General features: G+C 44.5%; 115 protein-coding genes, 2 tRNA genes and 2 pseudogenes (2 of these 119 running past the window's edge). 51 read left to right on the forward strand and 68 right to left on the reverse strand.

Annotated elements, in window-relative coordinates; translation table 11 throughout:
* The 3 genes in view from EP181_RS10005 to uvrD are tightly spaced (at most 2 nt apart) and all read right to left on the reverse strand, a layout consistent with a single transcriptional unit that may run on beyond the window.
* Positions 1–754, reverse strand: the 5' portion of a protein-coding gene (locus tag EP181_RS10005; RefSeq protein ID WP_127471506.1) for an ABC transporter permease. 38 nt of this gene lie to the left of the window's left edge; the window shows 754 of its 792 coding nt (coding positions 1–754); the start codon lies at positions 752–754; the stop codon falls past the left edge of the window.
* Positions 751–1374, reverse strand: a complete 624-nt coding sequence (locus EP181_RS10010; protein ID WP_232023424.1) for an ABC transporter ATP-binding protein — start codon at positions 1372–1374, stop codon at positions 751–753. Before EP181_RS10010 ends, EP181_RS10005 begins: the two co-directional genes overlap by 4 nt.
* 2 nt (positions 1375–1376) lie before the next feature.
* Positions 1377–3677, reverse strand: coding sequence for a DNA helicase II (gene uvrD, locus EP181_RS10015; protein WP_127471507.1), 2301 nt, complete (start codon positions 3675–3677; stop codon positions 1377–1379).
* Positions 3678–4076: 399 nt separating this feature from the next.
* On the opposite strand from uvrD, the gene trxA reads away from it, so the two are divergent.
* From trxA to hemE, 5 genes are all read left to right on the forward strand, one after another.
* Positions 4077–4391: a thioredoxin TrxA gene (gene trxA / locus EP181_RS10020; RefSeq protein ID WP_127471508.1), complete on the forward strand. Its 315-nt coding sequence runs from the start codon at positions 4077–4079 to the stop codon at positions 4389–4391.
* A gap of 149 nt (positions 4392–4540) precedes the next feature.
* On the forward strand, positions 4541–5797 hold the full coding sequence (gene rho / locus EP181_RS10025; RefSeq protein ID WP_127471509.1) for a transcription termination factor Rho: 1257 nt from the start codon (positions 4541–4543) through the stop codon (positions 5795–5797).
* 148 nt (positions 5798–5945) lie between these two features.
* Positions 5946–6194 carry a type B 50S ribosomal protein L31 gene (locus EP181_RS10030; RefSeq protein ID WP_127471510.1) on the forward strand — a complete coding sequence of 83 codons (249 nt, stop codon included), beginning with the start codon at positions 5946–5948 and terminating at the stop codon, positions 6192–6194.
* Positions 6195–6446: 252 nt separating this feature from the next.
* On the forward strand, positions 6447–7166 hold the full coding sequence (locus tag EP181_RS10035; RefSeq protein ID WP_172959742.1) for a thermonuclease family protein: 720 nt from the start codon (positions 6447–6449) through the stop codon (positions 7164–7166).
* A 184-nt stretch (positions 7167–7350) separates the two neighbouring features.
* A complete protein-coding gene (hemE, locus tag EP181_RS10040; RefSeq protein WP_127471512.1) occupies positions 7351–8415 on the forward strand; it encodes a uroporphyrinogen decarboxylase in 1065 nt (354 codons plus the stop codon).
* A gap of 158 nt (positions 8416–8573) precedes the next feature.
* On the opposite strand, the gene EP181_RS12520 is transcribed toward hemE, so the two are convergent.
* The 4 genes from EP181_RS12520 to mutY form a co-directional block, all read right to left on the reverse strand.
* A complete protein-coding gene (locus EP181_RS12520) occupies positions 8574–8825 on the reverse strand; it encodes a hypothetical protein (RefSeq protein ID WP_232023425.1) in 252 nt (83 codons plus the stop codon).
* Positions 8795–9790 carry an EAL and HDOD domain-containing protein gene (locus EP181_RS10045; RefSeq protein WP_232023426.1) on the reverse strand — a complete coding sequence of 332 codons (996 nt, stop codon included), beginning with the start codon at positions 9788–9790 and terminating at the stop codon, positions 8795–8797. The genes EP181_RS12520 and EP181_RS10045 overlap by 31 nt, the downstream gene beginning before the upstream one ends.
* A 129-nt stretch (positions 9791–9919) precedes the next feature.
* The gene (locus EP181_RS10050) at positions 9920–10120 is read right to left on the reverse strand and encodes an oxidative damage protection protein (protein WP_127471513.1); all 201 of its coding nucleotides are present in this window, start codon (positions 10118–10120) and stop codon (positions 9920–9922) included.
* A gap of 4 nt (positions 10121–10124) precedes the next feature.
* The gene (gene mutY, locus EP181_RS10055) at positions 10125–11231 is read right to left on the reverse strand and encodes an A/G-specific adenine glycosylase (protein WP_127471514.1); all 1107 of its coding nucleotides are present in this window, start codon (positions 11229–11231) and stop codon (positions 10125–10127) included.
* A 99-nt stretch (positions 11232–11330) separates the two neighbouring features.
* Between mutY and trmB the strand changes: the two genes are divergently transcribed.
* A complete protein-coding gene (gene trmB / locus EP181_RS10060) occupies positions 11331–12068 on the forward strand; it encodes a tRNA (guanosine(46)-N7)-methyltransferase TrmB (protein ID WP_127471515.1) in 738 nt (245 codons plus the stop codon).
* A 27-nt stretch (positions 12069–12095) separates the two neighbouring features.
* Here the strand turns inward: trmB and EP181_RS10065 are convergent, their stop codons facing one another.
* From EP181_RS10065 to EP181_RS12720, 3 genes are all read right to left on the reverse strand, one after another.
* Positions 12096–14276, reverse strand: a complete 2181-nt coding sequence (locus EP181_RS10065) for an AsmA family protein (protein WP_127471516.1) — start codon at positions 14274–14276, stop codon at positions 12096–12098.
* A gap of 88 nt (positions 14277–14364) precedes the next feature.
* Positions 14365–15564, reverse strand: a complete 1200-nt coding sequence (gene hemW / locus EP181_RS10070; RefSeq protein WP_127471517.1) for a radical SAM family heme chaperone HemW — start codon at positions 15562–15564, stop codon at positions 14365–14367.
* 104 nt (positions 15565–15668) lie between these two features.
* The gene (locus tag EP181_RS12720; protein WP_269471135.1) at positions 15669–15794 is read right to left on the reverse strand and encodes a hypothetical protein; all 126 of its coding nucleotides are present in this window, start codon (positions 15792–15794) and stop codon (positions 15669–15671) included.
* On the opposite strand from EP181_RS12720, the gene EP181_RS10075 reads away from it, so the two are divergent.
* Positions 15793–17196 (forward strand): MBL fold metallo-hydrolase RNA specificity domain-containing protein, encoded by a 1404-nt coding sequence (locus EP181_RS10075; RefSeq protein ID WP_127471518.1) that lies wholly within the window; start codon positions 15793–15795, stop codon positions 17194–17196. The genes EP181_RS12720 and EP181_RS10075 overlap by 2 nt on opposite strands.
* Before the next feature lie 91 nt (positions 17197–17287).
* Here the strand turns inward: EP181_RS10075 and EP181_RS10080 are convergent, their stop codons facing one another.
* Complete coding sequence (locus tag EP181_RS10080) at positions 17288–20059, reverse strand: cation-translocating P-type ATPase (protein WP_127471519.1); 2772 nt, start codon at positions 20057–20059, stop codon at positions 17288–17290.
* Positions 20060–20163: 104 nt separating this feature from the next.
* Here EP181_RS10080 and EP181_RS10085 point away from each other — a divergent pair, with 104 nt between their 5' ends.
* Entirely contained in the window at positions 20164–20700 is a 537-nt protein-coding gene (locus EP181_RS10085; protein ID WP_127471520.1) for a DUF2062 domain-containing protein, read from the forward strand.
* 53 nt (positions 20701–20753) lie between these two features.
* Here the strand turns inward: EP181_RS10085 and rdgB are convergent, their stop codons facing one another.
* On the reverse strand, positions 20754–21371 hold the full coding sequence (rdgB, locus tag EP181_RS10090) for an RdgB/HAM1 family non-canonical purine NTP pyrophosphatase (RefSeq protein WP_127471521.1): 618 nt from the start codon (positions 21369–21371) through the stop codon (positions 20754–20756).
* Between the two features lie 178 nt (positions 21372–21549).
* On the opposite strand from rdgB, the gene EP181_RS10095 reads away from it, so the two are divergent.
* The 4 genes from EP181_RS10095 to adk all read left to right on the forward strand — a co-directional run bounded on the left by EP181_RS10095 (position 21550) and on the right by adk (position 26415).
* The gene (locus tag EP181_RS10095; RefSeq protein ID WP_127471522.1) at positions 21550–22650 is read left to right on the forward strand and encodes a CobW family GTP-binding protein; all 1101 of its coding nucleotides are present in this window, start codon (positions 21550–21552) and stop codon (positions 22648–22650) included.
* 129 nt (positions 22651–22779) lie between these two features.
* Complete coding sequence (locus EP181_RS10100; protein ID WP_127471523.1) at positions 22780–22995, forward strand: hypothetical protein; 216 nt, start codon at positions 22780–22782, stop codon at positions 22993–22995.
* A 242-nt stretch (positions 22996–23237) separates the two neighbouring features.
* On the forward strand, positions 23238–25694 hold the full coding sequence (locus tag EP181_RS10105; RefSeq protein ID WP_232023427.1) for a penicillin-binding protein 1A: 2457 nt from the start codon (positions 23238–23240) through the stop codon (positions 25692–25694).
* A gap of 70 nt (positions 25695–25764) precedes the next feature.
* Positions 25765–26415, forward strand: a complete 651-nt coding sequence (adk, locus tag EP181_RS10110; RefSeq protein WP_127471524.1) for an adenylate kinase — start codon at positions 25765–25767, stop codon at positions 26413–26415.
* 119 nt (positions 26416–26534) lie between these two features.
* Here the strand turns inward: adk and EP181_RS10115 are convergent, their stop codons facing one another.
* From EP181_RS10115 to EP181_RS10130, 4 genes are all read right to left on the reverse strand, one after another.
* Positions 26535–29117, reverse strand: a complete 2583-nt coding sequence (locus EP181_RS10115; protein WP_197723372.1) for an ATP-binding protein — start codon at positions 29115–29117, stop codon at positions 26535–26537.
* 198 nt (positions 29118–29315) lie between these two features.
* A complete protein-coding gene (locus tag EP181_RS10120; protein WP_127471525.1) occupies positions 29316–30440 on the reverse strand; it encodes a succinylglutamate desuccinylase/aspartoacylase family protein in 1125 nt (374 codons plus the stop codon).
* Positions 30400–31305, reverse strand: coding sequence for a 30S ribosomal protein S6--L-glutamate ligase (gene rimK, locus EP181_RS10125; protein ID WP_127471526.1), 906 nt, complete (start codon positions 31303–31305; stop codon positions 30400–30402). Before rimK ends, EP181_RS10120 begins: the two co-directional genes overlap by 41 nt.
* Entirely contained in the window at positions 31302–31733 is a 432-nt protein-coding gene (locus EP181_RS10130; protein ID WP_127471527.1) for an ATP-dependent zinc protease family protein, read from the reverse strand. Before EP181_RS10130 ends, rimK begins: the two co-directional genes overlap by 4 nt.
* 205 nt (positions 31734–31938) lie before the next feature.
* On the opposite strand from EP181_RS10130, the gene EP181_RS10135 reads away from it, so the two are divergent.
* The 3 genes from EP181_RS10135 (at position 31939) to EP181_RS10145 (ending at position 35293) form a co-directional block, all read left to right on the forward strand.
* Complete coding sequence (locus EP181_RS10135) at positions 31939–33054, forward strand: mechanosensitive ion channel family protein (RefSeq protein WP_127471528.1); 1116 nt, start codon at positions 31939–31941, stop codon at positions 33052–33054.
* 100 nt (positions 33055–33154) lie between these two features.
* Complete coding sequence (locus EP181_RS10140; protein WP_127471529.1) at positions 33155–33892, forward strand: hypothetical protein; 738 nt, start codon at positions 33155–33157, stop codon at positions 33890–33892.
* 24 nt (positions 33893–33916) lie between these two features.
* On the forward strand, positions 33917–35293 hold the full coding sequence (locus tag EP181_RS10145) for a mechanosensitive ion channel family protein (protein WP_127471530.1): 1377 nt from the start codon (positions 33917–33919) through the stop codon (positions 35291–35293).
* 102 nt (positions 35294–35395) lie between these two features.
* Here EP181_RS10145 and EP181_RS10150 read toward each other — a convergent pair whose 3' ends face one another.
* The 7 genes from EP181_RS10150 to EP181_RS10180 all read right to left on the reverse strand — a co-directional run bounded on the left by EP181_RS10150 (position 35396) and on the right by EP181_RS10180 (position 42245).
* A complete protein-coding gene (locus EP181_RS10150; protein ID WP_127471531.1) occupies positions 35396–36709 on the reverse strand; it encodes a response regulator in 1314 nt (437 codons plus the stop codon).
* Positions 36710–36726: 17 nt separating this feature from the next.
* Positions 36727–37269 carry a heme NO-binding domain-containing protein gene (locus EP181_RS10155; protein WP_127471532.1) on the reverse strand — a complete coding sequence of 181 codons (543 nt, stop codon included), beginning with the start codon at positions 37267–37269 and terminating at the stop codon, positions 36727–36729.
* 276 nt (positions 37270–37545) lie between these two features.
* On the reverse strand, positions 37546–38676 hold the full coding sequence (locus EP181_RS10160) for an MBL fold metallo-hydrolase (RefSeq protein ID WP_232023429.1): 1131 nt from the start codon (positions 38674–38676) through the stop codon (positions 37546–37548).
* Between the two features lie 8 nt (positions 38677–38684).
* Complete coding sequence (locus EP181_RS10165) at positions 38685–39278, reverse strand: TetR/AcrR family transcriptional regulator (protein WP_127471533.1); 594 nt, start codon at positions 39276–39278, stop codon at positions 38685–38687.
* A 369-nt stretch (positions 39279–39647) separates the two neighbouring features.
* Positions 39648–40985 (reverse strand): MFS transporter, encoded by a 1338-nt coding sequence (locus tag EP181_RS10170; protein ID WP_127471534.1) that lies wholly within the window; start codon positions 40983–40985, stop codon positions 39648–39650.
* On the reverse strand, positions 40982–41440 hold the full coding sequence (locus EP181_RS10175) for a nuclear transport factor 2 family protein (RefSeq protein WP_127471535.1): 459 nt from the start codon (positions 41438–41440) through the stop codon (positions 40982–40984). The genes EP181_RS10170 and EP181_RS10175 overlap by 4 nt, the downstream gene beginning before the upstream one ends.
* Positions 41430–42245 carry an SDR family NAD(P)-dependent oxidoreductase gene (locus tag EP181_RS10180; RefSeq protein ID WP_127471536.1) on the reverse strand — a complete coding sequence of 272 codons (816 nt, stop codon included), beginning with the start codon at positions 42243–42245 and terminating at the stop codon, positions 41430–41432. Before EP181_RS10180 ends, EP181_RS10175 begins: the two co-directional genes overlap by 11 nt.
* 281 nt (positions 42246–42526) lie before the next feature.
* On the opposite strand from EP181_RS10180, the gene EP181_RS10185 reads away from it, so the two are divergent.
* The 6 genes from EP181_RS10185 to EP181_RS10210 all read left to right on the forward strand — a co-directional run bounded on the left by EP181_RS10185 (position 42527) and on the right by EP181_RS10210 (position 48231).
* Positions 42527–43810 carry an NAD(P)/FAD-dependent oxidoreductase gene (locus EP181_RS10185; protein ID WP_232023430.1) on the forward strand — a complete coding sequence of 428 codons (1284 nt, stop codon included), beginning with the start codon at positions 42527–42529 and terminating at the stop codon, positions 43808–43810.
* Entirely contained in the window at positions 43807–44649 is an 843-nt protein-coding gene (locus EP181_RS10190; protein WP_127471538.1) for a DUF1365 domain-containing protein, read from the forward strand. Before EP181_RS10185 ends, EP181_RS10190 begins: the two co-directional genes overlap by 4 nt.
* Positions 44650–44671: 22 nt before the next feature.
* Entirely contained in the window at positions 44672–45940 is a 1269-nt protein-coding gene (locus tag EP181_RS10195; RefSeq protein WP_127471539.1) for an SAM-dependent methyltransferase, read from the forward strand.
* A 2-nt stretch (positions 45941–45942) separates the two neighbouring features.
* Positions 45943–46515, forward strand: coding sequence for a DUF3833 domain-containing protein (locus tag EP181_RS10200; protein WP_232023431.1), 573 nt, complete (start codon positions 45943–45945; stop codon positions 46513–46515).
* An 11-nt stretch (positions 46516–46526) separates the two neighbouring features.
* The gene (locus tag EP181_RS10205; protein ID WP_127471540.1) at positions 46527–47132 is read left to right on the forward strand and encodes a chalcone isomerase family protein; all 606 of its coding nucleotides are present in this window, start codon (positions 46527–46529) and stop codon (positions 47130–47132) included.
* Positions 47133–47358: 226 nt separating this feature from the next.
* Complete coding sequence (locus EP181_RS10210; protein ID WP_127471541.1) at positions 47359–48231, forward strand: MerR family transcriptional regulator; 873 nt, start codon at positions 47359–47361, stop codon at positions 48229–48231.
* Positions 48232–48361: 130 nt separating this feature from the next.
* On the opposite strand, the gene EP181_RS10215 is transcribed toward EP181_RS10210, so the two are convergent.
* Entirely contained in the window at positions 48362–48823 is a 462-nt protein-coding gene (locus EP181_RS10215; protein ID WP_127471542.1) for a PAS domain S-box protein, read from the reverse strand.
* Between the two features lie 255 nt (positions 48824–49078).
* Positions 49079–50062, reverse strand: a complete 984-nt coding sequence (locus EP181_RS10220; RefSeq protein WP_127471543.1) for a YbgA family protein — start codon at positions 50060–50062, stop codon at positions 49079–49081.
* An 81-nt stretch (positions 50063–50143) separates the two neighbouring features.
* Here EP181_RS10220 and EP181_RS10225 point away from each other — a divergent pair, with 81 nt between their 5' ends.
* From EP181_RS10225 to EP181_RS10245, 5 genes are all read left to right on the forward strand, one after another.
* Positions 50144–50725, forward strand: coding sequence for a peroxiredoxin (locus EP181_RS10225; RefSeq protein WP_232023432.1), 582 nt, complete (start codon positions 50144–50146; stop codon positions 50723–50725).
* 24 nt (positions 50726–50749) lie between these two features.
* Positions 50750–51754: an alpha/beta fold hydrolase gene (locus tag EP181_RS10230; RefSeq protein WP_127471545.1), complete on the forward strand. Its 1005-nt coding sequence runs from the start codon at positions 50750–50752 to the stop codon at positions 51752–51754.
* 118 nt (positions 51755–51872) lie between these two features.
* The gene (gene pdxH / locus EP181_RS10235) at positions 51873–52592 is read left to right on the forward strand and encodes a pyridoxamine 5'-phosphate oxidase (protein ID WP_232023433.1); all 720 of its coding nucleotides are present in this window, start codon (positions 51873–51875) and stop codon (positions 52590–52592) included.
* 98 nt (positions 52593–52690) lie between these two features.
* A complete protein-coding gene (locus EP181_RS10240; RefSeq protein WP_127471546.1) occupies positions 52691–53584 on the forward strand; it encodes a TIGR01777 family oxidoreductase in 894 nt (297 codons plus the stop codon).
* Positions 53585–53657: 73 nt separating this feature from the next.
* A complete protein-coding gene (locus EP181_RS10245; RefSeq protein ID WP_127471547.1) occupies positions 53658–54050 on the forward strand; it encodes a DUF2237 family protein in 393 nt (130 codons plus the stop codon).
* A gap of 42 nt (positions 54051–54092) precedes the next feature.
* Here the strand turns inward: EP181_RS10245 and EP181_RS10250 are convergent, their stop codons facing one another.
* Positions 54093–54911 carry an HDOD domain-containing protein gene (locus EP181_RS10250; RefSeq protein WP_127471548.1) on the reverse strand — a complete coding sequence of 273 codons (819 nt, stop codon included), beginning with the start codon at positions 54909–54911 and terminating at the stop codon, positions 54093–54095.
* A 592-nt stretch (positions 54912–55503) separates the two neighbouring features.
* Here EP181_RS10250 and EP181_RS12075 point away from each other — a divergent pair.
* Positions 55504–55791: a hypothetical protein gene (locus tag EP181_RS12075; protein WP_197723373.1), complete on the forward strand. Its 288-nt coding sequence runs from the start codon at positions 55504–55506 to the stop codon at positions 55789–55791.
* Between the two features lie 180 nt (positions 55792–55971).
* Here EP181_RS12075 and EP181_RS10260 read toward each other — a convergent pair whose 3' ends face one another.
* The 3 genes from EP181_RS10260 to EP181_RS10270 all read right to left on the reverse strand — a co-directional run bounded on the left by EP181_RS10260 (position 55972) and on the right by EP181_RS10270 (position 57000).
* Positions 55972–56256 (reverse strand): hypothetical protein, encoded by a 285-nt coding sequence (locus EP181_RS10260; protein WP_127471549.1) that lies wholly within the window; start codon positions 56254–56256, stop codon positions 55972–55974.
* A 96-nt stretch (positions 56257–56352) separates the two neighbouring features.
* Positions 56353–56673, reverse strand: coding sequence for an alpha-carboxysome major shell protein CsoS1 (locus tag EP181_RS10265; RefSeq protein WP_127471550.1), 321 nt, complete (start codon positions 56671–56673; stop codon positions 56353–56355).
* A gap of 33 nt (positions 56674–56706) precedes the next feature.
* On the reverse strand, positions 56707–57000 hold the full coding sequence (locus EP181_RS10270) for an alpha-carboxysome major shell protein CsoS1 (RefSeq protein WP_127471551.1): 294 nt from the start codon (positions 56998–57000) through the stop codon (positions 56707–56709).
* A gap of 398 nt (positions 57001–57398) precedes the next feature.
* On the opposite strand from EP181_RS10270, the gene EP181_RS10280 reads away from it, so the two are divergent.
* Positions 57399–57791: a hypothetical protein gene (locus EP181_RS10280; RefSeq protein ID WP_197723374.1), complete on the forward strand. Its 393-nt coding sequence runs from the start codon at positions 57399–57401 to the stop codon at positions 57789–57791.
* Between the two features lie 169 nt (positions 57792–57960).
* Here the strand turns inward: EP181_RS10280 and EP181_RS10285 are convergent, their stop codons facing one another.
* The 15 genes and pseudogenes from EP181_RS10285 to EP181_RS10350 form a co-directional block, all read right to left on the reverse strand.
* Positions 57961–58683, reverse strand: coding sequence for an SgcJ/EcaC family oxidoreductase (locus EP181_RS10285; RefSeq protein WP_127471552.1), 723 nt, complete (start codon positions 58681–58683; stop codon positions 57961–57963).
* Positions 58684–58723: 40 nt separating this feature from the next.
* Positions 58724–59533, reverse strand: coding sequence for a S1 family peptidase (locus EP181_RS10290; protein ID WP_127471553.1), 810 nt, complete (start codon positions 59531–59533; stop codon positions 58724–58726).
* Between the two features lie 10 nt (positions 59534–59543).
* On the reverse strand, positions 59544–61895 hold the full coding sequence (locus tag EP181_RS10295) for a nitric oxide reductase activation protein NorD (protein ID WP_127471554.1): 2352 nt from the start codon (positions 61893–61895) through the stop codon (positions 59544–59546).
* A gap of 11 nt (positions 61896–61906) precedes the next feature.
* Positions 61907–62754, reverse strand: a pseudogene (locus EP181_RS10300) (CbbQ/NirQ/NorQ domain-containing protein).
* A 94-nt stretch (positions 62755–62848) separates the two neighbouring features.
* A complete protein-coding gene (locus EP181_RS10305; RefSeq protein WP_127471555.1) occupies positions 62849–63076 on the reverse strand; it encodes a hypothetical protein in 228 nt (75 codons plus the stop codon).
* Positions 63057–63683 carry a ParA family protein gene (locus tag EP181_RS10310; RefSeq protein WP_127471556.1) on the reverse strand — a complete coding sequence of 209 codons (627 nt, stop codon included), beginning with the start codon at positions 63681–63683 and terminating at the stop codon, positions 63057–63059. The genes EP181_RS10305 and EP181_RS10310 overlap by 20 nt, the downstream gene beginning before the upstream one ends.
* Positions 63684–63695: 12 nt before the next feature.
* Positions 63696–63980: a hypothetical protein gene (locus tag EP181_RS10315; RefSeq protein ID WP_127471549.1), complete on the reverse strand. Its 285-nt coding sequence runs from the start codon at positions 63978–63980 to the stop codon at positions 63696–63698.
* A gap of 79 nt (positions 63981–64059) precedes the next feature.
* On the reverse strand, positions 64060–64398 hold the full coding sequence (locus tag EP181_RS10320; protein WP_127471557.1) for an alpha-carboxysome major shell protein CsoS1: 339 nt from the start codon (positions 64396–64398) through the stop codon (positions 64060–64062).
* A 33-nt stretch (positions 64399–64431) separates the two neighbouring features.
* Positions 64432–64725, reverse strand: coding sequence for an alpha-carboxysome major shell protein CsoS1 (locus tag EP181_RS10325; protein WP_127471551.1), 294 nt, complete (start codon positions 64723–64725; stop codon positions 64432–64434).
* A gap of 96 nt (positions 64726–64821) precedes the next feature.
* On the reverse strand, positions 64822–65067 hold the full coding sequence (locus EP181_RS10330; RefSeq protein ID WP_127471558.1) for a carboxysome peptide B: 246 nt from the start codon (positions 65065–65067) through the stop codon (positions 64822–64824).
* Positions 65067–65237, reverse strand: coding sequence for a EutN/CcmL family microcompartment protein (locus EP181_RS10335; RefSeq protein WP_232023587.1), 171 nt, complete (start codon positions 65235–65237; stop codon positions 65067–65069). Before EP181_RS10335 ends, EP181_RS10330 begins: the two co-directional genes overlap by 1 nt.
* Positions 65165–65311 (reverse strand): hypothetical protein, encoded by a 147-nt coding sequence (locus tag EP181_RS12525; protein ID WP_232023594.1) that lies wholly within the window; start codon positions 65309–65311, stop codon positions 65165–65167. Before EP181_RS12525 ends, EP181_RS10335 begins: the two co-directional genes overlap by 73 nt.
* Positions 65312–65326: 15 nt before the next feature.
* Positions 65327–67819 carry an alpha-carboxysome scaffolding protein CsoS2 gene (locus EP181_RS10340; RefSeq protein WP_127471559.1) on the reverse strand — a complete coding sequence of 831 codons (2493 nt, stop codon included), beginning with the start codon at positions 67817–67819 and terminating at the stop codon, positions 65327–65329.
* Positions 67820–67902: 83 nt separating this feature from the next.
* Positions 67903–68232: a ribulose bisphosphate carboxylase small subunit gene (locus EP181_RS10345; protein WP_127471560.1), complete on the reverse strand. Its 330-nt coding sequence runs from the start codon at positions 68230–68232 to the stop codon at positions 67903–67905.
* A 30-nt stretch (positions 68233–68262) separates the two neighbouring features.
* The gene (locus EP181_RS10350) at positions 68263–69684 is read right to left on the reverse strand and encodes a form I ribulose bisphosphate carboxylase large subunit (RefSeq protein ID WP_127471561.1); all 1422 of its coding nucleotides are present in this window, start codon (positions 69682–69684) and stop codon (positions 68263–68265) included.
* Positions 69685–69988: 304 nt separating this feature from the next.
* Between EP181_RS10350 and EP181_RS10355 the strand changes: the two genes are divergently transcribed.
* The 5 genes from EP181_RS10355 to EP181_RS10370 all read left to right on the forward strand — a co-directional run bounded on the left by EP181_RS10355 (position 69989) and on the right by EP181_RS10370 (position 74201).
* Positions 69989–70921 carry a LysR substrate-binding domain-containing protein gene (locus tag EP181_RS10355; protein WP_172959743.1) on the forward strand — a complete coding sequence of 311 codons (933 nt, stop codon included), beginning with the start codon at positions 69989–69991 and terminating at the stop codon, positions 70919–70921.
* A gap of 409 nt (positions 70922–71330) precedes the next feature.
* Positions 71331–71891, forward strand: a complete 561-nt coding sequence (locus tag EP181_RS12725) for a sodium-dependent bicarbonate transport family permease (protein ID WP_269471136.1) — start codon at positions 71331–71333, stop codon at positions 71889–71891.
* Complete coding sequence (locus EP181_RS12730) at positions 71882–72325, forward strand: sodium-dependent bicarbonate transport family permease (RefSeq protein WP_338064734.1); 444 nt, start codon at positions 71882–71884, stop codon at positions 72323–72325. The genes EP181_RS12725 and EP181_RS12730 overlap by 10 nt, the downstream gene beginning before the upstream one ends.
* A gap of 32 nt (positions 72326–72357) precedes the next feature.
* Positions 72358–72633: a P-II family nitrogen regulator gene (locus EP181_RS10365; RefSeq protein ID WP_127471563.1), complete on the forward strand. Its 276-nt coding sequence runs from the start codon at positions 72358–72360 to the stop codon at positions 72631–72633.
* Positions 72634–72875: 242 nt separating this feature from the next.
* Entirely contained in the window at positions 72876–74201 is a 1326-nt protein-coding gene (locus EP181_RS10370) for a SulP family inorganic anion transporter (protein WP_127471564.1), read from the forward strand.
* A gap of 182 nt (positions 74202–74383) precedes the next feature.
* On the opposite strand, the gene EP181_RS10375 is transcribed toward EP181_RS10370, so the two are convergent.
* Positions 74384–74995 carry a response regulator gene (locus EP181_RS10375; RefSeq protein ID WP_127471565.1) on the reverse strand — a complete coding sequence of 204 codons (612 nt, stop codon included), beginning with the start codon at positions 74993–74995 and terminating at the stop codon, positions 74384–74386.
* 976 nt (positions 74996–75971) lie between these two features.
* Between EP181_RS10375 and EP181_RS10380 the strand changes: the two genes are divergently transcribed.
* On the forward strand, positions 75972–78068 hold the full coding sequence (locus tag EP181_RS10380; protein ID WP_127471566.1) for a diguanylate cyclase: 2097 nt from the start codon (positions 75972–75974) through the stop codon (positions 78066–78068).
* 12 nt (positions 78069–78080) lie between these two features.
* On the opposite strand, the gene EP181_RS10385 is transcribed toward EP181_RS10380, so the two are convergent.
* The 10 genes from EP181_RS10385 to EP181_RS10430 form a co-directional block, all read right to left on the reverse strand.
* Positions 78081–79298 carry an IS256 family transposase gene (locus EP181_RS10385; protein WP_127471567.1) on the reverse strand — a complete coding sequence of 406 codons (1218 nt, stop codon included), beginning with the start codon at positions 79296–79298 and terminating at the stop codon, positions 78081–78083.
* A gap of 166 nt (positions 79299–79464) precedes the next feature.
* Positions 79465–79830: a response regulator gene (locus EP181_RS10390; RefSeq protein ID WP_127471568.1), complete on the reverse strand. Its 366-nt coding sequence runs from the start codon at positions 79828–79830 to the stop codon at positions 79465–79467.
* Positions 79831–79903: 73 nt separating this feature from the next.
* Positions 79904–80395, reverse strand: a complete 492-nt coding sequence (locus tag EP181_RS12735) for an HDOD domain-containing protein (protein ID WP_269471138.1) — start codon at positions 80393–80395, stop codon at positions 79904–79906.
* The gene (locus EP181_RS12740) at positions 80326–80781 is read right to left on the reverse strand and encodes an HDOD domain-containing protein (protein ID WP_172959745.1); all 456 of its coding nucleotides are present in this window, start codon (positions 80779–80781) and stop codon (positions 80326–80328) included. The genes EP181_RS12735 and EP181_RS12740 overlap by 70 nt, the downstream gene beginning before the upstream one ends.
* 290 nt (positions 80782–81071) lie before the next feature.
* On the reverse strand, positions 81072–83210 hold the full coding sequence (locus EP181_RS10405) for a methyl-accepting chemotaxis protein (RefSeq protein WP_127471571.1): 2139 nt from the start codon (positions 83208–83210) through the stop codon (positions 81072–81074).
* 337 nt (positions 83211–83547) lie between these two features.
* On the reverse strand, positions 83548–85863 hold the full coding sequence (locus EP181_RS10410; RefSeq protein WP_127471572.1) for a methyl-accepting chemotaxis protein: 2316 nt from the start codon (positions 85861–85863) through the stop codon (positions 83548–83550).
* Between the two features lie 181 nt (positions 85864–86044).
* Entirely contained in the window at positions 86045–86611 is a 567-nt protein-coding gene (locus EP181_RS10415; RefSeq protein ID WP_127471573.1) for a chemotaxis protein CheW, read from the reverse strand.
* A gap of 341 nt (positions 86612–86952) precedes the next feature.
* The gene (locus tag EP181_RS10420; protein ID WP_194073978.1) at positions 86953–87555 is read right to left on the reverse strand and encodes a hypothetical protein; all 603 of its coding nucleotides are present in this window, start codon (positions 87553–87555) and stop codon (positions 86953–86955) included.
* Positions 87555–87914 (reverse strand): response regulator, encoded by a 360-nt coding sequence (locus tag EP181_RS10425; protein ID WP_127471574.1) that lies wholly within the window; start codon positions 87912–87914, stop codon positions 87555–87557. The genes EP181_RS10420 and EP181_RS10425 overlap by 1 nt, the downstream gene beginning before the upstream one ends.
* Positions 87915–88032: 118 nt before the next feature.
* On the reverse strand, positions 88033–90297 hold the full coding sequence (locus tag EP181_RS10430) for a methyl-accepting chemotaxis protein (protein ID WP_127471575.1): 2265 nt from the start codon (positions 90295–90297) through the stop codon (positions 88033–88035).
* Between the two features lie 384 nt (positions 90298–90681).
* On the opposite strand from EP181_RS10430, the gene EP181_RS10435 reads away from it, so the two are divergent.
* The 4 genes from EP181_RS10435 (at position 90682) to modC (ending at position 94176) form a co-directional block, all read left to right on the forward strand.
* Positions 90682–91491 (forward strand): TOBE domain-containing protein, encoded by an 810-nt coding sequence (locus tag EP181_RS10435; RefSeq protein ID WP_127471576.1) that lies wholly within the window; start codon positions 90682–90684, stop codon positions 91489–91491.
* A gap of 100 nt (positions 91492–91591) precedes the next feature.
* Positions 91592–92365 carry a molybdate ABC transporter substrate-binding protein gene (modA, locus tag EP181_RS10440; protein WP_127471577.1) on the forward strand — a complete coding sequence of 258 codons (774 nt, stop codon included), beginning with the start codon at positions 91592–91594 and terminating at the stop codon, positions 92363–92365.
* Positions 92366–92400: 35 nt separating this feature from the next.
* A complete protein-coding gene (gene modB, locus EP181_RS10445) occupies positions 92401–93096 on the forward strand; it encodes a molybdate ABC transporter permease subunit (RefSeq protein ID WP_127471578.1) in 696 nt (231 codons plus the stop codon).
* Positions 93097–93099: 3 nt separating this feature from the next.
* The gene (gene modC / locus EP181_RS10450; RefSeq protein WP_127471579.1) at positions 93100–94176 is read left to right on the forward strand and encodes a molybdenum ABC transporter ATP-binding protein; all 1077 of its coding nucleotides are present in this window, start codon (positions 93100–93102) and stop codon (positions 94174–94176) included.
* A gap of 141 nt (positions 94177–94317) precedes the next feature.
* Here the strand turns inward: modC and katG are convergent, their stop codons facing one another.
* From katG to EP181_RS10465, 3 genes are all read right to left on the reverse strand, one after another.
* The gene (katG, locus tag EP181_RS10455; RefSeq protein ID WP_127471580.1) at positions 94318–96486 is read right to left on the reverse strand and encodes a catalase/peroxidase HPI; all 2169 of its coding nucleotides are present in this window, start codon (positions 96484–96486) and stop codon (positions 94318–94320) included.
* 186 nt (positions 96487–96672) lie between these two features.
* Positions 96673–96924 carry a GlsB/YeaQ/YmgE family stress response membrane protein gene (locus EP181_RS10460; protein WP_127471581.1) on the reverse strand — a complete coding sequence of 84 codons (252 nt, stop codon included), beginning with the start codon at positions 96922–96924 and terminating at the stop codon, positions 96673–96675.
* Positions 96925–97144: 220 nt separating this feature from the next.
* Complete coding sequence (locus EP181_RS10465; protein WP_127471582.1) at positions 97145–98077, reverse strand: amidohydrolase family protein; 933 nt, start codon at positions 98075–98077, stop codon at positions 97145–97147.
* 92 nt (positions 98078–98169) lie between these two features.
* Between EP181_RS10465 and EP181_RS10470 the strand changes: the two genes are divergently transcribed.
* Positions 98170–99066, forward strand: coding sequence for a putative metalloprotease CJM1_0395 family protein (locus tag EP181_RS10470; RefSeq protein WP_197723375.1), 897 nt, complete (start codon positions 98170–98172; stop codon positions 99064–99066).
* 79 nt (positions 99067–99145) lie between these two features.
* Here the strand turns inward: EP181_RS10470 and EP181_RS10475 are convergent, their stop codons facing one another.
* A complete protein-coding gene (locus EP181_RS10475; RefSeq protein ID WP_127471583.1) occupies positions 99146–100018 on the reverse strand; it encodes a cation diffusion facilitator family transporter in 873 nt (290 codons plus the stop codon).
* A gap of 766 nt (positions 100019–100784) precedes the next feature.
* Between EP181_RS10475 and EP181_RS10480 the strand changes: the two genes are divergently transcribed.
* The 3 genes from EP181_RS10480 to EP181_RS10490 all read left to right on the forward strand — a co-directional run bounded on the left by EP181_RS10480 (position 100785) and on the right by EP181_RS10490 (position 102197).
* A tRNA-Phe gene (locus EP181_RS10480) sits at positions 100785–100860 on the forward strand.
* 38 nt (positions 100861–100898) lie between these two features.
* Positions 100899–100982 (forward strand) — tRNA-Leu (locus tag EP181_RS10485).
* A 261-nt stretch (positions 100983–101243) separates the two neighbouring features.
* Positions 101244–102197: a tyrosine-type recombinase/integrase gene (locus tag EP181_RS10490; RefSeq protein ID WP_127471584.1), complete on the forward strand. Its 954-nt coding sequence runs from the start codon at positions 101244–101246 to the stop codon at positions 102195–102197.
* Here the strand turns inward: EP181_RS10490 and EP181_RS10495 are convergent.
* From EP181_RS10495 to EP181_RS10505, 3 genes and pseudogenes are all read right to left on the reverse strand, one after another.
* Positions 102131–103048 (reverse strand): IS3 family transposase, encoded by a 918-nt coding sequence (locus EP181_RS10495; RefSeq protein ID WP_232023588.1) that lies wholly within the window; start codon positions 103046–103048, stop codon positions 102131–102133. The genes EP181_RS10490 and EP181_RS10495 overlap by 67 nt on opposite strands.
* 14 nt (positions 103049–103062) lie before the next feature.
* Positions 103063–103362, reverse strand: coding sequence for a transposase (locus tag EP181_RS10500; RefSeq protein ID WP_127469905.1), 300 nt, complete (start codon positions 103360–103362; stop codon positions 103063–103065).
* 139 nt (positions 103363–103501) lie between these two features.
* Positions 103502–103680, reverse strand: a pseudogene (locus tag EP181_RS10505) (IS256 family transposase); the annotation flags it as partial.
* Between EP181_RS10505 and EP181_RS12920 the strand changes: the two are divergent.
* Together EP181_RS12920 and EP181_RS10515 are read left to right on the forward strand one after the other, a co-directional pair.
* On the forward strand, positions 103652–103888 hold the full coding sequence (locus tag EP181_RS12920; RefSeq protein ID WP_420824420.1) for an integrase core domain-containing protein: 237 nt from the start codon (positions 103652–103654) through the stop codon (positions 103886–103888). The pseudogene EP181_RS10505 and the gene EP181_RS12920 sit on opposite strands and share 29 nt — an antisense overlap.
* A complete protein-coding gene (locus EP181_RS10515; RefSeq protein WP_127471587.1) occupies positions 103889–104110 on the forward strand; it encodes a hypothetical protein in 222 nt (73 codons plus the stop codon).
* A gap of 16 nt (positions 104111–104126) precedes the next feature.
* Here the strand turns inward: EP181_RS10515 and EP181_RS10520 are convergent, their stop codons facing one another.
* From EP181_RS10520 to EP181_RS10530, 3 genes are read right to left on the reverse strand one after another with little or no spacing between them, the layout of a single operon-like run.
* Positions 104127–104420 (reverse strand): hypothetical protein, encoded by a 294-nt coding sequence (locus EP181_RS10520; RefSeq protein WP_127471588.1) that lies wholly within the window; start codon positions 104418–104420, stop codon positions 104127–104129.
* A 7-nt stretch (positions 104421–104427) separates the two neighbouring features.
* Positions 104428–104721 carry a helix-turn-helix domain-containing protein gene (locus EP181_RS10525; protein ID WP_127471589.1) on the reverse strand — a complete coding sequence of 98 codons (294 nt, stop codon included), beginning with the start codon at positions 104719–104721 and terminating at the stop codon, positions 104428–104430.
* Positions 104718–105065 (reverse strand): type II toxin-antitoxin system RelE/ParE family toxin, encoded by a 348-nt coding sequence (locus EP181_RS10530; protein ID WP_127471590.1) that lies wholly within the window; start codon positions 105063–105065, stop codon positions 104718–104720. Before EP181_RS10530 ends, EP181_RS10525 begins: the two co-directional genes overlap by 4 nt.
* A 597-nt stretch (positions 105066–105662) precedes the next feature.
* On the opposite strand from EP181_RS10530, the gene EP181_RS10535 reads away from it, so the two are divergent.
* The 5 genes from EP181_RS10535 to mtnN all read left to right on the forward strand — a co-directional run bounded on the left by EP181_RS10535 (position 105663) and on the right by mtnN (position 108452).
* Entirely contained in the window at positions 105663–105920 is a 258-nt protein-coding gene (locus tag EP181_RS10535; RefSeq protein WP_127471591.1) for an AbrB/MazE/SpoVT family DNA-binding domain-containing protein, read from the forward strand.
* A gap of 5 nt (positions 105921–105925) precedes the next feature.
* The gene (locus EP181_RS10540) at positions 105926–106255 is read left to right on the forward strand and encodes a type II toxin-antitoxin system ChpB family toxin (protein ID WP_232023434.1); all 330 of its coding nucleotides are present in this window, start codon (positions 105926–105928) and stop codon (positions 106253–106255) included.
* 499 nt (positions 106256–106754) lie between these two features.
* Entirely contained in the window at positions 106755–107138 is a 384-nt protein-coding gene (locus EP181_RS10545; protein WP_127471593.1) for a hypothetical protein, read from the forward strand.
* A gap of 76 nt (positions 107139–107214) precedes the next feature.
* Positions 107215–107748 carry an S-ribosylhomocysteine lyase gene (gene luxS / locus EP181_RS10550; RefSeq protein ID WP_127471594.1) on the forward strand — a complete coding sequence of 178 codons (534 nt, stop codon included), beginning with the start codon at positions 107215–107217 and terminating at the stop codon, positions 107746–107748.
* Positions 107745–108452: a 5'-methylthioadenosine/S-adenosylhomocysteine nucleosidase gene (gene mtnN / locus EP181_RS10555; RefSeq protein ID WP_127471595.1), complete on the forward strand. Its 708-nt coding sequence runs from the start codon at positions 107745–107747 to the stop codon at positions 108450–108452. The genes luxS and mtnN overlap by 4 nt, the downstream gene beginning before the upstream one ends.
* 113 nt (positions 108453–108565) lie before the next feature.
* On the opposite strand, the gene EP181_RS10560 is transcribed toward mtnN, so the two are convergent.
* On the reverse strand, positions 108566–109801 hold the full coding sequence (locus tag EP181_RS10560) for a hypothetical protein (protein ID WP_127471596.1): 1236 nt from the start codon (positions 109799–109801) through the stop codon (positions 108566–108568).
* Between the two features lie 227 nt (positions 109802–110028).
* Positions 110029–111564: a putative bifunctional diguanylate cyclase/phosphodiesterase gene (locus EP181_RS10565; RefSeq protein WP_127471597.1), complete on the reverse strand. Its 1536-nt coding sequence runs from the start codon at positions 111562–111564 to the stop codon at positions 110029–110031.
* A gap of 155 nt (positions 111565–111719) precedes the next feature.
* On the opposite strand from EP181_RS10565, the gene purT reads away from it, so the two are divergent.
* Complete coding sequence (gene purT / locus EP181_RS10570; protein WP_127471598.1) at positions 111720–112910, forward strand: formate-dependent phosphoribosylglycinamide formyltransferase; 1191 nt, start codon at positions 111720–111722, stop codon at positions 112908–112910.
* A 366-nt stretch (positions 112911–113276) separates the two neighbouring features.
* On the forward strand, positions 113277–113711 hold the full coding sequence (locus EP181_RS10575) for a flagellar export chaperone FliS (protein ID WP_127471599.1): 435 nt from the start codon (positions 113277–113279) through the stop codon (positions 113709–113711).
* Between the two features lie 340 nt (positions 113712–114051).
* Here the strand turns inward: EP181_RS10575 and EP181_RS10585 are convergent, their stop codons facing one another.
* Positions 114052–115343: the 3' portion of a TonB-dependent receptor family protein gene (locus EP181_RS10585; RefSeq protein ID WP_127471601.1), read on the reverse strand. 781 nt of this gene lie beyond the right edge of the window; only the last 1292 of its 2073 coding nucleotides appear in the window; its start codon lies off the right edge, out of view; its stop codon occupies positions 114052–114054.

The following is a 115343-nucleotide window of genomic DNA, read 5'->3' on the forward strand; positions in this document are numbered from 1 at the left end:
GGTCATCAAACAGCCGTTTACTGGCCATACTTACGGCAATTAAGGTGCCTAAACCGGTTGATGTGGCAATCAGCAACATAATCATAATTTGATATTTTACGGCTTCCATGGGCTCGACTCCGGCTAGGATTTGCCCGGTCATCATGCCGGGTAGCGAGATGATTCCGGCGGCGACCAACATGTTAATGACTGGAATCATCGCAGCGTGCAAACTTTGCTCTCTTATAAAACCCATGGCCTGTTTGGCGGTTTTGCCCAATGCCAGTTGCGCTTCTATTTTGGCTTTAAGCTGCACTGCATTGCGGGTTAAGGTGTCGAGCCCCACGCCAATGGCGGTCATGCTGTTGCCCAATAACATGCCTAACAGCGGTATGGCGTATTGCGGTTGATACCAAGGCTCGGGCTGAATCACCAACACCAGTACCCCAACCAGCAGCACCAACGAGGTAAGCGACAGCGACAATAAGCCAATCCACAAGCTGTGGTAACGTGCAAAACGGTATTTTTGCCGCTTGGCAATTTCGTAGCCAGCCGCGCTAAGCATCACCACGCCCACTAACACCACCCACAACACGTTTTCTGCGTAAAACACCCAGCTGAGCCACACCCCCATCAACAACAATTGAACAATCATGCGGGCACTGGCCCACCATAATTGCTTAACTTGGCTAAAGCCGTTTAGCCATAACACTACGCCCAGCAAAACCACCAGGCCTGATAAGGTCAGCAAATCCCAATAACTGATGGCAATCATACGGATCTCTCTTTTGGTTCAAGACGGCACAGGCAGTGCGGTGTCATCATGCGTTGTATTTGACGCGAATCGTGTGATATCCACAACAGTGCTCGCTGACCCTGGTCTTGCGCCACGTACTGGCTTAACCAGGCCTCGACTTTTAAGCAGGTGTTTTCATCTAAATTGGCGGTGATTTCATCCAATAACAACACGCTGGGGTGATACGATGCGCCGCGCAATAACGCCAATCGCTGTTTTTCTCCGCTGGATAAACTGTCGGGGTTTTTGGCTAAAAAACTGGCTTCTAATCCTAACGCCGCTAAGTCAGCGTCACTGGGCAAAGTATCAAAGTGCGCGGCGACCGTGTCGTTCCACCAGGCGGTTTCGGCTGAAAAATACATCACCTGTCTGCGCCAAACATCCGGCGCAGTGAGCGACTGCGCTTGACCGTTTAACCAGGCCTGGCCAGTATGGTCAATTAAATCGGCTAGGGCTTTAAGCAGTTGCGATTTGCCACTGCCCGACTCGCCCTGCACCATCCATACTTGACCGGCTTGCACTTTAAAATCAACGGTTTGCGTCATGCCTTGCGCCGCCAAACCTTGCACTTTAAACAGCTCCACGTTGCTTAAACTCATGATTAACGGCGCTCTAGATTGGCGTACGCGGTCACCAACCATTTGGCACCGGCTTGACTAAAATTAACCTGAATGCGCGCGTGCTCACCTTGACCTTCTACGCCCAACACCACGCCTTCGCCAAACTTTAAGTGAAACACCCGCTGGCCAATCGCAAAGCCAGTGTCATTTTGAGCCGCCAGGGCCGCATTTAAACTTGAGTTAGAACCGTTAGAATACCCTGAGTATCCGGGATATCCGGTGGGTTTGACCGAGCCACTGAGCCTTACAAACTCTAAGCATTCGGCTGGAATCTCTTTAATAAACCGCGACGGTAAAGGATTGTATTCACTGCCGTGCAAACGACGGCGATTGGCAAAGGTAATAACAAGCTGACGTTCGGCGCGCGTTACGCCAACGTAGGCCAAGCGCCGCTCTTCTTCTAAGCGCGCGGGGTCATCAATCGTGCGCTGCGATGGAAACAACCCCTCTTCAACCCCAATCATAAACACCAAGCCAAACTCTAGGCCTTTGGCGGCGTGCAGGGTCATTAATTGCACGGCCACTTCCCATTGATCGGCTTGCTGTTCGCCCGCTTCTAACGCGGCCTGCGCCAAAAACTCGGCCAGTGGGTTGCTGGTTGCGGCGTTTAACAACAAGGTGCCATCGCTTTGCGCTTGTGCATCAAAACCGGCTTGAATCACCTGAGCTTCGCTGGCGATTGCCTCGCTGGTTTGTTGTGCCGACTCTTGTCCAACCGGCGTCTGCTTAAATTGCGCGGCGGCGTTAATCAACTCGTCAATGTTTTCTAACCGGCCTTTGCCTTGCTCAGAGCTGTCTTTTTCAAAATACGTTTGCAAGCCCGAACGCGAAATGACTTTAAGCATTTGGTCTTCCAACGGCAGGGCTTGCAAGGCCTGGTCAAAGTCGTCAATTAACATTAAAAAGCTCTCCAACGCCGTTTTAGCGCGCGCGGTTAAACCTTTTGCCACCAGTTGCTGAGCCGCATCCCACAACGAAATTTGTTGCTCACGCGCCACATCACGCAAAGTGTCGGAGGTTTTTTGACCAATGCCGCGTGGCGGATGATTGTGCACGCGCTCAAACGCCGCGTCGTCGTGGCGATTGATTAACAGCCGCAAATAGGCCAAAACGTCTTTGATTTCGGCACGATCGTAAAAACGCAACCCACCATAAACACGATATGGAATGCGCGCCTGCAATAACGCCTGCTCCATAATGCGCGATTGAGCGTTAGAGCGATACAACACCGCAATGTCATTGCGCTGGCCACCTTGGTCGCACCATTGTTCTATTTGATGACAGACGTAACGCGCTTCGTCCACCTCGTTAAACGCTTCATACACTTTTATGGGTGCGCCATCTTCACCCGCGCTCCACAACTCTTTGCCCATACGCGAGGTGTTGTGGGCAATTAAGCCGTTGGCGGCTTTTAAAATGGTATTAGTTGAACGATAATTTTGCTCTAAACGCACCTGAATAACCTGGGCAAAATCGGCGTCAAATTGGCGAATATTTTCAACCTTAGCACCACGCCAACCATAAATGGATTGGTCGTCGTCACCCACCACAAATAACTTACCGCTGCCACCGGCCAACACCCGCAGCCAGGCGTATTGCAAACTGTTGGTGTCTTGAAACTCGTCCACTAAAATGTGTTTATAACGCGCCTGATAATGCGCCAACACATGCGGATTTTTTAACCACAGCTCATGCGCACGCAACAATAACTCGGCAAAATCGACCAGGCCTGATCGCTGGCATTGTTCTTCGTAGGCTTTGTAAATTTGCACCATCTGCGCCACAAACGGATTGTGTCCCACGTCAATATGATGCGGACGCCGACCCTCTTCTTTTTCGCCATTGATAAAGGCTTGTACCTGCTTATGTGGCCATTGTGTTTCGTCCAGTTCAAGTGCTTTTAACAGGCGTTTAATCACCCGTTTTTGATCATCCGAATCCAATATTTGAAAACTCGCGGCCAAGCCCACTTCTTGATGATGCTGACGTAACAACCGATACGCAATGCCGTGAAACGTACCCATCGTTAAACCGGCGGCATTTTGTCCTACCAAAGCCTCAATTCGACCGCGCATTTCGCTGGCGGCTTTATTGGTAAACGTCACCGCCAAAATATTGTAGGGCGAAAAGCCCATCACCTGCGACAACCAAGCAATACGATGCACCAACACCCGCGTTTTGCCACTGCCCGCGCCGGCTAAAATTAACGCATGCGAATTATCTGCCGTTACCGCAGCGCGTTGCGCATCGTTTAAATCATTTAATATATACGAAATATCCATGGGCTTGGTTTCCAAACAGTTGCTTTTAAATAGGCGCTATCGTACGATAAAACCCAGTGTGTTGGCAGGTTGTTTGTCATTTTTGGCTCAAAAAGCACCCGCAATTGACCACAAAACACATTACAAACACACTTAAAATAAGTCTTGCTATTTAATTTAAGTTAATGTAATAATTACCAACAATTTCAAAACGACGCACTGTTTTACGTAGATTGAGGTTTCAAACCTCATCAACCTGTGTCGATTCAGCTGACTTGTTATCCTTCAGCTAATTAAACGCTATTAAAATTCCAAACGAATCCCAGCCAAACCTAACTCTTCCTTGCAATATTGGTTAACCCAAATTGCGCCTTAGGCACAGCTGTGAACGTATCAGATTAAAAAGAACCAGGAGAAACCATGATTTCAACAAGCGATGCAAATTTTGACACCGAAGTATTACAATCTGAGATTCCCGTTCTAGTCGATTTTTGGGCGGAATGGTGTGGTCCTTGCAAAATGATTGCTCCTATTTTGGACGACATTGCAATTGAATACCAAGGCAAAGTAAAAATTGCCAAGTTAAATATTGATGAAAATCCAGCCACCCCGCCTAAGTTTGGTGTGCGCGGTATTCCTACATTAATGCTGTTTAAAAACGGTGAAGTAGAAGCCACTCAAGTGGGTGCCTTGTCTAAATCACAATTAAGCGCATTTTTAGACGGTAACTTGTAATTTAATTTACAAATTACGCCTCCTAAACGCCGTTCGGCCGTTTAGGAGCACAATACACTGATTCGCATCCTTTCTAGACCATTCAAAAAATCCTCTAAAAAGTCCTTTTTTAGTCATTCCTTTAACGCCTTAAGAACCTCAAATCTATTATGAACTTACTCGATTTAAAAAAACAATCCGCCGCCTCTTTGCTAGAACTGTCTGCCACCATGGGACTGGAAAACTTAGCCCGACTACGTAAACAAGATATTATTTTTGCCATTCTCAAGGCGCACGCTAAAAAAGGTGAAGACATTTATGGCGAAGGCGCGTTAGAAATTCTGCCCGATGGTTTTGGATTTTTGCGCTCGGCCGACGGCTCTTATTTGGCTGGCCCCGACGATTTATACGTCTCTCCCAGTCAAATTCGCCGTTTCGGCTTACGCACAGGCGATACCATTCAAGGAAAAATTCGCCCACCTAAAGAAGGTGAGCGTTATTTTGCACTGCTTAAAGTGGGCAAAATCAACTTTGAAGACCCTGATGTGGCGCGTAAAAAAATTGCCTTTGAAAACCTAACCCCGTTACACGCTAACGAACGTTTAACCATGGAAATAGGCAACGGCAGTACCGAAGACATTACCCCGCGCATTATCGACATTGCCGCCCCTTTTGGTAAAGGTCAACGTGGCTTGATTGTTGCCCCGCCAAAATCGGGTAAAACCGTTATTTTGCAACAAATAGCGCAATCTATTGCCGAAAACTACCCCGACTGCTACTTAATTGTATTGCTCATTGACGAGCGTCCTGAAGAAGTTACAGAAATGCAACGCACGGTAAAAGGCGAGGTTATCTCCTCGACCTTTGACGAACCTGCAACGCGTCATGTGCAAGTGGCCGAGATGGTGATCGAAAAAGCCAAACGTTTGGTAGAACACAAAACCGACGTAGTGATTTTATTAGACTCTATTACACGATTGGCGCGTGCTTACAATACCGTCGTCCCATCATCGGGCAAAATTTTAACGGGCGGGGTGGATGCCAACGCGTTGCACCGTCCAAAACGCTTTTTTGGGGCGGCGCGTAACATCGAAGAAGGCGGCTCTTTAACCATTATTGCCACCGCCTTAGTCGACACTGGCTCTAAAATGGACGAGGTTATCTTTGAGGAATTTAAAGGTACCGGTAACATGGAACTGCACTTATCGCGCACCATTGCCGAAAAACGTATTTTCCCAGCCATTAACCTGACCAAATCGGGTACACGTAAAGAAGAGTTGCTAACCTCCAAAGAAGAGTTGCAAAATATTTGGATTTTACGTCGCTTCTTACAGTCTATGAGCGAAGTGGATGCCATTGAAACCTTAATTGAACAGCTCAAAGTCACTAAAACAAACACCAATTTGTTTGAAGCGATGAAACGTTAATTAAACCCGTTCTTGAAACTTAACAACGAACTATTAACAAACTATTAATTATTTTATTAACCCTATTCTAAAAAAGAAACTTGCAATTTAGTGATTAATCATTAAAATGCATTTCTTTTTGAAAATAAACAAATATTGGACCGTTATCATGCAAGCAGACATTCATCCAGCGTATAAAGATGTAGTTTTCCAGGATATCTCAACTGGTGAAACCTTCGTAACGCGTTCAACCCTTACTAAGACTTCTGGTGAGAACATTACCGTTGACGGTAAAGACTACCCTCTAGTACGTGTTGAAGTTTCAAGCGCTTCTCACCCTTTCTACACTGGTAAACAAACACTGGTGGATACTGAAGGTCGTGTTGAAAAGTTCAAGCAAAAGTACGCTCGTCGTTAATAGCGGTTGTTTTAAACACTTTAAAACATCGGTTACAACGCTTAAAAAAGCGCCTTGGTATTTGCTAATGGCGCTTTTTTTATGCCTAAAATTTAAGCGCATAACACCGTCCTTTAACCGCTTAAAGAGCCTGCAACGGTCTTCTAATGTGTAATTGACATTGTAATTGGCTCAAAAGCCATTACAATCAATTCTATGAAAAAACAACTCTTCTCTTTTTATGGCTTTTTTGGCCTATTTATCAGCGCGCTTATGCAGACTATGCCTGGCACAGTGTTAGCGGCAGACGCCTGCAACACCAACCAAGTTGAACTCTGGGTTAAAGTCAGTTATGCCATCAGCGGCGACACCGTGGTGATTCAGGGGCAGCGCGTGCGCTTGGCGGGCATACAAGCACCCGAACTGGAACGCAAAGAAAAATTTAATACCCGCGGTGAACCCCTTGCCAAAGAGGCGCAAACCTTTCTGAACAAGCTGCTGGCCAATAACGACTTAGAAGTGGGCATTGAATACGACACCACCAAATTAGACGCCTTTAACCGCACCATGGCGCATCTTTTTTTCAAGGACGGCACCAGCGTACAACAAGCCATGCTTAAAGCCGGGTTTGCAGTAGCACGCACCACCGACGACAACATTAAATACGCTCAATGTTATTATCAAGCCGAACAAACCGCACGCACTGGCCAGTTTCAATTATGGGACTTTTTAGCTAAAAACCCTGCCGTGCATTACCCTTTGGTAAAAAGCAGTGAAATCAATCGCGAAGACGGCGGTTTTAAAATTATTCAAGGAAAAATTGAAAAAGTCTCTAAAAGTGGCACCAATTACATTTTAAACATGGACACCACTGGTGTGCGCGTTTCTAAGAAAATTGGGATAAATTTGACTACAGCGCTCTGCAAAAACTCGAGGGTCAAACCATCGAAGCGCGTGGCCAAACTTACTTTTACAAAGGCGCGATGTATATGATTATTGACCACCCTTATGCGCTGGACGTTTTTAACCCACTTAACGCCAAAAAATAACCTATTCTTGCGCCATGCAACTTTTAAACCACTAAAAACGTCCTTTAAAAATCGTTTTTAGTGGTTATATAGGGTTCTTTTCCGCTAAAATACTCTTCTTTTTTGCATCCCTCAATAAGGCTTTTCTCATGGCAGAACTACAAAACGATCGTTTTTTACGCGCACTTTTAAAACAACCGGTTGACCGCACGCCTGTTTGGATGATGCGTCAAGCAGGCCGTTATCTGCCTGAATACCGCGCCACGCGTCAAAAAGCTGGATCGTTTATGGATTTATGCCGCAACGCCGAACTGGCCTGCGAAGTGACTTTACAGCCTTTAGAGCGCTACCCGTTGGACGCGGCCATCTTGTTTTCGGACATTTTAACCATTCCCGATGCGATGGGATTAGGTTTGCGTTTTGAAACCGGTGAAGGCCCAGTGATTAGCAACCCAGTGCGCACCATGAGTGACGCTAAAAAATTATTTGTACCCGACATGGCCAGCGATTTAGGCTATGTAATGGACGCGGTTAGCACCATTCGTAAAACCTTAAATGGCCGCGTACCGCTTATTGGTTTTTCGGGCAGTCCTTGGACATTGGCCACTTACATGGTCGAAGGCGGCTCAAGCAAAACATACGCTAAAATTAAAGCCATGATGTTTGATCAACCTAAAACCTTGCACCATATTTTAGACGTGTTGGCCGACTCGGTGATTGCGTATTTAAACGCGCAAATCGAATCTGGCGCGCAAGCCGTGCAGATATTTGATACTTGGGGTGGCGTACTTACTCCGCGTGATTACCACGAGTTTTCACTGCGTTACATGCATAAAATTGTTGATGGCTTAAAACGCGAAAACGACGGGCGCAAAGTGCCGGTTATTTTATTTACCAAAGGCGGCGGGCAATGGCTAGAATCTATGGCCGACACGGGCGCTGATGCATTAGGCCTAGATTGGACCACCGACATAGATGTGGCGCGCGCACGCGTAGGCGATCGCGTGGCGTTACAAGGCAATATGGATCCGTGCATTTTATACGCCTCACCTGAGCGCATTCGTGCCGAAGTAGCAACCATTTTAGAAAAGTATGGCAAAGGCTCAGGCCACGTCTTTAACCTAGGCCACGGCATTCACCCCGAAATTAACCCAGAACACGCCGGAGCCTTTATTAACGCAGTAACCGAATTAAGCGGTCAATACCACGTTTAACCAATATTGGTTTTAAACCAAAAAGCCCGCATGCGGGCTTTTTGATTATTTCTTAGTTATTTAAAATGTGATTTGCTTATTTACAAACCAAATCAAACCAATCCAACCAGGCCTGGTCAAACCAATTTACAGGTTTAAACTTAAACCTTGTTTAACGCTTAAAACTTTAAACTCTCGGCAAACTGCATGGCTTGCAAATACAATTTACTTAACTCCGTTCCGCTTAAACCGCCGGGCAAAGTAAAATCGGTAGAGCCTCGTTCAATGCCCTTTACCGCTTGCAACACTTCACCCATAATGCCAGACCCACACAACAGCGCATCTTGTATAGCCGGCTCTAAACTGAGTTTAGCCAGCAACTCACTCAACTCGGCGTCCATTAAAGCGTCAAGACTGGAAAACAACCCCACGGTAAAATAGGTTTCTTTAGAAAATCCGCCCAAGACATTTGCGGCCAGATGCATGGCCACCAATTCACAAAACGCGCCCGAATCAGTGACGTTCTAAAAAGCTCAAGCGGCTTATCATCGACGCCCGACAGCACCAACATACTTGCCCAGCTTTTAAGCCTATTTAAACCAAAGCGTAAAACCGCATCGTGAATAGACTTTATGCTCGAACCATTAGGACTGCTTTGAGCCACTAATTTAAGCAGTTTTTGACTGAGCACCACATCTTTGCTCACAATGGCGCTTAAGCGGTGCATGTCAATATCGGGGTCGTACACACTGGCAAGTAACTCTAATACCGACAATTTGTTGGTGGGCAAACGCTGACCCTGAATAATTTTTGGTTTAGCAAAAAAGTAACCTTGAAACAAATCAAAGCCCAACTTTAAACAAAACTCATACTGCTCACGACTTTCGACTTTTTCGGCCAGCAACAAAATACCTTGGGCTTTTAAACGCGCAGCATGCTCGGCTAGTTTTTTAGGGCCAACCTGCAAAATGTCCACTTTAATAATATCAGCAAACTCTTCAAGCGCCTCAAGCTCTGGATTAAACACATAATCGTCTAACGCAATGGTAAAGCCCTGCTCTTTTAATGCCTTGAGCGAGCTCATTAACAAAGGCGTGACTTTAACGTCTTCTAGCACCTCTATGACCACTTTATTGCGCGGAAAAAATGGCTGATATTCGCGAACCAACAAACCTTCAGTAAAATTAATATACGCTTTGTGCTCGCCCACCACATCGACTAGTCCAATGTCACCAAACGCATTCATCATTACCTGTGCGGTGGCAGCATCGCCCCCTAAAATAACCGCACGGTTGTCTTCCGAATTACCTCTAAACAATAACTCATAAGCCACGACTTGCATTTGCGTATTAAAAATGGGTTGACGGCCGACAAAAATATCAATTAACGTTTTCATTGGTTTTTAAATCCTAATCCTGAATGCTAAACGACTAATTTAAGATAAAGTATGGCATCAACTAAAGCGCTTTAAACTCTTCAGGCATGTCAATATCTTCACCGCTAAATAAGAATTTTTGCATCTCTTCTAACAAAAAGAGCGCGCTTTGGCATCTAAACTCGATAAACGGTACTCATTAATTAAAATCGTTTGTTGTGTTAACCATTGTTTCCAGGCTTCTTTAGAAACCGTGTCGTACACTTTTTGACCCAACTCACCTGGAAAAGGTAAAAAGTCCAAACCATCTAACTCTTCACCCATTTTGGCGCACTGTACTTTTCTAGACATTGGATCACTCCTTACTTGTATTGGTTTTAATGGTCGAACTGGCGTCCACATTTATTAAACTTATTAATTTAGTCACCGGTGCAGGAATCCCCAAAGGATTATCGCAACCAGTAAAGCCGTTTTGCAGGTCGTGTTGATTAACCCAAACCCCATTATAGGGCGCGGCTTGCTGCTCAACCAAACGCACATACACTGGCTGAATATCCAGGTGATAATGCGAAAATGTGTGTCGAATAGCATGCCATTCTATCAAACTCTGTTGCTCTGCTGGGGGAGTTTGCAACGCCATGTTTAATGACGCCTTACAGGCCGCAACGCTCTCATGTTCGGGAAAACTCCACAACCCACCCCAAATGCCTTGTTGCGGGCGTTGTTCAAGTAAAACTTGTCCGTGGACATTTTCTAAAATAAGCATGACCGTCTGCTTAATGGGCTTGAGTTTTTTAGGTTTAGCCTGCGGAAACTGCGCCACACTTTGAGTTGACCAGGCCTGGCAAGTGCTTGCCACAGGGCATTGCGCGCATTTAGGTCGCGTGCGTGTGCACAGGGTTGCGCCCAAATCCATAATGGCTTGCGTGTAATCGGCAAAACGCGCTTGGGGGGTTAAGGCATCGGCTTTGAGCCACAAATCGGTTTCAATGACTTTTTCACCAGGCCAACCTGGCAGAGCGTAATAACGACTTAACACCCGCTTAACATTGCCGTCTAAAATGGCATAACGCTGTTTAAGAGCAATGGCCAAAATAGCGCCTGCGGTTGAGCGGCCAATACCCGGTAAAGCGACAATATCGGCAAAGGTCTGCGGAAACTCGCCGTTGTGCTGCTGCATGATGAGTTGGGCGGCTTTGTGCAAATTGCGTCCCCGCGCGTAATACCCCAGGCCTGACCAATGCGCCAACACCGCTTCTTGCGACGCGTGCGCCAAATCTGCTAAGGTGGGAAACCGCGCCATAAAGGCCAAATAATACGGAATAACCGTTTTGACTTGAGTTTGTTGCAGCATAATTTCCGACACCCAAACGCGATACGGCGTAATGTGGCTTTGCCAGGGTAAATCGTGCCGACCTGACTGGTCAAACCAGGCTAAAAGTGATTGTGAAAAAAGGTTCATATCAGATTACTAGACCTCTAGGGCGCCTCTATTAAATGGGTTAAAAATGCACTTTTACAGTATACTACGCGGCTTAATCACCTCATATTACAGACTATTATGACCGACCAAACATCTAATCCTTCCAGCTTAATCAACGATTCAACTCTAGAAAAAACTCCTAATTTGGCGCACCGCATTAAAAGTTTTGTGTTGCGCCAAGGCCGTTTGTCGGGCGCGCAACAACGCGCGATTGACGAACTTTGGCCCCAATTTGGGTTAGAAGTGACCGATGAGCTGCTTGACTTAAACGCGGTGTTTGGCCGTGAAGCGCCCACCATTGTCGAAATTGGCTTTGGTATGGGCACCAGTTTAGTCAATATGGCTATGGCGCATCCCGAACAAAACTACATGGGTATTGAAGTGCATCGTCCTGGGGTGGGCGCGTTGCTTAAATTAATAGCCGAGCACAATGTCACCAACATTCGGGTGTTTAACCACGACGCAATTGAAGTCTTAGAAAAACGCATTCCCAAAGCCAGTTTGGCGGGTGTGTACCTGTTTTTTCCAGACCCTTGGCATAAAAAGCGTCACAACAAACGCCGCATTGTGCAACCCGCGTTTGCGCAAACCATCGCACAACATTTAACCATAGGCGGAGTATTTCACATGGCGACCGACTGGGAAGATTACGCGTTGCAGATGATGGAAGTGATGAGCGCCGCACCCTTATATAAAAACACCGCCGGTGTTAATCAGTACACCCCGCGCCCCGATTATCGGCCTTTAACCAAGTTTGAACAACGCGGCCATCGCTTGGGACACGGCGTATGGGATTTGGTGTTTGAACGGGTTTGATAGATTGCACAATAACCATTTAACAAATTACTGTAACGCTTTGCCATTAACCACGCCAGCCAAATTGGCCGACCAGTTGGCTTGATTTAATGTGCCGTTTAGACCAATAGGCACCACCCAGCCAGCAAATTGCGCTAAGGCTGTGGGCAAGTGGCTTAATTGCAATTTAATCTGGCTGTTGAGCGTGGCGTGGTTTAAATCGGCTTTAGCCGCTCCTGTGCCCAAAAAACCGTTGCCAACCAAGCTGAGTTTGCTTACTTCAAACACGCCCTGCGTTACCTCACCCATTAGCACCAACTCATTAAACGCTGTACGGTCTTGCTGACTTTGTGGCGTGCCTGCCAATAACTTTGGCACATCCAATCCTACCAACGCTCCTTGACTGACTGTGAACAGCAAATGACCGTTTAAATTTTGCTTTAACGCCACTTGATTGCTGCCACGGGTACTGAGATTAAAGTGACTTTGCAAGCGTCCTTCTAACTGCTTATAGTCCCAGCCTTCGGTCAACAAGGGTGCCAATGCCAAATCGCTTACTTTGCCTTGCCACTTAAATGCTGGCGTACTGCCGCGCACATCAATGTCAAAACGTGACAACAGCGCCCCTTCATACACCTGACCATCCAGTGGCGCTAACTGCATCACACCCTCTTTGGCGCTCAGCTCAAGCGACAGCGATTGCGCCTGAATGTCGAGCACTTTAAAACCGCTTACCTGCAAGCTCCCTTGTGCTTCAACAGCGCGTAACGTACTTACGGGAACCGCGATGGGCAAATACAACTCTGGCTCTAGGTCTGCTTTTAGATCTGCTTTTAGGTCTGCTTTAGTCTCTGTCTTAAGCTCTGTTTTAGGTGCTGACTCTATAACCAAGTTTAATTCAGGTGTTTGACCAGGCCTGGTTAAATCAACGGGCGTGATTTTGGGCGTTGCGTACGCCATGTAAGCGTCTAAATTAACTTCTGCGGCGTTCAACACAAAATCAATGCGCGCTTGTTCACCAAATTGCTGTTCGTATTGACCCGTTACTCGGACTTTATCCAACGCAAGGTCTAGGTTCGTAAAACTTAATTTTTGATTCATCCACTGCCAGTTAAATTTTCCTGTGCTGTGGGTTAACGCTTTAGGGTCAACAAATCTTGGTAAATCAATGCCTAAATGGTACGCCCAGTTTTTAAAATTAATGCCTTTGGCATCCACCCAGCCATTAAGTTGGGCTGGTGTGCCATAACGCCCACTAAAATGCGTTTTAATGCTGGCGTCTAACCCCTTAAACTCACCGTTTACCATCTCAATGTCTTTAGAATCTAACTGCCAGCTTAAACGTTCACCCGACGTACTTACTCGTACTTGCGGCACATTACGCTCGGCCGGTAAGCTTATTTTTAGCAATCCGTCCCAATCGGTAAGCGCCCATGAGTTAAAGTGTTGGTTAATGCTTACAAACGAATTGACATTAAACGCGTACATTTGCGGGTGTTCGCTGTGACGATAGTTAAACTCCAAACTGGCTTTAAATGGCTCATGACTGGCCACGTCAAAGGCCAAAACATTCAAATTATCCAGCACCATTTTTTGACCCTTAATTTCATCGGTAAAATGCACTTCGCCCTTTTGCACCACCAAGCTTTCAATCGCCCATACCAGTAATTGGCTGGTTGGTGTCGAACTTGGCAACGCAACCGAAGGCGCAACCGCAGCGGTGCTTACCCTCACGAACCCCTCAAAGTCGGGTACAGCGTGCGCAATCTGCGTAGTCAAAGCGGCTGATTGAGCCTGTGGTAAATGTGCCAACAGTGCCTGTAAATCAGACCAGTTAGTGCTCGTGGGTGTTTTAACCAAATACAATTTAGGCTCAATCAGCTCTAAACTCACCACCGAAAGATGTTTATGAACGAGCAAATCCCACACCGAAAATTGAATGTGAGTTTTACCTAAACTCAGCAAATCACGCTGGGTAAATTCGGCCGAGTTTTTAAAATAAGTTTGCCCCACTTCTAATGCAAACGGAAACACCGCCACTTCAATTGCGCCTTCAATCTGCATTTCACGCCCGGTGAGTTTAGCCACCTCTTGCTCAATTTGCGGTTTGTAGCGGTTAAAGTCAATAAAGCTCACAGCGGCCGAAAATCCCAAAAACAACAAAATAGGAATAATGGCCAACACCAGCACGCTGACTTTAATGAACTTACGAATGGATTGGGTATTCATGTCATTTCCTTAATTTTCTTAATTTTCTTAATTTTCTTAACGTTCATATCTAAAATTACGACTAAAACGCCAACGACAATAGCATTTATTACTCTAAAAAAAGCCCGACCACATCGTTTAAGAAGGTCTGCCCCAAGGTGCTCAACTGCAACGTTGACTGCCCGGTTAAACCTGCAGAAACCTCCCCCCAACCGTTGGTTTGCAGTTGCGCCAACTGGCTTGCAATGCGCTCTATCGGCAAGCCGGTGCGTTGAGTAAACAGCGCCAAATCAAAGCCATTTTGCAAGCGTAAGGCGTTTAACATAAACTCAAACACCGCATCCATTTCATCCACCTGATGCACTCGACCGATCGCGTGCGCCCAGCTTAAACCGGCTTTGGCGTCTTGCATCATGGCCACATAACCGCCCGGCGACGCGGGCATTTGCGTGCGCCAAATTTGGCCGCTGGGCGCGTCGGTAATTTTACCGTGTGCGCCCGCACCCAAACCGACGTAATCGCCAAACTGCCAATAATTAAGATTATGCCGGCACGAGCTGTGCGGCTTGGCGTAGCCCGACACCTCGTAATGCTCGTAACCGCTTTCTGCCAACACGGCTTGGGCGGCCAATTGCATGTCCCAGGCCAAATCGTCTTCGGGCAAAATGGGCGGATTTTTATAAAACGGCGTGTTGGGTTCTAACGTTAATTGATAATGCGACAAATGCGGTGGCGCATACTGTATGGCCTGTTGCACGTCGGCCACGGCTTGCTCAAGCGTCTGGCCGGGTAAGGCAAACATTAAATCTAAATTAAAGTTGGTAAACCCGGCTGCTTTAGCACTTTCAATGGCGCGATGCGCTTCATTGGCCGAATGAATTCGCCCTAACGCCTGCAATTTTTGATCGTCAAAACTTTGCACGCCCATCGACAATCGATTGATGCCCGCTTGGTAAAAACCAGCAAATTTCGCAAAATCGACGGTTCCTGGATTGGCCTCTAAGGTAATTTCAATGTCCGGGCCAAACCCCAATAAGGCGCGCGCGTGCGACATAAAGCGATTTAAACCGTCCTCGGACAGTAAACTGGGCGTGCCGCCACCAAAAAAAATCGAGTGGATCGGCCGCCCCCAAATCAAGGGTAAGGTTTGCTCAAGCTGTTTAATCAGGGCGTTAATGTACGCCGACTCGTCCACCGCCGCCGTGCCGGCTTTTAAGGTGTGCGAATTAAAATCGCAATACGGGCATTTTTGCACGCACCACGGGTAATGCACATACAAGCTTAAGGGAATGGGTTGGGTAAAATTCACATAACATCCAAAATTAATAGAAACGCAGTATTGCAGTATTAACTTAACGCATCATTTTAAAGTGACCAGGCCTGGTTAAACCGCTTATTTTACCTGTAAACGCTCTACAACAACGCCACAAATTGCGCCCGCGCAAATAAACGCGTTAAGGCAAAGCCAGCATCTTGACCCAATGGCTTAAAGCCGTACACTCGTAAGAACTGTTTAACGCACAAAAGGAAAACAACCATGGTTAAAATTCAATCGTTTGGTGGCGCGCAAACTGTTACCGGCTCGTGCCATTTTATGCAGTTTAAAAAAGGCCCCAACATTCTTATAGACTGTGGCATGTTTCAGGGCGCAGTCGAACGCCGCTCAAGCGACCCCTTTGGCTTTGACCCAAAAACGGTCGATATTTTACTTATTACCCACGCGCATTTAGATCACGTTGGACGGATTCCTAAACTGCTAAAAGAAGGTTTTAACGGCCGTATTATCACCCTGCGCCCCACCTTAGAACTGGCCGAAGTGGTGCTGTTAGACAGCGCTAAAATTGCCGAAGAAGACTACAAAACCGCCCTTAAAAAAGCCCAACGCTGTGGCGAAGAAGACCAAGTTGAAGCCCCGCTCTACAGCTTAGACGACGTGCGCGCGATTTGGGATTTAAACATTCAATACGCCGTTTACAACACCCCCATTCACTTAACCCCCAACATTCAAGTCACCTTTCGCAATGCCGGACACATTTTGGGTTCGGCCACCATTGACATCGCCTTTACCGACCCAGACACCCAGCAGGCCAAATCGGTGGTGTTTAGCGGCGACCTGGGCAACACGCACGACGTGGTCATGCCGGCACCGCAAGCGGTCAAAAAAGCCGATGCGCTGTACTTAGAATCCACCTATGGCGACCGTAATCACCGCAGTTTGCCAGACAGCATTGCCGAGTTTACCGAGGCCATTACCAGCACCTTACTCAACCAAGGCAACGTGCTCATTCCATCGTTTGCCATTGAACGCACCCAAGAAATCTTAGTGATGCTCAAGCAGATGTACTACGACAAAACCTTGCCACCGTGCAAAATATTTGTCGATTCGCCCATGGCCATTCGCGCCACCGAAATCTACAACCGCTACCACAAAGAGCTTAACGCCCACGCCCAAACGCTGTTTGACCGCGACGGTTCGGTGTTTGATTTTCCGTATTTAAACTACACGTTAAAAGGCGAAGATTCCATTCGCATCAACGACGAAGAGCGCGGCTGTATTATTATTGCCGGCAGCGGCATGTGCAGTGGCGGACGAATTTTGCACCACTTTAAACACCGCCTGTGGAACGCCCGCAACCGCGTAATATTTGTGGGCTATCAAGCCCAAGGTACGTTAGGGCGCTTATTGGTCGATGGCGCGGGCGAAATTCGCATCTACCGCGAACGCATTAAGGTCAACGCCCAAATATCGATGATTAACGGTTTCTCGGCGCACGCCGACCAAGCCGAAATGCTGTTGTGGATGCAGCAGTTTGAGCATCTGCAAAACGTCTTTTTAATTCACGGTGAACCCAACAAACAAGCTATTTTTAAAGACGCCATTACTCAAAAACTCGGCAAACCTGTCCATATAGTTGAGTTTGCTGAAGAGGTTTGGGTGTGAGTTAAACGATCAATACAGTTGAACATCTCGAGTAACGAAGTGCATTATCTTGACCAGGCCTGGTCAAGATGCAAGATGAATTTTCAATGTCTTACAACCACTTAATGCGCCCAAACTGCTTAATGGCCGACAAGATTAGCGTGGGCAGTGCGGAGAGTGCAATCACTATGATTAAATGTTGCCACGAAACAGCCGTGGTGCCCAGTACCATTTGTCCGTATGGTAAATACACCATGCTGACCGATAACACAGCCGAACCTGCAACCCCCCATAACAGCGCCACGTTACTAAAGGGGTTACGCTGATATAACGTCGTAAAGGTTCGAGCGTCAAAAATATGAAACAACTGGCCAAAAATAAGGGTCATAAACGCCAAGGTTTGGGCATACGCCAAACCCATTCCTTGGTCAATCGCAAACTTAAAAACCAAATACGTTAAGCCACCCAGCACCAGTCCACGCACCACAATGCGAATGCTTAAGTGATTGGCAAAAAAGCTTTCATTAGAGGGGCGTGGTTTGCGCTTCATCACATCGTTTTCTGCGCCGTCCATTCCCAGCGCTAACGCCGGAATACCGTCACTCACCAAATTTACCCACAAAATCATTAATGGCGCAAGCGTCAGCATAACCACCAGATTACCCGCGTCGTCTACGCTGGATGAAATCAACACAAACGCAAACAACAGTGCCGACACTTCGCTCACGTTAGCCGTTAACGCTTGGCGAATAAACTTGCGAATGTTGTCGTAAATTCGGCGACCTTCGCGCACGGCCGTCACAATGGTGGCAAAGTTATCGTCCAATAAAATTAAGTCGGCCGACTCTTTTGCCACACCCGTGCCACTCAAACCCATCGCCACACCAATGTCGGCGGTGCGCAATGCCGGTGCGTCGTTTACACCGTCGCCGGTCATGGCCACCACTTCGCCTTGGGCTTGCAGTGCGCGCACAATGCGTAATTTGTGTTCGGGCGTTACCCGGGCATAAATGCACATGTCACCCACGCAGCGAAGCAACTCCGCCTCGGTCATTGCGTTTAATTGGGCACCGGTAATGGCTGGCGCGTCGGCTTGTTGAACCAAGTGCATTTGGTAGGCGATGGCGCGAGCGGTTTCAACGTGATCGCCGGTAATCATGACCACGCGAATCCCGGCATCATGGCACTCTTTTATGGCTTTAGTTGCCTCATCGCGCGGTGGATCCATAATGCCGTAAACGCCCATTAACGTCAGTTCGGTTTCAAGTGCGGTGTCGGGCTGCTCGACTTGAGCCGCGCTCAAAGGACGATACGCCACCGCCAGGGTGCGCAAGGCTTGTCCGGCAAAGGTCTCAACCACTTGGTGTGCGGCCGCTTTCTGGTGCGAGAAACCAACCTCTTGGCCTTGATGCAGGGCGTGTTCGCATCGACTCATAATCACGTCTGGCGCGCCTTTTACATACAACCAGGCCTGGTTGTTTTGATCGGACACAATTACGCTCATCATTTTGCGCGTCGAATCAAACGGAAAACTAAACGCAATGTCGTACTCGGTCAACAAGGTCTGTTTGGTGATATTGGCTTTGGCGGCCGCTACCACCACCGCGCCCTCGGTGGGCAAACCGTGAATTGAATACTCGCCTTTATGCTCAATTAAGCGTGTGTCACTGCACAAGGTTGACATGCGCAGCATCGCGATTAAATCACGCTGTTTGTGTGGGTCAATCGTCTTTTTATTAGCATCGTAAAATTGCCCCTGGGGTTCATAACCGGTGCCGTCAACGTAAAAGGATTCGCCACCCACCCATATTTGTTTAACCTGCATTTTATTTTGAGTTAGCGTGCCGGTTTTGTCCGAACAAATCACCGATGTGGAGCCTAAGGTTTCTACTGCGGTAAGGTGTTTTGCCAAGGCGTTAGAACGCATCATCTGGTGCGCGCCCAGGGTTAAAACAATGGTCACCACCGTTGGCAAGCCTTCAGGAATGGCCGCCACCGCTAACGAAATTCCGGTGGCTCCCATGTCAATAAAACTCATGCCCTGAAAAAACCCCAACACCAAAATAAGCGCCACAATTAATAATGCGGCCCAAATCAAGATGTGCGACAGGCCTTTAATGCGCCGTTGCAAAGGGGTTAAACGATGTTCGGTGCTGGCAATCAACTGGGCAATATTACCCACTTCGGTCTGCATGCCTGTTGCGGTCACCATGGCTGTGCCATAGCCGTGGGTAACCGCTGTACTCATAAACACCATGTTCACCTGGTCGGCCAAAATAAGATTTTCGTCATCCAATGCAGCAATTTTTTTACGTACCGGATCCGATTCACCGGTTAAAGCCGATTCATCCACTTGCAACTGCACACTTTCAAACACACGCGCGTCTGCCGGAATAATGGTGCCGGTTTCCAATTTAATCACATCCCCTGGCACCAACTCCAAAGCAGGGCGATTCTGCCATTCGCCTTCGCGTTTAACCCAGCATTGCGGGGCGGCCATTTGCCGCAATGCATCCATAGACTGTTGTGCTTTAAATTCTTGAATAAAACTGACGGTGGCGTTAATAAAAATAATCACCACAATGGCTACCGCGTCAACGTAGTGTTGAATATACAACGACAACATCGCGCCCAAAAATAGCACCAACAACAACGGATTCTTGAGCTGTCGCATAAACAAAACCACGGCCGAAATTCGATGAATTTGACTGAGTTGATTAGAGCCAAAACGCTGCAATCGCGCACGACTTTCTTCGGGCGACAAGCCTGTGTCAACATCTGAATTTAACCCCGCGCTCACCTCTTCAACCGCCTGAATAAAAGGCGGGGTTTTCGATTTATTTAGCGAATCATCCGATGCATTACCTAACGTTTTTGAATCCATTATGTTTACCTCTCACCTCAACAAGAATCGCTTTTTCCACTTTACACTACTTTCGCTACTTACCGAGCATGCCTGTTGTTGATTAAATTTGCTACACTAGATGCATGATTCGATATCTTCGCTTAAAAATTCATCAAATTGGTCGAAAAACCAAAAACTCGGTTTTTTTAAATCAATACTTTCCGCGCTTTAAAGAGCGAGTTTATTGGGCGGGTGATCGCTTTTCGTTTGCCCGAGCTGGGTTTATTGGCGGGTTTTGCATGATGTTGCCCGTGCCGTTTCAAATGGTATTGGGTTCGGTATTCGCGTATTTTTTACGCGCCAACATTCCCTTGGCTACGGCGCTGGCTTGGGTCACTAACCCCTTAACCATGTGGCCGATTTGGTATGGTGGTTATCGATTTGGTGTTTGGATTTTAAACACCCGCGACCTATATAACGCAAATGCGCAAATCACCGTTGGCTCAGAACTTTGGTTTACCGAAGTGTTTCCACACATTTGGCAGCCGTTCTTTTTGGGCAATATGTTATTAGGGCTTATTATCGGCAGTCTGCTTTACCTGATTATTGGCTATTTCCACCTCTTTAAAACGCTTAATGCGCTGTGGAAAATACGTCAAAAACCTACTTTACCGCCGTAAACGATCCGTAAACAATCTGTAAACAACTTATCCAAAAAACTTAGACTTAACCATTAAGCCCCACGGCGTAATTGCATCACCAACGCGTTTAAGGCTTGAGCACGGTGGCTGAGTTGGTTTTTTTGCGCTTTAGGCAATTCGGCCGCGGTTTGTTGCAGTTCGTCCACCCAAAACACTGGGTCGTAACCAAACCCGCCGGTGCCTTGCGGTTGGGTTAAAATTTCGCCATACCAGCGCCCTAGGCCAATAATAGGCGTGGGATCCTTGGCGTGTTCAACGTACACCATGGCGCAATAATAGCTGGCGTGGCGTTGTCCAGCCGGCACATCGTGCATTTCGCGCAACAACTTATCCAAGTTGGTTTGATCGTTTACCAAGCCGCCTTCTTTATCGGCCTCATCCGCACTGTAACGCGCTGAATAAATGCCCGGCGCACCGTTTAAGCCACTCACTTCTAAGCCAGAATCGTCGGCAATCGCCGGTAAACCACTGTGTTGTGCGGCGTAACGGGCTTTTAAAATCGCGTTTTCTATAAAGGTTAAACCGGTTTCATCCGCCTCACCTGCAAAAAACTCGGCTTGGGCTTTTACCTCCCACCCATGAGGTTGCAAAATATCGCGCATTTCTATTAACTTGCCCGCATTGCCGGTGGCCAATACTAATGGTTTCATAAGTCTGTAAACTCCCTAAGTTTCTTAAATAAGTTTTATAGTAACGCATTAACGCACGCTTAAGCCATTAAACGATTTACACCCTTTGCGCGCAAAAATGTTACATTATAACATCACTAATTCCATCACAATGCGTGAACAAAACACTGCAAAGTACTCACTTAACCAAGGTGCTTTTATGTCCGTTCAACCTACCCCTCTTATTCCTATTACGCTTATTACTGGATTTTTGGGCAGCGGTAAAACCACGTTGCTCAATCATTTATTAGTACAACCAGAACTTAACAATGCCTTGGTCATTATTAACGAATTTGGTGACATCTCACTTGATCATCATCTGGTGGCACACAGCAGCGACAACGAGGTCATTCAAATTGGCAATGGTTGCTTGTGCTGTAAGGTAAAGGGAGGTTTAAGCAAAACGCTGAGTGATGTGTATTGGCGTTTTTCTAGAAATGGCCAAAACCTGTTTGACCGCGTAATCATCGAAACCACAGGCCTGGCCGACCCGGCACCCATTTTGCAGATGCTCATGCAAGAACCCAAAATGGCACGCTATTACAAGCTCGATGGCGTGGTCACCACCGTGGATTTGGCCACCGTTCACCACAGCCTGGACACGCACCGCGAGGTTATAAAACAAATTGCCATGGCCGACTGCCTGTTATTAACCAAAGGCGATTTAATAGACAATCCCCAGCATCTCGATGCCATTACAGAGCGCCTATTAAGCATTAACCCTTCAGCGCCGCGCTGGACGCTGCTGAATGGCCAACTGCCCGCTCAACACATTCTTAATCTTGGGCTGTTTTCGGCTCAACGCAACCTGGATGTCTCTAAATGGTTAAGGGAGGCCTATTTTGTCCCCAAAAGCACGGTGCAAACGACGCGACAAACCGACTTAAACTTATTGAGCCAGCATCGATGCGAGCACCTAAGCCACGCTACCTCTTCCTCGCCACACAAAGAGAGCATCCACTCATTTTGCTTGTTTATTGAAAACCCTATTGAGGCCGACGTGTTTACAAACTGGATGGGCTTGTTAGCAGGCCTGGTCAGTCCAAAAGTCTTACGCATTAAAGCCATCGTGCACCTAAAAGACTCTCAACACCCCTGGGTAATGCACGGCGTTCAGCACATTATTAGTCCGCTGGTGGCACTGCCAAAATGGCCCAGCACCGATACCCGCAGCCGAATTGTCTTTATTACCGACAATCTCTCGCAAGAATGGGTAAATCAAACACTCGAATGGCTGGTAAATCCACCGCAAGAAAATTAATTCTTACTGATCTTAACTCGCCTTTTCTTAATTTAAATCAAGCTATAAAGGTTTTTTATTTGAAAAAGCCCTTTAACAAACGTATCATTCAAAAAAATTACTTAAATTAAGTCTATAGAGGCCGTAAAAATGAAAAATTTAGTGAGTATGTTGTTGGTGTTAGTCATTACTGTTGTTGTTCCTTTAGTTGTTTTATTAGGTATTTGGGCTAATATTCTGCCACAATCATTGCAAGTTTCTATTGGCATGGCAGGTGTATTTTTGGCGGCCGCATTCATTGTAGTGGGCAACGTTTACCTTATGTACAGCGACATTAAAACAGGTCGTTACAAAAAGAACTCATAATGACTGCGCCTTTATTGGGCGCATTAACCATTTAAAGTTAGCGTCTACCGCTGTGAAAACCCAGCCAAATTAATTTTGGCTGGGTTTTTTGTTTTTTAGGGCTGAGCATTGTAAGAAACCTTTTTAAATCCTTCCTATTTAAAACCCGCTATAATATTGCTCCATTAAATTATTTTTTTCTTTAAAGACCTTTGCATATCGATGTCTTTTATATTGATCATTTATATTGAGTCTATAACAGCGTGCTAAAAAACGAACCGTCCATTAAAATTTTTCCTAAAGACCTGCCCGAAACCTCGGTAAATCCATTTTTAGTGCCCCCAAAAAAACGCAGTGGACTCAAAACCACTTTGTGGCTTGGCGCTTTATTGGGCTTTGTGGGCGCACCCTTAGCGGCCATTGTGTTTTACGCCATCACTATCTACCCAACCTTGCCAAACCCCGCCGAGCTTAAAGACGTTAGCTATCAAGTTCCGCTTAAAATATTAACCAAAGATGGCAAGCTCATTAGCGAAATTGGTACCGACAAACGCCTGCCACTTGATTACACGCAAATACCAGAACGCATGACGCAGGCCATTATCTCGGCCGAAGACGAACACTTTTTTGAACACAGCGGCGTAGACTACAAAGGTTTAGCGCGTGCCGCGTATGAGTTAATTAGTACCGGAAGTAAACAGTCCGGCGGGTCAACCATTACCATGCAGGTGGCGCGTAACTTCTTTTTAAGCAACGAAAAAACTTATTTACGCAAACTGAATGAAATTGTACTGGCCTACAAAATCGAAAACGAATTGTCTAAAAAAGAAATCTTAGCACTCTATCTTAATAAAATTTTCTTGGGTTATCGCTCATATGGAGTGGCGGCAGCGGCTCAAACCTATTATGGCAAAACCATAGACCAGCTGAATTTAGACGAGTTTGCCATGATTGCCGGCTTGCCTAAAGCACCATCGGCCTTTAACCCCATTGCCAATGCAACCCGTGCTAAATTGCGTCGTGACTATGTATTGCGCCGCATGCAAGAAGAAAACTACATAAGCGTTGACGAAATGTTGGCGGCTCAAGCCGTAGAGGTCAATGTTAAACTTACGGGCACTCGCATTGATGTTGAAGCCAGTTATGTGGCCGAAATGGCGCGCGCGTTTGCCCTAGATAAATTTGGCGAAGACGCGCTTAAAAATGGTTTAACCATTATTACTACGGTAGACAGTCACTTACAACAAGAGGCTAACCAGGCCGTACGCGAAGGCTTGCAAGAATACGAACGTCGCCACGGCTATCGCGGCTCAATCACGCAATTGGCTCTTAAAGTGTTTGACGACAACGACTCATTGCTAGAAGCCCTGCAAGAATATTCGCATTTTGGCGGTTTAAACATTGGTGTGGTCACCGGATTTGGCAGCACTAAAGAAGGTGGAACCCACACCACTGTTATGCTTAAAACCGGAGAAATCATTGAGATTCCTTTTAAAACCATGGACTGGGCGGCTAAATACATTGATGTAAACCGCGTGGGCAAAAAGCCCAGCAAGCCGCAAGACGTTTTGGCTCAGGGAGATGTGATTTATTTGCAGTGGCTTAACCAGGCCTGGCAACTGGCACAAGACCCCTTAACCGAAGCCGCTTTGGTGTCACTTAACCCCAATAACGGCCAAATTTTAGCGTTGGTGGGCGGGTTCGATTATTTTCGCAGTAAATTTAATCGCGCCACCCAAAGTAAACGCCAAGTGGGCTCTAACATCAAACCGTTTTTGTACTCGGCCGCACTCGAAAACGGCATGACCGCCGCCACCGTTATTAACGATGCACCTGTGGTGTTTCATGATGCGTATTTAGAAGATATTTGGCGTCCCGAGAACTATTCGGGCAAATTTTATGGACCAACACGCCTACGTGAAGCTCTGGTTTATTCACGCAATTTGGTGTCTATTCGCACCTTACAAGCCATTGGCATCGAAACCGGCAGTGAGTATTTAAAACGCTTTGGTTTTCCGTTGGCCGAAATTAATAAACAACGTAACTTATCCTTATCACTGGGCGCGGTAGAGTTTAGTCCGTTAAATGTGGCACAAGCCTACAGCGTGTTTGCCAACAGCGGATATCAAATTAACCCACACATTATTTTAGAAGTGCGCGACTTTAAGGGCGAAGCCATTTACACCGCCCAAAACCCTACGGCTTGCGCCTCGCCTTGCGCCAACGAATCCGCCGATACGGCTCCTCGAGTTATTGAAGAACGCAACGCTTATATTATGACCAGCATTATGCAAGACGTTATTCGCAGAGGCTCTGGTAAAGCGGCTAATGTACTCAAGCGCGAAGACATTGCCGGTAAAACTGGCACCACCAACGATCAAAAAGACGCCTGGTTTTCGGGCTACAGTCCCAACGTGTCCACCACTGTATGGGCAGGGTTTGACCAACCGTCGACTCTTGGACGCGCCGAAGTGGGTGGCCGTGCCGCGTTACCCATTTGGATTGACTACATGAAAGTGGCTTTGGCCAACACCCCAAATCAAGCGTTTAACCGTCCACCAGGCCTGGTAAACATATTGATTGACCCCGAAACAGGGCAAGCTTTACCCGCGGGCACTCCGGGCGGATTATCAGAAATATTTAGAGAAGAAAACGCCCCTGCAGTGCCCAGCGTAACTCAAAAACAGATGCAGACCATGACCGATGAACTGTTTGAATAATTGTTTTACCCCGTAATCGTTTTGCACACATGCAAACGTTGCTTAAATTACATGACCACAAGGATGAATTATGAAATTTATACTGCTTGGCGCACCCGGTGCAGGCAAAGGCACACAAGCCCAATTTTTAACCAAACAATTTGACATCCCGCAAATTTCAACCGGCGACATGTTACGTGCTGCCATTAAAGCCGGCACGCCCATGGGCAAAATGGCCAAAGAATTTATGGACGCGGGCAAGCTGGTCACCGACGAGATTATTATTGGTTTGGTAAAAGACCGCATTAACGAACCCGACTGCAAAAACGGCTTTTTATTAGACGGCTTTCCAAGAACCGTACCGCAAGCCGATGCACTTGCACAAGCCGATGTTGCGATTGACGCAGTAGTAGAGATTGACGTGCCCGACAGCGAAATTGTCAACCGTATGTCTGGGCGTCGCGCGCATTTGGCCTCGGGACGCACCTATCATGTGACCTACAATCCACCTAAAGAAGCCGATAAAGACGACATAACCGGCGAGCCATTAGTGCAACGCGACGACGACAAACCCAATGTGGTTCAAGACCGTTTGCAGGTTTACCACACTCAAACCGCACCGTTAATTGACTATTACCAGGCCGTGGCCGCGCAAAACAGCGCGCTTACCTACATTAAAGTAGACGGTACACAAAAAATTGACGCCGTTGAAAAAGCCATTTTAACGGCGCTTAACGTCTAACACTTATACACCCGACCAACCCGTTACACAAATACTTTTTACTTGTGTAACGGCTTATGTAACGGTTTATGTAACAGCTTGTACAACTTATTTTTATCCCTTATTTTTATCTCTTATCTTTACTGCTTATTTTTTCCACTTACCTTTTTTGAATTCTTGCTCACCGCACTTTGCACAACGACACCGCCTCGGGCATAACGTCGATTTAACGCGCTTAACTTCAGCACCCTGCTCTGTATTTTGCCCTTAAAACTCTCTTTGGGATAACGCCCTTTGGCATTGAGATTTCCGACTGGCAAATCGCTTAACAGTTGCATCACCTCATCAATGTGACTCACCGCATACACCACAAATTGTTTGGCCGCCACCGCCTCTACCACGGCAGATTTAAGCATTAAATGCTTAAGATTCGCGCGCGGAATAATCACCCCTTGCACGCTATTTTTATCCTTTAAACCGTGTAAACTTTGTAGACCCTGGGCGTAACAAACATCAAAAAAGCCTTCTATTTTCTCGTTTACCCCACCAATGGGCTGAATTTCACCGTGTTGATTGACCGAACCGGTCACCGCCAAATATTGGTTAAGCTCAATATCACCCAGCGCCGACAATAACGCGCACAACTCGGCGGCCGACGCACTGTCACCCTCAACCAAACCATACGACTGCTCAAAAACCAAACTGGCCGACAGCGCCAACGGCACGTCTTTAGCATAGTAATAAGCCAAATACGCCGCTAAAATCATCACCCCTTTTGAGTGAATGGCACCCCCCAATTCTACTTCACGTTCAATATCAATCACCTTGCCGATGCCTAAACGCGCGGTGGCGGTAATGCGCGATGGCCGCCCAAACGCGTAATCACCTAGCTCAATCACGCTTAATCCATTTACTTGCGCGACTTTTTTTCCGTGTGTATTGAGCAAATAAATCCCTCTAACAATCTCTTCTTGCAGGCGTTCGTGAATTTGATCTAGGCGATAATGGCGTGCATCAATCACCTTTTGCACATCGCTATGAGTTATCACACTGCGTCCGGCCTGGTGCGCCCAATAGTCAGACTCTTGTAATAAATCGATGAGTCCTCCCATGTGCAAAGAGACTTTTTCGTTATCTTGCGCCAAACGTGAGCAGTGTTCAATCACGCGCTCAACCGCCTTTTTATTGAGCGCCAAAAGTTTTTTTTGTTGTTGCAAATTGGCAATCATCTGCGCATATAATTCACAACTTTGGTTGTCACGCCCCATGTCTTCGGCAAAATCAACTGCCACTTTAAACAGCTGACTAAACTCGGGGTCGTATTGTTTTAGCAGGTAGTACAGCAAACGACTGCCGGTTAACACTACTTTTACCTGCAGCGGAATGGGTTCTGGTTGTAACGAAATGGTACTGGCTAAACTCAGGAGCTGCTCAAGCGACTCCATTTTAATCTCGTGCCCCGCCAACGCACGTTTGAGTCCCTCCCACGAATACAGCGAACTCAGTACTTTACTGGCCTCTAAAACCAAGTAGCCGCCATTGGCCAAATGCAACGCGCCGGGTTTAATAAGTGAAAAGTCGGTGAGCAACGTACCAAATTGCGCCATATGCTCTATGCGCCCCATTAAGTTTTGATAGGTGGGATTGTCTTCAAAGACCACCGGAACGCCTTGAGTAAAGCTGTTGTCAACCAATACATTGACTTGATAATCGCTAAACAGCTCCGACAAATTATCGTGCTTGGCGCGGGTGTTTTTTTGCTCTAATCCTACTTTTCTAAAGGCATCGGCACGTTCTAAAATATCGTGTTTAACACTTTCAATAAAGGCAATAACATTGGCAAAGGCTTGGTAAGCGGTTTCTAATTCAACCGCATATTGGGTGATGGTGGTGTGCGATATTTCTCGATTAAGGGCATGAATTTTGTCACGCGTGTGCTTTTGCCAAAAGGGAATTTTTAATAACACCTGCTTGAGTTCATCCTGAATCTCTTCCACCACTCGGCTAATGGCGTGGCGCACTTCTTCGGGCATCACATCAAACTCTTCTGGGGTAATGACCTTGCCGTCTTTTTTAGGCCCCAACGTCCAACCGTTGGGAGTGCGTAACATCATAATATTGTTTTTAGCGGCTTTATTGGCCACCTCGGCCAACGCTTGATCTTCGGTGCGACTGTATTCATCGTGAATGGCTTGCACCGCCAATTGATATTCGTCGGTTTCAAATGCGGCCGGAATCGCCAGTAAAATGTCCTCAATAAAATGTGCCATATCCAACCGCAATTTATGGCCATATCCTTTGGCTAAACGTAATACCAGCGGCTTATGCGAATCTGCAAAATTATTAATGTAACACCAGTCGTAAGCTTCTTTTGCGAGCCGCACCTCTTTGGCCTCTTTTGCAAGCAAGGCTTGCACCGTGGTCTGTTTACCCAATCCAGGCGACCCCAGCACATAAAGATTGTAGCCATCTTGGTGGATACCTACGCCAAATTTGAGCGCTTCTATCGCACGAGTTTGCCCTAAATGACGCACCAAACCACCCAATTCAGCGGTACTGCTAAACGCCATGTGCGACAAATCGCACGCCAAATACAATTGATTGGGCGCAACCATTAAATGACTTAGGTCGGCTGTGACATTAACAGTGGATACACAAGTGTGATTTAAAACAGGATTAGACGAGTGCGGAGCATCGTTATTTGGAGTGTTGCTTAAAGCCATGTTAAACCCTTGCTTAAAGTACGTTAAACCCACTGTTGGCAAGCATTGACCAGGCCTGGTCAACTCAAATTATGCCCTTTGTGAGTAGAACGTTATTTAAACAATAAACGGGGAGTTCCATCCTAATCGAACGTAAGTTTTTATTCGACTCAAACCATTTCGAAACGTTACAAAGACGCACTGCTTTATTCATCGGCGTTAACAGATATTAGGAATATCGTCCATTGGGTAGGGCAAAAACAGGTCGTTTAGCATCTCTTCGTTAAAATCGTCTACCGATTCGGCGGCTTTATCGCTGCGGGCAAAGCGCGCCACATGAAACAGCGCTTCACCTTCGTTTACCAAAGGCATTTTCATTTGCCCAATCACAATGCCATTGTTGGTTGAGTAAATTTCCATTTCGGTTTCGCCAAACGGGTCGGACACCACCCCCATCAAAGTGACGTTGGCAATCACGCGCGCGCCGTCGGGCACAATCGACCTAAAAATACCGCTTTGCGGGGCGCGCAACCAAAAGCTGGAGCGTGCTACCACCGATTTTTTGGGCTTTTCGCCCTTTTCGATTTTTTTGCGTGAGCGCGGCAACATTTCTAACTCGCGCATAACGTTTAAAATTCCGCGCACACCGGCGCGAATAGACACTTCGTCAAAGCGCAACGCCTCACCGGCTTCGTACAATAAAATAGGAATGTTCTTTTTTACCGCCGCCGCACGCAAAGAACCATCGCGTAAATCGGAGTTAAGCATCAGCGGCGCGCCAAAGGTGTGCGCTAGACGTAAGGTTTCGGGGTCGTCTAAATTGGCACGAATTTGCGGTAAATTAGAGCGATTAATCGCACCGGTGTGCAAGTCAATGCCGTGCGTGGATTGTTTGACCACTTCGTTTAAAAACAGATGCGCCATGCGACTGGCAATAGAGCCTTTTTCGGAACCCGGAAAACTGCGATTTAAATCGCGGCGGTCGGGCAAATAACGGCTGTGATGAATAAACCCATGCAAATTCACAATCGGCACCGCGATTAAACTGCCCTTTAAACGATTTAACGCTTTGACCTTTAATAGACGGCGAATAATCTCCACCCCATTCAACTCATCGCCATGAATGGCCGCACTCACAAACAATTTGGGGCCAGCTTGTTTGCCGCACAACACTTGCACCGGCATGGTTAAGGCGCTGTGGGTATAGAGTTTGCCTACTTCCAAATCGACCGTTTTACGCTCGCCTGGCAAAATAGCCTGACCGCCAATGGTGATAATTTGATTGCGTTTTGACACGCTTAACTTACCCCTGACCTTTGGTGCTGGTGTTATTGCGCTTGGCATTTTTCTCAATAAACTGAATAATAATGCCGGCCACGTCTTTGCTGGTCGCGCCCTCAATGCCTTCTAGGCCAGGCGATGAATTGACCTCCATCACCACTGGGCCGTGATTTGAGCGCAGTAAATCGACGCCGCACACATTTAAGCCCATAATTTTGGCCGCACGAATCGCCGTAGCGCGCTCTTCTGGCGTAATGCGAATCAGTGAGGCCGAGCCGCCTTGGTGTAAGTTAGAGCGAAATTCACCCTCTTTGCCTTGACGTTTCATGGCCGCAATAACTTTGCCGCCCACCACAAAACAGCGAATGTCCGCGCCTTTGGCCTCTTTAATAAACTCTTGCACCAAAATATTGGCTTTTAAACCGTTAAACGCCTGAATCACGCTGGAAGCCGCTGAATGGGTTTCGGCCAACACAACGCCCACACCTTGGGTGCCTTCGAGCAGTTTAATCACCACCGGTGCGCCACCCACTGTTTTAAGCAAGTCGTCCACGTCGTCGGGCGAATGAGCAAAACCCGACACCGGTAAGCCCACGCCTTTGCGCGACAGCAACTGCAAACTGCGTAATTTATCGCGAGAGCGCGAAATGGCGACCGATTCGTTGAGTGGGTAAACGCCCATCATCTCAAACTGCCGCAATACCGCTGTACCGTAAAAGGTAATGGACGCGCCAATGCGCGGAATAATCGCATCAAAATCGCCCAAGATGCGGCCTTTGTAATGAATTTGCGGATGGTTTGAGGTGATGTTCATGTAGCACCGCAGAGCATCAATCACTTCCACTTCGTGACCACGCGCTTGTGCCGCTTCTACCAGTCGACGGGTCGAATACAGTCTTGGACCACGCGACAAAATAGCAATTTTCATACTTTTTTTCCTTGTAAAAACGACTTGCTGGGATTAACCAAAAAACCACCGGTTCGTAAAGCGGTGCGGCCTAACAACATATTAAAGCGCATGGTATCACGCGCCGTTAAACTTAGTTGAATGGGAAAGCGGTGTTGACCTATTTCTAACTGGGTTTGAATAAATAAGCGTTCAGTCACGTTACCGCCCGAATCGGTCACGGCACGTTTATCAACCACTTGCGCCTCACACGCTTGCACTTGGCTTAAATCGCGTTCGTCAATGTGCACCCAAAAGCGCACCCATTCTTGCCCGTCTTGCAAAAAGGGCTCTACCTTAAACGCATGCAACGCCGAGGTTTTAGCCCCGGTGTCTACCTTGCATTTTAGCGCCTTAATGCCAATTTGCGGCAGTGCAACCCACTCACGCCAACCCACCATATTGTTCATATTAACCCTGTATTGACGTTTGCCAACGATTGATAATGGATTCGTTAATTTTGCGGCTAATCATAAAGCAATTTGGCATCAGTGGTAAGATAGTCAACATTAAATTTATGTGCTCTTTTGTATACAGCCATTTACTCACCTCTTTTACCAGGCCTGGTCAAATACAAACAAACACCCTACCGTTTTTTAAATCTGAGAACTTATAATGTCCGACAATTTTGAACTCAACACCCTTCAAAAGCTATTTCATTCAGACAGCCTGCTTATTGAAAGCCTTAGCCTGTTTAGCTTTGCACTGGTCAGCGCCGTATTATTCAATTTTTTTATTAAATGGACTTTATTGGCGTGGGCGCAAAAACACCAAAAACCCACCTTAAGTTTTGCACTAGACGCGATTAGACTGCCCATAACCCTGTCAATTTTATTATTTACTGGCAACGCATTTTTACAATTGTTTAGCCTGCCCAACACCTTAGAAACCCACTTGCCTGGTGTATTCACCACTTTGGACATTATTGTGTGGGGACAATTTTTTTACCGCACCAATCAATTTAGCTTGCAACAATTAAGCGCGCGTCCCAAGCAAGGCGCTATTATTCGCCCGCAAACATTACCGTTAATCGAAAACGCCTCGGCGGTGTTGATTGTGTTGTTTATTGTGTACCTGCTGTTTATCACCTGGAACATTGATATGACCGCTTGGCTGGCCTCGGCCGGAATTATAGGGATTGCCGTGGGCTTTGCCGCCAAAGACACCTTGGCCAACCTGCTGTCGGGCGTCTTTATTTTGGCCGACTCGCCTTATAAAATAGGCGACTACATTGTGCTTGACGCCGGTGAACGCGGCATGGTCACCCACATTGGATTGCGCTCAACCCGGATTCTGACCCGCGACGATTTAGAAATTAACATTCCCAATGCCATAATTGCCAATGGTAAAGTGGTGAACGAATCGTCTGGTCGTCATCTTAAATCACGAGCTCGCGTCGCGGTGAGCGTGGCCTATGGTTCTGATATCGAAATGGTTAAAAACGTGTTATTGGACATTGCCTATCAAGAAACCCAAATTTGCAGTGAACCCGAAGCCCGCGTACGCTTTAGACGTTTTGGTGCGTCGGGATTAGACCTTGAGTTGTTAGTATGGATTGACCACCCCGAAGTGCGTGGCCGGGTTATTGACAGTTTAAACACGCGTATTTACCAACGTTTTGCGCTCGAAAAAATTGAGATTCCGTACAATAAACTCGATTTATATCTAAAATCGCTTCCCGAAAACACGCCACTAAACGCTTCCTTAAACGTTCCATTAGATCCACACTAATTATTACCGCCATAAACCTGATAAAACTTACCAACCGAAAGATGCTATACCGACAATGCTAAACCAATCCAACCCACAACGCCCTTTTTTAAGGCGCATTATGCCACCTCTTTTAGCTACGCTGGCAGGGCTTGGATTAATCGCATTTATTGTCTGGGGCAGTTTACGTGGCTTACAATATGCGTATGCGCCGGCGCTCAAATCGGTGATAGACGTGCCTTATGTCGCACCCGTTAAACTGCTTATCACTCCACCCAAAGTAGAGCGTGCGCTTAAAGAATTACTTGCGCCATTGCCTACGCTGTTTGCGCCTGACTATTTTGAACCGTACCCCGATGCGCGCTTGTCTGACGATGCATTGGCGCCTTTACACGCTCCTTTACGCGCCGTGCCATTGCAGCAGGCGCTGCACATAAAACCGCACCTAGAACGCCACACCATCAGCCCTAACCAGGTCACAAAGGTTTTACCCCCCGAACCCCCACAACCATCCATAAATCGCACATTAAACGCCGAATTAAACCCCAATGAGCGCATCAAAAATGCATCCAAACCCTTAGATTTAAGCCTGCACCCAACCGACGCATACAATCCTTTTGGTGACGTGACCACTGGGCCGATTGAACCCACATCTCCCTCGTATCCGTTATTGGATTTTGGCAGACTCACCCAAGACAACTTGCCCACATTAAACTTTGGTTACGACGGCAAAGTACTTGAAGAACACGCTTTTAAAGTGGGCATTGAGCGTGATGGCGTGAGCCTTCAAACCAAACTAAAAACCACCCCAGAAGGCGCTGAACTTCAAGGCGTTGAAATCAAAATTGACCTGCCCTAACCCACCATACACGAGCCCAACACCATGACGCCTTCCACACCCAGTACCTTAGCTTCGCACATCATTACGTCTTTTACTCAGTGGGGTCAACAGGGTTTGGCGGCGCTGTCGAGTCCTATGTTTTACCTGCAATTATTAGCCGTTGCTGCCGCCATTGGTTTAGCCTGGTGGCTCTCGCAGCGCCTTAAACAAAGGCTGCAATTAATATTGCATACGCACCCAAACCAAACAGACGCGCACGCCACTCACAACGTTAATCGTTGGCAGCATTTATGGCAAACCCCACTGGCGGTACTGCAAGGATTGGCGTTTCCGTTAAGCAATATTTTGCTTCTGGCGCTTGTCTTAAGCGTATTTAACGCACTTGAGCAACCGTTATGGCTTATTAAAATTGCTCAAAGCTGGGCCATTATTGTGTTTATTTTCTTTTTGGTAAAGCACGCGATTCACAACGTATTTATAAGTGCTTTGCTTAAATGGATAGGCATTCCTTTAGCTGCGCTCTATCAATTTGACCTACTGAGCCCCACCGTGCAGTTTTTAGACAATATCTCGTTTAGCGTGGGCGACATTCGGATTTCGGTGTTTGCAGTCTTGCGTCTACTGGTCTTTGGCGCGGTGCTTTTTTGGCTGGGTCGTATCACCAACCACTACGGACAAAGCCTAATTCGCAGCAAACAAACTCTAGACATTCGCACGCGCGAAGTATTTGCTAAACTGTTTGAAATTGGACTGTTTTTAATCATCTTCTTAGTGTTACTGCAAGGCGTAGGCATTGACCTAACGGCTCTGGCGGTGTTTGGCGGCGCACTGGGCGTGGGAATTGGTTTTGGCTTGCAGCAAATTGCCTCAAATTTTATTTCGGGGCTGATTATTTTATTAGACAAGTCGATCGCACTGGGCAATTACATCGAAATGGAAGACGGCAAAGCCGGCACACTCACCAAACTGAGCATGCGCTCAACCTCGTTACAAACCTTTGATGGCAAAGTCATTGTCGTACCCAACGAACGATTTATTACCACCGCTTTTACCAACTGGACGCACGACGACCCGCGCCAACGTTACAGCCTAACCTTTGCCGTGGCCTACGACTCGGACATTCCGGCCATTCCAAAACTCATTTTAGACGCGGTAAAACAACACCCGCAAGTGCTGCTCGAACCCGAGCTGCCCGACTGCGAAATTATCGAATTTGCCGACTCGGGCGTGGTGTTTCAACTTGAATACTGGATTGCCGACATCGACGACGGCAAAAACCGCGTAGGCTCTGACCTGTTTATGATTATTTGGCAAACCCTGCACGACAACAAGATTAGCATTCCGTTTCCGCAACGTGAAGTACGTATTTTAAACCCGCAACCGCCAGTGCCAACCGATATAACCAGGCCTGGTCATTAAATAAGCACACGCTTTTGTGCACTCTAAATGCACACAACAACTTGTGCATAAGCGTTGGAGACGTTTGCGCTGTGCGCTAAAAACTAAAAACTAAAAAGACAATTAACGTTGAGTTTTAGGCGGATACGACAAAATGACCGCTTGAATTTCATCAATTTTAAACGGTTTGCTTAAAAAATCATTCATACCGCAATCAAAGGCACATTGTCGGTCTTCATTAGAGGTGTTGGCGGTTAACGCAATAATAGGAATATCAACTTGTAAAGCGCGAATGGCGCGTGTTGCCTCAAAGCCATCCATTTCAGGCATTTGGCAATCCATCAAAATTAAATCATACGGCTCGGCTAAGGGCATGCTTTTAACGAGTTCAAGGGCTTTAAAACCATCTTCGGCCAACTCAACTTTGTGCCCCAGTTTTTGTAGAATTTTTAAACCAATCTGTCGGTTTACTAGGTTGTCGTCTACCAATAAAATAAAACGACTTTGAGCCTTTAAATCAAAAATAGTGGCTTTTTTAACCTCGGCACGCACAGCAGACGCGGGACGATTGGGCAATACCACCCAAAAGATTGAACCCTGGTCTTGCACACTTTCAACGCCCACCTGCCCGCCCATAAGATGAGCCAATTTCATTGAAATGGCCAACCCCAAACCCGTGCCGCCAAACTGACGCGTGGTGGATGCGTCTACTTGAGAAAAATCGGTAAACAGCTTGGCCAATCCAGCTTGCGAAATCCCCATTCCAGTATCTTTAATGCTCAGTTTAAGCTTGTCTGCATCCAGTTCTGCTCTTAATAAAACCGTACCCGCTGCCGTAAATTTAACTGCGTTGCTTAAAAAATTATTAAGCACTTGGGTTACGCGAAACGCATCGCCAACCTGCCAATGCGAAACTTCGTCATGCCATTCAAATTGCAATTCAACCTGCTTTTGTCTGCATTTTTCTTTAAAAGACAATAAGGCGTTTTGACACACATAGTGCAAATCAAATGCAATTGTTTCTACATCCATTTGCCCGGCTTCAATTTTAGAAAAATCTAAAATGTCGTTAATAATATGCAATAAAACGTTGGCCGAATGGTCAGCAATGCCCAATAAACTTTTGCACTCGTCAGAAAGCACTTCGGCCTCTAGCAAATTTAAAGCGCCAATAATTCCGTTAATAGGCGTTCTAATCTCATGGCTCATGGTCGCCACAAATTCAGATTTGGCTTTACTCAGCGCCAAAGCACGGTTTTTTTCTTTTTCGACTTCGGCGGTTCGCAGCTCGACCTTACGTTCTAAATCGGCCGCCAAGCGTATAAGTGCTTGGTTGCTTTCGTACAATTCTAAAGACTTTTTCTCTAAAATTTGCTCGGCTTCTTTACGCGCTTGGCGTTCACGTAAAAAACGTTTTTCATGAGGGTTAATGGTCATTTGAGTGGCTCAAACATCTACATCTTGGTCAGGGTAAAAACAACTTTGGTTAAACCCGTCAAAGATTCATCCTGCATTTCAATGTGTATGTTTTCACCATAATAGGTGGCTGAGCCTTTAATAAGACCGTACGCCAAAGCCGAAAAAGGTCGTTTTGAGGTATAAACAAGGTGCATTCGGTTATCGGATTCAATACGCGAATCAAAGGTGGGCAGTTCCGCTTCGGGGTAGAGTTTTTTTACCTCAACGTGAACTTTATTTTCGATGGTGTCTAAAAATTGAAAACAGTTGTTAACCGATTCAAAAAACATGGGGTAACCTTCCGAAAAACGCACGAGAAGATGCTCGCCAAATGTTTTAACCAAATCCTCAACCGAAATTCCGGTTTGCGCGCTTAGATGCGTTACCAACTCCAATAACTCGTGGTGGTCGTAAGTGCCTACCGACGTATAAGCGCCGCCAGAAGCTAGATTTGATTTTTCAATAATGTCATCGGCCATTTCAAAACCAAATTTTTCTTCAACCAACTCTATAAACTCTGAAAATACGATACCTTTCATAGATGCTCCACTGCTCAATAGCCATTGCATAAAAAGACCTTTGCACATGCATGTGCAAAGGTCTTAAAAAATAAATGAACTTAAGTTTAATCTAATTGAGGGCTTTGCACGAGTAAGCTGCAAAAGAAAAATGAGGTAAAGAGACCTTTGCACGAGTGGATGTACGGCCAAAAATGGTTAAAATTTATTTAAATGACCAGGCCTGGTCATTATTGTTGAGGCTAAAATCAAGCTGTATAAAGCATTCTTATGGCTTGTTCATAGCTTGTTTATAGCTTATTCATAGCTTTGTCCAAGGTCGGCACCGGTCAGTTCTTTGTAAATGTGCACCGCGTTTTGTTGATGGGTTTCGTTGTACACCGAACGGTCTTGATAGGCCGACTGATCAATTTTGGCTAAATCCATCTCGGTGCCGCCTGCATTTATATGCGCTTGCACGGCTTGGTTCATAAACGCCAAATAGTCGTACGTATCGGCGGTTATTTTTTGCACGTTAGTGGGTGCACCGTGGCCGGGTATCACAATCACATCGGCGGGCATGGCATTAACAAACTTTTTAAAACTGTCCATCCACTTTTGGGTATTGGTGTACGCAAACAGAGCCAACATTCGCTGGTTATACGCCAAGTCACCCGGCAGTGCCACATTGCGTTTTGGCAAATAGACAATGGTTGAACCCGGCGTATGACCTGGGCCAAAATTTAAAATCTCAACCTGTTCGCCGCCACCCACCTCAACGGTTATTTTGTCGTCAAACGTGGTAAATTTGTCCGCTACATTACGCGCGCTGTCGGTTAAAGGATGACCCACGCGGTCGCCCCAACTTTTTTTAATGTGATCAAAACCGCGATTAAAGTCGTCGTTGGCCACCTTATGCGAATACAAGTTTTTAACACCCTGATCGACCCAATAACTGGCGCCTAAATAGGCGTGACCTTGACTGTTTTCGACCGCCAACCATTTCACCGGCTTGTCGGTAATTTGCTTAATTTGTTGATGCAACGCATACGCCACCGCCGGATTAGGACCGGCGTTAAACACAAACACACCGTCTTCAAAAATCATAAACGTTAAGTTATTGTTTAGGCCAAAATTGCCAGGGTTGTGCCAAATCATACTGCCCACCACGGTGTATATCCCAGGCGCTACCTCAATGGCTTTGGGAATGGGCAAGGTTTTACCAATGTAACCTACCGACTTTTGCACTTTAGCGACTTCTTGCTGATACGCCAACACCGAACTGGCCAAGTGCGAATCGCTAGAGTGCGCCTGAATTTCTTTGGCGTAGCGTGCAAAACCGGTTTGATAAGGATCGGCGGCGTGCGCCAAATGCGCGGTCTGCGCGCAGGCCAATGCCACGGCCATACGGCCAATAACCAACGATTTTTCATAATGTGCTTGCTCCAAGTTAAAGATTAAACAATTGGGGTCACACTGCGCCAGCTGGCTTGGGTTATCTCATCCAAATACTCCATCAGTGGACGTTCCAGCATGCCGTCTAAATGCAACTGAATTAAACGCAACACCCCACCATACGCGCACGATGCGGCGACCATCATATCCATTGGCCTAATAACACCTTGCTCCATACCTTGTTGCAAAGTATTTCGTAAGGTCATAAACGGCTTAGACGAACAGATGGGCACCAAATCGGGCATAAACTCTTTATGACGCGCCTGCAACACAAAACGACTTACATTAGGGTGCGCCTGCGCGGTATGCATAAGCCATTCGCACAAAGCGTAATAACGCGCCCAAGTAGTGTCGTGCGCACTTAAAATGTGCGCCTGCTCGCTTTCAATTTGCTCAAGCAACGCCGCCATCAGCGATTGGGCTATGGCTTGTTTGTCTTTAAAGCAATGGTAAATCGAGCCGGTACTCACGCCAGAGTGTTTGACCAAATCGGGTAAAGAGGTTTTAAAAAACCCCTGTTCCACAAATAAAATCAATGCGCTGTTGAGCACTTTGCGTTTTACCTCAGAATGAGGCGGTGTAGTAAAGTACGACATAAAAAGTCCTAGCTTGGCCACAAGGCCTGGCGGTTAAAGTAAAGGGCATCTCTATTAACCCCAGGTTGCGCTTAACCTGTCTGCCCCAAAAAACGAGAACTAAATCTTAGAATATAAATTCTAGAATCAACATTCTAATAATAACAATCCATGATTGCACGCTTTATTTAGGCGAAGGGCTGGATTTTAGTACCCTGCTGCTACGCCAAATTTTGGTGTGGTTTTTGTGAGCTGGCTAAAAGTTCGTTAACGCTTATTTCAATATCGTATTTTAATTGCGCGCGCTTACCAACACTAATCAATCAATACTAAAACAGCCGGCACCCTTTAAACAATCTAAAACAGGTTGAAATAACACCAAAACCAAACCTACCAGGCCTGGTCAAACCGTTTTAACACGCTTTGCAGTCGCCAGGTGGCGATGATTTTTAGGGCTATGGGAATGAGCGCGTACAGTATTAACAACATGGTATTGGGCTGGGTTAGGTGCTGATTGGCCCAGTCGAGTAGTGGCAGTGACAGGCCGACGGCCACACCCAGCGACAGCTTGGTGAGCAGTCCCCATAAGCCAAACAGCAAGCCGCTGGCCGTTTGGGTTTGTTGGGCGACGCGCTGCGATATGTCGGCCTGAATTGAGGCGGGCATGGCTAGATCAATGGCCAAGCTTAAACCAGTCAGCACGCAAATGATTAAATAGCCATTGACGTCGCCAGTTTGCAACCAAAACACGCCTAAAAAACTGACGCTGGCCAAGCCCATAGAGAGTTGCCAGGTTTTAAACTTTCCGAAGCGTTTGGCGATGGCCAACCACACGGGCAGGGCTAAGATTCCCGCGCCAAAATAGACCATTAAAAATAGGCCTTGTTGCGCTTGCAGTTGCAAATAATGCGTGACAAAAATAATAAACAGACTGGCGGGCAAGGCGTTGGCGAGGTTGTTTAAAAAGTACGCCGGCATAATGGCAAAGGCCTGTGGCGAGTGTTGATGCAACTGTTTTAACAATGACCAGGCCTGGTGAGTTGTGTTTTGGGTGTCTGTCGGGTGTGCAACGCTTTTTTTACCACGTCCGCTTAACCATAACCCCAGCAATGCCAGCAGCACCAACCCCCACACCGCGTGCCACAACGTGCTGTAAAACGCGGTTTGTGTGACATTTTGCTCTAACAACACCGGTAAACTTAAGGCCAGCAACACGCCGACAATGGCAAAGCTTTCGCGGTAGGCGGTAATGCGGGTTTTTTGATGCGCGTCACCCGACAGCTCGGCCGCCAAGGCTTGATACGGCACTTGCATGAGCGTCCAGCCCAAATAGGTGACAAAACTCCACAGCCACAAACTGCCCCAATTAACCGCCAGCCACGGGGCAAACAGCAGTTGATACAATCCTGCCAACAGCCCCAGCGCCCCCAGCGCCATCTGCCCTTTGCGCCCAAAATAGCCGCGCCATTGACCTAGCCTTATTGGGGCGTTACACCACCTATCGCTCCAGTGGCCAATCAGCGGATCGGTTAAACCGTCTAACAGTCGAGCGGCCAAAATGGCGCTGCCAATGGCGCTTAAACTCATGCCAAACGCGTCGTGATAATACAGCGGCAAATACAAGTACAGCGGAATTCCCAACATCGCCAGGGGCATGGCGGTTAAGCCAAACAACAGCAGTTGGGCGCGGGTTAAAGGAATCATCGACAGACCGGGTATGGCTGTCATGGTAAAGGCGCGGCCAATTTGCGAGCGATTTTTTTAAGCGCCCAGCCCAACACCGGAACGTGGGTGTAAACGTGTTCGGCGGGATCCCAAAAGTCGAGGTGTTGACTAATAAAACCCTGGGCGTTAAAGGTCACTTGGCTTAGGCCTTGAATGCGGTACTCTGTGCCTTGCGTGGCAAAATGAAACTGCCAATGAATGTAACCAATGTGCCCCGCCAACGCGGTGTGTTCAATGGTAAACGCCGGGTGTTGTAGAGTGGTAAACATATGCTCAAAAATGGCGCTGACGTTGGGTTTTCCGGTTACGTCGTTAAACGGGTCTTTAAAACGCACATCGTCGCTTAACAGCGGCATGAGCGCGCTGTGCAACGTGCTTAATTGCAAGTGCGCAAACGCGTCACAATAGGCGTTTAAAGCGGGTGCAAAGTTAAGGCTAGGATTATTGTTACTGTCCATGCAACATCCTTTTGGTGAGTGCAAGTGCCCACGATTTGGGCAGGCGCTTTAGCAACGCCAATACAAACGCCAAGTTAAACGGAAACCGCGTTTCAAAACGCTCGGTACACAGTGCCGCGACAATGCGCTGGGCGGCGGCGTCTGGCTCCATTAACCCCAGCATGGCAAAGTCGTTTTTGGCGGTTAAGCGGGTGTTGACAAAGCCGTGATTCACCACCTGCAACACAATGCCTTGGGCGCGCAATTCGGGTTGCAGTGATTCGGCCAAGTTTTGCAACGCGGCCTTGGGTGCCGAATAACCGCCGCCGTAAGGCAAACCAAAATCGCTGGATAAACTGATGTTCCACATCCAGCGCACTTTGGGGCGCTCGAGAGGTAAAGGCGATTCGTGCAAACTCAGCTGGGCGTTAAATTTTGGCATTAACCCCACCATTAAGCGCACCGCACCCAAATAATTTACCTGATTCATCTGTTCAAACTGTTGCACATCCCAATCGGCCACGGGCATGGCGTGATATGCACCGGCGTTGTAAATCCAGCTGTCTAAGCCGTTATAAACCGACCAGGCCTGGTCAATTGTCTGTTGCAACACCGCCGAATTGGTTTGCGTGACATCGCAATTTAATAACCGCAACTGCGTGCCAAAAAGGCCTTGAAGCGCCAATAAATCGGCATTTTGCTCGGCACTGCGCGCCGACACCACCAGTTGCGCTCCGGCCGTCAGTAAGCGTTGGGTTAACGCCAAGCCAATGCCTTGTGAGCCGCCCACCAGCCAAATACGAGAATTAAGTAGGGTATTTTTCATGGTGAATCACCTTCATTTTTAACCACACTTTTAAAAAATCGAACCAATGTGGGGTTAATGTGTTGTGAATTGTAGTCGTTTAAAACTTGTTTGTATAATTTATGTACACTTTTATAAAAAAACTATACAATATAGACAATTTCAGAATTAACGTTAAGCACTCTCTTAAGCACTCTCTATACTAGAGTAAGCATAAAAATAGTCCAATGTACTTTTGCGGTATAAGGGTTTTACATTAAAAGGCTTCTAGGCATGTCCAGTAAATCGTCTAAAAAATTGCTGTGATTGGCAGTGGTATAAGTGGCATAAGCGCCGCCTGGTTTTTAAGCCAGCACCACGATGTCACTGTATTTGAAAAAAACGCCAAACTCGGCGGACACACCAACACTTCTACTGTGGCCGTCGATGCACAAAATGTGGCCGTAGATACCGGATTTATTGTTTTTAATCGCCCAAACTACCCTCATTTATCGGCCATGTTAGCGCATTTGCATGTTGCAACTCAAAACACAGAAATGACGTTTTCGGTGTCGGTTAACCAAGGTCAATTAGAGTATTCTGGCAATAATTTAAACACAATGTTTGCCCAACGTAAAAACCTGCTTTCGCCCAAGCACTGGAAAATGATCAGTGAAATTTTACGCTTTAACAAGCAAGCCAAGCACGATTTAAATCACCAACCCGCACACCTATTGCAACAATCATTGGGCGATTATTTAGATCAGCACCACTTTAATGACCACATGCGCAATCACTATTTACTGCCTATGGCGGCCGCTATTTGGTCATGCCCGCTAGACACTATGATGGCGTTTCCTATTGGTAGTTTTTTGCGTTTTTTTGAAAACCACGGCCTACTCAATATCGAAGACCGCCCACAATGGGAAAGCGTGGTAGGTGGCTCATACCAATACATTAAAGCCATTTTAAAAAGCGCCCGTTTTAATGTTAAAACAGATGCAACGGTGGTGGGTGTTACCAAAAGTAACGGCGGTTTAATGGTGGTACTGCAAGACGGCACCACCGAATATTTTGACGATGTGGTGTTTGGCGCTCACGCCGATGAAACCTTTGTGATGCTTGACGATGCTTTAAAAAATGACTTTAGAGTGTTAATGCCATTTCAGTATCAAGACAATGTGGCGTATTTGCACAGCGATACTCGCTTAATGCCGCAACGTAAATTGGCGTGGGCAAGTTGGAACTACTTGCGCGACACACGCAATGATGCAAGCCATCCCAATACCAGTCAGGTTGCTGTAACGTATTGGATGAACCTGCTGCAAAATATTGCAGTGGATACCCCAATGCTGGTGACATTAAACCCACCTTTTATTCCCAAACTTAATTTAACCTATCAAAAAATACATTATAAACACCCGGTATTTGATCAAGCGGCCATGCAGGCTCAAACCCAATTGCATACCCTTCAAGGCAAACATAACTTATGGTTTTGCGGCAGTTATTTTGGCTATGGCTTTCACGAAGACGGTTTGGCCAGTGCTGTAAATTTAGCCAAATTGTGGGGCATTAATCTACCCTGGGAAAGCAAGGAAGCTCAATGAGTCAAGCCGAGCAAACCAAGCAAACCGATGTGTATTCACACCACACAAATCAAAGTGCAGTGTACTTGGGGCAGGTTATGCACCAACGTTTTACCATTGCTCCCTATCAATTTAGATACGGGGTGATGAGCTTAAAAATAAACATTGATACCTTTGCGGATGAAGCTCGCCGGTTAAAACGCTTATCGTTTAACCGGTTTAATTTATACAGCGTGTATTTAAAAGACTATGGCGCACGCGATGGAAAACCCTGGCGCGAATGGGCCGATGCCTTATTGGCGCAATATGGTTTAACCAGGCCTGCTCATCGCATAGAACTGGTGTGCTTCCCGCGTTTTTTAGGTGTAACATTTAATCCATTAGCCATGTGGTTTGCTTACAATCAAGACAATCAATTAATTGGCGTAATGGCCGAAGTGAGCAATACCTTTGGTCAATGGCATCATTATGTGCTCACACAAAATGGCCAACCCATTGCACCAGGCCTGGTTAAGTTTAAAGCCCAGGCACAAAAAGTCTTTCATGTGTCGCCCTTTATTGGCATGGAATGCTTATATCGCTTTGTGTTTGCTGCTCCGGGAAAACAATATCAACTGGGCATTTACCAACTTGAAAACCAACAACCGGTGTTGACGGCAGTACAAACCGGAAAAGCCTTTACTCTAAACGACTCAACCTTGCTTAAGGCGGCGCTGACTCACCCGTTTAACACCTTAAAAGTCATTGGTCTGATTCATTGGTGGGCGCTCAAAATTTGGGTAAAAGGTGGCAAGTTTCACAAAACCCCTGCCAGTCTTGCCACGCTTAACCACTCGCACACGGAGATGACACTATGTTAAAACGCTTAGCTTTCCCAAAAAAATGCTGTTTAGTTTGTTGTTTGATCTTAAATGGGTCAACCGCTTGGCCAGTCCATTAATTGCAAAACTGCCGTTTAAGCACATTCAATTTGGTTCGTTAACGTTAAATGTGTCGGGCAATCGCTACCGTTTTGAAGGTGAACACCCCGGTCATCACGCCGAACTCACCATTTTTAAACCCTTGCGCACTTTATGGCTGTTAAAAACCCAAGGCGAACTGGGGTTTGCCCAGGCCTACTTTGAGCACGCTATTGACACCCATTCGCTGTACCATCTTATGCACTTAATGTATGCCAACAGTACGACGCTGTCGCCGGTTTTAAGTCACAAAACCCTAAACCTTTGGCATTTATGGCAACATCGAAAACGTCATAATTCACTTAAAAACAGTCAAAAAAATATTTCGTTTCACTACGATTTAGGCAACGATTTTTATGCCCTTTGGTTGGATAAAACCATGTCGTACTCCAGCGGTTTTTTTGCCGATGACCAACATACTTTGTCTTTAGAACAAGCTCAGCACCTTAAATATCAGCGCATGCTCAACGCACTTAACGTGCAAGCCGATCAACGCATACTCGAAATTGGTTGTGGCTGGGGTGGCATGATGGAAGCCACGTTGCAACGTGGAGCGCACATTAAAGGCCTAACCCTATCACACGCGCAACAAGCTTATACGCAAACACGGTTAACCAAACTGGACACCGTTGAGGCGACCAATACCAAACCCTCTTTTGAAGTGGCATTGCAAGACTATCGCTTAGAAACCGACACCTACGACTGCATCATTAGCATTGAAATGTTTGAAGCGGTTGGCAAAGAATATTGGGATACTTATTTTGCACAGTTGCAAGCCAATTTAAAACCGGGCGGTAAAGCAGCCTTGCAAATTATTACCATTGACGAACAGCATGCCCAGCAATACCAAAGCAGCGTGGACTTTATTCAAACCTATATTTTTCCCGGTGGATTATTACCCAGCTTAAGCCAACTGTCGCAATTAGCGCATCAGCACCAATTTGAGCTAATACAAGTAGACGATTTTGGTACCGACTACGCTAAAACGTGCCAACTGTGGAAAACCGAATTTAACCGCCACAGCGAATCATTGGCGCGCATGGGTTACGACTTAGCGTTTCAAAAACTTTGGAACTACTACTTAGACTATTGCACTGTGGGCTTTGAAACCCAGCACATTTCGGTGTGTCAAATTGTGTTGCAAAAACCCGCTTTGACCGCAGTGCACACTCAATTGCTGGCGCAGGCTTAATTATGAAAAGCACTTACTCGACTTTGTTAACCAATGTAATGAGCCTAGCCATTTTGGCCATTCTTACCTTTAACCTATCAGGATGCGCCAGCGTGAAACCACAAGACTACCGCGATGAAACACCTAAGCTGGAACTGTTTGAGTTTTTTGCCGGCACTACCCAGGCCTGGGGACAGTTTCAAGACCGTTCTGGCAAGGTTATTAGACGCTTTACAGTTGACATAACGGGGCAAATATCGCCCAACGACCCTAATCAACTTACCCTAGACGAACGCTTTGTATACAACGACGGCCAAACCGAACAACGTATTTGGCACATTACCCGAATCGCCCCCAATCAATACCGCGGTCGCGCGGCCGATGTAGTGGGTGACGCCACGGGTGAAAGTGCCGGCAATGCACTTAACTGGCGTTACACTCTAGACTTACCTTACAAAGACAGCACGCTGCATGTGCAATTTGACGACTGGATGTTTTTACACTCACAAGACACTATGTTTAACCGCGCCAAGGTCACAAAATGGGGCTTTAACGTGGGTGAAGTTACGTTATTTTTTAAAAAGCCTGAGCGTTAAGAGAGCCGTATATGCATGCAAACTTACCAAGCTTGCCAAATATGCACCGCGCTTATCGCCGCGCTATTGGATTGCAAGTAACCCTATTGATTGCTGTGGTGTCGGGCTTTTTGATAAGCTCAGTTAGTTTTGCCAACAAGGCGCCCATAACGCCGCAACAAGGTGACTGGCAATTGGTGGGACAAGGCATGGCAACCTGGTTGTGGGCGGATATTTATGAGGCCAAACTGTTTATTCAACAGCCTATTACTGACCAACTTTTAAACGACGCAGTACCTTTACGATTGCAGTTATGTTACAAAACCGACATTTCTGCAGATATATTGGTAAAAGGGGCTAACCAGGTTTTACCTGATAACCTAACCCCTATACTGTATGATGCGATAAATGAGTTGCACGCGGCGTATCAAGATGTAACGAAACAAGACTGTTACGAACTGGTGCACTTACCTACAGATAATCGCACCAACGACTTGCCTAGCACACAATTGTGGTTTAACAATGCTTTGGTATTTAATACTAAACTGGCAGGGTTCAAAGCAGCTTATTTTGGAATTTGGTTGGGTTCAGAACCATTATCGGACGATTTAAAAACCCAATTATTAAAAAACTTGTAGTGCCCAAATAGTGCCAAAATACTTACCCAACCGGCCTTACAATTGATTTTAATACCATTTTTAACTACCATACACCGTTTTTAATGCCTTGTTACCGCGTTAGTAAAACCTGTTGAAAACAGCGCACTAACACTCTATTAAGGCCATATTTAAAACCGATTTAAGACTTATTTAAGACATATTCAACCTAACTTTTTAAACTCAATTAAGCACAGCGGCACCTATTATGAATCTTCAGCAAGCGCTTTACCCCATTCGCGAAGTGGCCAACCTAACCGGCATAAACCCCATTACGTTAAGAGCGTGGGAACGCCGTTACAGCTTAATTGAACCCGTGCGTACCGACGGCGGACATCGTCTGTATACCGCCCAAAACATCGAAACCATTAAACACGCCATACAACTTACCGAGCAAGGTGTGCCGATTAGCCATGTTAAGGGTTTAATTCAACTCAACACCGTTCCCAAAGTGTTAGTAAACCATGAGCAGCACACTCTAAGTGTAGCGCAAATTACAACTTGGCTAACCCAAGCTAATTTAGCCTCGTTAAGCCAAGCATTGGACAGTTTATTTGTAGAACTTGACGATCAATCTTTGTATCGATTACTCACTCAAATAAGCCTTGATTTGGCCGAGTTAAAACTGCCCTCTGAAGCGTTATGGATTAACGAACTTTTGCCCAAACTTTACAGCCGCCTGCACCATCGTTTAAAAGCCATAGTCACGCAACCCAATGCAAAACGCCATCTTGTTGTGACCATTGAGCCCAATAACGCAGTTATTGGCATACTCACTGCGTTGTGGTTAAGCCATAAAGGGTTATACCCGGTTATTAATTACCCCACCCACGCCAATTACTTGGCTGACGCTACTTTTAAAACATTGTTAGAACATGCAAAAAATCTTAGTTGTACTGGTTTAGCGTTAGTCAGCACCACTGGCGACAATCCCATGTTGCTGGATTTATGGCAACAACAAGCCCGCAGTCAAAGCAGTCTAGAACTGTATGTTTTTAGCCCAAACAACTACCTAAACCCTTTGCTTAATACTCAACAGGCCTTAAACAATCACCTAATTGGTTTTGAAGACATGTTTTAAAAGCCTTTGCACAACGCTGGGTGCTAAAAACTTGAAGGACAAATTAAAGCCATAAAAAAACCCTAGTAATAGGGTTTTTTTATGGCTTTTGCTTTTAAAAGCAAAAATAATGGCTTATTAAAGCATGTATTTAAACGCTTTTACCGGCGCTTAACTCAGCTTCTAATTGAGCAACGCGTTGCAATGCCGCATCAAGTTGCTCTTGCAACAAGACTTCGTTAGTAACGTCTTTTTGAATGCCAATGTAATACGTAAGCTCATCCATTTCGTCGTAAAACGGAGTAACGCTAAGTTCGTTCCAAAACACCGAGCCGTCTTTGCGATAATTTTTAAGCACCGTGCGCACCGGAGCAGAACCATCAATGGCTCTACGAATAAGCTTAATTGACTCTTGCTCGGTGTCATTGCCTTGCAAAAAACGACAATCTTGATACAAGATTTCATCAGCTTGATAGCCCGTTAAGGTTTCAAAGGCCGGGTTAACGTAAATTAAAATGGTGTCGTTACCCTCTTTTTCGGCAACCACAATCCCTTCTTGGGCGTTTTCAACCAATTGTAACAATATGCTGTTTCTGAGTTTGCTGTCTTTCATGAGTGACCACTTTGTGCTTTTTAACGGTTTATAGACGTGCCTGCTGACTTAAATTGCAGTGCTTGACATATATTTGTTTGTTGAGCGTTTTTAAATAGAAGCCAATAGTACTCTGTACCTTTTAACAAGGTCAAGCTAACTTTTAGCAGATTACCACTAGATTACCAGCGTAGAACAAATTACTGGTTTTAACGATAAATTTAGCTCAAAAAACACTTTTGCACGAGTCGAATGCCGGCTCAAAATAGTTAAAAACTAACGATACGCCGCAATTTTAGAACGCAAACCCAAATCGGCGGGGTAAGGTTTAAAAAACACTTGGGTGGCTAAGTAGTCTGAACCGTAGGCGTTTAAATATTGTTCTAACACTTTAATAATGGCAATTAGCGGCACAATACCATTAACAAACTCTTGCACCGACTCGTGATAATGGGCTTTTTCATCGCTTGATAAAAAGCCTTTAAAATAACCATAAATATGGTCTAACACCATTTTGACGTTACCGCGTTTTGAGCGGTAAGCCAATAAATCAAACAATTTTCCTTGATACCCCACCACACTTTCACGCAAGTTACTTTGGCGCGTGGTGGCGACTAATGCGCCCATTTCTCGGTAAATTTCGACATGTTTAGACATAAATAAATATTTGTGGTCACGGTGAAACGCTTGAAAACTCGCAAGAGTTAAATCACCCTGCAAAAATTCGCGCCATCTGGCCGAGGTAAAGGCCTGAATTACAAAATTTTCACGCAACCAAGCATCGTGCAAACGACCCTCTTCTTCAACCGCCAAATGCGGTGCCATGGCTTTAAGCTTGGCGGTAAACACACCCGCCATCATGGGGTCTTTAAAAGCGTGCCATTGGCCACTGGGATTGTAGACTTTAATGCGCTCTAAACCACAACTGGGCGAACCTGATTTAACCACCGCACCGTCTAGGTTTTGCGCTAATAATTTGGGAACCGTTTTTTCAGTGTAATCCAAAATACCCATAGTCACATCGGTGCCCGACTTTGGCGCAAAAACGCGAATGTTTTCGAGCGTTCCTACCAATCTAATGGTTTCACGCGGCGTGCCCAACACAGCGGCCTCGGGGCAAAATGGAAAAAAGTCTGCGTACTTGGCCAAATCTTTGTTAATAAAGTCGTCTTGCGCATGTCCACCGTTGTAGCGGCAATGAGTACCCCGCAAACAATCGGACACCGCTATTTTTAAACGAGGAAATTCATTTAATGGCATGATTTAACCCTTTATGTATAATTTATGTATAATAATTGTACATTAAAAAATGGTCTTAAGTGCATAAATTGGAGATTAACCGTGTCGTCAAACGTTATCGCACCCTATGTATTAAAAAAACTCTGGCGTCTAGTGGCGTCTTTATCGCTGATATTAGGCGTATTTGTTGCCTGGTTTATTCCGCAAACAGCCCAGGCCAGTGGTCTAAAGTTGGGCGATGACGCGCCATTGTTTTCGCTTACCAACCAACACCTTAAAACCATTGAACTTAAGGCGTTACAAGGAAAATGGGTTGTGGTGTATTTTTACCCCAAAAACGAAACCCCGGGATGCACTACCGAAGCCTGTAGCTTTAGAGACAACATTAACCGCTTAATTGCACAAGATGCCGTTGTGTTAGGCATAAGCCTAGACACCGTAGAAAGTCATCAAGCTTTTGCCAAAAACCATAACCTGCCATTCGATTTATTGGCCGATACTGACGGTAAAGTTGCGGCCAGCTTTGACGCATTGCTCGATTTAAAAATGGTTAAGTTTGCCAAACGTCACAGTTTTATTATTAACCCACAAGGCAAATTGGCCAAAATTTATCGCGATGTAAACACCGATACCCATGTGCGTGACGTGTTAAAAGACCTGCAAACCTTACAAACACAACCTTAAGCGCCATCATTAAAGGATAACGTCATGTTAATACGCGTAAACAGTTTACTACGTTTGGCTTTTATAAGCCTTTTGGCAGGTTTTACACCAGGCCTGGTGAGTATGTCGGCGCAGGCCAGCACAACCAACTCAGTAATCAATCCAGTAACCGACATAATCAGCCAGCAAGCTACGGTAAACCTGGCAGGTCACTCCACGTCATTTACGTACCACAGTGCTGGTCTAGCAAATGAGTTGTCAGTGCCAGTCGTGTTACTGGGAGGCGGCCCAGCATTTTCTAGTTGGAATCTTACCCCTATTCAAGAGGGGTTAAAAGCACAACACCAAGTCATTCGCATGGATATGCTAGGGACAGGTGAAAATTTAATAAACGATACAAGCGCCATTTTACCCAAGTGGATTGCGCAAATAGAAGCGCTACGTGTTGCGTTAAAGGCTCCTAAGGTGGTGTTGGCAGGTCACTCTTGGGGCGGACTAATGGCCATGCTCTACGCGCGAGATTATCCAAACCATGTTGAGAAATTAATTTTTTTAAACCCTGTCGATCCAGAGCTTAAGGCCATGGAAGTATTGGCATCCGAAATAAATCACCGTCAAATGGCGCAAGGTCAAAACGACTTTAACGATGAGTCTAATTGGGACAACAATGCGTCTTCTAGTGAACATTCACTCGAATATTTAACGCTAAGACAAATTAAACAAGTTTTACCAACCTATTTTTATGACTACCAAAAAGGCGTGCGCTATGCAGAGCAATTTACCGCCAATGACTTTAATTTATTGTTAAACGTACAGGCCTGGCAAGAGTATGAAAAGCAAACTGTTCACTACAACCAAACCAAACACTGGACGTTTCCTATGTATTTTATGGACTGCAAATACGACACCTTAATGCCGTACAATTTAAACGCCATGCAAGCTCAACTTAACTTTAAACAAGTGGATATTTTAGAGCGCTGCAGTCATTTTCCGTGGGAAGAAGAACCTCAACCGTTTTACGAGTTAATGCACCACTATTTAAAAAGCTGAAATTTTATAAAGCTCAAACTCTAAAAAGCTAACTCTAAAAACCTAAAGAAGTGCAAAATTAAGTGTGCAGCGCCATAATGGCGTATTGCCCCCTGCACAAAAATATAAGGTCATTATTATGTCGTCTAACATGTCGTCTAACGATTTAAACACCCAGGATTCCTCTGCAACAGAGGCCAATAGCGCCGCGCAAAACGCCAAACAATTATTTGACTTGCGCCGCGCTTACTTAAAAGGCGGTCTTGACGAAACCAACAGTAACGACTGCCCCATAAAGCAATTTTCACAGTGGTTTGAGCAAGCCCAAGCCGCCAACCTTATTGAACCTAACGCGATGGTATTGGCCACGGTAGACAAGCAAGGTTCGCCCAACACGCGTACTGTTTTACTTAAGTATTTTGATGAGCATGGCTTGGTTTTTTTTACCAATTACGCCAGTCAAAAAGCCGCCGAAATGACAGCACAGCCCCAAGTTGCCTTGCAGTTTTTATGGCTAGACTTAGAGCGTCAAGTCAAAATTCGTGGTACAGCGACCAAAATTCCGCTAACCGAATCGATGCGCTACTTTATGTCGCGCCCTAAAGGCAGTCAAATTGGTGCATGGGTTAGTCACCAAAGCCAAATTATTAGCTCAAAAAGTCTGTTGCTAAGCCAATATGAAAAACTAAAACAAAAATTTTCGCAAGGCGATATTCCGTTTCCAGAGTTTTGGGGTGGCTACCGAGTGGAGCCCAGTGCGTTTGAATTTTGGCAAGGCGGCGAACACCGTCTGCACGACCGAATTGAATACCTAAAGGATACCCAAGGCAATTGGCAAAAACAGCGCCGCTCGCCGTAATGCAATGTTAACTTTTATTGGATTCTTTGCGCAAATAAGGTGTAAAGGTCTGTTATTAAAATCCCCTTTAAACAAGGCCACAGGCAAGGTGAATAACCATGAGCGCTAACACCGTGAATCATCCCGTTACAAAAATCGTTATTTTAGGCGGCACTGGCTTTGTGGGCGGGTATTTAAAACACTTTTTTGCCCAACAACCCAACACCCAGGTAATTACATTTGGCCGTGAAGCCTTTGACTGCGACGTTAATTTAAGTCAAAACATTAATGGCTGCGATTTACTTATTATGCTGGCGGGTGCCAACATTGGCCAACGCTGGAATGCGGCTTACAAACAACTGTTGTGGGACAGTCGAATTAACACCAACCAACAGTTGGCGCACGCCATCAGTCTGTGCGATCAGCCGCCCAAGCGCGTGTTTTCCGCCTCGGCCATTGGCATTTACCCTCCCAACACCTGCGCAACACCGGTCGACGAAACCTGTACCGCCATTGGCAATAATGAGTTAGGCCGACTTGGCCAGGCCTGGGAAGAGGTCAGCCTGCGCTTAAGCGTACCGCCGGTTATTTTTAGGTTTGGTGTGGTTTTAGGTAAAAACGGTGGCGCATTGGCCAAAATGTTGCCACCCTTTAAGCTAGGACTGGGCGGTCCAGTGGCAGGAGGACAACAATGTTTTTCATGGGTACACATTCACGACTTAGCCCGCGCCATGCACTTTGTGATGCAGCGCCCAGAGCTAAACGGCGTATTTAACCTTACCTCGCCAAACCCAGTCAGCAACGCGCAATTTGGTGCCAGCTTAGCCAAAAGTGTGCATCGACCTTTTTGGTTGCCGTTGCCCGAATTTCAACTCAAACTGATGTTTGGCGAAGGTGCCATGGTGCTTACTCACTCTTCGGCGGTAGTACCCACAAGATTACTTAACGCTGGATTTACCTTTGAATACCCCAACATTCAAAATGCGTTGAATCACATTGTGCAGCAGCGTTAGTGTGTTTAAGGGCGGTGCCAAGCTCAATACAAAAAACGGTCAAGACTACAAAAAATAATTTAAAGGAAACCACATGCCTAACACCGTCAATACAGCCAACACGCTCAAGCTAAACTTACTGCAAACGCCGCTCGAAGACTGTTCGCACGTTCCCTTAACGGGCTATTATCGAGATGGTCTATGTCGCACCGATGCATTAGATCGAGGTCGCCATGTAGTCTGTGCACAAATGAGTAATGAATTTTTGCTGTTTTCTAAAGCCCAAGGCAACGACCTAAGTACGCCCATTGCTGGGCAGTTTCCAGGCCTGGTAGCCGGTGACTTTTGGTGTTTATGCGCCCTGCGTTGGATAGAAGCGTTTGAAGCGGGTATGGCACCCAAGATTCGGTTTGCCGGCACCGATTATGCCTTACTCAACTACATAGAGTTAAGCGCCTTAAAGCCATTTGCACTGGACTTGCAATAACCGTTCAATGACTTAGATTAACTGGGTTTAATTTAGCTTAGTTTAGCTAAACATAATTAACGCATTGCGAACTGAGTTAATCACATTATTGTCAAGCATTAAATCTTCTTGCGCCTCTGCCATATAACGACGCGATTCATCGGTAATGTAGGCGCCCATTGACACCTCGTTTACCACCACGTTGGCCAACTGAATCATTGAGTTCATGGCGCGAATCTTGTCATTGCTTATTGCCGACGGCTCTCGATGGTGCAACATAATGACATTGAGCATTTCAACGGGTAATTGCCATTTTTTGCCAATCAAAATACCAATATCGTTGTGCGGCGAACCATAAGCCGTGACCTCTAACGCTAAACCACTGTAAGGATTAGCGTGAACCTTATGAAACAATTTTGGATAATTTTCGGGGTCTTTTGACGCCAACAGCAAGCAACCGGCATTGTGAAACAAACCAACCAAATACGCCTCGTCACGCGACACGCCTTGAATATAATCAGACAATTCGGCACAACAAAACGCGATGTCTTTCGCATGATCAATAATATCAACCACTTCTGAACTGCCAAACAAATTTTGCAAAGCAGATGCCAATACCAGGTTTTTTAAATTTAAAGACCCTAAAATATCCACCGCCTCTCGAATGGACTTTACTGGCACTTTGAGCTTCATAACCGGTGAATTAACAATGCGCATAACCTCACCCGACAGCTTGGTATTGCTTTCGATAATGCTCACAATGGTTTGATTATTTGGAAACTTACTGGCTAAAACCGCATCCAATTCCAATACTTCTTTAGGCAAATCGGGAATTTTTACTCCTTGAATTGCTAGTAAAGCGGCTCTTAACTTTTGTTCCATAAACATCAACCTTTATAAAATTCAATAATTCTTTTAGAACCCACAAGACTACCCAAACAAACAATGCACTTACAAAATGACGTACTTAAGCAACCTTATACCATGTTGCACACTAACAACTTTATCTGTAAAACAGAAAAGCATTATATAAAAATCTAAATTTATCACCTATTAGGATGCTTTCGCAAGGTAAATGCAAAGCAAGCCCGCCTTAATCAAAAAAGCTTATTACCTACCAAAGTACGACCTTTGCACGAGTGAATGCACGAATAAAATGGTTAAAATTCACCTAATTTTGTTGAAATATAGCTGAATTTCCGGCTATTCACTGCGTTTTAGGCTTTAATTAGACAAATTTTACTCATTTTCTTTCGCACCTAACTCGTGCAAATATCTTAACTTAAAACTAATTATTGAATTTATGCACATCTTGCACTTAATGTCTTAACTTACGTACAATATAACGTGAAATTAACAGGAGTCAAAGCATGATTAATAAACTCAAGCCACTAACCTACTCAGGCTTAAGCAACGACCAGTGGGAAGGCTTTACCAGCATTGGTCAAATCATTCGTGATGCACGTATTTTGGTTTGATTAACGATGACGAAAACTGTCAAGGTTGGCGGGTAGACCAGATTGAAGCGTTATGGGAAAAGGTAAATGACAAATGGGCAGAATATGGCTGTTTAGCATCTCAACTCCCACTTGAACTGCAAGAAAAACACGAACGGGTTCATGCTAACGCCCTAGAAAGAGCAAAAGAACTCGGCTGGACACCAGAAAACTGGCTTACCGCAACCGACTTTCAAGGCTGGGTTAAAGAAGAGCATATGGAAGAGTTTTTATCACCCGATTGGGAACATGGTAAACACCGATAATTTACGCCCGTTATCAGGGGTAATTTAATCTCGCTAAATACGATATGAATCATCAAAACCCAACAACGTCTTCTTCTATAGGCGCTTCTATTACTTTAATTTATGGAGTGTTGACACTCCATGTTGACACTTTTAACGATTCGCTAGGGCAACGACATGCTTAAACATAGCTCATACGCCCTATTGAACAAAGGTCTGTTGATAAAATTCACTAATCTTCTCTGCCAAGAACAATTGCTCTGGCAAAAAACTGCCTTCCTCTCCGTCTATCGTTATACTGGCAAACGTTGTCGCAAAATTTATGGTTGAGGGTTGCGCTCCTATTTCTTCTATTTGCGCATTGAGATAATCTAAAAAATCTCGAGTTTCCCTATAGGCAGAAAACTGGAATTTTCGTGTCATTTGACAAGGTTTATTTCGAAAATCCCACTTTTCTGCATACGGGAAATCTGACTGACAAGACATAGCAATCCTTTGTGGCTTAAATTAAAAAGGTGTGAAGGCATGGTGCTCCACACCTCCACCATTTGTGATAAACAAATGATTAGCTTTGAGTACGAGTTACGTCCGCATCCAAACCTGTTGTACCTGTTGTACCATTAGGAAGTACTTTTCAACTTCATTATGCACACGCGCGATAATGTGGGCAGCAACTAAGCCATCTCCAACACGTTCACACGCATCAGCGCCTGCACGTACTGCTGCGTTTACCGCTCCAGTTTCGCCACGTACTAATACAGTTACATAGCCGCCACCTACAAACTGACGACCTATTAAACGGACTTCGGCCGCTTTTGTCATAGCATCAGCTGCTTCAATCGCTGGTACTAATCCACGTGTTTCAATCATACCTAGTGCAACACCACCATATACATTTGACATTACAAACTCCTAAAAATGGTAAAACGACAGAGCTTAAGCTGCGTCTGTTGGTAGTACTTTTTCTACTTCGTTGTGGATACGCGCAATAATGTGCGCTGCAACTAGGCCGTCACCAACACGTTCACACGCATCAGCGCCTGCACGTACTGCTGCGTTTACCGCTCCAGTTTCGCCACGTACTAATACAGTTACATAACCGCCGCCAACAAATTGACGTCCAATTAAGCGTACTTCTGCCGCTTTTGTCATTGCATCTGCTGCTTCAATTGCGGGTACTAATCCACGCGTTTCGATCATACCTAAAGCTACACCCATACGGTCACTCATAACAGTCCCCTTAAATTCAACAATTAAAATAAAAATTAAATTACATAGCATTGTCGTTTATTAATCACAATGCTCACTTAATGATCTCTTTAAAAATCATTCATACCAGTCGTCGATAATGCCACAGATTGTTAAATCCGTAATCATTTTCATGTCTTTCATGGCAATTCTTGCGGCACTTCCTGAGGCTGTAAACACGCCGTAAATTTCCTTTAATCATAAACCAAATTGTGTACAACTCAATTTGGTTCAGACATTAGTAAAAAAGGTTTAAATAGACCATACATTATGAATCGATTATAACGGTAAATTTCTTTTTGAAGACTATTTTGACTACATCCTACACTTAACGCCTTAACTTACGTACAATGAAATGTTAAATAAATAGGAATCAAACCATGATTAATAAACTCAAGCCACTTACCTACTCAGGCTTAAGCAACGACCAGTGGGAAGGCTTTACCAGCATTGGACAAATCATTCGTGATGCGCGTATTTTTGGCGTCATTAACGATGACGAAAACTGCCAAGGATGGCGCGTCGATCAAATTGAAGCCTTATGGGAAAAAATAAACAATAAATGGGGAGAGTATGGTTGTTTGGCGTCTCAATTGCCACCTGAACTGCAAGAAAAACACGAGCGTGTTCATGCAAACGCTTTAGAAAGAGCAAAAGAACTTGGCTGGACACCCGAAAACTGGCTAACCGCAACTGATTTTCAAGGCTGGGTTAAAGAAGAACATATGGAAGAATTTTTATCACCCGAATGGGAAAACAGCAAACACCGATAATGCTCTGCTTGCATTACATGTTTTAAAAATTAAATGCCTGCCGGCATTATTGATTTACTACTAAATTTTTTATATGAACTCTTTAAATCAGGAAAAGCTATAACTTTAAAACGTCTTAGCTCTTCCATCATCACAATGCAGTCCATATTCACAAGCACCGCATTAGATATTAGTGCGCACGACTCATATCTTCAGGCATCATAGATGAATGATGATGTGAAATGACCCAGTGCCCATTTTCTAAAACATAAATAAAACTGTATCGAGCCTGTACGTGCTGACCTCCTTCAAGAGTGAACGTATATAACCCTGTATCTTGAACCATGTTGCACCCCATGTGAATATGGCGCTCATCAATTCTACCTACTGGATTTTTCATCAAGAAATGTTCAAAGTAATCTTCAATGGCACCATGGTTAGTACGTGGGACATTGGAAACTGTTGGCAGCAATACGGCCGACTTACTATAATTATCAGTTACTTTACGCGCATCTTTAGTCTGCAAAGAGGCATTCCATCGATCAAACAAATCAGCTACTTCTTGCTCTGTAATTAAAGTGCATTGCATTTGCGAGTCCATAGCAACATTCTGACAATCAAGCAGTTCAATATGTAAAATAACAGTTTGATTAGGCAACAACCCTTTCATACCAGTAAGATTAGGGTACAAATAGCGCGGTGAAACCTGCGCATGACGCTTACCGCCAACTTGCATACCATTGCTTAACAACTCTAAAGCTGGCATGGTTTGACCCTGTCCTAAAACAAAACTTTCAACGTAACAATCTGTAATTTTACGCCCACTTAAATTATGTGCATGAACACGAACCGTTACAACTTTGCCTTCTGCTGCCTGAGCACCAGAACCCGAAACAACCTCTTCAAATTTCATAATAGTGTCTTTTCCTTAACACAAATTATTGCAAAACTAGCTAAATACCCAGCTTCATTGTTGCGAAATAACGTATGGTTTCACGCACGACATCGGCTTTAATCACTAAGCCTAAATCAATCATTTCATTACATGATCCTTGCACAGCACAAGAACCGCCAACAGCTGCCTTGTCATCTTCACGAAAAAACACTGCAGAAACCACACCCAAAAAATAAAACTTACGTGATTCTGGCGATAAATGGCTCTCTGGATTGTACAAGAATACTGGGCTACCACTAGAGCCTGGATAGACAGAGGCGTCAATCAGAAACTCTCGCTTCCCTTCAAAATCTAATAACAAAGAGGTAGCCGTAGTGCCTCTACGCATAATGGGCATTAAATTTACATTATCCCAAACCCCGTTTGGGTAACCTACAAAAAGAACACTTTCAAGGGCATCGAACGCATCTAACTGTTCAATACTAGGAATTAAATCTATGTCTATAGCATGAAAATAGATATTTTCATTTAATGCCTGAACACTCTTGCCCAACAGGGCAAGTGGCATAATCGCCAAATCAATTTCAGGATCTGGGTGATAAAACCATTGATTTGCAAAATCTGCAATAGACACATCTAATCTTTTGCCTATCACGGGCGCACCTTCATGCGCCGCTGTAAATGATAACGTTCCCACTTTAGCTAATTCAACAACATGACGATTGGTCACTAGAAAAGGGTAAGGATTATCACTTAAAAAGCAATTAAAGAAAAAACCTGTACCCGCACCTTCACTACCATTCTCAAGCAATGTATCTATACGTACAGTGTTAAATAACAACTTTTTAGACAAACTATTTAATTGCATAACGCTCGCATCACTTTGTTAAGGACATATAAAGCATCGGTAATTTTTCTGGTAGCTTTTCAACATGGTCAATTACCGTATAGTGACTATTTCCAAAAATTCGCGACACATAATGATCCGCATGCGGATCTAGAGTCAAACAATACGTCATGATGCCATCAGACGCCAACTCTTCAACGGCATGCTTTGCATCCATACGCAAGTACTGTGGATCACGCACATCGTTATCTGCCGGCTCACCATCGGTAATAAGCAATATTAATTTTTTAGTAGCCGATTGACGTTTTAAGTGCGACCCTGCATGACGTAAAGCTGTTCCCATACGAGTTGAGAAATCACCTTTCATACCCGCCAAACGAGCCTTTGCTTCGTCACCAAATTCTTCATCAAAATCCTTAAAACGGTAATAATGCACATCATGTCGACCCTTTGAACAAAAGCCGTGAATAGCAAATGGATCACCTATCTTACTTAATGCTTCGGCCAGCAAGACACTCGCTGAACGAGTTAAATCAAGTACAGAATAATCTTTGCCTTTAACCTTATCATTTGTTGATTCAGACAAATCGAGCAAAACGACCAAAGAAACATCACGAATCTTACGCTGATAACGAATCATTATGCGTTCATCCGGTTGCTGATGCATACGGATGTCAATCATTGCAGCGACAGCGGCATTAATGTCTATATCATCACCTGTTTCTTGGCGACGAATACGCTGCATTCCCTGAGGAACCATTGACTCAATTAAAAACTTTAACCGTGAAATAACAGGGCGGTGCGCAGCACGTAATTCATCTACGATGGTAATGTCACCCATCTTTGCTCGGCGCTCAAGAACAGTCGCCCACAAAGGGCGTTCAACTTGAATTTGATAATCCCACTCATGATAATGAACAGGCTCAAGAGGTTGCTCTTTGCCTTCAGAGTCATTGTAAGAAATCCCCATATCTTCATATGGAAATAACTCGGTTGGCAAAACCCACACTTCTTGTGCATCATCGCCAGCTAACTCGACCTCAACTTCGTTAACAAGCTCCATTACAGAAACTTTCTTTCTTATCTGCTGCCCAGTATTCCAACTTGCTTCTAACGCTAGTTCTTCATCATAAGCATCGCTCCACCATATAAAACGGTTGTCATCGCGATAAGCTGCCTCATGCATCATCATTTTAGGACTAAATTCTGTCATACCAAAACGATCAATTTCACGAGCTAAAGGAACACCTACTTCACGAGCAAAATTAGGGCTTTGAATATCAGGATGTTCATTAAATAATTGACGAGCTCTGGCTACCATTGGGTGATCATCAATATAATCATCATCTAACAATGCACGCGAAACACGGACCAATAAACTTTCTAATACATCGGTTTTATTGCGCAAGTCAGCATGAAACTTTAACCATAAGCCTTTTAAATTTGGAAATTCAGCTATAGCGAGCTTTTCAACCCGAGCATCTTCAATAATGCCAACAATTGTCATACCAAGTAACGACAATGTTTCTGGAGTTAAACGTGTAGTGCTATAAACCAAATGCGCAGCCGCATGCGCAACTGAAGCTCGATAGACTTCTAAACCACTAGCAATAACAGTATCGCCACCGTCAAAGCCTCTAAAATCATCATGCGCATCAGCGATATGAATCATAAAATTATCAATAAAAGGACGCAATCCTTCTCGATTTTCAAAATCACCCGATGTAGGACGTAAAAAGAAATCACGTCCCCATAGCGCACGTAAATAAATATTCAAACGACGCTGAACATCAATAAACAATGTGCCCTTACGCTCACGCTGCAAAACATTATGAGAAACAGGAGATTGTAATGAGAAATAAGCAACCTGGCCTTCAAAATCTACACGATACGCATGCGCGCCCCACATCGCCCAGCGACGTAGACCACCTAACGTAAGATTACTAAACAGCAATTCTAGATTTTCCAACATATAACGAACGCCACGTGGAGCTTGCGCCATTAAATGTCCAACCAAATTTAGATAAGACTCAAATAATTGCGCATCCCCTAATCGAGCTGCGGCCACTGGCGATGTGTTAATAATCAAATCTAAAACAGAAGCCGAAGTTTTTGATGCAAAGCCCAATACCGAATCTACTAACAGTACGATGGAATCTTCACCTACTTCTTTAGCAAGATTCGGAGCACTTTGCAAATAACTCAATACAACCGTTGAAGAACGTGACATATTACTGATGGCCGAAGCACCCTTAATATAGTTATCTAAACCCCTAGGCGAAAGCACGCGTGAAGCTTCAACCCATGACGAGCGTAATAACTCAATTGCATCTTCAGGAAACTCGTCGAGAATGTCCTGATATTCTTCTAAATGAACAGCCATATTAACTCACATTAAAAGTAGGCAAGGATAGCGGAATCTAAAGCATCACGCATATCAGGATCGTCGGTGATTGGGCGTACTAACGTAACACGACAAGCATCAACAGCAGAAACACCAGAAACAATCAACGAAGCGGCATAAATCATCATACGAGTTGAAATACCCTCGTCTAGACCATGGCCTTTTAAATTACGAGCGCGCTCTGCAATATGCACGAGCTTTTTAGCAATTTCAATGTCCACGCCTGTTTCATGACTAATAATTTCAGACTCTACTTCAAAAGCAGGATAGTTAAAATCAAGTGCCCCAAAACGCTGTTTAGTTGACTGTTTTAAGTCTTTCATTAAACTCTGATAACCGGGGTTATAAGAAATTACCATAAAGAAATCTGGATGACACTCTACAAGTTCACCCTTTTTTCTAAAGGCAGAACACGACGAGAATCTGTAAGCGGGTGAATCACTACCGTTGTATCTTGACGCGCTTCAACAACTTCATCTAAATAACAAATTGCGCCGTAACGTGCAGCAATGGCCAATGGGCCATCTTGCCAACGCGTACCGCTTGAATCTAATAAAAAACGACCTACTAAATCAGATGCTGTCATATCTTCGTTACAAGCAACTGTAATTAAAGGACGATTTAGTTTCCAAGCCATATGTTCAACAAAACGTGTTTTACCACATCCTGTTGGACCTTTAAGCATCATGGGCATGCGCACAGAATAAGCGGATTCAAAAAGAGACATCTCATCTGAAACGGTGCGGTAATAAGGTTCGGATTTAACGTAATATTGTGCTAAAGGATTATCTGTATTCACGGAAGTACCACTATTAATAAAAGAATTATTAGTTGGCATCGTTACCGATGCGGGCTCTGCTAGACTACCTGCTTTATAGGTGACTGCTTTTTTGTATGACGAACGAACTGGCATTTAACAAACTCCTTAAAATTTAATCTGGCCAAACACGATCTGAGTGTTCAAAACCAAACAACTTCTTCTTCACTTGAGCGACATCTTGCTCGGCTTGAACCAGTTTTTCTACAGGCGCTTCAATTAACTTAACTTCTGGCTCCTGTACGTCGACCGGGTTCGTGACGGTCGTATCTATTTTAGCCTTAGCCGCTGCTCTTTTTACCTGACGAATGCCAGATGTTAATTTATTTTCCAGTGTTGACATGATTAAATATCTCCTCTATCAATGTATCCATTTCGTCTCTTGCAAGCTTACCCCGTCCTGCAACATCATAAACTGTCTTTCCCTCTACTGCGGCATTACGATATACCGCTCTTTTACCCAGAGTTTGTTGCGCTAATGGAATTCCCAGCGCACTCGAGACTGACATTGCGGCTTTTACAAACGCATTGCCTTTTTCAACTTGATTAAATACCAACATCGAGCGCAGTGTTTGGCGCTCTTGCTGGTTTAACAGCTCAACAAATGAAACTGTAGCCCATAAATCAAATGGCGATGGGTTAACCGGAACAATCAAGTGGGTTAACTCTTCAACTACGGCTAGAAATTCTTCATCTCTAAACGCAGGTGGACAATCAATTACACAGATATTGGCATCGGACTGGGGTAAAGGCTCTCCCAACCGATAGGGCATTACTGTAAACGGCAATTTATTGCATTGCATTGACCAGTGTAATAATGAGGCCTGTGGATCAGCATCCAGCACTAGTACTGTGTGTTTTTGCGCCAACGCTGCGGCAAAATTAACGGCGATTGTTGTTTTTCCTACACCACCTTTGCGATTCGCCAGGGCAACGACATGCTTAAACATAGCTCATACGCCCTATTGAACAAAGGTCTGTTGATAAAATTCACTAATCTTCTCTGCCAAGAACAATTGCTCTGGCAAAAAACTGCCTTCCTCTCCGTCTATCGTTATACTGGCAAACGTTGTCGCAAAATTTATGGTTGAGGGTTGCGCTCCTATTTCTTCTATTTGCGCATTGAGATAATCTAAAAAATCTCGAGTTTCCCTATAGGCAGAAAACTGGAATTTTCGTGTCATTTGACAAGGTTTATTTCGAAAATCCCACTTTTCTGCATACGGGAAATCTGACTGACAAGACATAGCAATCCTTTGTGGCTTAAATTAAAAAGGTGTGAAGGCATGGTGCTCCACACCTCCACCATTTGTGATAAACAAATGATTAGCTTTGAGTACGAGTTACGTCCGCATCCAAACCTGTTGTACCTGTTGTACCATTAGGAAGTACTTTTTCAACTTCATTATGCACACGCGCGATAATGTGGGCAGCAACTAAGCCATCTCCAACACGTTCACACGCATCAGCGCCTGCACGTACTGCTGCGTTTACCGCTCCAGTTTCGCCACGTACTAATACAGTTACATAGCCGCCACCTACAAACTGACGACCTATTAAACGGACTTCGGCCGCTTTTGTCATAGCATCAGCTGCTTCAATCGCTGGTACTAATCCACGTGTTTCAATCATACCTAGTGCAACACCACCATATACATTTGACATTACAAACTCCTAAAAATGGTAAAACGACAGAGCTTAAGCTGCGTCTGTTGGTAGTACTTTTTCTACTTCGTTGTGGATACGCGCAATAATGTGCGCTGCAACTAGGCCGTCACCAACACGTTCACACGCATCAGCGCCTGCACGTACTGCTGCGTTTACCGCTCCAGTTTCGCCACGTACTAATACAGTTACATAACCGCCGCCAACAAATTGACGTCCAATTAAGCGTACTTCTGCCGCTTTTGTCATTGCATCTGCTGCTTCAATTGCGGGTACTAATCCACGCGTTTCGATCATACCTAAAGCTACACCCATACGGTCACTCATAACAGTCCCCTTAAATTCAACAATTAAAATAAAAATTAAATTACATAGCATTGTCGTTTATTAATCACAATGCTCACTTAATGATCTCTTTAAAAATCATTCATACCAGTCGTCGATAATGCCACAGATTGTTAAATCCGTAATCATTTTCATGTCTTTCATGGCAATTCTTGCGGCACTTCCTGATGCTGTAAACACCCATTCTCCTGGGCTAACACCAACAGGATCAGTCGCCACTAGCTGCTTTCCCTTTAAGTCTTTAAGCACACGCAACGAAGCATTATTAAATCCAACGACACGCTTACTGCAAACCAAATCAGAAACAACTTGCATAATTTCCATCATTCCTCCCAGTGATCGATAATGCCAACAATGGTCAAATCACTTGGAAAGTCCTTAGCGCCTGCCGCTTCACGCGCGGCGCCAGAACCAACACAAATCACCCAATCACCAGGCATACAACCAATAGAGTCAACAGCAACACTGCGCGCACCACTTTTTTCTTTAACCACCAACAATGGGCGATGTCCAAACTCAGCGATACGATTTGTGGAAACCAGTGTTTTTCTACTTGCATAATGCGCATACTACTATCGCCTTATTAACCGCGTGCACCACCAGAATAGGTAACAGACACGCCTTTAGCACTACCACTTGATGAACCTGTAATATTAATACTACTGACACGAACTTCACGTTCAACATCTTTATATACAGACGCACCTACCATCCAACTTTTTGGGTTTCCCTTTTCAGTTGGATTGCGACTTTTACTAGACGCACCTTCTGTTCCGGTTACAGCATTTGAAGATGCCCAAGCATCACCAGTAACTTTACGCCCATCCTGACTTCCATTACCTGTAAGTCTATGAGCAGTAATTAAGGCATTTTCTACAGAACTTGGAACAGGCGGTACAACAGCCTGTACGGGCTCTACCACAATTGGTGGAGCAACAGATTCTTGATGATTTACATTCTTCATTACTGAAGCCATGCAACCATTCATAACTCGCTGAGGATTTTCATTTCTTTGTGCATGAAAACCACGAGTACCTGTTAAATGCCTACTTTCCAGCTCAGCATTACCCGTTAAAACACGTCCTCTAGCCAGTGATGCATAAGGTAAATCAGGAGTAAGTACAGGAGCAGTAGTTCTATGCGATACAGGCGTATCAACAGAAATATAGCCACCAGTTACACCCGATGAACATGCCCCGCGTTCATTACCTGTCATCTTGCTGCTGTTAAAAGCCACATCACCCGATACAGGAGTAACGGATACAACCCTTACAGGATGCGTAGCGCAGTATGCAGACAACAAATTATCAACAGCAGGTTGATCACCTGTCACTGTTTTACAAAGTCCTTTATCACTACCAGTTAGGTTTTCATTGACGCCCACAGCGATACCGGTGACAGCCAGGTTACCACCCTGGCTGTCACCTAGAAACTTTGGGAATGTCAATGCACCTAAATCACTTGCAGAAGAAGCAGGCTGCACTAAACTAACGGGTTGACGTTTAATGGTGGCGACTGGAGCTGATTTTTTTAAGCTCACAAATTGCACATCATGATACTGACTTCCCGAAATTCGACGCTTATTGCCAATATCATTACCGGTAATTCGTCCTACATCCAACTGTTGAGGTTGACCTGTAACAGCTATATTTTTGGCACTTTTAGCAACAATTACTTTATCAGCATTTAATGGTACCGAATCAGAACCGCAAAAAGATTTAAACTCTTCGTTGCTCAAGTATTCAGTTCCAGTCACAGTTTTACAGCTACCGGCTTCATTCCCAGTTACACCTTCAGAACGGGCTGTCAATGAACCTGAAACTTGTCCACCGCGCGCGGTATGCGACATAAGTACTTTTTCTGGATTGCGATTACCAACAACACGCTCGCCATCTGACAAGTAACAAGAGCCACTAATTTCACGTAAAGAACCAACTTCAACACCAGTAACACTAGCATTTGATCCTACGTTAGTACCTGTGACACCAGTACCATTACAACCAGACATAACGGATACTTTAGTTGCATTTGGCTTAGGTGCGGTTACACCCTGCGCTTGATAATAATCAGTACCAAAGTACTCAGAACCTGTTATGGTTAAACCAGAACCAGATTCAACACCAGTTACTTTTTCTGATACAGAAACATCAACACCAGTTACATTCTTTCCTGACAAAGTCTGCATATTCAAAACTTTTGCAGGAGCGGCGACAGGCTTTGAATCACATACTTGTGTAAAATGTTCATCACTCAAATACTCAGTACCTGTTACATGAGAACATTCACCACTTTCAATACCTGTCACGCCATTATTGGCATCTACGCGAGTGCCCGAAACGGATTGCCCACTCAAGGTCTGCGTAAACTCAACTTTGGTGGGCTGAATCTTTTTTGGGCGAACTCTACCAGTTGGTCTTGTAACAGCCGTTGAAGACTTGACCATACCAGAATTAGAAGATTCAGAGCGATGCAGCTGTGCCAATTGGCGACCTGTCACACCTTTTTCTAAAGCTGACTTAAAATCCTGCCCGGGCATAGACATGGCAACTTTTGCTGCTTTTGAAACTTTCTGCATACCCGATTTGCCAGTTTGAGCCATTGCTTGACGACGTGCCATTGCAATAGTACGCCCTGCGCTCATCTGAGCTAACGGTTGATGCTGGTTACTAGAAGAAATAACGTGCATTGTCATAGAATCAGACTCGGGTGCATCAAAAACTGAAGACTCGGCAGATGATAATGGCTGCACATATGTTGATGCTGGCAATGGGATAGCCTTAGCACGGTTAGTACTTGACTTACCTTGCGTGCTCATAGTTTGTCTACGTAAGCGGTTAGCTTCACGTACACTGCCTGATGCCATCAAATTTAAATCAATTGCATTCGAAGCCTGAGAAGAAGAGGCAACGAAATTTTCATTACTTGGCATTTCAGCTTTTTGCTTTGCGGCAACTGCATGGCGTACTGACGCCATACTTGCAGATTTCCCTGCTGTTGATAGCATTGCACGACGCATTCTTGCCAGCTCCTTGCCCGAAGGTGCAGAGCCATTTAACTGCTCACTTTCGTTATACATATTGCACTCTCTCTTTGTCAATCGACTTGTTAGTTTAGTGGCAAAGCAGCTCACTATAAAATGAACTACTTCACAAACCGCAATTAACGACCGCGATAAACAACGAAAGCCATACCCTGACTTTGTGAATAGTTGTCAAAACCTACAAGACGCACTAGGTGGTCAGGGTTTTCACGGTGACAAGATTCGATTTCAGCCAATACTGCATCTACTGACTGTTCACCGAACATTGGTAATTTCCACATGTACCAGTAAGAACCAGCCATGTTGTCACTTTCAGTATGCTCAATACCTGGATTCCAACCCTGATGAATCATGTAAGCAATTTGCTTACGAACCTGGTCAGGAGTCATCTGTGGCAAGTAAGAAAATGTTTCTAACTTAAGTGATGATTTGTACGCTTGAATTTGCATGTTAATTTCCTTTTATATTCTGACTAAAGATTAACGGTTTACGACATCAAGTTTGTCAACCGTGTCGAACTCAAACTTAATCTCTTTCCATGTTTCCATAGCAACACGCAATTCAGGACTATGCTTAGCCGCTGCAGTCAAGATTTCTTTGCCTTCTCTCTCTAGCTCACGACCTTCGTTACGAGCTTGAACACACGCTTCTAGTGCAACACGGTTTGCGCATGCGCCTGCTGCGTTACCCCATGGGTGACCCAACGTACCACCACCAAACTGAAGAACAGAATCATCACCAAAGATGTTAACCAACGCAGGCATGTGCCATACGTGAATACCACCAGAAGCTACTGCGAAAACACCAGGCATTGAACCCCAATCTTGATCGAAGAAAATACCACGTGAACGGTCTTCAGGAATGAATGACTCACGTAATAGATCAATCCAACCTAATGTTGATGCGCGATCGCCTTCCAATTTTCCTACAACAGTACCAGTGTGCAACTGATCACCACCTGACAAACGAAGGATCTTAGTTAGTACTCGGAAGTGGATACCGTGATGCGGGTTACGGTCAACTACAGCGTGCATTGCACGGTGAATGTGTAACAACATACCGTTGTCACGACACCAGTTAGCTAGCCCTGTGTTTGCAGTAAAACCACCAGTGATGTAATCGTGCATAATGATCGGAGCGCCGATTTCTTTTGCATACTCTGCACGCTTGTACATTTCTTCAGAAGTAGGTGCAGTAACGTTTAGGTAGTGACCTTTACGCTCGCCAGTTTCAGCTTCGGCTTTTAATGTTGCTTCTTGTACGAAATCAAAACGCTGTCTCCAACGCATGAAAGGCTGAGAGTTTACGTTTTCATCATCTTTAGTAAAGTCTAAACCACCACGCAAACACTCATATACAGCGCGACCGTAGTTTTTTGCTGATAGACCAAGCTTAGGCTTAATAGTACAACCTAATAATGGACGACCATACTTGTTCATAACGTCACGTTCAACCTGGATACCCATTGGTGGTCCACCGCACGTCTTAACAAAAGCGATTGGGAAACGAACGTCTTCTAAACGTAAAGAACGAACAGCTTTAAAGCCGAATACGTTACCAACTAATGATGTAAATACGTTTACAACTGAACCTTCTTCGAATAAATCGATTGGGTAAGCAATGAAAGCGTAAAACGCAGTGTCATCGCCAGGAACGTCTTCAATGCGGTATGAACGACCTTTGTAATAGTCCATATCCGTCAACAAGTCAGTCCATACAGTTGTCCATGTACCTGTTGAAGATTCTGCTGCAACTGCTGCTGCTGCTTCTTCACGGTCTACACCTGGTTGAGGAACAATCTTGAAACACGCCAATAGGTCTGTGTCTAAAGGTGTATATTCAGGTGTCCAGTAGGTGTGTCGATATTCCTTTACACCAGCCTGATATGTTTTTGCTGCCATTAAGCTTCTCCTTTGATTGAACATGATTAACATACGCCAACGGCGCATGTCATTTGCTTTTTTAATTTCATTACAAGCCAACAGCACAAAAAAATACGTATTTTGTTATCTATTGTCTTCTTTAACAAATCATACAACGAATTAAACATAAAAAAAACAAAAAAACTAAGGTTAAGTAAACTCTAATTTCTTATTGAATTTATTAGTCTGATTATATTACCGTAAACGTCACATAAAAAAATAAAAAATATCACGTCCAATGTTAAGATAATCTTAACCATAAATGCGAGCTAATAAATTACTAATGATTTTAAATGTCAGTTTAAAACAAATGCGTTCTTTTTCCTGTGTCTGTAAGCACATGAGTTTTTTAGAGGCCGCTAACGAGCTTCATATGTCGCCACCTGCAATATCAATGCAAATTAAGCAAATAGAAAACACTGTAGGCCTGCAGCTTATGGAAAGAAACAGCAAGTTAATCCATATAACGCAAGCTGGAATGGTTTTTTTAGGTTACTGCCAACGAATCCTAATTCAAACACAAGAACTTCAAAATGCGATGATCAATATTGGAGGCCTTAAAGGAGGAACGCTCACCATAGGCATGGTCAGTACCGCCAAATATTTTTTACCTGAAGTTTTGGCCGCTTTTCATCAAATATACCCTGATGTAAGTATTTTAATAATCGAAGCAAACCGCGATAAATTAAGCGAGGGCCTAAAAGCAGGTGAAATAGACTTAGCCATTATGGGCAGACCCCCTTCCAGCAATGACATACAATCGGTTCCGTTTGCCTCACATCCGCATGGCATTATCTCAGCGGCAGACCACCCACTTGCTGGACAAAAAAATATTAGCGGCGAAAAGCTCCTAGCTGAAACCTTTATTGTTCGTGAAACTGGATCAGGTACTCGCGTAGCAATGGAAACTTTTTTTGAAGAACTTGGCATAAAACCCAAGGTAGGCATGGTCATGAACAATAATGAAACCATTAAGCAGTCTGTAATGGTTAATTTAGGACTCTCTTTTATAGCCCTTGATACAGCCAGAACAGAAATTGAAACCGGTAAAATTGCAGAGCTAGACGTTGCAGGATTACCGGTTATAAAACAATGGTATCTTGCCAGCTTAGCAAATCGGACGTTCTCACCCTCTGCAGCAGTGTTTCATGTTTTCATGATAGAACACATGACATCCGACGACATCAACCTTAAAAAAATAGGCAAAACGCCCTAAACACATAACGTTAAAATCAACTTATCGCCTAAAACAGCGCACATAGACCCTTTAGAGCAGAAAAAAACCCCACTTTAATTAAGAAAAATAGAACCATAACCAATTATGAATTAGTTTTTCTTAACCATGATTGAATAAAAACTGATTTGTTATACCTATAATAATTAGCTATAGTTAAACGCCAAAAATTTATAGACTCTATATTAAGTATCTTAAATAAAGAGAAAAACCACAAAATTTTAATTGTATGAATGGTATTTTTGGTAAAAACATACTTAATGATTAAAAAGAACTTGGGACGACCGCAACCACAAAATGCAGTTTAAAGCCCTTAGTAAACCTAAATTAAGACGTTTGCACGAGTGAGATGCGAAAGGTCTTTAAATATTAATATTGGAAACTTACTACTATGTCTAGTTTATTGATTCCTGCTGTATTGTTTTTTGCACTCGGATTTTTTGCCAAAGTCATTAAATCAGATCTAAAGTTCCCCCCAGAAATGGGTAAAGTATTAGCGGCTTTTTTGCTTATTGGAATAGGTATAAAAGGCGGTGTCGCTCTATCTACAGCCGAACTGCTACCAGCAATAAACTCCATCATCGTAGCGTTAGTTCTTGGGCTTACCATTCCCCTAATTGCCTTTGTGTGGCTGGCCAAGGTTGCCAAATTTAATATATTCGACTCTGCCGCAATATCAGCTCACTACGGATCGGTAAGTGCTGGAACATTTTTAGTAGCCATCGCCTTTTTAGATTCAATGAAAATAAGCTACGAAAGCTACCCGTTAATCATGTTGGCGATTATGGAATCACCTGCCATTATTATTGGGCTGCTACTAGCAAGTTATGCGCGCAAAACAACAAAACAAAAGAATCCACAAATTGATTGTGACGATGACGAAAATCGTGTTCAAATTTTGGCAGCGTTCTGCACGAAGCCTTTACCAACGGCAGTGTCATCTTGCTTTTAGGTGCCATGTTTATTGCATTTATAGTGCCTAAAGAAAACTTAGAACCCATTCTGCCTTTTTACACGCTTATGTTTATGGGCGCACTGTCATTATTTTTACTAGAAATGGGCATGGAAGCTGCCAAACGAATTGGTGAATTCAAAAACTCTGGGCTGATATTAGTATCTTTTGGTATGCTCATGCCACTTATTGGATCAATAATTGGTATGATATTAGGCTACTACTGGCTAAACTTTAGCACTGGAGGCGTGTTTTTAGTAATGGTTTTAGCGGCGTCAGCATCGTACATTGCTGTACCCCCTGCGATGCGAATGGCAATTCCTGAAGCAAACCCCTCTTATTATCTAACCTTAACGCTGGGTGTTACGTTTCCGTTCAATGTAATTATTGGATTACCCGTTTATTATTATTTAGCACAGCTTATTACACAATAACGTAGACAAAAAGGGTTTTTATGATTAAAAAAATGAAACAAATCAACGTGATTGCCAATAACACTCTGGAATCACGTTTGATTAGCATGGCCAGCAAAAATGGCGTTAATGGTTACACCAGCATGCAAGCTCAAGGCAGTGGCTTAAGTGGCTTACAATCCGGCATTTCGGATGGTGACAGTAATATATTTTTTTTATTTATCCTTACTGATGCGCAAGCAGAAACCTTTTTGGTTGATCTTAAAAAAGTTATTGATAAAGGGCATCGCCTAAAAGTCTTAATAACTGACATTGAGATATTGCTTTAAATGTAAAGACACACACTCTTTGATAATTGATTTACGCTAAACACACTCGATGTATCCTGCACCAATCCAAAGCAGAATAATCCTTTACCTTGGCAAAAACTTAGTCAATACCGTAGCAAAAGAGTATTTTAGGAAAAAGTAGGGTAATTACACTCATCTTGCACTTCTTACACTGGTCAACATTTTGGTGTAACAGTCTTTAAAGGTAAAAGCCAGCTACTTTAATTTATGGAAAAAAATCCATGTCCGAACTCAACACAACCACCAGTGACGTAAACCCCCATCAACAAGGTTCCGCAGCTTTTCAAAGAAAGTACCTTTCGCGTGACATTCAGGCTGGAATTATCACTGGCTCAATGGCAATACCACTTTCAATAGGCATTGCCATGATGTCGGACTATCCTATTAAAGTAGGGTTGGCTACCGTTGCCTTTGCCAGTTTTATAGCTTGGATTAATGCATGGTTTAGACCCGGAAACTTTATAGGCAGCCCTGGTATAGCCGCCGGACTTGCCCCAATACTTGCATTGGGTGTTGCAACATTTGGCATAGAAAACATGGCGTTTGTTATTTTTATGACAGCCATTATGCAGGGCCTAATATGGCGATTTAACTTGCAGCGTTATATTTTACTGGTAGTACCCACCTATCTTGTAGAAGGATTACTGGCCGGAATCGGCTTAAAAATAGCCCTAAAATTCTTTGCTTTCACCTACGAATTACCGGCTGATTTAGTTGCAGACCTATCCTCTACCCAAGCTTTTTGGTCAAGTGAGCGCATGCAAATAATATTACTTTCTAGCGTATTTTTTGGATTGTTTATTTACTTATTTAACAAATTTCAAGCCACCAGGCCTGCTATACCCTACTTTGTTATTATCATTTTAGGCGTCGTCGTGGCGCAGTTTATGCCTGTTGCCATGATTGAGGTCGAAGACGTTGATTTAGCCTTAGCTTTTCCAATTCCCACTTTTGATAATGGATGGCTACTTGCTTACGCCTTTGGTTTTGCTGTAATGCTCGCCGTCATAGACGTTATAGAACAAGTAATGAGCAACGCGGCCATACAAAAAATTGACCCATTACAAAGAAAATGTAACAGCAATAATAGTTTGCTTGCGATCTGGATTTCTAACTTAGGCGCAAGTTTCTTTGGGGGAATGACTAACTTAGATGGACTCGCAAAAAGCACCACCAATAAACTCGCAGGCGCTTACACTAAGTTTTCGGTGCTGGTGGTTGGTTTAGTTGTTACGTTCTTTGTTGTGTACTCAGAACACTTAGAGTTTTTGCCTAAATTTGCACTCGCGGTCATTATGATTTTTACAGGCTGGAAAATGATTATGGGTCTAATGCATGTTGTGCATCATGGTCGTTATGCCTTAATGCTGGCTATTTTGTGCGGGGCTTTAGTGTACAACGTAGGAATTTTTGAAGGCTTATTAATTGCTTTGGCTGTTCATGGATTTATACACTACTTAATATACCGCGCTGTTGAGAAGATGCCCAGAATGGCTATCATCAAAAAGTACTTAAACTCTTTTTCTGATAAAGGTGCCACTTACTAACCAAATAATTAACGGGTTATGGCTAGTTTTAAATCTTATTTTAAAATTAGCTAAACTCAAACTTGGTAACGCTAATTTGGTAAACCCATTTTTATAGTGCTGTCATTTTAAAAAAATTTACTGCACAGTTTTAAGCGTAACTTTAAACCTTATAATTAAACCGAAAATTAAAAAATCGCACATTATTTAACTTTAGAATTATATTCGTACTGTATAAAACTTTTAATAATGTCGGCTTGTATGGGTTTATGCATCACAATAACGTCCGAAGGTAATCTACTTCTTTCTATCGCTTCTGGCTCTTTTCCGGTCACCACTACAATCGTTGCCTGAAAATCAACATTTAAACTACGAATACTGTTTAGCATTGTGTAACCGTCCATTTGCGGCATCATCAAATCGGCAAAAATCATCTCTGGTCGTTTAGCACCTACCATTAATAATCCCTCGTACCCATTTTTTGCACACACCACTTCAATGTTTAAATGCAAACTTTCAACTATTTTTTGCAAAAGTAGCTGAGTCGACGTGTCATCATCAACAATTAAAATAGTCATATCGGCGTCAAGCGGTTGTTTTTCGGCTAAATCGCTGCCACCTGATAACGCTATTTGATCTCTTGATAAATTTTTAACGTACTCTAAAACCGACGACCTTAATAAACGACGGTGACCACCCGGGGTTTTCCAAATTTTTAAGGTGCCTTCATCAGCCAACCTTTTAACAATGGTTTTAGAAACCCCAATTAAATCACAGGCCTCAGTCGTTGTAATGTATTGCGAAAGTAAATTCATAATTAACCATTTGATATAAACATGAGCGTTATTGTTTTGTTGTACTCATTACATTGTCTTAAGAAAGAGACATGCTCTAACTAAAATCAACAAAACAATTAACCTTAGACACGCTAATAGCCTTCTTGCACAAGCACTCCTAAACGGCTAATAGCAAGTTACAAGCAATCCAATATGCGTAACGAGCCATTATACGCAATAACTTATTACTTTGTTAGCGCCAGGTGCATCCGCAGACTAACCTTTGTACAAACAGCAGACAATATTTTTACAATAACTAACGGTGCTCTGTAAAACAGTGTCGCAGGCAATTGGTAGGCGGTTATGGTGATGGTTTTACATGAGCTGTCGTAAATTTTTGTTCTATATTTTTTTATATACAGTCTTAACAGGTCTTTGCACGAGTGGTTTTTCGTTCAAAAAAAATGGTTTAAATTTAACGGCTTTTCGTGTTAAAACTTGCTAATGAATAGATACGTTATAGCCTCTAATTTGTGCAAATTATCGTTAAGGTTTTTTAAAAAAAATATATATTAATTTAAGTGTTTTTTCATAAAAGCGCAATTACCGTTTGGTCTATATACGTGCTATTATGCGTTTTGAGTTAAAAATTCTTTTTATTCAGTTTTTATACTTTAATTTAATAATCTTTTACTGCGCTTGCAGGGTTTGCACTTTGTCAGAGTTATATCATTAAGAGTTAACGCTTTCAGAACGCACTTGGAATCTTAAAGCAAATCACTGAATGTGGCACCGCAAGCTGTTAATGTATTTATTTACATATTCATTGGCTTAACGTTGTTCTTAGTGAGTTTTTGCGATGAAACACCACAACATATGCTTAGGTCTACTGCGATATTCCATAAAGTATTAAGCAGACTTAACACTTAACACGGTAATTTAGTTTTAACCCTTAATCATATTGCTAAGGGTTAAAAAATCAATTTAAACAATTTTTAGTACGGAAAATTCACTTATGAAAGACAGCTTACATAACACTAACGCCACCGCGCTTGAACACTTAAGTATACTAATCGTAGAGGACGATGCCGTTAGCCTTAAGCTGGAGGTGAGCCTTGCTTCAATTACATTTGGTGAAGTTGTAACGGCTGAGAATGGACAAATTGGCTTGATGAAATATTTAGAGTTTTATAACCAACATGGCTATTACCCTGATGTTGTTATAGCAGACTTAGAAATGCCCGTTAAAAATGGATTTGAACTTATAGCCGCCATAAAGTCCTACAATTCAAAACAATACACCATTGTTGTATCTGGCAATAATGAAAAAGAAGGCCTTATTAGATTGATTGATCTTGGCGTAAATAAGTTTTTATTTAAACCTATTAATCCTCAACTTTTTATCAAAACCGCCAACGACGCTTTCAGCACAGTTCAAGACACAAAAAAATATGACATTGAAAAGATGTCGTTACAAGAGAGTGAATTTCGCTTCAACCTTGCGGTTGAAGGGAAAGGTGACGGCTTATGGGACTGGAATTTAACCACCAATAGTGTTTATTTTTCTTCGGCATGGAAAGAAATGCTCGGCTTCACAGAAAATGAAATTAAAGACTCTCTTGATGAATGGAAATCTAGAGTCCACCCCGATCAACTTGAACAAATATATCAAGATATCCAAGCACACCTTGAAGGCAAAACAAAATACTACGAAAATGAACATCAAATGCTCTGTAAAGATGGCAAATATAAATGGATTCTCGATCGCGGCGTAGTGGTAGAACGCGACTTAGAGGGCAAGCCGATACGACTGATTGGTACTCACACAGATATTTCTGCAAGAAAGGATTTTGAACTCGCATTACGAGAGCAAAAAAAAGAATTAGAAACTATATTTAACATCAATGTTGATGGATTGGCCATTTTAGACTTAAACCTTCAGTTTCTAAAAACCAATCAATCCTACCGCACTATCCTGGGATATACAGAGCATGAGCTGGACAAGCTCACCTGTAGAAACCTAACTGCGCCAGCCGATCAAGAGCGTATTGAAATACTGCTTCAAGAAGTACTAGAACAAGGGTACGTTGAGAATTTTGACAAAATGTGTGTCACTAAAGATCAACGTACTATTACTGTCAATATCTCAATGGCGCTTATGCCTGATGGTAACTGTTTCTTAATTTCGGCTCGAGATATCACTCAGCTTAAGCATCAAGAAATGGTTATTAATGAATACCTATCTATTATTGATAAAAATATCATTTTGTTTTCAACAGACGCTAATTCGCTGATTACCGAGATATCGTCTAGCTTTATAAATAGACTGTGTTTAAATCCTGCTGACATTATTGGTCAACATTTTGATGACATTATTTCTGAGGCAATACCTCCAATATCCATTGATAAAGTCACTCAAAAAAACAAAAGGTGGGGCGGTGATTTAAAACTTAGTACCCAAGATAAAAAAGAGTTTTGGCTAAACGCCATGGCCGTACCAAGAATTTTAAACTCCGAAAATATAGGATTAACTTTTATCTGTCATGACATTTCGGACAAAAAGGAATTAGAAGTACTTTCTATAACAGACCCTTTGACAAAACTATTTAATAGAAGGCACTTTGAGAGTCAGTTTGCTAAGGTGTCACGTTCCGTAAGCAGAAACAAAAACATCTTGTCATTTTTGATGTTAGATCTTGATAATTTTAAAAAGTTTAATGATTTTTATGGTCATCAAGCTGGTGATCAGGCATTGATTGAACTGTCTAAATGTTTATCCAACTTATTTCAAAGAGCAGAAGATTCCTGCTTTCGTATAGGGGGTGAAGAGTTTGTCGTACTTTACAAAGCAGATGATATTCAAAGCAGTATTGAGTATGCAAAAGTTGTTTTACACGCAATTGAAGCGTTAAAAATTGAGCATTTAGAGAATCAACCTTATGGTCACTTAACATCCTCAATGGGACTTTTGCTGATTGATAACTCACTTCAAAGTAATGACTTAAAAGAGGTTTATAAAGAAGCCGATAAACTTCTTTATCAGGCTAAAAACAATGGCCGCAACCAAGTGTGCTTTAAGGTATTTTCAGAGCCTGTAAATAATTTTGTGTAAACGCCCATTTGGTTAAACGTAATCTTTCAGACGTTCTTCATGCAAAATCATAAACTGATTCATCGCAGAATTCCAATCTCTTATTGGCATCGTCCATTTTCTAGATGCCGATTCAATGGCTAAAAATACAATCTTAAACGCCGAATTGTCATGTCCAAAAATCTTCCGGTTTTTAATGGCTTTGCGTATTACAGAGTTTAAAGATTCAATGGCGTTGGTCGTATAGATGGCTTTTCTAATCGCTTCTGGATAGAGGAATAAGGTTGATACGTTATCCCAGTGGTTACGCCAAGACTTACCAATACTGGGGAATTTAGCATCCCATTTTGTTTCGAACTGTTCTAACGCTAACAGAGCTTCTTCTTCGGTAATGGATTGGTAGATTTGCTTTAAATCATCAGCCACTTCCTTACGTTCTTTATAACCCACATATTTAAGTGAATTACGCACCATGTGCACGATACATAGTTGAATGTCCGTTTGCGGGAAGACGGCATTAATGGCTTCTGGAAAACCCTTTAATCCATCTACAGAGGCGATGAGAATGTCTTTCACGCCACGGGCGTGAATGTCATTCAAAACGCCTAGCCAAAACTTAGAGGATTCGTTTTCAGATAACCAAAGACCTAGGCATTCTTTTCGACCATCAAGGTTGATGCCTAGAGCGATATACATGGTTTTGCGAATGACTTGTTTATCCTGGCGAACCTTGATGACAATGCCGTCTAAATAGACGATAGGATAGATCTCATCCAATGGGCGTGAGCGCCATTCAATGACTTTTTCTATGACGGCATCGGTGACTTTAGAAATAAGTGACGCAGAGACATCCGCACCGTACATCTCTTTGAAAGTATCAACGATATCTCGAGTACTCATGCCTTTGGCATAGAGTGCGAGTATCTGGTCATCCATGCTGGTCAGTCGAGTTTCGCCTTTTTTAACCATGATGGGCTCAAAAGTGCTGTCTCTATCCCGTGGCACGTTAAGTTTTAACTCGCCATGATCGCCTTTTAAGGTTTTACTAGAATAGCCATTACGGCTATTCGAAGAGTTAGATATTTGGCTTTTACTGTAGCCTAAATGTTCTTCCATTTCAGCGCCAAGGGCTGCTTCAACGGTCATTTTGACTAACATTCTGGAAAGTGCCGATAGGTCGGCTTGAGTTTTAACACTTTTTGCTAACTCAGCCGACATGGCTTTGAGTTTATCGTGATCTAAGTTGCTCATAGTATTTTTCCTTTTTGGAGGATTTTAATATATGAGCGTTTACACAGTTTAATTTACAGGGTCTATTTTCAAAAGAGAACAAATAAAAGTACTTTGCAACAGGGGTATTTAATACAAATTTATTACAGTCATCATCGTGAGAATTTGTTTATCTCATTTTATGAATTTAAGACTTCATTAATGTGTCTACCGCATTTAACAACGCCAACGGGCTAAAAGGCTTGCGTAAATACAATTCTGCACCAACATAATCGGCCTTAACAGGCCCTTCCAAGCAACTGGTTGCGGTAAGCAATATTACTTTTATATCTTGTGTTTTTGGATTATTTTTAATTTTTTCACACAATTCAAACCCATCCAAAACACCTGGCAACATAATGTCTAAAATAATTAGATTAGGCTTAAAACTCTCAATTTTGGGTAGCACATCATCGGTGTTATCCACCTCTTCAAAAGCATAACCTTTTGTATTTAATGTCATTGTGACCAGTTTACGAATCATGGGCTGGTCGTCGACCACTAAAATTCTCATATATTACCTTTCCTTAGTGATGCACACTGTGTAATTATTTGATGATGACTTAAGCATAGCTGCAATGGCGTTTTTAGTGGCTGGCCAAGAACAAAGACGGTTCTTGACCCCATTTTTGCAACGCCGCTTTTGCGGATTCAATGGCGTTTTCGGGTAAATTTAAATACGCAATGGCGTCGTGTAAGGTCTGTTTTACCTCATGGGTTGTGTAATGGTCCGAAAACACATCGTACACCAACGCGTTGGCGGCCTGAATAAGTGCCACCATTTTGGCGACCTTAGGATCATACTCATCAATAACTTGCAACGAATCGCCGTGGTGCAACAACAAACTTTTGGCTAAAATGTCGCCCAAATGCCAACGCCTTGCAACCACACTGCCCAAAAAAGTATGCGCGGTTTGATAATGCTCATATTCTTGCAAATAGCCACTTAATGGTAACCCTAACTGCGCGTTTAAATAATGCTCGGCGTAATGTTCAGAATCGTAGCGCATCATATAAATGGCGCCAATATCTTGTAAAAAGCTAACAAAATACGCCTCTGTGCGACCAATATCTTGCACCCAATAAGACAACTCTGCCGCGGCAATACCGGCACGACTTGAGTGAACAATAATTTTTTATCGACGTCACTGACAGGCAAGTTTTTAGACAAATAGTTGCTTAAAAATAGGGTTTGAATTTCGCTAAAGCCCATTAAATTAATGGCCGCATGCGCTTCTAAAATAAGGCTATCAGGCGCTTTATTTAATACTCTATTAGCCAGACTTAAAAACTCACCTAATGTTTCTGGGTTTTTTGACAACAATTCGGCCAGTTTAGCGGCATTTGGTTTTTGAGCTTTCATCAGCTCTTCAATTTGAAGAATCTCAGGCGGCATGGCCTCAATTTTAATATTGTGAAGCAACTCTGTGGCATTGGCTATACCCAGCTTTATGTCTATTTTCATGCACATTTGTCCTTATTCTTCAAAGTTTACACTGTCACAGGTCAAATAAAAATGATAAATTTCTTACGCATTGCCGCAAAAAAGTCGTAAAAATTAAATGCTTTTTTGCGCCAATATTAGCCACGCAATTTAGTTGTTACGATGTGTAATTTTTTCGTCACATCGTGCATTTTTCGTCATGCCGTGCTACGACACGGCATCTAACCCACCTGCCGCACTCAGCAATAGATTGCGGATCAAGCCCGCAATGACGGGGCTTGGCGTAATCGGTAATCGGCTTATTTACAACGCTAATGCGCACTTATTTTAAAAAATCCCATGTCAACTTTTAAAATACTGGCCTGCTCGCTTAAGCTAACCGCTGCCGAGCTGGTTTGTTCTACTAATGCGGCATTTTGCTGCGTTACGTTGTCTATTTGCGCTATGGCTTGATGCACCTGATTAATGCCCTGTGCTTGTTCTGCCGACGCCTGTGCAATTTGATTAATCATGGCACTCACCCCACCAATGGATTGATTAATGCCATGTAATACCTCACCCGACTGAGCGGCCAACTTAGTGCCATCATCAATACGGGCAACGCTTTCGGTGATGAGTATTTTAATGTCCTTGGCGGCTTCGGCCGATTTTTGCGATAAATTTCTTACCTCAGACGCCACTACCGCAAACCCGCGGCCGTGCTCACCGGCACGTGCCGCTTCTACGGCAGCGTTTAGTGCCAGCAAATTGGTCTGAAACGCAATGCCGTCTATAAGACTGACAATATCGGCTATTTTATGGCTTGATTGTTGAATGCTGTTCATGGCGTCAATGGTTTGCTTCATTACCTGCGCGCCGGCATTGGCCCTGGTTTCAACTTCTTTAGCCACATTGGCTGTTTGATGGGCGTTATCGGTGTTTTGTTGTACGGCCGAATTCATTTGATCCATAGTGGCGCTGGTTTGCTCAAGTGCGGCGGCTTGCTCTTGCACTCGTTGGCTTAAATCCATAGAGCCTCTTGAAACCCCTTGTGCATCTTGGCTCACAATGTTTGACGTTTCTAAAGCCGCCCCAACCACTTCACGCAATTTATACACAGTGCGATTAATAGTGTCTTTTAAAACTTTTAAATCGCCACCAAAATCGGCCACACACTCTTGGGTTAAATCCCCTACCGACAACGCGCCAATAACCTGATTAATGCCGGCAATGGCGTTAGACGTAACGTCAACAGCTTGGTTAATATCGTCTTTAATAATAGCCAAAACACCGTGCGCCTCTTGGGTAATACGGCGATTAAATGTACCTTGGGTCATGCCTTCAACCACCCATGCAACTTGTGCAATAAAATCAGCTTCGTCGGTACGATCCAGCCATTCGACCACGTAACCCAGTTTTTCGCCCTGTCTTATAATGGGCACCACCGTTAAACGCATGGTTAATTTAGCCATGCTAATGTCGGCGCTCCAAGAATCGGTTAACGATTCAATTAAAGCACGCTGATGGGCTGGATTTTTATGAAACAAGTCCATATTAGAGCCCACCACGCTTTGGGCACTAAAATGCGGAAAATCTGCTTGTAAAGCCGCTTGGTTGCGAGTAAACATGGCTTTTAACGAACTATTAATGCTCACAATATTTAAGTCGGGGTCGGCTACCATAATATTGGTACTGGCCGCATCCAGTGCGGTCGTAAGCACCGCCGATTCCCGCAACGCATCGTAATTACGTGCCGCAAACTCTGCCACGCGCGACCTTACCATATTAAGCGCAAAACCCCACTCTGACGAATCGTTAATTTTTTGCTCATAATGACCGTTTGCAATGTCTTGCATGCCTTGCTGCAGTTGGGGCGAGATACCTTGCAACTGCACAATGCGGTACGCCAAAAAACTCATTATTAATGCGGCCGCTCCAACGCCTAGCATACCCGCCAAATTAATTGGCGCCTGAACGCTCACGTACATTAGCGCCGCAAAACCCACCATTAAAGGCAATGCCCACTGCGCTAATCGCCTGGTGCGCGTTTCAACCTGTGTATAAGGAAACTTAACATCGCCGGCTTTTACCTTAGCGTACAAAACGCTGGCAGACTGCTTTTGAGCCAGCGTAGCCGGATAGCGTACCGACAAATACCCCGTTACCTTGCCCGCTTTAATAACCGGACTGGCATTGGCCGCCACCCAATAATAATCGCCATTTTTGCGTTTATTTTTAACCACTCCATACCACGGTTTACCGGCTTGTATGGTGTGCCAAAAATCTTTAAAGGCCTCTTTTGGCATATCACTGTGGCGCAACAGATTATGCGGTTTACCTAAAAGCTCGGCACGGCTGTAACCAGACGACAGTCTAAAACCTTCGTTAAAATCAACAATATTACCCTGCAAATCAGCAGTAGACAAAATGACTAAATCCTTGGGTAACTCATATTCTTTTTCGATTTGCATAACAATCCTTGCCGATGTATTTAAATAGACACAATTTTAGACAACTATACACTAAACGAACAATTAGTATAAAAATGAATAAAATGAATTAAAGAACATTCTTATAAAAAGCGCGCATTTTATCGCGCCCTTTTTTAACCAGGCCTGGTTAAAACGTCGCAGCGCCAAGCAAGGTATGCATTAGTTTCAATTAGGCAAAAAAAAATGCCACCGCACAGCATGACATTTGTTAAACCTTAACCTATTAACCGTCTTAATGATTAACCCTTTATTGGATTAATGGCAAACTCACTAACTCGTTATTAATACGCTGTTAATGGGCTGTTAATGCGCTTTGTTAAAAGTCGCTCCACTCTTGGGCGGGTGCCATAGAATGTGCATTGTTCTTTAACGAAACCTGCTTTGCTTGGGCAGTGCTTAACGACTTTTGGGGTAACGCATTTTTTTGAACCGCTACATTATTTGCATTATTTGCATTAGTGACATTACTGGCATTACTTAATGAATGAGGCAATGCTTTTTTTGCTTGTGACCCATTTCCTTGGCCAATGTTAAAAAACGCCATGTCGTCTTGCAACACATTGGCCTGCTCGCTTAGGCTGGCTGCCGCGGCACTGGTTTCTTCTACTAAGGCGGCGTTTTGTTGAGTGACGCTGTCTATTTGTCCAATGGCTACGTGTACTTGACTTATGCCTTGCGATTGCTCTACCGAGGCTTGCGCTATTTGCTCTATCATTTGGGCAACGCCGTTAATCGATTGATTTATGCCTTGCAGTACTTCGCCCGATTGTGCAGCTAATTTGGTGCCGTCGTCTATGCGAGCAACGCTTTCGCTAATAAGCGTTTTAATGTCTTTGGCGGCTTCGGCCGATTTTTGCGCTAGGTTGCGTACTTCACTGGCCACCACGGCAAAGCCTCGGCCGTGTTCGCCGGCGCGGGCGGCTTCTACGGCGGCGTTTAACGCTAATAGGTTGGTCTGAAACGCTATGCCGTCTATTAGGCTTACTATGTCGGCTATTTTGTGGCTTGATTGTTGAATGCTGTTCATGGCGTTGATGGTTTTTTCCATCACGTCTACGCCTTGATGTGCTTCGTGTTGTACTTGTTGGGTAACCGTTGAGGCTTGACGGGCGTTGTCGGTGTTTTGTTGTACCGCCGAGTTCATTTGATCCATGGTGGCACTGGTTTCTTCTAGGGCGGCGGCTTGTTCTTGCACGCGTTCGCTTAAGCTTAACGAGCCTTGCGAGACTTCTTCGGAAGCACTGCTGACTATGTTGGCGGCGGCTACGGCTTGTGAAACAACGTCGGTTAGCTTTTTGGCGGTGGTGTTAATGGCGTCTTTTAAAGTTTGTAGCTCGCCGTGATATTGCCCGGTAATTTTTTGGGTTAAATCGCCATGCGATTGGCTTAACACAACGTGTGCTATCTCTTTTACGGCACTTTCCAGCGTGTTCATTGAGCTGTTTATTGAGTCTTTTAAGGCCGCTAGCATGCCGTGGGCTTGGGTGTTTACGCGGGTTTCAAATCGCCCTTCTTTCATGGCGTGCATTACCAAGTTTACTTCGGTAATGACGGTGTTAATGCTTTGCAATGCGCCTTCTACTTGACCTGAAAATGCTTTGGGTACTTTAGTGTCCATCTTTAGGTCAAACTGGCCTTGCTCAAGACCGGTCATGACTTTGCTTAGTTCGCTCATCATAAACGCCACGCTGGTGGCCGAATCGTTAACGCCTTGTTTCATAACCTCTAAATCACCATTGTAACGACCTAATACTTGCTGACTAAAATCACCTTTAGCAATGGCATTGATAACAAAACTAGACTCGTTTACACCATCTTGTAAGGTGGTTAAAAACGTATTGATAGCGTCGGCCATTAGGCCTGTTTCATCTAAATCGGTTTTGCTGGCGCGATAATCAAACCGTTGTGAACTCGATAAATTTTGAAGACCATGTGCCAAAGTTTTTATATTGCGGCTAATACGCCATGACAGCATTAAACCAAAAGACAAGCCTATTAACAGTGACGCAATCATTATGACTAAAATAAACAGTTTTGAATCTTCATACAACAAGGTAGCCGCTTGACTGGCCTGCAAAGCATTTTGTTCTTTTATTTCACTTACATCGGTTAAAAGCTGATCAACTACATCACCAATGACTTTAGCTTCTTTTAAAGCCATTTGAATGGATGCGCGGTTTTGCATGCTAACCAACCCATCAAGCTGTTCTTGTTGGGCGGCTTCAATGACTTTATTGCTAAATTGCATGTAATCATTGGCACTTAATTTTAAAGCAGCAATTTTGTTCTTAGCTTCTTGTGAATGAAAAAGTGGCTCAGCTTTTTGCATGTTTTCATTAAACATCGCTTGATTCTTATTTACCTGCTCTATGTATTGAGCGGCATCAATGGTTTCATCACTCTGCGCCAATAAAAAGCTACGCAAAGCACGTGCTTGATAGATTAAATTTATATTTGCTTCTTTAATATAAGACAGACCTAAAAGCTCTTTTTGATACATATCATCTGTTAGAGCATTAATTTTAGAGGCGTTTGTAACCCCTACAAAACCAATTACGGCCATAAACCCCAACAAAACAAACACCAAGGAGATGAGTTTTGAACGAATATTTAAATTTAAAAACCACTGCATAAAAACTCCTTCATGAGATATTTGCACGTGAGGTGCAACAAAAAAATGAGATCAAATTTTTACCTGATTGCAGCGAAAAATGCAGTGAATAGCTGGCTATTCGCAAGTTTTTCAACAAAAAACAGGTAAATTTTAGTCATTATTTAAAACGCTGAATTCCAATTATAAACGCCAACATACATTAAAGGGTCGTTGCATCCATATTATTAAATATACCCTGCAAAATTAGGGCGTCTACGTTTAAAACAATGACCATTTTGTTTAACGTGGCGTCACTGTCTTTTAGGTTGGCTAGCCCTTGTATGTATTGCTCGTTGATTTTTCCAGCACCCGAAAAACTTGGCACCGCTTGCAATTGGCTTACGTCAATGTCTTCTACGTCGCTTACGCCGTCTACTACTAAACCGATGGTTTTGGCGGTGTCTGAGTTTAATAGGCGCGTAATAATGACCACTGTGCTGTCGTCGTAGGTGGCGCCGCCTATGCCAAAACGGTCGCGTAAATCAACAATGGGCACTACTGCGCCGCGCATGTTTATAACCCCTTTTACATATTCGGGGGTTTCGGGCAGTTTGGTGGTGGGTTCCCAGCCTCTTATTTCTTGTACGCGCAGTATGTCTAGGCCGTATGTTTCTTGGCCTAAAATAAATGTGAGTACTTGTAAGTTTTGTTGGGCAACGGCGTGTTGTTGATGCTCATAATATGTGCCGCCTATTACCTCAGTTGTTACTGTTTGTTGTGTATTCATTAAAACTACTGCCTTAATTTTTTATGGGTTAGTGCACTTGTTGAGTGCACTTTGCTTATGCACGCTGTTAATACGCTTTGTTAAAAGTCGCTTTGACCAGGCCTGGTGAACGTGTTTTAGGCGTTTGGTGCGTTAATACAACGGCGTTTGCGCTTATAAGAGACCTTTGCACGAGTCAAGGCACGGTTAAAAATGGCTAAAATTTGCCTGATTTTTGTTGAAAACCTTGCGAATAGCCAGCTATTCACTACGTTTTCCGCCTCAATCAGGCAAATTTTATCTCATTTTTTCCTCGCACCTCACTCGTGCAATGGTCTCTATAAATATTAAACTTGTGCGGGTTAAAAAAACTCAACTTCTGTAAAGTCTTGGTCAACCAGTTCGGTTTCAAAATAATGGTCTTTGCGCCTGTCAATCATGCGTTGTTTTACTATTTCGATGGCTTGTTCTGCTGGAATATGTTTTTCAAACACTAAATCAAACAATTCTCTTTCTTCTCTCATTGAGACATTTTTGCGAATTTGTTCTTTAAAGCGTTCCCACTCTTTTACATCTTTTACTTGCATTTGGTGCGCAATAATGTCGGCCAAACCGCTTAAACCTTTTGATACATTTTTTAGCCTTTGGGTCAGTCGGTCATAAAACTGAAATGACACAATGGCTCGGTTCATATTTTGAGTGAGTAACTGGGCGCTGTTTTTTAAGTCGGCTTGTTTTTCTAACAAACATTGGGTTTTAGGGGTGTTGGGTGCAACCGTCATTTGGTGTGCAATGTTATTGATAGTTTGCGTTCGGTTAACCATGTATTTAAACGAATCTAATAAATTTTCTATGGAATGGTCGCCTTCTTGTATAGAAAGCTCTATTTGAGCCACCGATAAATTAAGGATTAAAATGACTTCCTGAATTTGTTTAGCGGTTAAATCGTAGCCAATAAACGCCATTACAAAACCTTGCCAATAACCGTTAACAGCTTTTCTGGGCTAAAGGGTTTTACCAACCAACCGGTTGCGCCTGCGCTTTTGCCACGCGCTTTCATATCGTCCGAGGATTCGGTGGTTAAACACAACAATGGGGTAAATTTGTAGTTGGGCATAGCTCTTAAGGCCTGAACAAGCTCGATACCGTTCATGTTTGGCATATTAATGTCGGTCACGACCAAGTCAAACTGGCTTACTTTAGCGCTTTCTAACGCCACCAAACCATCACAGGCTTCACTTACGGCATATCCGGCTTGTTGTAATGTCATGCCAATCATTTGCAGCATGGATCTGGAATCGTCTACTATTAAAATTTTTTTCATTGTTGTGCTCATTACACGGATTAGAAAATATTTTCTAATGTTTATTTAAGCCATTTATGTACACTTTAATAGTTAAACCATTAAAACAATGGCTTAACTATCAAAGGCTAATGACCGGTTAAAAATCTGACCACTCTTGATTGTTAACCGGTGTAATTTTTGGTTTAACCAGGCCTGGTAAGGCTGGTTTATAACCTGTTGTTACATCCGATTTAGAATCCGGTCTTAAATTAGGTTTTACACTGTGTTTAACATCGGCTTTTGCTATTGTTTTTACACTGCTTTTTACGCTACTTTTAACACTGGTTGAGCGCAAGTTTTCTTGGCCAATGTTAAAAAACGCCATGTCGTCTTGCAACACATTGGCCTGCTCGCTTAGGCTGGCCGCCGCGGCACTGGTTTCTTCTACTAAGGCGGCGTTTTGTTGGGTGACGCTGTCTATTTGTCCAATGGCTACGTGCACTTGACTGATGCCTTGCGATTGCTCTACCGAGGCTTGCGCTATTTGTTCTATCATTTGGGCAACGCCGTTAATCGATTGATTTATGCCTTGCAGTACTTCGCCCGATTGTGCGGCTAATTTGGTGCCGTCGTCTATGCGGGCAACGCTTTCGCTAATAAGCGTTTTGATGTCTTTGGCGGCTTCGGCTGATTTTTGCGCTAGGTTGCGTACTTCACTGGCCACCACGGCAAAGCCTCGGCCGTGTTCGCCGGCGCGGGCGGCTTCTACGGCGGCGTTTAGCGCTAATAAGTTGGTCTGAAACGCTATGCCGTCTATTAGACTGACTATGTCGGCTATTTTATGGCTTGATTGTTGAATGCTGTTCATGGCGTTGATGGTTTTTTCCATCACGTCTACGCCTTGATGTGCTTCGTGTTGCACTTGTTGGGTAACCGTTGAGGCTTGACGGGCGTTGTCGGTGTTTTGTTGTACGGCCGAGTTCATTTGATCCATGGTGGCGCTGGTTTGTTCTAAGGCGGCGGCTTGTTCTTGCACGCGTTCGCTTAAGCTTAACGAGCCTTGCGAGACTTCTTCGGAGGCGCTGCTGACAATGTTGGCGGCGGCTACGGCTTGTGAAACAACGTCGGTTAGCTTTTTAGCGGTGGTGTTAATGCCGTCTTTTAAGGTTTGTAGCTCGCCGTGGTATTGCCCGGTAACTTTTTGGGTTAAATCGCCATGCGATTGGCTTAACACAACGTGCGCTATCTCTTTTACGGCACTTTCGAGCGTGTTCATTGAGCTGTTAATTGAGTCTTTTAAGGCCGCTAGCATGCCGTGGGCTTGGGTGTTTACGCGGGTTTCAAATCGCCCTTCTTTCATGGCGTGCATTACCAAGTTTACTTCGGTAATGACGGTGTTAATGCTTTGCAATGCGCCTTCTACTTGACCTGAAAATGCTTTGGGTACTTTAGTGTCCATCTTTAGGTCAAACTGGCCTTGCTCAAGACCGGTCATGACTTTGCTTAGTTCGCTCATCATAAACGCCACGCTGGTGGCTGAATCGTTAACGCCTTGTTTAAGCGTTTGCAGTCCACCCACGTAATTGCCTTGTACGCGCTGACTAAAATCACTTTTGGCCATGGCGCTTAATACGCCATTGGCTTCGTTAATGGCGCACTCTAAACGCGCCAATAAATCATTAAACGCGCTGGCCGCTTGCCCTACTTCGTCCATGCTGGTGATGGGCACACGTGCACTAAAGTCACCTTGTGCTTGCACTGCTGTAGCCACTGAAACCAATCTATTAAGCGGTACCGTAATGGCTCTTAAGGTTATAACACCAAAGATTCCAGCCAGCACCAAGACCACGATGGCAATCATAATGGCAAACTGCATAGTCTGATGGTAGGTGGCTTGGCTTGTGGTGTAGACCTCTTTTGCAACCGACAACTGTAAATTAACCAGCTCGGTTATGGCTTCCGATATAGGGTCAATAATTGCATACAGTTTTTGAATGCTAAAGGCTTCTATTTCGGCCATATTGCGTTGTTTAACTAATTCAATCAGCTTGGTAATAGCCAAGTCACCGGCGGTCATTAATGCTTCAGCTTCTTGTGCCAGCGTGGTTTCTTGTTCGGTTAACTCTGTGCTTAGGTAGGCTTGCCAAATAGTGTGTATTTCTGTTTGTGCGCTTATTAAAGACTCTTCCGCTTGCGTCCAATTTATATTGCCATTGCGCAGTTTATGGTTGGTGTCTACTACCTTAACTGCATAGTCATCGGCAATAACTTTAAGCTGTTGCAACGGCACCACTCGGTCGTTATAAATTTGCGCCATTTTATTGTTTGCTGATTGCAACAACATCAGGCCTATTACAATTGCAATCACCGCAAATGCGGTAAATACGCTTCCTAATATAAAAATACGGTTTTTAATACTCATAAAATACTCCACGACTTTGCTTTGCTTTTAAAGTGACTAAACTTAAACCCTACTAAACTGTTCTTATATAAAGAGAGCTTTGCACAAAGCTCTTTACAAGAACAGGATTCATAAATTTAAGGCCTCTAACTTGCTATTAGAACTTAAAAGTAAAAAAAGTTTATGAATATTATATTGTATAAAAGAATAAAAAGAATAAAAGGTTTAATGTGAACATTTAACGCATTTGTCATAAATAAAAACAGCCGTTTTTGAATAAAAAAACCCCGCTAAATTTAAAAGACCTAAGCAAAAGCACACCCTAGCCGCACCCAAAAAAGCTCTTGACTGGCGACTTATACCTAAGTATAGTTTGCAGCTCGATACTTACCCGAGCACATATCCATGCTGCCTACGCCAGACACCTATAATCAACCCGAATTTTATGCCCCCTGGCATGTCCATTTGGGCACAGGCGACATCAGTCCGCGCCGTTTGCACTTATTGCAAGCCATTGAAGCCACTGGCAGTATGGCGGCGGCGGCCAGGCAAGTGGGCATGACCTACAAAGCGGCGTGGGACGCGGTTGAAATTATGAACAACTTGGCTGGGGTAATTTTGGTTAATCGGCAACACGGCGGCAAAGGCGGTGGCGGCGCTACGTTAACCGGCACGGGCATGCAAATTGTGACCATGCACGAACGCCTGTCGGCCATGCAAGCCATGTGGATGGCCAGTTTAGACCACACCGAGGCTGATATTTTGCCTCTAATGCGGAGAATTAAAATGCAAACCAGCGCCCGAAACAGCTTTTACGGCACCGTCCAATCCATTAAAAAAGGCGCGGTGAATGCCGAAGTGGTGCTTAAACTGCAAGGCAATGACCACATTGTGGCCACCGTTACCAGCGACAGCATTGAGCGCATGAATTTAAAAGAGGGTGCTACCGCGTGGGCATTGGTAAAAGCCAGTTGGGTGGTGTTGGCCAGCCCCGATTGCCAAGGCAAAACCAGTGCGCGCAACACGTTGTGCGGCACCGTAAGCCGCATTAGCCAAGGACCGGTGAATGTCGAGGTCATACTCGAGCTGCAAGGCGGCAACACTTTAGCGGCCATTATTACCAACAGCGCCCTGCACGATTTAAAACTCAGCGAAGGCGTTAAAATGTGCGCTTTAATTAAAGCCTCGCATGTTTTATTGGGGGTAGATCATTAACGTTGCACCCTAGCCCCCCTGTTCTGGGGGTTTTTAACGATTTTCGATATAGCCCTAAGTAACTATTGATACAATTCATACACTATAAAAAGGAACACGCATGAAACTAAAACACGTTTTACCAGGCCTGGTCATTAGCTTTGTAGCCGCCACGCAGTCTAGCGTTGCAACGGCCGCCGAAGTTACCGCCGCTGTGGCCGCCAACTTTACTAAAACCATTGAAGACATTGGGGTCGAATTTACCAAAGAGACCGGTCACACCATTCGCTTTTCGTTTGGACCTACCGGCAAGTTGTACGCACAAATTAAAAATGGGGCGCCCTTTGACCTGTTTTTTGCCGCCGACGACAAAGCCCCACAACGCGCCATTGACGATGGCGTAGCCGTCAAAGACAGCAAATTTGTATACGCCCAGGGCGTGTTAGTGTTGTACAGCCCTACCTTGCCCGTGGCCAATGAGGCGTTAAGCGTGTTAAAAAAAGCTAACTTTAGACACCTGTCCATCGCCAACCCAAAAACCGCCCCTTACGGCGCGCAAGCCGAGGTATTTTTAACCAAAATGGGTCTGTACGATTCGCTTAAACCCAAACTGGTTAACGGCGAAAGCATTGCCCACGCGTTTCAGTACGTAGCCACCAAAAATGCCGAGATTGGCTTTGTTGCCAAATCGCAAGTGGTTGACCCATCCAGTCCAGCCTACAAAAACGGCCAATATTGGGAAGTGCCCCAAGCCGATTACCACCCCATTAATCAAGCCGCCGTTATCACTCAAAAAGGTGAAAATAACCCGGCCGCCAAAGCGTTTATGCAATACATGAAATCGCCCAAAGCCATCGAGATTATTCAGCGTTACGGCTACAATCTGCCCAATTAAACGATTGGCCTATTCAAACCTACTGAGAACACCACATGCTTGAACTCTTTGGCACTCAAATAAATTTGCAACCCATTTGGCTTACCCTAGAGGTGGCCACCTACACCACTCTTATTTTACTGGTGATTGGTACGCCCTTGGCCTGGTGGATGTCGCAAATGCAGTCGTCCAGCAAAATTCTTTTAGAAGCGTTGGTGGCATTACCCCTCGTGTTACCGCCGACAGTATTGGGGTTTTACCTGCTGATTGCCATGAATCCCACCGGACCAGTGACCGAGTTTTTACGATTTTTTGGCTTTGATGGTCAGCTTACCTTTAGCAAAATGGGGTTGGTTATTGGCTCGGTGTTTTACTCTTTGCCCTTTGCGGTACAACCCTTAATGCACGCGTTTGAGGCGATTCCGCACCGTTTATTGGACGCCGCCGCGACCTTACGCGCCGGAATTCTAGACCGTTTTTTTACCATTGTAGTCCCACTGTCGCAACGCGGATTTTTAGTGGCCGCCACCTTAACTTTTGCCCACACGGTGGGCGAGTTTGGCGTGGTGCTGATGGTGGGCGGGAATATTCCGGGCGAAACCCGCATGGTGTCCATTGATATTTTTGACCATGTGGAGTCCATGCAATACGACCAAGCGCACATTTTATCGGGCATGATGCTGGTATTTTCGCTAGCGGTATTAATGCTGGTATACGGCTTAAATCGTCGTTTTGGCGTAAAGGTAGGTTAACCGATGAACCCAAGCACCTTAACCGGAAACCTAAGTTTAAACCTGGGCGGATTTGCGCTTAACTCAGGCGCCTTTACCTTACCGCTACACGGCGTGACCGTGCTATTTGGGCGCTCTGGCAGTGGCAAAAGCACCTTGTTGCGTGCGATTGCTGGGCTGGATAAACGCACAACCGGACAATTGACCATGAACGACGTACTTTGGCAAAACGGCCATCACGCCCTACCCACGCCCAAACGCCATATTGGTTTTGTATTTCAAGACGCAGCGCTGTTTCCGCACATGACGGTACGTCAAAACTTACTGTACGGCGTAAAGCGTCTGCCCAAAAACCACCCCGTGGCCAACTTTGATAAAATTGTCGAGCGCGTTGGCATTGCCGACAAACTCGAGCGCAGCGTGACCTATTTATCGGGCGGCGAACGCCAACGCGTGGCCATTGCGCGGGCGTTACTCATGTCACCTAAACTGCTGTGTATGGACGAACCCCTGTCGGCACTTGACTGGCGTGCCAAAGCCGAACTACTGGGTTTAATAGAAGAGTTGGTGGCGGAATTTAACCTGCCCGTGTTGTACATTACCCACGCGCCGGTCGAAGTCGAACGCCTAGCCAATCAGATTGTGTTTATGAAAGACGGCCAAATTGAAACCATCGAAACCCTGCAACAGGCACTAAAAAGACCCGACTCCCCCTTGTTTGACCAACAAGGTGCGGTGTCGGTGCTTATGGGTCAACCCGGCGATATGGCAGACGGCTTGCGAACCCTTAACATTGGCACCGACAGCCTGTTTATAAGTCCAACTCACCACATTGGCACTCAAGACGTCCGCATTAGAGTCTTAGCGCGTGACGTCAGTTTGGCGCTGTCCAATCCCCAAGATTTAAGCATAGTCAATCACCTGCGCGTCACCATTGAAGAACTGATTGCCTTAGACCCCCATCGTCTTTTGGTGCGCTTAACCCTTAAAGACGGCCAACACCTGTTTGCCGAAATCACTCAGGCCTCGGCCAAACGCCTTAACCTACAACCAGGCCTGGTGGTTTACGCGCTGATTAAATCAGTGGCGATGAGTGAATAAATAAAACATAAAATAGACTTACCAGGCCTGGTAAGTACTGCTGTTTTAGTTCATAAATTAAAAAAGCCCGCCAAACTTTCGTTTAGGCGGGCTTTTTTGTTTAAACATAGTGACTAAAGCAGACTAGACAGACTAGGCTGATTAATTTAGATCAAATCGGTCGGCATTCATCACTTTTACCCAGGCCTGTACAAAATCGTGAACAAACTTTTCTTGGTTATTGTCTTGCGCGTAAACCTCGGCGTAGGCACGTAAGATTGCGTTTGAGCCAAACACCAAATCTACCCGCGATGCGGTAAATTTTACCTCGCCCGTAGTGCGATCACAGATTTGATAGTGCGATTTGCTGGCCGGTTTCCAGGTGTAGGCCATGTCGGTTAGGGTTACAAAAAAGTCGTTGGTCAGTGCGCCTACCTTGTGAGTAAACACGCCGTGTTCTGAGCCACCATAATTGGCGCCCATTACCCGCATTCCACCTACTAAACAGGTCATTTCATGGGCGGTTAAGCCCATAAGCTGAGTGCGATCAAGCAACAACTCTTCGGGGGTAACAATGTAGTCTTTTTTAACCCAGTTGCGGTAGCCGTCATGAATCGGTTCAAGCACGTCAAACGAGGTCGCGTCGGTAAGTTCGGCCGTTGCGTCACCGCGTCCTGGGCTAAAAGGTACCGTGATGTTAAAGCCTGCGGCGTTGGCGGCTTGTTCTACGCCAAGATTGCCGGCGATGACAATGGTGTCGGCCACGCTGATGCCAAATTGAGCCGCAATGGGTTCAAGTGTGCTTAACACGTGCGCCAGACGTTGTGGTTCGTTGCCTTGCCACTCTTTTTGCGGTGCAAGACGAATTCGCGCGCCGTTTGCGCCACCGCGTAAATCCGACCCTCGGAAGGTGCGGGCGCTGTCCCATGCGGTGGCCACCTTGTCGGCAATGGATAAGTCGCTGGCCGCAATTTTGGCTTTAACCGCCGCAACATCATACTCTGTGCAACCTGCGGGCACGGGATCTTGCCAAATTAAGTCTTCAGCCGGAACATCCGGACCGATGTAGCGCACTTTTGGCCCCATATCGCGGTGAGTAAGTTTAAACCATGCGCGCGCAAATACATCCGAGAAATAGTCTGGATTGGCGTAAAACTTTTTCGAGATTTCAAGATAAATAGGGTCTTTAATCATCGCCATATCGGCATCGGTCATAATGGGGTTGTAGCGTTTTGAGGGGTCTTCGACATCAACCGGTTTGTCTTCTTCTTTGATGTTAATCGGCTCCCATTGCCAAGCGCCCGCTGGGGATTTTTTAAGCTCCCAATCGTAGGCAAACAGCAGGTAAAAATAGCCGTTGTCCCATTGGGTTGGGTGAGTTGTCCACGCGCCTTCAATGCCAGAGCTTACCGTGTTGCGGCCAATGCCGCGAGAGGTGTGATTGTTCCAGCCAAGGCCTTGCTCGGTTACGTCTGCGCTTTCTGGATCGGGTCCTAAGTTTTCGGCGCGACCGTTGCCGTGACATTTGCCCACGGTGTGACCGCCAGCCGTTAGTGCCACGGTTTCTTCGTCGTTCATGGCCATGCGTAAAAAGGTTTCACGCACTTGCAAGGCGGTTTTAAGCGGGTCGGGGTGACCGTTTACGCCTTCTGGGTTTACGTAAATTAAGCCCATTTGCACCGCGGCCAAGGGGTTTTCCATGGTGCTGGGATCGTTTACATCGCCATAGCGTTCATCGGACGGTGCCAGCCACTCTTTTTCGGCACCCCAATAGGTGTCTTTTTCGGGTTGCCAAATATCGGCACGTCCAAAGCCAAAGCCAAAGGTTTTAAGCCCCATGTTTTCATAAGCGATGGTGCCAGCTAATACCAATAAATCGGCCCAACTGACTTGGTTGCCGTATTTCTTTTTAATGGGCCAAAGTAAGCGTCGCGCTTTATCAAGATTGACGTTGTCAGGCCATGAGTTAAGCGGGGCAAAGCGTTGATTGCCTGTGCCGGCACCGCCTCGACCGTCGGTGTTGCGATAAGAGCCGGCCGCGTGCCATGACATGCGAATCATCAAACCGCCATAATGTCCCCAATCGGCCGGCCACCAGGCCTGGCTATTCGTCATTAGAGCGTGCATGTCTTTTTTAAGGGCGGCAAAATCTAAGTTTTTAACCGCTTCGCGGTAATCAAAGTGCTCACCCATTGGGTTCACTTTACGGTCGTGTTGGTGCAAAATATCTAGGTTAAGTGCGTTGGGCCAAAAGTCCATGTTGGATGTGCCTACGGCGGTATTAGCACCGTGCATTACCGGACATTTTCCTGCGTTATGGTTGGAATTCATACTTTCTCCTAAGATCGGTTATTGACAATACGAAGTTTTATTGTAAACAGCTTACCGATAGCATGTATTGATATTTTTTTATAACAACAATAGGTAAAAACTATTGACTAGGCAAGCCTATAAAAACCAACTTGACCAGGCCTGGTCTGTTAATGAACGATACAAAAATAAAATAGGATTACCACTTTATGCTTTTTTAACAACGCCAATAATAGACAACAAAATAACCGCACCAAGTGTGGCAGTAATAATTGAACCCATTAATCCGTAAGCTGAAATACCCACCAAGCCAAAAACAAAGCTGCCCAAAACCGCACCTATAATTCCGACAATAATATTGCCAACCAAGCCAAACCCATGACCTTTCATTATATTACCGGCCAGCCAACCGGCCAGTCCGCCAATCGCTAAAATAATAATTAAAGCGGTTATGTCCATGATGCCTCCATTAGGATTATTAGGTTTTTTAAAAGGTTAAAAACATTTTTAACCTTACAAAACTCTAAACCATACTAACAGGCCTGGTTAAATTTACCTTGGTCAATTGCAGGCTCGCCTTAATCAAAAACAAAATAATGGCCATTTTGTTATTCTTAAATCATAAATTTAAATTCTAAATTTTTGCGCTTTAACACGCTTACGACCTTGACCCATAAACTCATTTTTTTAAAAACAACGCTTCTGCGTTTTCATGCGCCAATCGTCTGGCCACATCGTCGGGCAGTTGCCCAAGCCAGGCGCGTATGTTGGATACCACGGTGTCAAAATTGTGCCATCGGTTAACGCTGTAAGTGTCCACTCCCACCAAAAAACGCTGCGAATGCGCCACAAACAACGCGTGCCATTCGGGTTTTAAACGCCCCGCGTCATCCACAAACAACGCATCGCGCACGGTGGTATCAATGTACAAACCTTGTGGGTAGCGGTTTAACATATCCGCTAAAAACGCAGGTTCGGGCTGAGTGCCTAAATGCGCCCAAAGCACCACGGCTTTGGGGTTAATGCTAAAGATTTCGCCAATAATCTCTGCGTCGGAATGCACTTGAAGCATCAAGTTACGCTCGGCCGCTATCTCAACCACTTTGCGCAATACTGGACTTTTTTGATGCTCTTTAAACAGGTGAAACTCGCCAATGCCTCTGTAAATTCCGCTTTTTAACTGGCGCTCAATCCGTTCAATCACCGCCCAGTTATCGCCCCATCGACCTTTTTCGGCCAACGATTCATAAAACGCCAAAAACGGCACAATTTTATCGGGTGCGGCGCGATACAAGGCCTCGGTGCCGTCATTAGGCGTGCTTGAAATAAGCGCGTGACTGATGCGATTACGTTCAAATATCTGCAAAACTTGCTGTGACGAAAACGCTTGACTGTCTTCGCCACCGTAATGCAAATGGGCATCAAAAATAGGCAAAACAGACGTCTTTGTTTGCGCCAAATGGCTGTTAGCCGTTGCGCTGGCCTGCGCGGTTAGGCTCATCATCTGCATTAAGGCCGCCAACAACAAACCCATTAAAACGAGCCAAAAACGCTTAAATGAGCCCATTAACTTGGTTTGACTTTGCTGCGATGTGCGCAGTGTAGGTTGCATAACAATCCCCCTGAGTAATAATAAATTCGTGTTAAACTGTTGTTATTAATAAACATCTTACTAAACAGCCTCATTAAAATGTGAGCAAACTCATGAACGTCTTAAGCGCACCCAGTTTACAGCCTATTCACACACTGGCATCGCAACCTTCGCGCGGTGTGGTAATGCCTGCTGCGCTTGAAAACACCACCCGTCAAGACAACGCTCAAGCCGGCGATCTTAACCGTTCAGCGTCAAATACTGCGTTAAATGCGGCGTCCAATACAGCGACCAACCAACCCTCTAATTTAACCCAAGATAATGCTAAAGATAATGCTAAAGATAATGCCAAAGATAATGCCAAAGATAACTCCAAAGACACCGCCCAACAACAACGCCAAATTGAAAACGTCTTAACCCAACTGCAAGCCCGCGACCGCGAGGTAAAAACCCACGAACAAGCCCATTTAAGCACCGCCGGCCAATACGCCACAGGGGGCATTAAATACACCTATCAAACTGGGCCCGATGGCCAAAAATACGCCATTGGCGGCTCGGTCGGCATTGACACTGCACCCATTGCGGGCGATCCAGAAGCCACTATACAAAAAGCCAGAGTGGTTCAACGTGCTGCGTTAGCGCCCGCACAACCGTCCAGTCAAGACATGAGCGTGGCCGCGCAAGCCGCGCAAATGCTCATGCAAGCCCAGGTTGATTTACGCACTCAAAAAACAGACACTCTTCAAACAGACGATAAAACAGCAGACAATAAACAAACCGAGCCGTCCAAACAAATCCAACCTAACACACCAGACAATCAAATGGGCATTACCAATGCAACTTACGCCACTCCCAACGCCCTTAATGCCAACAACCCTGCGCGCAGTGGGTTTGAATTAAGATTGGCTTTACAACAAAACTCGTTAAATAATTCATTGAATAATTCATTGAATAATTCATTGAATAACTCATTAAATGATTCATTAAATGGCAAGGCACTTAACTCGTAATAAACCCTAAACTACCAGGCCTGGTGGTTTAATTATTTGCCTATTAACGGATATTAAAGCCGTAAAAATCTTATCAAGATTACCCATTGTTTCTTGCCGTTGTTTCGACTTGAACCGTAATGTGCTCAATTAAAAAATGCGTATGCATGTGATCTTTAATCTGCGCTAAAAGCTCATTGTCGATACGCTCGTTGCTCACCACCAAATGAACCGATAAGGCATTAAGCGACGTGCTTAACGGCCAAATATGCAAATCCTGTACGCTAATAACCGAATTTAACCCCAACAAATAGTCGCGTACTTGAGCGGTGTTTATGCCGTTAGGCACCGCGTCCATAGCGTAGTTAAACGAATCGCGTAGCAACCCCCAAGCACTTAAAAACACCACCAACACAATCACCAAACTAATCGCGGGATCAATCCATACCACATTAAACCATAAAACAAATACACCAGAAATCACCACTCCCATCGACACAGCGGCATCGGCACTCATGTGCAAAAAAGCCCCTTTAATATTTAAGTCATTGGCCTGACTTTTAAAAAACAACAACGCCGTCACCGCATTAATCAGCACACCCATGGCCGCCACCAAAATCATGGTCATGCCTACAATCGGTTGCGGCTCAAAAAAACGTTGCCATGCCTCCCAAGCAATCACGCCCAGTGCGGCCATTAACAAAATGCCACTTAATAACGCCGCCAACACCGTGCCTTTTCGATAACCGTAAGTACGCTTATCCGTATTGGCTTTAGTGGCCAATAAAATAGCCCCCCACGCCAAGAGCAATCCCAATACATCGCTTAAGTTATGCCCCGCATCGGCAATCAACGCCAACGAATTAGCCACCATGCCATAATAAAATTCAACCAACACAAACGCCACGTTAAGCGAAATGCCTATGGCAAATGCACGATGGGTCGTCACATTAAAACCATGCGAATGACTCATAACACTCCTTTAAATTGGATTACCAATGAATGAAAAAAGGCTAAACTGAAATATATTGGCACGTTTCTAGTGATGAATTATCACAAAAAGACTGCCGTACTAAAGAGGCTATTTGAAGAAGACCGTGAGGGAATAAAAGAACCCCAAGGCTCTGGCACTGCCGCACGGACAGGAGAAGAACACACTGGGTTAACATTGATTATTATATTGGTAGACCTAAGCAATGCAATATTTAAATATTCATAAGAACATCGAAAAAATGGACGCTGTCCTTTTTAAATTCACCTAATTAGGGCATTTGGATTAACTGTTTAATGGCGGAATCTAATACTTGTTTTTGATTTGGGTGACACTTTTTCACCGCTTTTTCAAAATGGCGAGTTTGTTGGATCTGCATAAAACAGCTTAATCAAATTGGCAAGCGGTTAGACTCTCACTGTCTTTGCTTTCTTCGAGTGCCAAAAGAGTTTCTTTAATAAAGCTAAACGGCAAATTTGCTTGAATTCGCATAACAAGTGCAATTTGCTTGTAAGAAAAAAGGCCATCTGAAATAGAATGCTAATTTTCTTACCACAGGAAATTGTAGTTATTACTTGAATCGGCGTATCTTAGAATTCACAATTGAGGACAAATAAGGTCTTTATGTCAAAATCAAGGATTTGAAATTTAATTTGTCCCTAATTTGTCCCCAAAAGTATTTTCACTATTTTAAAAATAACATTTGACAGTCGCGAAGTCCGTCTATACAATACGCCCATTCTATTTTGGCCATATAGCTCAGTCGGTAGAGCAAGGGATTGAAAATCCCTGTGTCCCTGGTTCGATTCCAGGTGTGGCCACCATATTTTATAAGTGTTTGAACGTTGTTCTCACCTTATTCGCGGGAGTGGTGGAATTGGTAGACACACCAGATTTAGGTTCTGGCGCCCTTGGTGTGAGAGTTCGAGTCTCTCCTTCCGCACCAATTCAAAACAGCTGGTTAGGTCAAATGGACTTAACTGGCTGTTTTTCTTTGTATTTCTTGTTTTTTTTCGATTCAAATAAACTCAAACAGATTCATTCATTTCACGCCCATTTACGGTGAAAGTTACGGTGAAAAATTTTTTAATATTCACTTTAAAATTAACCACTTAGTGAAAAAGTTACTGTAAAAATCGATAAAGTCGTCAATAAATCACTTTAAGTCGAACTATCTCTTTTGATTAACTCAAAGGAAGATACAAACATGACTACAAATTACATAAAAAATGAAAGGGACGCTGAAAAGGCTTCTCCTAAAGAAGGCCAAAAAGTAACCAAACTTCCCGCTGGCGATGGACTTTTTCTCTATATTAATTATGGCGGAAGAAAAACTTGGGCAAGAGAGTTCTCATTTAACAGCATTTCAGATGTCATTCGTTTCGGCATCTATCCTATTACTAGTGTTAAAGAAGCTAAAGAGCGTAACGCAAGAATTACCGTCGATTTACTAAACGGCATTCACCCTAAAGCGGCTACACTTAAAAAAACGCCATCAATGCCAACGCTTAACGAATTCTTTATCATATTTAAAGAATATAAAATTAGTGAAAAGCAATGGACTAGCCTAGTCACCATCACAAAAAACCAACAACTGTTTCAAAAATACTTCGCAAAAAAATTGGGCAACCTCCCATTAAACCAAATTGATATTGAATTATTAAAACCTATTTTTAGAGGTCTCAAAAAGACGCCTGAAAACCAAGACAAAATGCGAACGCTCATAAAAACACTCTTTGATTTAGCTGTGGACGAAAATCTTGTCCAAACTAATCCTATGTTGTTTTTACCCAAAACCATTATCACCAAAAGCGCCAATCAAAACTTCAAGCACGTTACCGCTGACTTTGAGTTAAAAGAGATATTGCAAAATATCAGACGCATGAGCAAAGTCAGTTTTGTTGTTCATGCGGCACTCAAAATGGCTCCCCATCTTTTCCTAAGACCCCAAGAATTGCTTTCAATTCGCTGGAAAGATATCAATTGGAATGAAAGCTTAATTGTTATTCAAAAGGAGGCTAATAAAACCCGTAAAGAATTATTAGTGCCGATTTCAAAACAAGTCAAAGCCATGATTTTGGAATTACTGGACTGTCAACCCTTTTTCGTACACAAAGACGCCCATTTTTTATCTAAGTCCTTCATGGCTTTGATCCATTGATTTTCATACTCTACTGGCGAGTAATCGTCATTGGTACTGTGCATTCTTTTGTGGTTGTACCAACCAATATATTCGGTCACATCGTACAATGCTTCTTTACCCGTGCTGTAGGTTGTCCGATACACTCGTTCCTTTTTCAAAGAAGCAAAAAAACTCTCTACCACCGCATTATCCCAACAGTTTCCGCGACGGCTCATGCTGGGTTTTATGCCCCAGTGTTTGAGCACGTTACGATAGGCCTTGGAGACAAACTGACTGCCTTGATCCGTATGGATAATCAACCCGCGCTTGGGCTTTCGGCTCCACAACGCTCTCATTAAAGCGGTTTTCACCAGTTGGGCACTCATGTGTTTATCCATAGCCCAGCCAACCACTCGGCGTGAATAAAGATCGATAAACACGGCTAGATATTGCCAGCCTTCCAGCGTGCGGATATAGCTAATGTCGGCGACCCATTTTTGATTCGGCCCTTTAACATTAAATTCGCGCTTGAGTACATTGGCCGCAATCCGGTCATCGTCAATGGCCGCCACATTGCGATTACGGTAACGCTGGCGTGTGACGACTTTTAACTCTAAGGCGTTCATACGCTCAATAATATGTCGGCGACTGACGATGAGCTTATGCTTGCGCTTGAGGGCGGTTTTAATGCGTCGCGCACCAATGGTGTTTTTGTAGTCCTCGACCATCTTCGTGATGTGCTGATCTAGTTCGTTTAATCTATTCTGTTGCTGAGCTTGCTTTTTGGCGCGCTCAGGCTGCGATTGAAGATAACTGGTGTAACTACTGCGTTTGAGATCCATTAATCGGCACAGTCGGCACACTCCATAGTGGGCTTTATGTTCGTCTATCCAGGCGTACTTTGCTACTTGTGAACCGCAAAGTACGCCGCCGCCTTTTTTAGGAGTTCAACGTCCTCCAATGCACGAGCGAGTTCGCGTTTGAGTTTGCGGTTCTGTGCCTCTAAATCGACTGGTATTGCGACAACCAGTTTAGTTGAAGCTTTATCAGGATTATCACGACGATGTTTATCAACCCAACCGTAAAGAGTGTTGTCTTTTATGTCTAAATCTCGGGCGATTTGTGCCACGGATTTTGAACCTTCTAGCGCCATTTCAATGGCTTGCTGTTTGAGTTGGTCGTCATAGCGTTTTTGATGTTTCATGTTCAATTCCTATTCGTATTTTTTAAGTCACATTTTAACGTGTCTTTGTGTACGAAGGATTGTAGCCAGTCCAGTTGTTGTTTAACTCTTTGTTTGGCAGAGTTGTTTTATTAAACTGTAAAATGGTAGCGTAGCTTTCTTGGCCTTCAAAGTGAATCGCCATTGTGACAAGGCGAGGTTCCAGTTCTGGACGGGCATGGTCCATTTTCTAGAGGCATTAAGTATGCCCGCATACAGTAGTTTCATCAAGCTGCTTTCATTCGGAAAACCCCCTTAAGTTTTGGTCAATTTGCGAAACTGGCGATGCACCGCCTCAATCCCTGCGTGTCAACATGGACATGAACCTGGACATGAACCTGGACATGAACCACTGAGTGAGGCGCGGTTCAAAACACTCAAATATCAGCCCAATTTTCCACGACGTTTTAACCACTATAACCATGCATTGCGCTGGTGTGACGACTATGTAAACTGGTACAACTATGAACATCATCACTCAAGTCTGGAAGGTTTTACGCCACATTAGGTGTTTAACGATGAGGTTGAAGCACTTGCCAAAACCCGACAAGCGGCACTGGATCAAGCCTTTGCCAGTCACAGAAATCGCTTTAGCAAAGGTCGTCCGAAAGTGAAATTTCCCCCTAAGGAGGTCTGTATTAACCCAATTCCTGAAGATGCGGATGCACAAATGTTAGAAAGCGGCGTTAACTTTTCGACGTTGCCAAGAGCAAGACAAAATGCAATTTAATTTTTAAAGAACTGGTTCAAAACAGGTTGGACACGTTCTGGTTCTTTAATAAAATCTTAGATGACTTTAAACGATTAGAATGTGCGTACGTTGGCATACCTTCCTTAATTGCATAAGAATCGTCACTTTTAAGCGTTAAACCTAAGCGCCCACCTAAAAAATCAATTAACCACCAATTTTCAGTCTTGCCTGGCAAAAATGGAAATGCACCGATGTCGATTTCATCAATCGCCTCGTGATAGGGGTTCTTTTCAGGGTTCTTCCCATCAAAGTAACCTGGATACAGGGCATAAGCACCATAAAAAGACATAATACGACTAACCGGCTAACTCAATCCGTAAAGACTTGCCCAAAGCATTAGCTACACTGCTGAGAGTTGTCAGCGTTAAGCTGGTATCGGTTTCATCTAACAGACGGTTCAAAGCCGCACGACTGGTATGCATTTTAGCGGCTAAGACTGTTTTGGTGAGTTTTTGACTCTTCATTTCTTGCTCTATCTGCCAAGCAATAACACGTTTAATTGCCATTGCTGTGCTTTCTTCTAACAAGGCTTCTTCAGCCAAAAAGTCATCAAAATTACTGCCTAAATGGATATTAGCATCTGTATTCATCGTTCACCTCTAAGTTGTTTAATTCTTGCCTTGGCGGTCTCTAAATCATCCGCAGGAGTGGCTTGAGACTTTTTAATAAAACCATGAAGCAGCACCATCGTATTGGATACCACGGTAAAAAATACACGAGCAATACGACCAGCCAAATGGATACGAATTTCCCACAAGTCCTTTGCTAATTTTCGCACCAAGGGCATGCCCAGTGGCCAACCCAGCTGAACGGTCTTAATGTCTTCACCAATGGCTTTTCTGTCTATAGCTGATAATGACTTTAGCCACTCACGCACCGGCTCATTGCCGGCGGAAGTTGCGAAAAATCTAACGTGTAGTATTAGTGTATTCATGGCCTGATTGTATCAATATTGGTACGTTACATACAAGATTTTTGTGTTCACATTTTTTTGCGACAAATATTTTGTATTAAGTGACAATTACCCTGGCCGGTCTGCATTGGAGTGTCAACACTTTTTCGTACCTAGATTTTCTTCAATTTCTTTTAGTTGGTCTAGCCTCATTTTCTCGAATTTTGCAGGTGGAATATAACCGTTCGAGCTGTAAGGCCTGATGTGGTTGTAATGCCCCATATATTCCGAAGCCAGCCAACTCAACACCCGACCAAGAAAGCGACGAGGGTTTAAGTCACCCTATGAAGTCTTAACAGCTCTGAATTTAAGAGTAGGTATTGCAATTATTAGTTGAATTCAAGAAGGCATTAAGTCTTGAAGCTTCAAACAATGCTTTGATTTTTTCAAAAATAAGCGTCAGGCAATCACCGGTTACTCGGTAGCCAGTTATGCGGTAGCAGCACGTCGATTTGAATGGCTTTATGCTTAGGCCGACGCTTAACCCTTTGGGTGGGGTTGTTAACGTATTACATTGTTGATATACTGGCAAAATACAATTAGTACGTACAAAGTAATACATTTAGTAAGGGGTTTACTATGCAAACATCCGTTAGAAAAGTCGGTAACAGTGCTGGAATGACCATTCCTGCTAGCCTGTTGAAATCGCAAGGCCTAAACATTGGTGACACACTTGATATTGAAGAGCATCCCGATTACTGGATTGTAAAAAAAGTCACCACCAAACCTAAATACCAGTTAAGTGAATTGATTGCGCAATGTAATCCAAACGCCCTTCAAGATAATACGTTACAAGCTTGGGAAAGCAATGAAAAAGTGGGGAATGAGGTTTGGTAAAACGTATGTTTGATCGTGGTGACATTGTACGTGTTTGCCTTAACCCTAAGGCTGGAACAGAAACCCAAGGTGACTTTCGCCCCTGCATCGTACTTTCACCCCAAGCCTTTAATGCACTTGGGCTTGCTTTGGTAGCCCCCATTACCCAAGGCGGAAACTTTGCGCGTAACCAAGGCTTCGCCGTTCCACTTTCGGGTATGCAGACTCAAGGTGTGGTACTGGTGAATGGCATTAAAAGCCTCGACCTAACCGCGCGCCAAGCTAAATTTATTGAAACCGCTGATCGGGTCATTATTGATGAATGTTTGGCTAAATTGCATGCCATTTTAGAATAATCAAACGCGGGTAAATAATTTCAAAAAAAAGTAGTACAAAAATTAAAATAGTACGCTACTATTACAGCCTGAGATAGTTCACAGTGAAAAGTACGGTGAAAACGCTAGATTAAGATGTTTTTTGTTTGCTAACCAATTGATTTATAATTGAAAAGGTAAGGAGTCAAAGTTCTCTCCTTCCGCACCACATTTTTTTAGACGGTTGATCACCTTCTAAAGTATTAAAAGCTGGTCTTGCAAAAGACCGGCTTTTTTTATGTCTAAAATTCTTGTACGACACTTTAATTGCTGCTTTAAGGCTTTTTTGTCGCTTTTCGTTTTGCCGCCCTTTTTATCCTAGTTTGTCTGATGTCTTCACTTACCAGGCCTGGTGGTTTGTGGTATGCTTTTGCGTCTTAATTCTTGTTAGGAAAACCCTTATGACCTCCTCTTTTAGACCGTCTAAACTCTTTTTGTATGCCATGTTACTGGGGTTAAGCACGCTTTTTTAAGCGGTTGTTTGGGCATTACCCAACCTAAAGACAGCGCCATTAAAGAGGCGGTGGGCGAGCACTTTAATGCACAATACAGTGGGTTATTAAGCGCCACTCAGGTTGAAAAAATCAACGGTTACAAACAAAACGACACGCATTATGTCGCGCAAATGAACATTATCGCCACCGCCGAACGCTCGCTGGACGACTACGCCAAACACACCTTGCAAGACGACACGCTGTCGCCGCTTGAAAAAATGGCCAGCACACTCAGCACTGGCTTGCTTAAAATGACTTTACCCAGTTTTGACGCGGGCGACACGGTTACCTTTGAGCGCGAATATCTGTTTGTAAAAACCGATAACGGCTGGCAGCTTAAAAAAGAACTTAGCCAAAGCGATGCGCCGTAATCACCGCCCTCAACCAACGCACATCAATACACATATCACACACACAAACAAAATACAAATAAAATAGGAAACTCCCATGCCTTTATTAGACAGTTTTACCGTTGACCACACCATTATGAACGCCCCTGCCGTGCGCGTGGCCAAAACCATGACCTCGCCATCGGGCGACACCATTACCGTGTTTGATTTGCGTTTTAACAAACCCAACGAAGCGATGATGAGCGAAAAAGGCATTCACACCCTAGAGCATTTATTTGCCGGCTTTATGCGCAACCATCTAAACGGCGATGGCGTTGAGATTATCGACATCAGCCCAATGGGTTGTCGTACCGGATTTTACATGAGCTTATTGGGCGCTCCCAGCGAACAACGTGTTGGCCAGGCCTGGTTAGCGTCCATGCACGACGTGTTAAACGTTCAGCGCATGGAAGACATTCCTGAACTAAACGAATACCAATGCGGCACCTTTGTCATGCACTCGCTCGAAGAAGCCAAAGCCATCGCCCAAGACATTTTAGACCACGGCGTAGGCATCAATAAAAACGAAGAGATTGCCTTAAGCGAAGACACGCTTAAAGCGTTAGGAAACGACGTGAGTCATGCTCTATGAAAATCGCCATTATTGGCGCCATGGAAGAAGAAGTGGCCTTACTTCGAGCGCAACTGGCCAATTTAACCACGCACACTCACGCCGGATTTGAATTTTACCAAGGCCAAATTGGCGCCACCCAAGTGGCGTTATTGCGCTCGGGCATTGGCAAAGTCAACGCCGCCATCAGCACCACTATTTTGCTTGAACGCTATCAACCCGATTACGTGATAAACACCGGTACCGCCGGCGGATTTCACACCGATTTAAACGTGGGCGACATTGTCATTAGCAGCTCGGTGTGTCATCACGATGTGGACGTCACCCCCTTTGGCTACGATTTGGGTCAAGTACCCGGCATGCCATCGTGCTTTTTACCCGACGACCGTTTGGTGCAAGCGGCCAAAGACAGCATTGACAGCTTGCAAGAAGTGGTGCACATGCACGGCTTAATTGCCACCGCCGATCGCTTTATGCACCAACCCGCAGACGTGGCCAACACGCGTAAAAATTTTCCGGAAATGATTGCCTGCGAAATGGAAGCCGCCGCGGTGGCGCAAGTCTGTTACAGCTTTAACAAACCGTTTGTAATTATTCGCTCGCTGTCGGACATTGCCGGCAAAGAAAATAAAGTGACATTTGAACAGTATTTAGAGCAAGCCGCCACACATTCGGCCAAAGTAATTTTAGCCATGCTTAGCCAACTGGAAAACACGCAACCCTAGGCCAAGCCTGGCTTAATATTTAAGTTAACCAGGCCTGGTTAAACTGTAAATTGCACCCACAAAAAACCGCCTTAACGGCGGTTTATTTTTCTTACATCTATTAAAAAGATTACTTATTTCTGTATTTCAAAAGGCAGCAATTTTTGCAACGTATAGTCGCCCGAACCGCTGTCTGAGGTTGCAATGGTCAACGTTAAAACACCAGCTTCACTTACAGTATATGAAATACTGCTTGCAAGACCCAAACCTTTGTCACCATCTTTATTTTCAGTCACGTTAAATAAAAATGCGCCATTTTCACCCAGTGTGTAAGTGCCTTTTTCATAGACCACTGCACCGTCAGGTAAGCCACTGTTATCGCCAGATTCACTGCCTTCTAAAGAAAATACAAAGTAGGTGTTGTCTTTATTAAACGCCAGTAATTTAGTCTCGCTAATACCGGTCTCACCCTTATCAAACACCCAAACTCCGTTAATGGCATCTGGCTCTGCCACTTGCGCGGCTAAAGAAACAGTACGCGCAAAATCAACACTTCCATCAATCTTAAAACCAAGTAAGTCATCAGATAGTTCAAGATCGAGAGGTAAAGATTCTAGTGTTGTTGATTCATCGCCGTAAGTGCGTGTAAATGTAATGGTTTTGTCAGTCGAATTCACCACATAATTACCAACTTGCAAAACATCCTCTGCTTTAAACTTCTCGTCACTCAACAACAAATACTGACCATCGACCTCGAACTTAATAAACGTCAGACCGTCTTCAATACTGCCGGTTTTCATCCACGTACCAACAATGCCGTTTGCATTGGCTAAGTGATCTTTTACATCTTGTTCATTTTTCCAGGCAATCGCGCTGCTATCTAAAAGAACGCCCGAAAATTTTGACTGAAAAGAAGCTGTATCTGCTGTTGAAAAATCAGCCGCTGTAAGAGTGGTATTTGCTAAAGCCGCAACCACCGCAGGGGTAATTTTAATTCCATTAGAAGGGTTTTTGTCTTCATCCAAGGTTTGTAACAACAGCCCGATGTTTAAAACTTGCTGATTGTCTACATCTTGAGAACCGGCCATATCAAATGGCGTCACAACGCCTTTTGCCAAAACGGGCGGAAAGCTTACGCCGCCAATTGAAAAGGTAACGGTTTCACCCGCTTCGTATTTGTATTCACCTTTGTCACTGGTGGTACCACTTTTTGTAGCTGTTTTATAGGCAACGCCTGCAACCGCACTGTCAATAAAAGTACCCGTTGATGAGGTATCAGCAGGCGGGGGGGGGGTAGAACTACCACCTCCACCGCCGCATCCGGCTAAAGTCAACGAGCTTAAAGCGGTGGCCAGTAAGGTTAGTTTCATAGTATTGATGTTCACAAAATTCCCTTTTATTTACTAAATTTAGTTATTAAATCTATTTAATTACGCATTTAAAACGTTGGGGAATATTAACCCAACCTACGCATTAATTAAACCAAATTACGTTAAATAGTTAGAAAAGTGAAATCAATCCGTAACCCTAAAGCATTTACACCGCAAACTGTGCTTTTACCTTATACACAGTAAAAGAGTCTAACAACCTCTAACCATTAAAGTAACGCTTGAGCAAACTCGCTCGCCGCCACCGGGCTTGACCATATTTGGCCTTGCCCCATTGAGCAGCCCATTTGGGTTAACCATTGTTGGGTTTCTGGGGTGTCGATGCCGGTGGCGATCACGCATACGTCTAGGCTTTTGGCCATTTGTATGATGGCGCGTACCCATTTGCGGCCTTTTTCAGTTTGTAAAGCGTTGTGCAGCCAGGTGCGATCTAATTTGAGTTCGTGCACATTTAAGTGCGCCAACTGGGTTAAATCGAGCGCGTATTTGCCCACGTCGGTTAAGGTAATTTGGTAGCCCGCGTCGCTTAATGCGTTTAGGGTTTGGGTAAACAATGGGTCGGCTTTTTCAAGCGCTTGCATTGAAAACTCCAATTGCAGTTGCGCCCGATTTACTTGGTAGTGATTTAGGCGTTGCTCTAACAACGCGGGCCACGCTTCACGTTGCCACACGCTGTTTAAAATGGGCACCGACACCACCAGTTCGGGGTTTGAAAGCTGCCATTGTTGTAAATAATGCAGACCGGTGTCCAGTAGCCACGCGCCCATAGAGTACGCCCAATCGCTTTTGTTTAAAAACTCTACCCAACTGCTTAAATACGGCGTCGCCAACGCGGGGCAGTTCCATTGCGCGCTTAGGCTGGCGCCGACAATTTTTTGACTGCTTAAATCCATTTGCGCCTCAAAGCAGCTTTTAATATGACCTTGCTCCATGGCGATTTCAAACTTATGTTGCATAACGTGGCTTTGCGTGGGCGCTTGGCTCATAACTTGGTCGTAAAACCGATAGGCGCGCCGCCCGCTGGATTTGGACACGTACAAGGCCTCGTCGGCGTTTTGAATGAGTTCGGCCGAGGTTTTAGCGTCTTCTGGAAAGCGCGCTACGCCTATGCTGGTCGAAATCATTACGTCTTTTTGATGAATAAAATACGGCCGACTGACCTCGACAATAATGCGTTGGCAAATGCCTTCAATCAGGTCACGGTCGGCCAAATTGGCCAATAAAATCACAAATTCATCGCCGCCTAAACGGCTCACAATGTCGCCGTCACGCACCGCCGAAATAAGCCGCGCGCTTACATTGCGCAGCAGTTCATCGCCCGCTTGATGGCCTAAATTATCATTAACGGGCTTAAAGCCGTCTAAATCTAAAAACAACAAACTAAAATGCGAATCGGCCTGACGCGCTTGCACCACCAGTTGTTCTAGGGTGGCGTTAAAATAGGCGCGATTGGGCAGATGGGTTAACGAGTCGTAATTGGCTTGCCTAAACAGCTCGCGAGTGCGTTGTTGCACTTGGTTTTCGACCATATTAGCTAAATCTTCCGACAAGTCGCTGTGCTGTAAAAAACGTCTTTGCAACGAGCCCATCAGTTTTTTGACACTTAACCCGACCGTTGAGCTGGTGACGCTGCGTTGCTCACGACGATTACGCTCGGAACGTAAAAAACGTTCTACCGCCGGCGACAGCATTTTGCTGGCATAGCTGTCCGCGGTTAAATCGTTTTGCTGAAGTGCGTCTAACATAATGGTGATCCTCGTCGTAAAACCAAATGTATCGGTGAGCCAATGTGAGCCAATGTGCGTCTTAATGGCCTATAATGTTTAACTATTAAAGGGGCGTTAGCGCCGCTGCACCGATTGGTTTTTTTAGTTAAATTAACATAAGCAAAGGAGATGCCATGTTGAGCATTGGAACACCACTTTCTAACACGGCTGTACGTGTTTTACTGTGTGGCGCGGGTGAATTAGGCAAAGAAGTGGCAATTGAACTGCAACGTTTAGGGGTAGAAGTGATTGCCGTTGACCGTTACGCCAACGCACCGGCCATGCAAGTCGCGCACCGCAGCCACGTAATTGACATGCTGGATGGCGCAGAGTTAAGACGCATTATTGAGCTTGAAAAACCCCATTACGTAGTACCCGAAATTGAAGCCATCGCCACCGACACCCTGGCGCAACTAGAGCAAGAAGGGGTGAATATTATCCCCACTGCGCGTGCCACACAGCTCACTATGAACCGCGAAGGCATTCGCCGCTTGGCCAGCGAAATGCTTAATATTGCCACCTCACCGTTTGAATTTGCCGACACCTATGAAGATTTTGCCGCTGCCGTGGTGCGCATTGGCATGCCGTGTGTGATTAAGCCCATTATGAGCTCGTCGGGCAAAGGCCAAAGCGTGGTTAAAAGCTCCGCCGACATTGACCAGGCCTGGTTGTATGCCCAAGAAGGTGGACGCGCCGGCAAAGGCCGGGTGATTATTGAAGGTTTTGTAAACTTTGATTACGAAATTACCCTGCTCACCCTTGTGCACAGCCATGGCCTGAGTTTTTGCGACCCCATTGGCCACTATCAAGAAGACGGCGATTATCGCCAATCGTGGCAACCGCATCCCATGAGTGCGGCGGCGTTAGCCACCGCGCACGACATCGCCCGCAAAGTCACCCAAGCACTGTGCGGCGACACCGGACGCGGATTATTTGGCGTAGAACTGTTTGTAAAAGGCGATACCGTCTATTTTAGTGAAGTGTCGCCCCGCCCACACGACACCGGATTGGTGACGTTAATTTCACAAGATTTATCGCAATTTGCCCTGCACGCGCGGGCTATTTTAGGCCTGCCTATTCCCAGCATTCGGCAACTGGGCGCATCAGCGTCCAGTGTGATCTTGCCCACTGGGCAGTCTAATCACACCGCGTTTTCTAATTTTGACGTGGCACTGAGCAAACCCGACACCCACTTAAGACTGTTTGGCAAACCCGACATTAACGGCCGTCGTCGCATGGGCGTGGTGCTCACCCGCGCCGACACCATAGAACAAGCGTTAGCCAAAGCCAAACGCGCCGCTGCCGCGATTACAGTGACGTTTTGAGGTTTGAGTTTTGAGGTGTTAAATCTAGATTTAAGATGTCTTAACCATTAAACCCTCAAAACCACCCATAACAAACTCCGTCATTACGGGCTTGACCCGTAATCTATTGCACTTACCATATGTGTGGCAGATGCCGTGTCGTAGCACGGCATGACGAACTTATCCAAACGACCAGGCCTGGTCAATGTGGTTTTAACCTCTTGTTTTTATTAAAAACACCTCTGTCAATTTCTTAACACCGCCAACTTGGCACAGACCCTGCTATACGACCAGCAAAGGAAATTCTTTAGGCGTTTTTTATGTTTTAAAACGCAATCGAATTTCACACTTACACAGGCGATAGCCTTAAACCGCAGGGGAACCATCATGACATTAAACAACACCACCGCTAAAGAGATTAAAGCACCCATTCTTGAAGAGTATCAACGCAACCAAGCCATGGAAAAATCATTAGCCGAAAACCCACGTAAAACCGTGTTATTGCTGTTGCAAGGCGCGGTTGACAAAGGCAACTTGGCCAAAGTGTGTCACCAAAGCCAAGCCTTAGTTGAAAAAGGCTTTCACCTAGGTCGTATGACCACTATTTTAGACGCGCTGCGCGATCGTTTAGCGTTTACCAAAGACACGCCATTGGCGTTTGATTTAGAAGAGTTGTACCGCTACGCCGACCAAAGTATTCAGGAAGCGGTGTTTGAAAAAGACACGTTCTACCTAGACAGCGCGGTCGAAATTTTGACCGAACTGCGCGACGCGTGGCTGGAAATGATGCAACAAACCGGACAACTGCCCGAAAACGCTTAAACGCGTTTGACCAGGCCTGGTAAGTTAAAACAAAACGCAAAACGTAATTTGTAACAAGTAATTTGTAACAAGTAATTTGTAACAAGTAATTTGTAACAAGTAATTTGTAACAAGTAATTTGTAACACGCAATACCGTATAAAACGATTAACCATTGCCCATTGATAATCACCCAAACGCCAAGCTTGTCTTGGCGTTTGGGTTTTTGGCTGTTTTAAACAGCACCCATAAACGCCCGCCTAAAAAGCAAAAAACCCAGTGGCCGAGACTTGGCCACTGGGTTTTAATCGTTTAACGCTAAATCCCCTTCACCTTTTACACGTTAAAGGCTGGTTAATAACTTAAAACTTATACTTTGCACCCAGCTCAAATGAACGGTCTGGACCGGCGTAAATTCCCTGTCTTAAACTGGCAATGTAACGCTCGTCGGTTAGATTTTTAACCGCGCCAAACACGCTTAATTGTTTGTCTACCGTGTAATGTGCGTTTAAATCCAACGTGGTGTAAGCGTCCACCTGACCGGTAAAAAAGCCGCTGGTGTTTTCGGCAATTTCTTTGGTGTTGGCGGTGTCGGTAAATTGAGCACTCATGTGATTGGCGCTTAATGCCGTATTTAACCCGCCATTTTTATAACCTAATGAAGCATTCATAATCCACTCTGGCGTGTACGTCACACGATTTCCGTCGGCAATGTCTAAGTCGCCGTTGGCTTTATAACGATTGCCCACGTATTGGGCGTTGGCCACGTACGTCACATTGGTATCCAAACTAAAGCCGCCGCCCAACTCAAAGCCTAACGCCGCTTCTATGCCTTGATGCAAGGTTTTGCCACCATTGGTTTTTTGAAAATCACTGTTGCTGTTGGCGGGAATAATTTGGTTTTCAAAATTCATCTGAAAGGCCGCTAACTCATAACGTGTTGTATCGACCGCGCCGCGCACCCCAATTTCGTAGTTAACCGAACGCTCGGCTTCTAATTGCTGGTCTTCATAACCGGTCAATGCGTCGGCCGTTACCGCTGGCGCAAACGCTTTGTACACGCCACCAAACACCTGCGCGGCTGGCGACACTTGATAGGTCACGCCCACACCCGGCATCACCTCGGTATTGTCGGTAGAGGCACTTTGAGCACGATTGCGCTCGTTAACCGATTCTTGCTCATATTGCTCAATACGAATTCCGGGGGTAATGGCCAATTGGTCGTTTACCATAAAACGATTTTGCGCGTACACGGCCACACTCTTAGCCGAATCGTGCACTTCTTTGGTTAATGTGCCCGAACGCGGACTGCTGCGCGAGGCGGTAATGCCTTTATCCACCATGCTTTCATTCATTAAACGCAAGCCCATTTCGGTTTCGTTTTGTATGCCAAACGTGTTGTGCGCCACACTCAAACGGGTGTCTAATCCGGTGCGCTCAAACGCTCGATTATTGCCTTTTACTTCGTCGGTATACACCCATCGCCCCGCCGCCTTTGATGCTGTGTTATCGGTGCTAAAACGCCAGTAATCACGGCTCATTTCACTCCAATACACCAAAGTATTAAGCTTTACCTGATCACTAATGTCCCACTCGTGGTTAATGTCAAACGAGTTACGCTCGGTTAAAAAGTAATCATCGGGTGCGGGGTTGT

Source organism: Thiomicrorhabdus aquaedulcis (assembly GCF_004001325.1).
In the GTDB taxonomy this organism is placed as follows: Bacteria; Pseudomonadota; Gammaproteobacteria; order Thiomicrospirales; family Thiomicrospiraceae; genus Thiomicrorhabdus; species Thiomicrorhabdus aquaedulcis.

What these genes read in the sequence shown, in the direction of transcription:
- EP181_RS10010 (WP_232023424.1), bottom strand. Translation starts at nt 1,374, where the DNA reads ATGAGTTTAAGCAACGTGGAGCTGTTTAAAGTGCAAGGTTTGGCGGCG.
- uvrD (WP_127471507.1), bottom strand. Translation starts at nt 3,677, where the DNA reads ATGGATATTTCGTATATATTAAATGATTTAAACGATGCGCAACGCGCT.
- trxA (WP_127471508.1), top strand. Translation starts at nt 4,077, where the DNA reads ATGATTTCAACAAGCGATGCAAATTTTGACACCGAAGTATTACAATCT.
- rho (WP_127471509.1), top strand. Translation starts at nt 4,541, where the DNA reads ATGAACTTACTCGATTTAAAAAAACAATCCGCCGCCTCTTTGCTAGAA.
- EP181_RS10030 (WP_127471510.1), top strand. Translation starts at nt 5,946, where the DNA reads ATGCAAGCAGACATTCATCCAGCGTATAAAGATGTAGTTTTCCAGGAT.
- EP181_RS10035 (WP_172959742.1), top strand. Translation starts at nt 6,447, where the DNA reads ATGCAGACTATGCCTGGCACAGTGTTAGCGGCAGACGCCTGCAACACC.
- hemE (WP_127471512.1), top strand. Translation starts at nt 7,351, where the DNA reads ATGGCAGAACTACAAAACGATCGTTTTTTACGCGCACTTTTAAAACAA.
- EP181_RS10045 (WP_232023426.1), bottom strand. Translation starts at nt 9,790, where the DNA reads ATGAAAACGTTAATTGATATTTTTGTCGGCCGTCAACCCATTTTTAAT.
- EP181_RS10050 (WP_127471513.1), bottom strand. Translation starts at nt 10,120, where the DNA reads ATGTCTAGAAAAGTACAGTGCGCCAAAATGGGTGAAGAGTTAGATGGT.
- mutY (WP_127471514.1), bottom strand. Translation starts at nt 11,231, where the DNA reads ATGAACCTTTTTTCACAATCACTTTTAGCCTGGTTTGACCAGTCAGGT.
- trmB (WP_127471515.1), top strand. Translation starts at nt 11,331, where the DNA reads ATGACCGACCAAACATCTAATCCTTCCAGCTTAATCAACGATTCAACT.
- EP181_RS10065 (WP_127471516.1), bottom strand. Translation starts at nt 14,276, where the DNA reads ATGAATACCCAATCCATTCGTAAGTTCATTAAAGTCAGCGTGCTGGTG.
- EP181_RS10075 (WP_127471518.1), top strand. Translation starts at nt 15,793, where the DNA reads ATGGTTAAAATTCAATCGTTTGGTGGCGCGCAAACTGTTACCGGCTCG.
- EP181_RS12720 (WP_269471135.1), bottom strand. Translation starts at nt 15,794, where the DNA reads ATGGTTGTTTTCCTTTTGTGCGTTAAACAGTTCTTACGAGTGTACGGC.
- EP181_RS10080 (WP_127471519.1), bottom strand. Translation starts at nt 20,059, where the DNA reads ATGGATTCAAAAACGTTAGGTAATGCATCGGATGATTCGCTAAATAAA.
- EP181_RS10085 (WP_127471520.1), top strand. Translation starts at nt 20,164, where the DNA reads ATGATTCGATATCTTCGCTTAAAAATTCATCAAATTGGTCGAAAAACC.
- rdgB (WP_127471521.1), bottom strand. Translation starts at nt 21,371, where the DNA reads ATGAAACCATTAGTATTGGCCACCGGCAATGCGGGCAAGTTAATAGAA.
- EP181_RS10095 (WP_127471522.1), top strand. Translation starts at nt 21,550, where the DNA reads ATGTCCGTTCAACCTACCCCTCTTATTCCTATTACGCTTATTACTGGA.
- EP181_RS10100 (WP_127471523.1), top strand. Translation starts at nt 22,780, where the DNA reads ATGAAAAATTTAGTGAGTATGTTGTTGGTGTTAGTCATTACTGTTGTT.
- adk (WP_127471524.1), top strand. Translation starts at nt 25,765, where the DNA reads ATGAAATTTATACTGCTTGGCGCACCCGGTGCAGGCAAAGGCACACAA.
- EP181_RS10115 (WP_197723372.1), bottom strand. Translation starts at nt 29,117, where the DNA reads ATGGCTTTAAGCAACACTCCAAATAACGATGCTCCGCACTCGTCTAAT.
- EP181_RS10120 (WP_127471525.1), bottom strand. Translation starts at nt 30,440, where the DNA reads ATGCCAAGCGCAATAACACCAGCACCAAAGGTCAGGGGTAAGTTAAGC.
- rimK (WP_127471526.1), bottom strand. Translation starts at nt 31,305, where the DNA reads ATGAAAATTGCTATTTTGTCGCGTGGTCCAAGACTGTATTCGACCCGT.
- EP181_RS10130 (WP_127471527.1), bottom strand. Translation starts at nt 31,733, where the DNA reads ATGAACAATATGGTGGGTTGGCGTGAGTGGGTTGCACTGCCGCAAATT.
- EP181_RS10135 (WP_127471528.1), top strand. Translation starts at nt 31,939, where the DNA reads ATGTCCGACAATTTTGAACTCAACACCCTTCAAAAGCTATTTCATTCA.
- EP181_RS10140 (WP_127471529.1), top strand. Translation starts at nt 33,155, where the DNA reads ATGCCACCTCTTTTAGCTACGCTGGCAGGGCTTGGATTAATCGCATTT.
- EP181_RS10145 (WP_127471530.1), top strand. Translation starts at nt 33,917, where the DNA reads ATGACGCCTTCCACACCCAGTACCTTAGCTTCGCACATCATTACGTCT.
- EP181_RS10150 (WP_127471531.1), bottom strand. Translation starts at nt 36,709, where the DNA reads ATGACCATTAACCCTCATGAAAAACGTTTTTTACGTGAACGCCAAGCG.
- EP181_RS10155 (WP_127471532.1), bottom strand. Translation starts at nt 37,269, where the DNA reads ATGAAAGGTATCGTATTTTCAGAGTTTATAGAGTTGGTTGAAGAAAAA.
- EP181_RS10165 (WP_127471533.1), bottom strand. Translation starts at nt 39,278, where the DNA reads ATGTCGTACTTTACTACACCGCCTCATTCTGAGGTAAAACGCAAAGTG.
- EP181_RS10170 (WP_127471534.1), bottom strand. Translation starts at nt 40,985, where the DNA reads ATGACAGCCATACCCGGTCTGTCGATGATTCCTTTAACCCGCGCCCAA.
- EP181_RS10175 (WP_127471535.1), bottom strand. Translation starts at nt 41,440, where the DNA reads ATGGACAGTAACAATAATCCTAGCCTTAACTTTGCACCCGCTTTAAAC.
- EP181_RS10180 (WP_127471536.1), bottom strand. Translation starts at nt 42,245, where the DNA reads ATGAAAAATACCCTACTTAATTCTCGTATTTGGCTGGTGGGCGGCTCA.
- EP181_RS10190 (WP_127471538.1), top strand. Translation starts at nt 43,807, where the DNA reads ATGAGTCAAGCCGAGCAAACCAAGCAAACCGATGTGTATTCACACCAC.
- EP181_RS10195 (WP_127471539.1), top strand. Translation starts at nt 44,672, where the DNA reads ATGCTGTTTAGTTTGTTGTTTGATCTTAAATGGGTCAACCGCTTGGCC.
- EP181_RS10200 (WP_232023431.1), top strand. Translation starts at nt 45,943, where the DNA reads ATGAAAAGCACTTACTCGACTTTGTTAACCAATGTAATGAGCCTAGCC.
- EP181_RS10205 (WP_127471540.1), top strand. Translation starts at nt 46,527, where the DNA reads ATGCATGCAAACTTACCAAGCTTGCCAAATATGCACCGCGCTTATCGC.
- EP181_RS10210 (WP_127471541.1), top strand. Translation starts at nt 47,359, where the DNA reads ATGAATCTTCAGCAAGCGCTTTACCCCATTCGCGAAGTGGCCAACCTA.
- EP181_RS10215 (WP_127471542.1), bottom strand. Translation starts at nt 48,823, where the DNA reads ATGAAAGACAGCAAACTCAGAAACAGCATATTGTTACAATTGGTTGAA.
- EP181_RS10220 (WP_127471543.1), bottom strand. Translation starts at nt 50,062, where the DNA reads ATGCCATTAAATGAATTTCCTCGTTTAAAAATAGCGGTGTCCGATTGT.
- EP181_RS10230 (WP_127471545.1), top strand. Translation starts at nt 50,750, where the DNA reads ATGTTAATACGCGTAAACAGTTTACTACGTTTGGCTTTTATAAGCCTT.
- pdxH (WP_232023433.1), top strand. Translation starts at nt 51,873, where the DNA reads ATGTCGTCTAACATGTCGTCTAACGATTTAAACACCCAGGATTCCTCT.
- EP181_RS10240 (WP_127471546.1), top strand. Translation starts at nt 52,691, where the DNA reads ATGAGCGCTAACACCGTGAATCATCCCGTTACAAAAATCGTTATTTTA.
- EP181_RS10245 (WP_127471547.1), top strand. Translation starts at nt 53,658, where the DNA reads ATGCCTAACACCGTCAATACAGCCAACACGCTCAAGCTAAACTTACTG.
- EP181_RS10250 (WP_127471548.1), bottom strand. Translation starts at nt 54,911, where the DNA reads ATGGAACAAAAGTTAAGAGCCGCTTTACTAGCAATTCAAGGAGTAAAA.
- EP181_RS10260 (WP_127471549.1), bottom strand. Translation starts at nt 56,256, where the DNA reads ATGTCTTGTCAGTCAGATTTCCCGTATGCAGAAAAGTGGGATTTTCGA.
- EP181_RS10265 (WP_127471550.1), bottom strand. Translation starts at nt 56,673, where the DNA reads ATGTCAAATGTATATGGTGGTGTTGCACTAGGTATGATTGAAACACGT.
- EP181_RS10270 (WP_127471551.1), bottom strand. Translation starts at nt 57,000, where the DNA reads ATGAGTGACCGTATGGGTGTAGCTTTAGGTATGATCGAAACGCGTGGA.
- EP181_RS10280 (WP_197723374.1), top strand. Translation starts at nt 57,399, where the DNA reads ATGATTAATAAACTCAAGCCACTTACCTACTCAGGCTTAAGCAACGAC.
- EP181_RS10285 (WP_127471552.1), bottom strand. Translation starts at nt 58,683, where the DNA reads ATGAAATTTGAAGAGGTTGTTTCGGGTTCTGGTGCTCAGGCAGCAGAA.
- EP181_RS10290 (WP_127471553.1), bottom strand. Translation starts at nt 59,533, where the DNA reads ATGCAATTAAATAGTTTGTCTAAAAAGTTGTTATTTAACACTGTACGT.
- EP181_RS10295 (WP_127471554.1), bottom strand. Translation starts at nt 61,895, where the DNA reads ATGGCTGTTCATTTAGAAGAATATCAGGACATTCTCGACGAGTTTCCT.
- EP181_RS10305 (WP_127471555.1), bottom strand. Translation starts at nt 63,076, where the DNA reads ATGTCAACACTGGAAAATAAATTAACATCTGGCATTCGTCAGGTAAAA.
- EP181_RS10310 (WP_127471556.1), bottom strand. Translation starts at nt 63,683, where the DNA reads ATGTTTAAGCATGTCGTTGCCCTGGCGAATCGCAAAGGTGGTGTAGGA.
- EP181_RS10315 (WP_127471549.1), bottom strand. Translation starts at nt 63,980, where the DNA reads ATGTCTTGTCAGTCAGATTTCCCGTATGCAGAAAAGTGGGATTTTCGA.
- EP181_RS10320 (WP_127471557.1), bottom strand. Translation starts at nt 64,398, where the DNA reads ATGTCAAATGTATATGGTGGTGTTGCACTAGGTATGATTGAAACACGT.
- EP181_RS10325 (WP_127471551.1), bottom strand. Translation starts at nt 64,725, where the DNA reads ATGAGTGACCGTATGGGTGTAGCTTTAGGTATGATCGAAACGCGTGGA.
- EP181_RS10330 (WP_127471558.1), bottom strand. Translation starts at nt 65,067, where the DNA reads ATGGAAATTATGCAAGTTGTTTCTGATTTGGTTTGCAGTAAGCGTGTC.
- EP181_RS12525 (WP_232023594.1), bottom strand. Translation starts at nt 65,311, where the DNA reads ATGCGCATTATGCAAGTAGAAAAACACTGGTTTCCACAAATCGTATCG.
- EP181_RS10340 (WP_127471559.1), bottom strand. Translation starts at nt 67,819, where the DNA reads ATGTATAACGAAAGTGAGCAGTTAAATGGCTCTGCACCTTCGGGCAAG.
- EP181_RS10345 (WP_127471560.1), bottom strand. Translation starts at nt 68,232, where the DNA reads ATGCAAATTCAAGCGTACAAATCATCACTTAAGTTAGAAACATTTTCT.
- EP181_RS10350 (WP_127471561.1), bottom strand. Translation starts at nt 69,684, where the DNA reads ATGGCAGCAAAAACATATCAGGCTGGTGTAAAGGAATATCGACACACC.
- EP181_RS10355 (WP_172959743.1), top strand. Translation starts at nt 69,989, where the DNA reads ATGATTTTAAATGTCAGTTTAAAACAAATGCGTTCTTTTTCCTGTGTC.
- EP181_RS12725 (WP_269471136.1), top strand. Translation starts at nt 71,331, where the DNA reads ATGTCTAGTTTATTGATTCCTGCTGTATTGTTTTTTGCACTCGGATTT.
- EP181_RS10365 (WP_127471563.1), top strand. Translation starts at nt 72,358, where the DNA reads ATGAAACAAATCAACGTGATTGCCAATAACACTCTGGAATCACGTTTG.
- EP181_RS10370 (WP_127471564.1), top strand. Translation starts at nt 72,876, where the DNA reads ATGTCCGAACTCAACACAACCACCAGTGACGTAAACCCCCATCAACAA.
- EP181_RS10375 (WP_127471565.1), bottom strand. Translation starts at nt 74,995, where the DNA reads ATGAATTTACTTTCGCAATACATTACAACGACTGAGGCCTGTGATTTA.
- EP181_RS10380 (WP_127471566.1), top strand. Translation starts at nt 75,972, where the DNA reads ATGAAAGACAGCTTACATAACACTAACGCCACCGCGCTTGAACACTTA.
- EP181_RS10385 (WP_127471567.1), bottom strand. Translation starts at nt 79,298, where the DNA reads ATGAGCAACTTAGATCACGATAAACTCAAAGCCATGTCGGCTGAGTTA.
- EP181_RS10390 (WP_127471568.1), bottom strand. Translation starts at nt 79,830, where the DNA reads ATGAGAATTTTAGTGGTCGACGACCAGCCCATGATTCGTAAACTGGTC.
- EP181_RS12740 (WP_172959745.1), bottom strand. Translation starts at nt 80,781, where the DNA reads ATGAAAATAGACATAAAGCTGGGTATAGCCAATGCCACAGAGTTGCTT.
- EP181_RS10405 (WP_127471571.1), bottom strand. Translation starts at nt 83,210, where the DNA reads ATGCAAATCGAAAAAGAATATGAGTTACCCAAGGATTTAGTCATTTTG.
- EP181_RS10410 (WP_127471572.1), bottom strand. Translation starts at nt 85,863, where the DNA reads ATGCAGTGGTTTTTAAATTTAAATATTCGTTCAAAACTCATCTCCTTG.
- EP181_RS10415 (WP_127471573.1), bottom strand. Translation starts at nt 86,611, where the DNA reads ATGAATACACAACAAACAGTAACAACTGAGGTAATAGGCGGCACATAT.
- EP181_RS10420 (WP_194073978.1), bottom strand. Translation starts at nt 87,555, where the DNA reads ATGGCGTTTATTGGCTACGATTTAACCGCTAAACAAATTCAGGAAGTC.
- EP181_RS10425 (WP_127471574.1), bottom strand. Translation starts at nt 87,914, where the DNA reads ATGAAAAAAATTTTAATAGTAGACGATTCCAGATCCATGCTGCAAATG.
- EP181_RS10430 (WP_127471575.1), bottom strand. Translation starts at nt 90,297, where the DNA reads ATGAGTATTAAAAACCGTATTTTTATATTAGGAAGCGTATTTACCGCA.
- EP181_RS10435 (WP_127471576.1), top strand. Translation starts at nt 90,682, where the DNA reads ATGCTGCCTACGCCAGACACCTATAATCAACCCGAATTTTATGCCCCC.
- modA (WP_127471577.1), top strand. Translation starts at nt 91,592, where the DNA reads ATGAAACTAAAACACGTTTTACCAGGCCTGGTCATTAGCTTTGTAGCC.
- modB (WP_127471578.1), top strand. Translation starts at nt 92,401, where the DNA reads ATGCTTGAACTCTTTGGCACTCAAATAAATTTGCAACCCATTTGGCTT.
- modC (WP_127471579.1), top strand. Translation starts at nt 93,100, where the DNA reads ATGAACCCAAGCACCTTAACCGGAAACCTAAGTTTAAACCTGGGCGGA.
- katG (WP_127471580.1), bottom strand. Translation starts at nt 96,486, where the DNA reads ATGAATTCCAACCATAACGCAGGAAAATGTCCGGTAATGCACGGTGCT.
- EP181_RS10460 (WP_127471581.1), bottom strand. Translation starts at nt 96,924, where the DNA reads ATGGACATAACCGCTTTAATTATTATTTTAGCGATTGGCGGACTGGCC.
- EP181_RS10465 (WP_127471582.1), bottom strand. Translation starts at nt 98,077, where the DNA reads ATGCAACCTACACTGCGCACATCGCAGCAAAGTCAAACCAAGTTAATG.
- EP181_RS10470 (WP_197723375.1), top strand. Translation starts at nt 98,170, where the DNA reads ATGAACGTCTTAAGCGCACCCAGTTTACAGCCTATTCACACACTGGCA.
- EP181_RS10475 (WP_127471583.1), bottom strand. Translation starts at nt 100,018, where the DNA reads ATGAGTCATTCGCATGGTTTTAATGTGACGACCCATCGTGCATTTGCC.
- EP181_RS10490 (WP_127471584.1), top strand. Translation starts at nt 101,244, where the DNA reads ATGACTACAAATTACATAAAAAATGAAAGGGACGCTGAAAAGGCTTCT.
- EP181_RS10500 (WP_127469905.1), bottom strand. Translation starts at nt 103,362, where the DNA reads ATGAAACATCAAAAACGCTATGACGACCAACTCAAACAGCAAGCCATT.
- EP181_RS10520 (WP_127471588.1), bottom strand. Translation starts at nt 104,420, where the DNA reads ATGTCTTTTTATGGTGCTTATGCCCTGTATCCAGGTTACTTTGATGGG.
- EP181_RS10525 (WP_127471589.1), bottom strand. Translation starts at nt 104,721, where the DNA reads ATGAATACAGATGCTAATATCCATTTAGGCAGTAATTTTGATGACTTT.
- EP181_RS10530 (WP_127471590.1), bottom strand. Translation starts at nt 105,065, where the DNA reads ATGAATACACTAATACTACACGTTAGATTTTTCGCAACTTCCGCCGGC.
- EP181_RS10535 (WP_127471591.1), top strand. Translation starts at nt 105,663, where the DNA reads ATGCAAACATCCGTTAGAAAAGTCGGTAACAGTGCTGGAATGACCATT.
- EP181_RS10540 (WP_232023434.1), top strand. Translation starts at nt 105,926, where the DNA reads ATGTTTGATCGTGGTGACATTGTACGTGTTTGCCTTAACCCTAAGGCT.
- luxS (WP_127471594.1), top strand. Translation starts at nt 107,215, where the DNA reads ATGCCTTTATTAGACAGTTTTACCGTTGACCACACCATTATGAACGCC.
- mtnN (WP_127471595.1), top strand. Translation starts at nt 107,745, where the DNA reads ATGAAAATCGCCATTATTGGCGCCATGGAAGAAGAAGTGGCCTTACTT.
- EP181_RS10560 (WP_127471596.1), bottom strand. Translation starts at nt 109,801, where the DNA reads ATGAAACTAACCTTACTGGCCACCGCTTTAAGCTCGTTGACTTTAGCC.
- EP181_RS10565 (WP_127471597.1), bottom strand. Translation starts at nt 111,564, where the DNA reads ATGTTAGACGCACTTCAGCAAAACGATTTAACCGCGGACAGCTATGCC.
- purT (WP_127471598.1), top strand. Translation starts at nt 111,720, where the DNA reads ATGTTGAGCATTGGAACACCACTTTCTAACACGGCTGTACGTGTTTTA.
- EP181_RS10575 (WP_127471599.1), top strand. Translation starts at nt 113,277, where the DNA reads ATGACATTAAACAACACCACCGCTAAAGAGATTAAAGCACCCATTCTT.